The 113478-nt window shown below is 63.9% G+C and carries 103 protein-coding genes (1 of these 103 running past the window's edge); 57 read left to right on the forward strand and 46 right to left on the reverse strand.

Annotated features, from left to right (window positions below; translation table 11 throughout):
• The 6 genes from JQ553_RS14890 to JQ553_RS14915 all read left to right on the forward strand — a co-directional run.
• Positions 1–41, forward strand: the end of a protein-coding gene (locus tag JQ553_RS14890; RefSeq protein WP_212500704.1) for a thiamine pyrophosphate-binding protein. The gene continues 493 nt to the left of window position 1, outside the view; only the last 41 of its 534 coding nucleotides appear in the window; its start codon lies beyond the left edge, outside the window; it ends in the stop codon at positions 39–41.
• A complete protein-coding gene (locus JQ553_RS14895; protein ID WP_212500705.1) occupies positions 38–628 on the forward strand; it encodes a thiamine pyrophosphate-dependent enzyme in 591 nt (196 codons plus the stop codon). Before JQ553_RS14890 ends, JQ553_RS14895 begins: the two co-directional genes overlap by 4 nt.
• Before the next feature lie 65 nt (positions 629–693).
• The gene (locus JQ553_RS14900; RefSeq protein ID WP_212500706.1) at positions 694–1395 is read left to right on the forward strand and encodes a TetR/AcrR family transcriptional regulator; all 702 of its coding nucleotides are present in this window, start codon (positions 694–696) and stop codon (positions 1393–1395) included.
• Position 1396: 1 nt separating this feature from the next.
• The gene (locus JQ553_RS14905; protein ID WP_212500707.1) at positions 1397–2590 is read left to right on the forward strand and encodes an efflux RND transporter periplasmic adaptor subunit; all 1194 of its coding nucleotides are present in this window, start codon (positions 1397–1399) and stop codon (positions 2588–2590) included.
• Positions 2591–2674: 84 nt separating this feature from the next.
• Positions 2675–5773, forward strand: a complete 3099-nt coding sequence (locus JQ553_RS14910; RefSeq protein ID WP_212500708.1) for a MexW/MexI family multidrug efflux RND transporter permease subunit — start codon at positions 2675–2677, stop codon at positions 5771–5773.
• Positions 5774–5984: 211 nt separating this feature from the next.
• Entirely contained in the window at positions 5985–6728 is a 744-nt protein-coding gene (locus tag JQ553_RS14915) for a hypothetical protein (protein ID WP_212500709.1), read from the forward strand.
• 158 nt (positions 6729–6886) lie between these two features.
• Here JQ553_RS14915 and JQ553_RS14920 read toward each other — a convergent pair whose 3' ends face one another.
• The 12 genes from JQ553_RS14920 to JQ553_RS14975 all read right to left on the reverse strand — a co-directional run bounded on the left by JQ553_RS14920 (position 6887) and on the right by JQ553_RS14975 (position 20652).
• On the reverse strand, positions 6887–7774 hold the full coding sequence (locus JQ553_RS14920; protein WP_212500710.1) for an ABC transporter permease: 888 nt from the start codon (positions 7772–7774) through the stop codon (positions 6887–6889).
• A 3-nt stretch (positions 7775–7777) separates the two neighbouring features.
• Complete coding sequence (locus JQ553_RS14925) at positions 7778–8719, reverse strand: ABC transporter permease (RefSeq protein ID WP_212500711.1); 942 nt, start codon at positions 8717–8719, stop codon at positions 7778–7780.
• 28 nt (positions 8720–8747) lie between these two features.
• Positions 8748–10259 (reverse strand): ABC transporter substrate-binding protein, encoded by a 1512-nt coding sequence (locus JQ553_RS14930; RefSeq protein WP_212500712.1) that lies wholly within the window; start codon positions 10257–10259, stop codon positions 8748–8750.
• Positions 10260–10276: 17 nt separating this feature from the next.
• Positions 10277–11386: an ABC transporter ATP-binding protein gene (locus JQ553_RS14935; RefSeq protein WP_212500713.1), complete on the reverse strand. Its 1110-nt coding sequence runs from the start codon at positions 11384–11386 to the stop codon at positions 10277–10279.
• Positions 11386–12375 carry an ABC transporter ATP-binding protein gene (locus JQ553_RS14940; RefSeq protein WP_212500714.1) on the reverse strand — a complete coding sequence of 330 codons (990 nt, stop codon included), beginning with the start codon at positions 12373–12375 and terminating at the stop codon, positions 11386–11388. Before JQ553_RS14940 ends, JQ553_RS14935 begins: the two co-directional genes overlap by 1 nt.
• A complete protein-coding gene (locus JQ553_RS14945) occupies positions 12372–13094 on the reverse strand; it encodes a DUF1028 domain-containing protein (protein ID WP_212500715.1) in 723 nt (240 codons plus the stop codon). The genes JQ553_RS14940 and JQ553_RS14945 overlap by 4 nt, the downstream gene beginning before the upstream one ends.
• 15 nt (positions 13095–13109) lie before the next feature.
• Positions 13110–14915, reverse strand: a complete 1806-nt coding sequence (locus JQ553_RS14950; RefSeq protein ID WP_212500716.1) for a gamma-glutamyltransferase family protein — start codon at positions 14913–14915, stop codon at positions 13110–13112.
• Positions 14916–15012: 97 nt separating this feature from the next.
• Positions 15013–16008, reverse strand: coding sequence for an ABC transporter ATP-binding protein (locus JQ553_RS14955; RefSeq protein WP_212500717.1), 996 nt, complete (start codon positions 16006–16008; stop codon positions 15013–15015).
• A complete protein-coding gene (locus JQ553_RS14960; RefSeq protein WP_212500718.1) occupies positions 16005–16988 on the reverse strand; it encodes an ABC transporter ATP-binding protein in 984 nt (327 codons plus the stop codon). The genes JQ553_RS14955 and JQ553_RS14960 overlap by 4 nt, the downstream gene beginning before the upstream one ends.
• On the reverse strand, positions 16985–17956 hold the full coding sequence (locus tag JQ553_RS14965) for an ABC transporter permease (RefSeq protein WP_212500719.1): 972 nt from the start codon (positions 17954–17956) through the stop codon (positions 16985–16987). The genes JQ553_RS14960 and JQ553_RS14965 overlap by 4 nt, the downstream gene beginning before the upstream one ends.
• Before the next feature lie 12 nt (positions 17957–17968).
• Positions 17969–18949 (reverse strand): ABC transporter permease, encoded by a 981-nt coding sequence (locus JQ553_RS14970; protein WP_212500720.1) that lies wholly within the window; start codon positions 18947–18949, stop codon positions 17969–17971.
• A gap of 101 nt (positions 18950–19050) precedes the next feature.
• Positions 19051–20652: an ABC transporter substrate-binding protein gene (locus JQ553_RS14975; RefSeq protein WP_212500721.1), complete on the reverse strand. Its 1602-nt coding sequence runs from the start codon at positions 20650–20652 to the stop codon at positions 19051–19053.
• Positions 20653–20846: 194 nt separating this feature from the next.
• Between JQ553_RS14975 and JQ553_RS14980 the strand changes: the two genes are divergently transcribed.
• From JQ553_RS14980 to JQ553_RS15005, 6 genes are all read left to right on the forward strand, one after another.
• Complete coding sequence (locus tag JQ553_RS14980) at positions 20847–22100, forward strand: FAD-binding oxidoreductase (RefSeq protein WP_212500722.1); 1254 nt, start codon at positions 20847–20849, stop codon at positions 22098–22100.
• Positions 22101–22210: 110 nt separating this feature from the next.
• Positions 22211–22465 carry a DUF6489 family protein gene (locus tag JQ553_RS14985; protein ID WP_212500723.1) on the forward strand — a complete coding sequence of 85 codons (255 nt, stop codon included), beginning with the start codon at positions 22211–22213 and terminating at the stop codon, positions 22463–22465.
• A complete protein-coding gene (locus JQ553_RS14990) occupies positions 22465–23268 on the forward strand; it encodes an alpha/beta hydrolase (protein ID WP_212500724.1) in 804 nt (267 codons plus the stop codon). The genes JQ553_RS14985 and JQ553_RS14990 overlap by 1 nt, the downstream gene beginning before the upstream one ends.
• A 59-nt stretch (positions 23269–23327) precedes the next feature.
• Complete coding sequence (locus tag JQ553_RS14995; protein ID WP_212500725.1) at positions 23328–24875, forward strand: wax ester/triacylglycerol synthase family O-acyltransferase; 1548 nt, start codon at positions 23328–23330, stop codon at positions 24873–24875.
• A gap of 9 nt (positions 24876–24884) precedes the next feature.
• Entirely contained in the window at positions 24885–25880 is a 996-nt protein-coding gene (locus JQ553_RS15000) for an alpha/beta fold hydrolase (protein WP_212500726.1), read from the forward strand.
• A gap of 193 nt (positions 25881–26073) precedes the next feature.
• Positions 26074–29310, forward strand: coding sequence for a bifunctional cytochrome P450/NADPH--P450 reductase (locus JQ553_RS15005; protein WP_212500727.1), 3237 nt, complete (start codon positions 26074–26076; stop codon positions 29308–29310).
• A 93-nt stretch (positions 29311–29403) separates the two neighbouring features.
• On the opposite strand, the gene JQ553_RS15010 is transcribed toward JQ553_RS15005, so the two are convergent.
• On the reverse strand, positions 29404–30324 hold the full coding sequence (locus tag JQ553_RS15010) for an alpha/beta fold hydrolase (protein WP_212500728.1): 921 nt from the start codon (positions 30322–30324) through the stop codon (positions 29404–29406).
• A 179-nt stretch (positions 30325–30503) separates the two neighbouring features.
• Here JQ553_RS15010 and JQ553_RS15015 point away from each other — a divergent pair, with 179 nt between their 5' ends.
• From JQ553_RS15015 to JQ553_RS15090, 16 genes are all read left to right on the forward strand, one after another.
• Positions 30504–30887 (forward strand): hypothetical protein, encoded by a 384-nt coding sequence (locus tag JQ553_RS15015; protein ID WP_212500729.1) that lies wholly within the window; start codon positions 30504–30506, stop codon positions 30885–30887.
• Entirely contained in the window at positions 30884–31966 is a 1083-nt protein-coding gene (locus JQ553_RS15020) for an alpha/beta fold hydrolase (RefSeq protein ID WP_212500730.1), read from the forward strand. Before JQ553_RS15015 ends, JQ553_RS15020 begins: the two co-directional genes overlap by 4 nt.
• The gene (locus JQ553_RS15025) at positions 31963–32556 is read left to right on the forward strand and encodes a GNAT family N-acetyltransferase (protein ID WP_212500731.1); all 594 of its coding nucleotides are present in this window, start codon (positions 31963–31965) and stop codon (positions 32554–32556) included. Before JQ553_RS15020 ends, JQ553_RS15025 begins: the two co-directional genes overlap by 4 nt.
• A gap of 185 nt (positions 32557–32741) precedes the next feature.
• A complete protein-coding gene (locus JQ553_RS15030; RefSeq protein WP_212500732.1) occupies positions 32742–33218 on the forward strand; it encodes a phasin in 477 nt (158 codons plus the stop codon).
• Between the two features lie 205 nt (positions 33219–33423).
• The gene (locus JQ553_RS15035) at positions 33424–34707 is read left to right on the forward strand and encodes a DUF445 domain-containing protein (RefSeq protein WP_212500733.1); all 1284 of its coding nucleotides are present in this window, start codon (positions 33424–33426) and stop codon (positions 34705–34707) included.
• A gap of 187 nt (positions 34708–34894) precedes the next feature.
• Positions 34895–35662, forward strand: a complete 768-nt coding sequence (locus tag JQ553_RS15040; protein WP_212500734.1) for an alpha/beta fold hydrolase — start codon at positions 34895–34897, stop codon at positions 35660–35662.
• A gap of 198 nt (positions 35663–35860) precedes the next feature.
• On the forward strand, positions 35861–36730 hold the full coding sequence (gene paaX, locus JQ553_RS15045; RefSeq protein ID WP_212500735.1) for a phenylacetic acid degradation operon negative regulatory protein PaaX: 870 nt from the start codon (positions 35861–35863) through the stop codon (positions 36728–36730).
• Between the two features lie 75 nt (positions 36731–36805).
• On the forward strand, positions 36806–37798 hold the full coding sequence (gene paaA, locus JQ553_RS15050) for a 1,2-phenylacetyl-CoA epoxidase subunit PaaA (protein WP_212500736.1): 993 nt from the start codon (positions 36806–36808) through the stop codon (positions 37796–37798).
• A gap of 11 nt (positions 37799–37809) precedes the next feature.
• Positions 37810–38097, forward strand: a complete 288-nt coding sequence (paaB, locus tag JQ553_RS15055; RefSeq protein ID WP_212500737.1) for a 1,2-phenylacetyl-CoA epoxidase subunit PaaB — start codon at positions 37810–37812, stop codon at positions 38095–38097.
• Between the two features lie 132 nt (positions 38098–38229).
• The gene (gene paaC, locus JQ553_RS15060) at positions 38230–39006 is read left to right on the forward strand and encodes a 1,2-phenylacetyl-CoA epoxidase subunit PaaC (protein ID WP_212500738.1); all 777 of its coding nucleotides are present in this window, start codon (positions 38230–38232) and stop codon (positions 39004–39006) included.
• Complete coding sequence (gene paaD / locus JQ553_RS15065) at positions 39000–39503, forward strand: 1,2-phenylacetyl-CoA epoxidase subunit PaaD (RefSeq protein WP_212500739.1); 504 nt, start codon at positions 39000–39002, stop codon at positions 39501–39503. The genes paaC and paaD overlap by 7 nt, the downstream gene beginning before the upstream one ends.
• Before the next feature lie 128 nt (positions 39504–39631).
• Positions 39632–40711, forward strand: coding sequence for a 1,2-phenylacetyl-CoA epoxidase subunit PaaE (gene paaE / locus JQ553_RS15070; protein ID WP_212500740.1), 1080 nt, complete (start codon positions 39632–39634; stop codon positions 40709–40711).
• An 89-nt stretch (positions 40712–40800) separates the two neighbouring features.
• Positions 40801–41259, forward strand: a complete 459-nt coding sequence (paaI, locus tag JQ553_RS15075) for a hydroxyphenylacetyl-CoA thioesterase PaaI (RefSeq protein WP_212500741.1) — start codon at positions 40801–40803, stop codon at positions 41257–41259.
• 23 nt (positions 41260–41282) lie between these two features.
• Positions 41283–42614, forward strand: a complete 1332-nt coding sequence (gene paaK, locus JQ553_RS15080) for a phenylacetate--CoA ligase PaaK (RefSeq protein WP_212500742.1) — start codon at positions 41283–41285, stop codon at positions 42612–42614.
• A 36-nt stretch (positions 42615–42650) separates the two neighbouring features.
• Positions 42651–43670 (forward strand): zinc-binding alcohol dehydrogenase family protein, encoded by a 1020-nt coding sequence (locus tag JQ553_RS15085; RefSeq protein ID WP_212500743.1) that lies wholly within the window; start codon positions 42651–42653, stop codon positions 43668–43670.
• Between the two features lie 112 nt (positions 43671–43782).
• Complete coding sequence (locus JQ553_RS15090; RefSeq protein WP_212500744.1) at positions 43783–44838, forward strand: YeeE/YedE family protein; 1056 nt, start codon at positions 43783–43785, stop codon at positions 44836–44838.
• 135 nt (positions 44839–44973) lie between these two features.
• Here JQ553_RS15090 and JQ553_RS15095 read toward each other — a convergent pair whose 3' ends face one another.
• The 4 genes from JQ553_RS15095 to JQ553_RS15110 form a co-directional block, all read right to left on the reverse strand.
• Positions 44974–46203, reverse strand: a complete 1230-nt coding sequence (locus tag JQ553_RS15095; protein ID WP_212500745.1) for a bifunctional alpha/beta hydrolase/OsmC family protein — start codon at positions 46201–46203, stop codon at positions 44974–44976.
• Between the two features lie 176 nt (positions 46204–46379).
• Positions 46380–47711, reverse strand: coding sequence for an MFS transporter (locus JQ553_RS15100; RefSeq protein WP_212500746.1), 1332 nt, complete (start codon positions 47709–47711; stop codon positions 46380–46382).
• Positions 47712–47798: 87 nt separating this feature from the next.
• Positions 47799–48998 (reverse strand): cytochrome P450, encoded by a 1200-nt coding sequence (locus JQ553_RS15105; protein WP_409363068.1) that lies wholly within the window; start codon positions 48996–48998, stop codon positions 47799–47801.
• A 90-nt stretch (positions 48999–49088) separates the two neighbouring features.
• Complete coding sequence (locus tag JQ553_RS15110; RefSeq protein ID WP_066504325.1) at positions 49089–49295, reverse strand: ferredoxin; 207 nt, start codon at positions 49293–49295, stop codon at positions 49089–49091.
• Between the two features lie 189 nt (positions 49296–49484).
• Here JQ553_RS15110 and JQ553_RS15115 point away from each other — a divergent pair, with 189 nt between their 5' ends.
• Positions 49485–50117 (forward strand): TetR/AcrR family transcriptional regulator, encoded by a 633-nt coding sequence (locus JQ553_RS15115; protein ID WP_212500748.1) that lies wholly within the window; start codon positions 49485–49487, stop codon positions 50115–50117.
• 8 nt (positions 50118–50125) lie between these two features.
• On the opposite strand, the gene JQ553_RS15120 is transcribed toward JQ553_RS15115, so the two are convergent.
• A complete protein-coding gene (locus JQ553_RS15120) occupies positions 50126–51547 on the reverse strand; it encodes an amidase (RefSeq protein WP_212500749.1) in 1422 nt (473 codons plus the stop codon).
• An 85-nt stretch (positions 51548–51632) separates the two neighbouring features.
• Here JQ553_RS15120 and JQ553_RS15125 point away from each other — a divergent pair, with 85 nt between their 5' ends.
• The gene (locus tag JQ553_RS15125) at positions 51633–52484 is read left to right on the forward strand and encodes an alpha/beta hydrolase (protein ID WP_212500750.1); all 852 of its coding nucleotides are present in this window, start codon (positions 51633–51635) and stop codon (positions 52482–52484) included.
• Positions 52485–52584: 100 nt separating this feature from the next.
• On the opposite strand, the gene JQ553_RS15130 is transcribed toward JQ553_RS15125, so the two are convergent.
• A complete protein-coding gene (locus JQ553_RS15130; RefSeq protein WP_212500751.1) occupies positions 52585–53361 on the reverse strand; it encodes an SDR family oxidoreductase in 777 nt (258 codons plus the stop codon).
• Between the two features lie 171 nt (positions 53362–53532).
• Between JQ553_RS15130 and JQ553_RS15135 the strand changes: the two genes are divergently transcribed.
• The gene (locus JQ553_RS15135; protein WP_212500752.1) at positions 53533–54612 is read left to right on the forward strand and encodes a tartrate dehydrogenase; all 1080 of its coding nucleotides are present in this window, start codon (positions 53533–53535) and stop codon (positions 54610–54612) included.
• 117 nt (positions 54613–54729) lie between these two features.
• On the opposite strand, the gene JQ553_RS15140 is transcribed toward JQ553_RS15135, so the two are convergent.
• Positions 54730–55641, reverse strand: a complete 912-nt coding sequence (locus tag JQ553_RS15140; RefSeq protein WP_212500753.1) for an NAD(P)-dependent oxidoreductase — start codon at positions 55639–55641, stop codon at positions 54730–54732.
• Between the two features lie 87 nt (positions 55642–55728).
• Positions 55729–56979 carry a Zn-dependent hydrolase gene (locus JQ553_RS15145; protein ID WP_212500754.1) on the reverse strand — a complete coding sequence of 417 codons (1251 nt, stop codon included), beginning with the start codon at positions 56977–56979 and terminating at the stop codon, positions 55729–55731.
• Positions 56980–57221: 242 nt separating this feature from the next.
• Between JQ553_RS15145 and JQ553_RS15150 the strand changes: the two genes are divergently transcribed.
• The gene (locus JQ553_RS15150; protein ID WP_212500755.1) at positions 57222–58037 is read left to right on the forward strand and encodes a putative hydro-lyase; all 816 of its coding nucleotides are present in this window, start codon (positions 57222–57224) and stop codon (positions 58035–58037) included.
• An 18-nt stretch (positions 58038–58055) separates the two neighbouring features.
• Here the strand turns inward: JQ553_RS15150 and JQ553_RS15155 are convergent, their stop codons facing one another.
• Positions 58056–58718: an aldolase gene (locus tag JQ553_RS15155; RefSeq protein WP_212500756.1), complete on the reverse strand. Its 663-nt coding sequence runs from the start codon at positions 58716–58718 to the stop codon at positions 58056–58058.
• Between the two features lie 209 nt (positions 58719–58927).
• Between JQ553_RS15155 and ltnD the strand changes: the two genes are divergently transcribed.
• The 5 genes from ltnD to JQ553_RS15180 all read left to right on the forward strand — a co-directional run bounded on the left by ltnD (position 58928) and on the right by JQ553_RS15180 (position 66443).
• Positions 58928–59839 (forward strand): L-threonate dehydrogenase, encoded by a 912-nt coding sequence (gene ltnD / locus JQ553_RS15160; protein WP_212500757.1) that lies wholly within the window; start codon positions 58928–58930, stop codon positions 59837–59839.
• 12 nt (positions 59840–59851) lie between these two features.
• Positions 59852–60634, forward strand: a complete 783-nt coding sequence (gene otnI, locus JQ553_RS15165) for a 2-oxo-tetronate isomerase (RefSeq protein ID WP_212500758.1) — start codon at positions 59852–59854, stop codon at positions 60632–60634.
• Positions 60631–61908 carry a 3-oxo-tetronate kinase gene (gene otnK, locus JQ553_RS15170; protein ID WP_212500759.1) on the forward strand — a complete coding sequence of 426 codons (1278 nt, stop codon included), beginning with the start codon at positions 60631–60633 and terminating at the stop codon, positions 61906–61908. The genes otnI and otnK overlap by 4 nt, the downstream gene beginning before the upstream one ends.
• 166 nt (positions 61909–62074) lie before the next feature.
• Positions 62075–65254, forward strand: a complete 3180-nt coding sequence (locus tag JQ553_RS15175) for an efflux RND transporter permease subunit (RefSeq protein ID WP_212500760.1) — start codon at positions 62075–62077, stop codon at positions 65252–65254.
• Positions 65241–66443, forward strand: a complete 1203-nt coding sequence (locus tag JQ553_RS15180) for an efflux RND transporter periplasmic adaptor subunit (protein ID WP_212500761.1) — start codon at positions 65241–65243, stop codon at positions 66441–66443. The genes JQ553_RS15175 and JQ553_RS15180 overlap by 14 nt, the downstream gene beginning before the upstream one ends.
• Before the next feature lie 220 nt (positions 66444–66663).
• Here the strand turns inward: JQ553_RS15180 and JQ553_RS15185 are convergent, their stop codons facing one another.
• Together JQ553_RS15185 and JQ553_RS15190 are read right to left on the reverse strand one after the other, a co-directional pair.
• Positions 66664–68175, reverse strand: coding sequence for an acetyl-CoA acetyltransferase (locus tag JQ553_RS15185; protein WP_212500762.1), 1512 nt, complete (start codon positions 68173–68175; stop codon positions 66664–66666).
• 151 nt (positions 68176–68326) lie between these two features.
• Positions 68327–69460: a nitronate monooxygenase gene (locus tag JQ553_RS15190; protein ID WP_212500763.1), complete on the reverse strand. Its 1134-nt coding sequence runs from the start codon at positions 69458–69460 to the stop codon at positions 68327–68329.
• Here JQ553_RS15190 and JQ553_RS15195 point away from each other — a divergent pair.
• Positions 69438–69713: a hypothetical protein gene (locus tag JQ553_RS15195; protein ID WP_212500764.1), complete on the forward strand. Its 276-nt coding sequence runs from the start codon at positions 69438–69440 to the stop codon at positions 69711–69713. The two genes, JQ553_RS15190 and JQ553_RS15195, sit on opposite strands and share 23 nt — an antisense overlap.
• A 32-nt stretch (positions 69714–69745) precedes the next feature.
• A complete protein-coding gene (yghU, locus tag JQ553_RS15200; protein WP_212500765.1) occupies positions 69746–70624 on the forward strand; it encodes a glutathione-dependent disulfide-bond oxidoreductase in 879 nt (292 codons plus the stop codon).
• Between the two features lie 86 nt (positions 70625–70710).
• On the opposite strand, the gene JQ553_RS15205 is transcribed toward yghU, so the two are convergent.
• The 7 genes from JQ553_RS15205 to JQ553_RS15235 form a co-directional block, all read right to left on the reverse strand.
• The gene (locus JQ553_RS15205) at positions 70711–71541 is read right to left on the reverse strand and encodes a YkgJ family cysteine cluster protein (protein WP_212500766.1); all 831 of its coding nucleotides are present in this window, start codon (positions 71539–71541) and stop codon (positions 70711–70713) included.
• 255 nt (positions 71542–71796) lie between these two features.
• Positions 71797–72120, reverse strand: coding sequence for a GNAT family N-acetyltransferase (locus JQ553_RS15210; RefSeq protein WP_249144280.1), 324 nt, complete (start codon positions 72118–72120; stop codon positions 71797–71799).
• Positions 72121–72138: 18 nt separating this feature from the next.
• On the reverse strand, positions 72139–72627 hold the full coding sequence (locus JQ553_RS15215; RefSeq protein ID WP_212500767.1) for a GDSL-type esterase/lipase family protein: 489 nt from the start codon (positions 72625–72627) through the stop codon (positions 72139–72141).
• A 44-nt stretch (positions 72628–72671) separates the two neighbouring features.
• Complete coding sequence (locus tag JQ553_RS15220; RefSeq protein ID WP_212500768.1) at positions 72672–73289, reverse strand: flavin reductase family protein; 618 nt, start codon at positions 73287–73289, stop codon at positions 72672–72674.
• A gap of 70 nt (positions 73290–73359) precedes the next feature.
• Positions 73360–74634, reverse strand: coding sequence for an acyl-CoA dehydrogenase family protein (locus JQ553_RS15225; RefSeq protein ID WP_212500769.1), 1275 nt, complete (start codon positions 74632–74634; stop codon positions 73360–73362).
• A gap of 160 nt (positions 74635–74794) precedes the next feature.
• Positions 74795–75172, reverse strand: coding sequence for a VOC family protein (locus tag JQ553_RS15230; protein WP_212500770.1), 378 nt, complete (start codon positions 75170–75172; stop codon positions 74795–74797).
• A 90-nt stretch (positions 75173–75262) separates the two neighbouring features.
• On the reverse strand, positions 75263–76045 hold the full coding sequence (locus tag JQ553_RS15235) for an SDR family NAD(P)-dependent oxidoreductase (RefSeq protein ID WP_212500771.1): 783 nt from the start codon (positions 76043–76045) through the stop codon (positions 75263–75265).
• Between the two features lie 157 nt (positions 76046–76202).
• On the opposite strand from JQ553_RS15235, the gene JQ553_RS15240 reads away from it, so the two are divergent.
• From JQ553_RS15240 to JQ553_RS15250, 3 genes are read left to right on the forward strand one after another with little or no spacing between them, the layout of a single operon-like run.
• Positions 76203–76997 (forward strand): enoyl-CoA hydratase/isomerase, encoded by a 795-nt coding sequence (locus JQ553_RS15240; protein WP_212500772.1) that lies wholly within the window; start codon positions 76203–76205, stop codon positions 76995–76997.
• Positions 76994–77980, forward strand: coding sequence for a phosphotransferase family protein (locus tag JQ553_RS15245; RefSeq protein WP_212500773.1), 987 nt, complete (start codon positions 76994–76996; stop codon positions 77978–77980). Before JQ553_RS15240 ends, JQ553_RS15245 begins: the two co-directional genes overlap by 4 nt.
• A gap of 1 nt (position 77981) precedes the next feature.
• Positions 77982–78365 (forward strand): DUF6285 domain-containing protein, encoded by a 384-nt coding sequence (locus JQ553_RS15250; protein ID WP_212500774.1) that lies wholly within the window; start codon positions 77982–77984, stop codon positions 78363–78365.
• A gap of 133 nt (positions 78366–78498) precedes the next feature.
• Here the strand turns inward: JQ553_RS15250 and JQ553_RS15255 are convergent, their stop codons facing one another.
• Positions 78499–79278 (reverse strand): enoyl-CoA hydratase-related protein, encoded by a 780-nt coding sequence (locus JQ553_RS15255; RefSeq protein WP_212500775.1) that lies wholly within the window; start codon positions 79276–79278, stop codon positions 78499–78501.
• A gap of 220 nt (positions 79279–79498) precedes the next feature.
• Here JQ553_RS15255 and JQ553_RS15260 point away from each other — a divergent pair, with 220 nt between their 5' ends.
• Complete coding sequence (locus JQ553_RS15260) at positions 79499–80773, forward strand: acyl-CoA dehydrogenase family protein (protein WP_212500776.1); 1275 nt, start codon at positions 79499–79501, stop codon at positions 80771–80773.
• 117 nt (positions 80774–80890) lie between these two features.
• On the forward strand, positions 80891–81367 hold the full coding sequence (locus JQ553_RS15265; RefSeq protein ID WP_212500777.1) for a GFA family protein: 477 nt from the start codon (positions 80891–80893) through the stop codon (positions 81365–81367).
• A 101-nt stretch (positions 81368–81468) separates the two neighbouring features.
• On the opposite strand, the gene JQ553_RS15270 is transcribed toward JQ553_RS15265, so the two are convergent.
• Positions 81469–83046: a fatty acid--CoA ligase gene (locus JQ553_RS15270; protein WP_212500778.1), complete on the reverse strand. Its 1578-nt coding sequence runs from the start codon at positions 83044–83046 to the stop codon at positions 81469–81471.
• 151 nt (positions 83047–83197) lie between these two features.
• Positions 83198–84070, reverse strand: a complete 873-nt coding sequence (locus JQ553_RS15275) for an SDR family oxidoreductase (RefSeq protein WP_212500779.1) — start codon at positions 84068–84070, stop codon at positions 83198–83200.
• A 95-nt stretch (positions 84071–84165) separates the two neighbouring features.
• On the opposite strand from JQ553_RS15275, the gene JQ553_RS15280 reads away from it, so the two are divergent.
• The 3 genes from JQ553_RS15280 to ppc all read left to right on the forward strand — a co-directional run bounded on the left by JQ553_RS15280 (position 84166) and on the right by ppc (position 89595).
• Entirely contained in the window at positions 84166–84978 is an 813-nt protein-coding gene (locus JQ553_RS15280; RefSeq protein WP_212500780.1) for a crotonase/enoyl-CoA hydratase family protein, read from the forward strand.
• A 137-nt stretch (positions 84979–85115) separates the two neighbouring features.
• A complete protein-coding gene (locus JQ553_RS15285; RefSeq protein WP_212500781.1) occupies positions 85116–86663 on the forward strand; it encodes an acyl-CoA synthetase in 1548 nt (515 codons plus the stop codon).
• 124 nt (positions 86664–86787) lie between these two features.
• Positions 86788–89595, forward strand: a complete 2808-nt coding sequence (gene ppc, locus JQ553_RS15290) for a phosphoenolpyruvate carboxylase (protein ID WP_212500782.1) — start codon at positions 86788–86790, stop codon at positions 89593–89595.
• An 84-nt stretch (positions 89596–89679) separates the two neighbouring features.
• On the opposite strand, the gene JQ553_RS15295 is transcribed toward ppc, so the two are convergent.
• The 4 genes from JQ553_RS15295 to JQ553_RS15310 all read right to left on the reverse strand — a co-directional run bounded on the left by JQ553_RS15295 (position 89680) and on the right by JQ553_RS15310 (position 93605).
• Positions 89680–90792, reverse strand: coding sequence for an SMP-30/gluconolactonase/LRE family protein (locus JQ553_RS15295; RefSeq protein ID WP_212500783.1), 1113 nt, complete (start codon positions 90790–90792; stop codon positions 89680–89682).
• A 138-nt stretch (positions 90793–90930) separates the two neighbouring features.
• Complete coding sequence (locus JQ553_RS15300) at positions 90931–91845, reverse strand: SDR family oxidoreductase (RefSeq protein WP_212500784.1); 915 nt, start codon at positions 91843–91845, stop codon at positions 90931–90933.
• Positions 91846–92046: 201 nt separating this feature from the next.
• Positions 92047–93186: a thiolase C-terminal domain-containing protein gene (locus JQ553_RS15305; protein WP_212500785.1), complete on the reverse strand. Its 1140-nt coding sequence runs from the start codon at positions 93184–93186 to the stop codon at positions 92047–92049.
• A 5-nt stretch (positions 93187–93191) separates the two neighbouring features.
• Positions 93192–93605 carry a Zn-ribbon domain-containing OB-fold protein gene (locus tag JQ553_RS15310; protein ID WP_212500935.1) on the reverse strand — a complete coding sequence of 138 codons (414 nt, stop codon included), beginning with the start codon at positions 93603–93605 and terminating at the stop codon, positions 93192–93194.
• A gap of 198 nt (positions 93606–93803) precedes the next feature.
• Here JQ553_RS15310 and JQ553_RS15315 point away from each other — a divergent pair, with 198 nt between their 5' ends.
• The 3 genes from JQ553_RS15315 (at position 93804) to JQ553_RS15325 (ending at position 96278) form a co-directional block, all read left to right on the forward strand.
• Positions 93804–95153: an amidase gene (locus JQ553_RS15315; protein ID WP_212500786.1), complete on the forward strand. Its 1350-nt coding sequence runs from the start codon at positions 93804–93806 to the stop codon at positions 95151–95153.
• Positions 95146–95832: a DUF2848 domain-containing protein gene (locus JQ553_RS15320; RefSeq protein WP_212500787.1), complete on the forward strand. Its 687-nt coding sequence runs from the start codon at positions 95146–95148 to the stop codon at positions 95830–95832. Before JQ553_RS15315 ends, JQ553_RS15320 begins: the two co-directional genes overlap by 8 nt.
• Positions 95833–96134: 302 nt before the next feature.
• Positions 96135–96278, forward strand: coding sequence for a hypothetical protein (locus JQ553_RS15325; RefSeq protein WP_212500788.1), 144 nt, complete (start codon positions 96135–96137; stop codon positions 96276–96278).
• A gap of 274 nt (positions 96279–96552) precedes the next feature.
• Here JQ553_RS15325 and JQ553_RS15330 read toward each other — a convergent pair whose 3' ends face one another.
• Positions 96553–99003 carry a DUF4238 domain-containing protein gene (locus JQ553_RS15330; RefSeq protein ID WP_212500789.1) on the reverse strand — a complete coding sequence of 817 codons (2451 nt, stop codon included), beginning with the start codon at positions 99001–99003 and terminating at the stop codon, positions 96553–96555.
• Between the two features lie 117 nt (positions 99004–99120).
• Positions 99121–99798, reverse strand: coding sequence for a hypothetical protein (locus tag JQ553_RS15335; RefSeq protein ID WP_212500790.1), 678 nt, complete (start codon positions 99796–99798; stop codon positions 99121–99123).
• Between the two features lie 248 nt (positions 99799–100046).
• On the opposite strand from JQ553_RS15335, the gene JQ553_RS15340 reads away from it, so the two are divergent.
• The gene (locus JQ553_RS15340) at positions 100047–100793 is read left to right on the forward strand and encodes a 2OG-Fe(II) oxygenase (protein ID WP_212500791.1); all 747 of its coding nucleotides are present in this window, start codon (positions 100047–100049) and stop codon (positions 100791–100793) included.
• A 12-nt stretch (positions 100794–100805) separates the two neighbouring features.
• Positions 100806–101459 (forward strand): DNA oxidative demethylase AlkB, encoded by a 654-nt coding sequence (gene alkB / locus JQ553_RS15345; protein WP_212500792.1) that lies wholly within the window; start codon positions 100806–100808, stop codon positions 101457–101459.
• A gap of 51 nt (positions 101460–101510) precedes the next feature.
• Here the strand turns inward: alkB and JQ553_RS15350 are convergent, their stop codons facing one another.
• From JQ553_RS15350 to hpaH, 6 genes are all read right to left on the reverse strand, one after another.
• Complete coding sequence (locus tag JQ553_RS15350; RefSeq protein WP_212500793.1) at positions 101511–103139, reverse strand: thiamine pyrophosphate-dependent enzyme; 1629 nt, start codon at positions 103137–103139, stop codon at positions 101511–101513.
• Between the two features lie 19 nt (positions 103140–103158).
• Entirely contained in the window at positions 103159–104031 is an 873-nt protein-coding gene (locus JQ553_RS15355; protein ID WP_212500794.1) for a fumarylacetoacetate hydrolase family protein, read from the reverse strand.
• A 9-nt stretch (positions 104032–104040) separates the two neighbouring features.
• The gene (hpaD, locus tag JQ553_RS15360; RefSeq protein ID WP_212500795.1) at positions 104041–105024 is read right to left on the reverse strand and encodes a 3,4-dihydroxyphenylacetate 2,3-dioxygenase; all 984 of its coding nucleotides are present in this window, start codon (positions 105022–105024) and stop codon (positions 104041–104043) included.
• Between the two features lie 112 nt (positions 105025–105136).
• Positions 105137–106687: a 5-carboxymethyl-2-hydroxymuconate semialdehyde dehydrogenase gene (gene hpaE, locus JQ553_RS15365; protein ID WP_212500796.1), complete on the reverse strand. Its 1551-nt coding sequence runs from the start codon at positions 106685–106687 to the stop codon at positions 105137–105139.
• Positions 106680–107078: a 5-carboxymethyl-2-hydroxymuconate Delta-isomerase gene (locus tag JQ553_RS15370; RefSeq protein WP_212500797.1), complete on the reverse strand. Its 399-nt coding sequence runs from the start codon at positions 107076–107078 to the stop codon at positions 106680–106682. The genes hpaE and JQ553_RS15370 overlap by 8 nt, the downstream gene beginning before the upstream one ends.
• Positions 107079–107105: 27 nt before the next feature.
• Entirely contained in the window at positions 107106–107912 is an 807-nt protein-coding gene (gene hpaH, locus JQ553_RS15375; protein ID WP_212500798.1) for a 2-oxo-hept-4-ene-1,7-dioate hydratase, read from the reverse strand.
• A gap of 109 nt (positions 107913–108021) precedes the next feature.
• On the opposite strand from hpaH, the gene hpaR reads away from it, so the two are divergent.
• The 5 genes from hpaR to JQ553_RS15400 all read left to right on the forward strand — a co-directional run bounded on the left by hpaR (position 108022) and on the right by JQ553_RS15400 (position 113453).
• Positions 108022–108555 carry a homoprotocatechuate degradation operon regulator HpaR gene (hpaR, locus tag JQ553_RS15380; RefSeq protein ID WP_212500799.1) on the forward strand — a complete coding sequence of 178 codons (534 nt, stop codon included), beginning with the start codon at positions 108022–108024 and terminating at the stop codon, positions 108553–108555.
• Between the two features lie 287 nt (positions 108556–108842).
• The gene (locus tag JQ553_RS15385) at positions 108843–109988 is read left to right on the forward strand and encodes an ABC transporter substrate-binding protein (protein WP_212500800.1); all 1146 of its coding nucleotides are present in this window, start codon (positions 108843–108845) and stop codon (positions 109986–109988) included.
• Positions 109989–110074: 86 nt separating this feature from the next.
• Positions 110075–110950 carry a branched-chain amino acid ABC transporter permease gene (locus JQ553_RS15390; protein WP_212500801.1) on the forward strand — a complete coding sequence of 292 codons (876 nt, stop codon included), beginning with the start codon at positions 110075–110077 and terminating at the stop codon, positions 110948–110950.
• Positions 110947–112725, forward strand: coding sequence for an ABC transporter permease subunit (locus JQ553_RS15395; protein WP_212500802.1), 1779 nt, complete (start codon positions 110947–110949; stop codon positions 112723–112725). The genes JQ553_RS15390 and JQ553_RS15395 overlap by 4 nt, the downstream gene beginning before the upstream one ends.
• The gene (locus JQ553_RS15400; RefSeq protein ID WP_212500803.1) at positions 112725–113453 is read left to right on the forward strand and encodes an ABC transporter ATP-binding protein; all 729 of its coding nucleotides are present in this window, start codon (positions 112725–112727) and stop codon (positions 113451–113453) included. The genes JQ553_RS15395 and JQ553_RS15400 overlap by 1 nt, the downstream gene beginning before the upstream one ends.
• Positions 113454–113478 lie beyond the last annotated feature (25 nt).

Consider the following 113478-nt stretch of genomic DNA (forward strand, 5'->3'; position numbering starts at 1 on the left):
TGTCGCAGCGTCTGATCGGGGCAAAGGTCTTCACCAAATGAGCAAAGCCAATCTCCTCGACCGCCGCGCCGTCGTTTCGCGACTGCTCAAGGACAGAAAGGGCGCCATCGCCGTCGGCGGTCTCGGCGCCTCGACCTACGACATCGCGGCCGCCGGCGATCACGATCGCAACTTCTACCTGTGGGGCGGCATGGGCGGCGCCGTGATGATCGGCCTTGGGCTCGCGCTGGCGCAGCCGACCCTCCCGGTGGTCGTGATTACCGGCGACGGCGAGATGCTCATGGGCATGGGCAGCCTCGCCACCGTCGGCCTGCAGAAGCCGGCCAATCTCTCGATCATTGTCCTGGACAATGAGGCTTATGGCGAGACCGGGGGCCAGGTCAGCCATACTGCCGCTTCCGCCGACCTTGTCGGCGTCGCCAAGGCGTGTGGGGTCCTGGACTCCAGGGCGATCTCGACCATGTCGGAGGTTGAGGCTTTTGCCGCGTCTTTACATGACGTTAGAGGTGGGCCGCGGTTCGCGAACGTCAAGATCGACGGCGCCAATCTGGAACGGGTGCTGTCCAGCCGAGACGGCGCCTATATCGTCAACCGCATCCGCGGGTCGTTAGGACACACCCCGATCTAAAACCGCCTTCGCGGTGCGATAAAATCTTGACATTCGGCGAGGTGAGTGATTACTCACACTCCCAAATGTCGACCTTACGCATGACCAGTGACCTTCGGCGTCAGTTGATTCTGAGCGCCGCCAAGCGGTGTTTCGCCCGCAACGGCTTCGCCGGCACCACGACGAAGAGCGTGGCGGCCGCGGCCGCCATTTCGGAAGGGCTGCTGTTCAAGCATTTCCCGTCGAAGGCCGCGCTCTACGCCGAGATTCTTGCAGAAGAGTGCGAGGCCGATCCCGATCTCGCGCATCTGCTTGGTCAGGCGCCATCGACCGCGACGCTGGTCGAACTGGTTCGGGGCATGGTCGGCCACTTCATGCGGCTCCGTGACGCGCCGGACCACGAAGAGACGCAGCGGATGCGGCTGATGGTGACGAGCCATCTCGACGATGGCGAGTTCGCGCGGCTGCTCTATGACAAGGTCGGCAAGCTGATCGGACCAACCTTCGCGGCGTCGATCGAGAGCGCGATTGGCGCCGGCGATGCCTCGCGCATCGCCGGCGAGCCGCTCAACCTGTTCTGGTTTGCTCATCACACGGTGCTGATGGCGGCGCTGGCAAGCCTGCCCGCGACACCGTGCCTCGTCTACGGCGATGCCGCACACACTGACTTGCAGCTCTGTCAATTCATTCTCCGCGGCATTGGACTCAACGAAGCCGCTATTGCCGCACATTTGGGCCACAAGCCGTCACCGTGGCAGGGACCGTCGGTAACTGCAGAAAGTGCATAACATGAATATTCAGACCGAAAGCCATATCTCGGGGAAACCGATCAACGAGAAGACGCTCAGGCGGCCTGTCCGCATGGTGCGCTGGTTCATTATCGTCGGCACCCTGCTGGCCGTGGTGGTTGGCGGTCTCGTCTGGTTCAACTCGTTTCGCGGCAAGATGGTCGCGCAATTCTTCGCCAACAACAAACCGCCGCCGGCGAGCGTCAGCGTGGTCGAGACGAAGTCCGAGGCCATTCCGAATCTGTTGACGGCGGTTGGCGATCTCGTCGCGGTGCACCAGGTCAACGTCACCTCGGACGTATCCGGTCGCATCACCGAGATCCTGTTCAAGGCCGGAAGCCATGTCACGGCGGGCACGCCGCTCGTGCAATTGTTCGACGCACCCGAACAGGGTGATCTCGCCAACTTCAAGGCGCAGGCGACGATGGCACAGCTCTCGCTCGATCGTGCCAAGCAACTCGCAGCGCGCCAGTTCGGGCCGCAGGCGACCGTCGACCAGGCCCAGTCGGCATTCGACCAGGCCAATGCGGGCATTGCCAAGACCGAGGCGATCATCTCGCAGAAGTTGGTGCGGGCGCCCTTCGAGGGTGATCTCGGCGTTCGGCAAGTCGAGGTCGGCCAGTACTTGACGGCTGGTACGCAGATTGTGTCGCTGACCGATCTGTCGGTGCTCTATGCGAACCTGACCGTCACCGAGAAGCAAAGCTCGCAGATCCAGGTTGGCCAGACCGTGCGGGTCGCGGTCGATGCCTATCCGGGCCGCACTTTCGAGGGCAAGATCACAACCATCGAGCCGCAGATCTCGACCGATACCCGCAACATCCGCGTTCAGGCGACGATCCACAATCCCGATAGCATTCTCAAGCCCGGTATGTTCGCGACGACCACGATCGTGCTGCCGGAGAAGCCGCCGGTCCTTACGGTTCCCGAAACGGCCGTCGATTACACGCTGTACGGCGATTCGGTCTTCCTGATCACCGAGAAGAAAGAGGATGATGGCAAGACCAGCCTGACCGCGGTGCGCACCTTCGTGAAGACCGGCAACCGCGTCGGCGGCCGCGTCGAGATACTCAAGGGCCTCAATCCCAACGACCGCGTCGTCGCCGTCGGGCAGATCAAGCTGCAATCGGGAATTCCGGTGTCGATCTCGACCGATCCGCCCCCGCCGATACCGGCCCAGCCGCCGCGTTACTGACCGAATCACCTGAATTTCGGAGGGCCATTGGCCGGCCCTCCGCACCGCGTTGCCGCAATCGGCAGACAAAAGAATAGGTTGGCGATGAGTTTCACTGATATTTTCATCAAGCGCCCGGTGTTATCGGTCGTCGTCAGTCTGCTGATCCTGTTGATCGGTCTGCGCGCCGCAATGACGCTGCCAATACGGCAGTACCCGAACCTGTCCAACACCGTGGTGACGATCACCACGTCGTATCCCGGCGCATCGGCGGACCTGATCCAGGGCTTCATCACCACCCCGATCGAGCAGGCCGTCGCCTCCGCCGAGGGTGTCGACTACATCACCTCGTCGTCGGTGCTCGGCACCTCGACGATTCAGGTCTACGTCAAGCTCAACTTCAATCCGAACCAGGCGCTGACCGAGGTGCTCGCCAAGGTCAACTCGGTCAAATACCTGATCCCGAAGGAAGCCTTCGACCCGGTCGTGAGCAAGGCGACCGGCGACACCATCGCGGTGATGTATCTCGGCTTCTCCAGCGAGGAACTGACGGGGTCGGCGATCTCGGACTATCTGACGCGCGTCGTGCAGCCGGTGCTGTCGACGGTCGATGGCGTCGCATCCGCCGACATCCTGGGCGGCCAGACCTTTGCGATGCGGCTGTGGCTCGATCCGATCCGCATGGCCGGGCGCGGCGTGTCTCCGAACGACGTTGCGGCCGCGATCGCCGCCAACAACTTCCAGGCGGCCGCCGGCCAGACCAAGGGTTATTTCATCGTCTCCAACGTCTCGGCCAACACCGACCTCCAGAGCATCGACCAGTTCAAGCGGATGATCGTCAAGTCGAAGGACGGCGGCTTCGTCCGCGTCGAGGACATCGCGACGGTCGAACTCGCGGCCCAGAGCACGGATGCCAGCGTCGCCTTCAACGGCGAGCATGCGATCTTCATCGGCATCAAGGCGACCCCGCAGGGCAATCCACTGACGCTGGTCAAGGGCGTGCGCGCGCTGTTCCCCGAGCTTGAACGCAACCTGCCGCCCTCGATGAAGATGAAGGTGGCCTACGATTCCACCAAGTTCATTCAGTCGTCGATCGACGAGGTTCAGAAGACGCTGGGCGAGGCGGTGCTGATCGTCGTGATCGTGATCTTCCTGTTCCTGGCCTCGATACGGTCGGTGATCATTCCGGTCGTCACCATTCCACTGTCGCTGATCGGCGTCTGCATCCTGATGCTTGCTGCCGGCTTCAGCTTTAACCTGCTGACCCTGCTCGCCATGGTGCTGGCGATCGGCCTCGTGGTCGACGACGCCATCGTGGTGGTGGAAAACATTCACCGCCACCTCGAGGAGGGCATGCCACCGGTGCAGGCATCGCTGAAGGGAGCTCGCGAGATCGTGGGGCCCGTCGTCTCGATGACGATCACGCTCGCCGCGGTGTACGCCCCGATCGGCTTTCTCGGCGGCGTGACCGGCACGCTGTTCCGCGAATTCGCATTCACGCTCGCAGGCTCGGTGATCGTGTCAGGCGTAATCGCGCTGACGCTGTCGCCGATGATGTGCTCGGTGTTTCTCAAGAGCGCCGAGGAAGGACGTTTCTCCCGGCTCGTCAATCGCGTCTTCGGCGCGGTGACACGCGCCTACGGCCGCCAGCTCGACCGCTCGCTCGACTATCGGCCGATCACGGGACTGTTCGCGGTAACCATCCTCGGCCTCGTTGGCTTCCTCTACATGCACACCTCGAAGGAGCTGGCACCCCAGGAAGACCAGGGCATTGTGTTCGCAATTACCAAGGCGCCGAAATACGCCAACATCGACTACATCGACTTCTATGGCGACAAGATCGACAAGGAATTCCAGAAGATTCCCGAGACTGACCTGCGCTTCGTCCTGAACGGCATCACTGGTCCGCAGGGTGGCTTCGCAGGCATGCTGCTCAAGCCGTGGGATGAGCGCAAGCGCACGGCGCAGCAACTGCAGCCGCTGGTGCAGGCGGAGCTATCGAAGATCGAGGGTGTCAACGCATTCGCATTCAGCCTGCCGCCGTTGCCCGGCGGCCCCGGCGGTTTGCCGGTTCAGATGGTCATCAACTCGACTGCCGGGTTCCAGGCAGTCTACGAGGAGATGGCGAAGCTGAAGGACGCCGCGCGCAAGAGCGGCCTGTTCATCGTCACCGACAGCGATCTCGAGTTCAACCAGCCGGTGGTCCGCGTGACGGTCGACCGTTCCAAGGCGAGCGACCTCGGCATCACGATGCAGTCGATCGGCGGCGCGCTGGCGACGCTGCTCGGCGGCAACTATGTCAACCGCTTCAACCTGGAAGGACGCTCCTATCAGGTGATTCCGCAGGTGCCGCGGGACAAGCGGCTCGCGCCGGAGTCGCTTGACAACTACTATGTCCCGAGCACGACCGGGCGGCTGGTGCGACTGTCGACCGTGGTATCGGTCCAGACCGGCATCGATCCGAACGCGCTGACCCATTACAATCAGCTTAACTCGGCGACGTTCCAGGCCGTGCCGATGCCCGGCGTTTCGATGGGACAGGCGGTCGAGTTTCTGGAAAGCCAGGCCAAAAAGCTGCCCTCCGGCTTCAGCCACGACTTCCTGGCCGACTCCCGGCAATACGTCCAGGAGGGCAATCAGCTTGTGATCACCTTCGCGTTCGCGATCATCATCATCTTCCTGGTGCTGGCGGCGCAGTTCGAAAGCCTGCGCGATCCCTTCGTGATCATGATCAGTGTGCCGATGGCGATCGTCGGCGCCATGATCCCGCTGTTCTTCGGCGTTGCGACCATGAACATCTACACCCAGGTCGGGCTGTTGACGCTGGTCGGGCTGATCACCAAGCACGGCATCCTGATGGTGGAGTTTGCCAACGAACTGCAGGTCAACGAGGGGCTCGACCGCCGCTCGGCAATCGAGATGGCCGCGCGTATCCGGCTGCGTCCGATCCTGATGACGACGGCGGCCATGGTGACGGGCCTCTTGCCGCTGCTGACGGCCACCGGCGCCGGCGCTGCCAGCCGCTTTTCGATCGGCCTCGTCGTGGTGGCCGGTATGACGATCGGCACGCTGTTCACACTGTTCGTGCTGCCGGCGGTCTACACGTTGATCGCGACCGACCACCAGGCCAAGGCCGGCTCCAACCGGGCGAAGCAGATCGCCGATTTCGATCTGGGTGGGCGGCAGGCCCTGAAACCGACCTGAGCCCTCCAAGCTCATGCTCGACGGAAAGGCGGCACTGGCGAAAGCCATTGCCGCCTTTTCTCTGTGCCGTAATATCCTGCGCCGGCAGCGGCCGAGCAGGGGGGGCGGTAGCTGGCTTTTTTGTTCTGACGCGTTTTCTTCACGCCGACCGGAACTCCACTGCGCCTGAAAACGCTATTGGTTTCGCCTGACAAGATCTGGAGGAACAGACATGGTGAGCGATTTTGCGGCCGGCAATTACCGGTTCATTCCCGCGGTCTTTCAGTATTCGAGCGGCGTTGCGGCGAGTTCCGGTTACGAAATCGAGCGGGTCCGTTTCGACAAGCCCGTGCCGCTCGCCGAAGGGTTTGCGCGGATCGCGACCTATATCCAGGCCGCCGGGCGGCCGCTGACCTCGTTTTGCGCCTGCGAGCTGCGTTCCCCGGCCGCCTTCACCGAGGAAGGCTTTCGCGCCTTCAACCAGCACTATGTGAAGACGCTGGCGGAATGGCGGATCTACGACGGCACCACCAACCCGGTGGCGCGCAGCAATGTCTGCCCCGAGATTGATCCTCCGGCCGAGCCGTCGTTCTACGCATTCTCGTTCACGCGGCCGGCTTCGGGCCCCTCACCGACCTTCGTGATCGCCGGCAGCGGCGAGTCGCAGGAGGGCAATGCGAGCTATGCCGAGCGGACCGTGCGCTACCGCGACGTTAGCCCCGAAGGCATCGCGGAGAAGGTCCGTTATGTCGTTAGCGTAATGGAAAAGCGCATGGGCGAGTTCGACGTGGGCTGGAAGGACGCCACCGCCGTGCAGACCTACACCGTGCATGATTTCCATCCGGTGTTTGCCGCAACGCTGGTCCGCCGCGGCGCCGCGCGCTCCGGCCTCACCTGGTACTTCGCGCGTCCGCCGGTGATCGATCTCGAATACGAGATGGATTGCAGGCGGGTGTTGCGGGAGGTGGTGGTCTGAGCCGAAAAATGAGTTTGCCAGACCCGTCATCCTGAGCAGCGCGGGAACGAGCGTCTCGAACGATGCACGGCCCCGCTGGTGGCCGTCGTGCTTCGAGACGGCCGCTGGCGCGGCCTCCTCAGCATGATGGGAAAGGATACGTGCTCGCCGCGCGAGATCTACCGTGCCTTCGGATCCAGCGCGTCGCGCAGGCCGTCGCCGACCAGGTTGAAGCTGAGCACGACGAGGAAGATCGCAAGCCCCGGCCAGATCGCCATCCACGGCGCATTGGTGAGGAAGCGCTGGGCGGCGTTGAGCATGCTGCCCCACGACGGGGCTGGTGGCTGCTGGCCGAGGCCGAGGAAGGAGAGTGCGGCCTCCGCGATGATCGCGGCGGCGATCGAGAGCGTCGCCTGCACCAGGAGCGCCGGCAGGATGTTCGGCAGGATGTGAAACAGCGCGATGCGCCAGCGCGGATTGCCCATGGCGCGCGCTGCCTCGACATAATCCTCGACCTTGACGCTCATCACCTGCCCGCGGGTAAGGCGGATGAAAATCGGCGTCGCCGAGACGCCGATCGCGATCATGGCGTTGCCGAGGCTCGGCCCAAGGAAGGCGGCAAGCGCGATCGCCAGGATCAGGAACGGGCAAGCCAGCATCGCGTCGGTGATACGGCTGATCAGCGCGTCGATGAAGCCGCCACGATAGCCGGCGAGCAGACCTAGCGGAACGCCGATGGTCAACGCGATACCGACCGAGATTGTCCCTGCAAGCAGTGAGGCGCGCGCGCCGAACACGACACGGGCGAGCACGTCGCGGCCGAGCTCGTCGGTGCCGAACCAGTGCTGTGCCGACGGAGCCTTCCGCACCAGCGACCAGCTCGTCGCGATGGGATCGTAGGGCACGATCAGCGGTGCAAAGACCGCCATCAGAACGAAGATCATGATTACGGTAAGGCCGACGACGGCGCCCTTGCGCTTGATGAGCCGCCGCCAGGCGCGGCGCGCCGGACTCTCCAACTCGTCGGAAGCGGCGAGGGAAACGGTGCCGAGTACGGTTTCGGTCATCACCTAGCCCCTCAGCCGCGGGTTGACGAGGATGTAGGCGATGTCAGCAATGAGATTGAGGGTGATGTAGATTGTCGCGGTCGTCAGCACGACACCCTGCACGACGGCGTAGTCGCGGTTGAAGACGGCATCGACGATCAGTTTGCCGAAACCGGGGATCGAGAAGATCTGCTCGGTCAGGACCGCGCCCGACAGCAGCGTGCCGAGCTCGAGGGCCCCGAGCGTGATGATCGGCGTCAGCGCGTTGCGCATCGCATGCTTGAGGATCACCGAACGTTCGGAAAGACCCTTGGCGCGGGCGGTACGGACATAGTCGCTCTCCAGCACCTGTAGCATCGCGCTGCGAGTATGCCGCATCAGGATCGCGGCAATTGCGTTGCCGAGCACGAAGGCAGGCATGATTGTCGCGGCGATGCTGGCGCGCCAGTTCTCGCTCAGCGGCACGTAGCCGGAAGCCGGCAGCCATCCCAATTCGATGGAAAACAGGAAGATCAGCATGATCCCGAGCCAGAAGTTCGGCGTCGAGATGCCCCATAGCGCGAACAGATTGGCGCCGTAGTCCCAGGCCGTGCCCTTCTTCACCGCCGAGACGATGCCGGCGGGGATGCCGATCAGGAACGCGATCACGATTGCCATGCCCGCGAGCTGCAGCGTCACCGGCAGCTTCTGCGCGATCAGGGTCAGGACCGGCATCTTGTTGCGCAGCGATTCACCGAAATCGCCGGACAGCACGCCCTTGATCCAGTAGACATACTGCACCGGGATCGGCTGATCGAGCCGGTACTGCGCGCGAATCTGCGCGATCACGGCGGGATCGCGCTCCTCGCCGGCCATGACGAGGGCCGGATCGCCCGGCAGCAATTGCTGCAGCGAGAAGATCAGGATCGACACGAAGAACAGCGTCGGGACAAGCTGAACCAGCCGTCTGGCGAGGAAGTTCAGCATCGTCCGCCTCGCATCTCCGGCGTCGCCATCACTTCAGCTTCAGCCCGACCACGCGCACGAGGCCGTCAGGCATCTGCTTGTAGCCTTCGAGCTTCGTCGTGTGCGCGATGATAATGCGGCGGTGATAGATGTAGAGAATCGCTTCGTCATCGAGCTCCAGCTTGGTCAGCTTGGCGTAAATCGCCTTGCGCTGCGTCATGTCGGTGGTGAGGCGGGCATCGTCGAGCGCCTTGTCGGCCTCCGCGTTTGTCCAGGCGCTGTAGTTCTGCGGCGCGTCCTTGTGCAGGAAGACGTAGGAGTTGCCGTCAGGATCGATGCGGCCGCTCCAGGCCAGCATATAGGCCTGGTATTCGCCGGCCTCCGCCTGCTTCAACGACGTTGCGAATTCCGTGACCCTGATCTTCATGTCGAAGCCGGCCTCCGCTGCCATCGACTGCACGACCTGCGCGGTGCCCTCGGTTTCGGGGCCTTTCGGCACCATGAAATCCACGCTGACCGGCGGCGTGACACCGGCCTCCTTCAGGAGCGCCTTGGCCCTCGCGACATCGCGCGGGCGGATCGGAAACTCCTTCTGATAATAAGGATGATCCGGGCTGACCCACTGGTTTCCGGGCTTGAACTCGCCGTTGAACACGACCTGGTTGATGGCGTCGCGATCGATCGCGAGATCGAGCGCCTGACGCACCTTGGCGGATTGGCTCAAGGGTCCCTTGGCCTTGTCCTTGCCGATGTTGAGCGTGATGCCTTGATAGCCAAGCTCGATCGCGCTCGACACTTTGAGGCGCGGGTCCGCGCGCACGTCCTTGAGGTCGGTCGCGAGCACGCGCTCGATCAGGTCGAGCCCACCGGACTTCAGGTTGGCAAGCCGCACGGTGGCGTCGACGATCGGCAGGAACACGATGCGGTCGATGAAGACGTTGTCCTTGTTCCAGTAGTCGGCGAACTTCTCGAACACGATACGGTCCTGCTGCACGCGCTCCACGAATTTGTACGGGCCGGCGCAGACCGGATGCAGGCCGAACTTGTCGCCTGCGGCCTTGGCAGCCTTGGGCGACATCATCATGCCGGCACGGTCGGTAAGTTGAGCGATCAGCGGCGAGAACGGCACCTTCAGCACAAGCTTGATGGTGAGGGGATCGACGACGTCGATATGGTCGACGCTGGCGAGCTCGGGTTTGCGGAAGGAGCCCGGGAACGTCAGATGCCGCTCAAGCGAAAATTTCGCGGCTTCCGCATCGAACGGTTCGCCGTCGTGGAACTTGACGCCGGGGCGGAGCTTGATCGTGACCTCCTTGCCGTCGGCGGAGGTCTCGTGCGACAACGCGAGCTGCGGCACGATGTTGAGCTTTTCGTCGATGTCGAACAGCTTGTCGCAGACGGCGGAAAACACGATGCGGCCGACATAGGTCCGCGCCATGGTCGGGTCGAGGATGTCGGGATCCTCTGCGAGCCCGATCCGCAGCGTGGTCTGCGCCTGAGCACCGGCGCCGAGCGATAGCAACAGGGCCGCGGCAATGGCCACCGAACGAAACATCTTCATCACACTGCTCCCCAAATTCATGCGTCCGTCTCCGGTATTGCGCCGTTTGTACCAACACCGGAAGGTCCGCCTCCTTCCGCGATTCCGCTAAAGGCTGCGACCAATTTCTCCAGCACCGGAGAGAAGGGGCCGTCCGACGGAACGATGCTCTCCGGCGGCGGCAGGTCTCCGGTCCGGTGACAGGCGGTGGCGTGGCCGGTGGCATCGGCCTGCAGTGGCGGCACCTCGCTGCGGCAGCACGCGACCACGTAGGGGCAGCGGGTGTGGAAACGACAGCCGGACGGCGGATTGAGCGCGCTCGGCAGCTCGCCTTCCAGCACGATGCGGCTGCGTTTGGCGCGCGGCTTCGGCACCGGGATCGCCGACAGGAGCGCGCGGCTGTAGGGATGGCGCGGGGCCGCGAACAGCGCCTGCGCCTCGGCAGTCTCCACGATGGCGCCGAGATTCATCACCGCGACGCGGTCGGCGATGTGCTTGACCACGGCGAGATCGTGCGAGACGAAGATGTAAGCAAGCCCGAGCCGCTCCTGCAGGTCGCGCAGCAGATTGAGAATCTGCGAGCGGATCGAGACGTCGAGCGCCGAGACCGGCTCGTCGCAGATGATCAGCTTCGGCTCGACCGCGAGTGCCCGCGCAATCGCGATACGCTGGCGCTGGCCGCCGGAGAACTCGTGCGGATAGCGGCGCGCGACACGCGGTTCGAGCCCGACCAGGCGCAGCAATTCCTCGATCCTGGCACGGCGCGCGTTGGCGGGCACCAGCTCATGGAGCGCGAGCGGCTCGCCGAGAATCTGGCCCACCGTCATGCGCGGATTGAGCGAGGCGTAGGGGTCCTGGAAGATGATCTGCGCATGCCGGCGGAACGCGCGCAACTGTTGGGCATCGAGCGCAAGCAGGTCGCGGCCCTCGAAGCGGACGCGTCCGTGGTCCGGCTCGATCAGCCGCAGCACGAGGCGGCTGACGGTGGACTTGCCGCAACCGGACTCGCCGACCAGCGCCAGCGTTTCGCCGGCGTCGACATGAAAGCTGACGCCGTCAACGGCTTTGACGAACGCCGTCGGGCGGCCGAACAGGTTGCGCGATGCCGGGAAGTGTTTGACGAGCCCTTCAGCTTCAAGGAGGGCCATTACGACACCAGCCTTTCCAGCGGTGCGCGAAGGCAGCGCGAGGCGTGGCCGGGCGCGACCTCCGTCAAGGGCGGTGGCGCCTTGGTACAGGTCATCACGACGAACGGGCAGCGCGCGGCGAAGCGGCAGCCCGCGGGCGGGTTGGCCATGTTCGGCACCATGCCTTCGATGGTTGCGAGATGCGCGGTGCGGCGGTCGAGCCGCGGGATCGAGCCGAGCAGGCCGACGGTGTAGGGATGCTGCGGATTGGCGAACAACTCGTCGACAGGCGCGCGCTCGACGATCTCGCCGGCATACATCACCGCGACCTCGTCGCAGACCTCGGCGACGACGCCGAGGTCGTGGGTGATCAGGATGATCGCCGCGCCGCTTGCTGCCTTCAGCTCGCGCATCAGGTCGAGGATCTGCGCCTGCAGGGTGACGTCGAGCGCGGTGGTCGGCTCATCGGCGATCAAAAGCTGCGGGTCGCAGGCCAGCGCCATCGCGATCATGACGCGCTGGCGCATGCCGCCTGAAAGCTTGTGCGGAAATTCGTCGATGCGCTTTTCGGGCGAGGGAATGTGGACGCGGCGGAGCAGCTCCACGGCGCGATCGCGTGCCTTGCGCCGCGAGCCGCCGCGGTGCCGCAGGATGGTCTCGATGATCTGGTCGCCAATCGTGAAGCTCGGATTGAGCGAGGTCATCGGCTCCTGGAAGATCATCGCGAGCCGGTTGCCGCGCAGATCGCGCAAGGTCCCGTCGGGTACGTCGAGCAGGTCGAAGCCGTCGAAGCGGATCGCGCCGGAGACCTCGGCGGAATGCTTCGGCAGCAGCCCCATGATCGCAAGCGACGTCACGCTCTTGCCGCAACCGGATTCGCCGACCAGCCCGAGCGTAGCGCCGTTGGCGACGCGGAGGTCGACACTGTCGACGGCATGCGTGACGCGGCCGTCATCGCCGTGGAAAGTGACGCGCAGCCCTTCGATCTCGATCAGTGTGGCGGCCTTCATGCTTGGTTCGATCTTTGGCTCGCGATGGCGGCTTCGATGCCGGCATCGATGATGGCGCGATCGGTGACGCCGGCCGGATTGGCGCGGGTCGGCAGGAATTGGCGGAAGTGTACCCAGCGCTCGCGGCTGACGGCCTCGAGCCGCAGGAGTTCGCCCAGCGGATCGGCGTGATCGTCGACGCGCAGATCGAGCGCCGACCATTCCTCCGCGCCGTGAATCAACAGTGCCGCGGACTGCTTGCCGCGCTTGTCGCCGCCGGCGGCCTCGCCGGCGAGCATGGCCTTGATCAGCCGTTGCGCGAACGGCAGCCGGTCATTGGCGGCGTAGGTCTTTGCGGACTCGTCGAGCACAGCAGGACCGGCCAACATGTTGCCGGCGATCGAGAAGCCGTCGCCCGCAATATGGCCGTACCAGTCGACGCAATCCTTGCCGGAATGCGCCGCGATGCGGCCATGGACGTCCATCACATGCACCTGCCGGTGCTCGCGGCCGTGGTCGCCGGCGAGCAATGCCGCGACGACGTCGTCCGGGCTCTTGCCATCGCGCAACAGTCTGACACCGTCGATGCCGTAATAGGGATTGACCAGCGCCTGCGTCGCGATCGCGCCGATGCCGGCGGCGATATAGGGCACGCGCGCCCCGACGGCAAAGAACCGCGTGGCGACGGCGATGCCGAGCTGGCCCGCGGCGCCGTCGCGGGCGATGATCGACCAGGTCATCTCAAAGCCTTCGTCTCAACGGCCCGCCGCGTAGCCCTGCATGCCGCGCGGATTTGCAGCGGCGCGGCGGCGGCGGCCGACCTTCGAGGCCGCGGTAAGGCGGCCTTCCGACCAATCGGGGCCAATCTCCACCACATGGCCGCGGCGCTTCAATTCGTCGATCGTCGATTTCGGCACGCGGTTTTCCAGCACGAGCACGCCGGGGCGCGCGGTGCGCGGCCAGAACGAGATCGGAAAATGCTCGGAATGCCAGGCGGGCGCGTCGATGGCTTCCTGCAGATTGAGCTTGGCGTGGACGTGGCGCAGGAAGAACTGCGTGATCCATTGGTCCTGCTGGTCTCCGCCGGGCGAGCCCCATGAGAGATACGGCTCGCCGTCGCGCAACGCCATCGTCGGCGACAGTGTGGTGCGCGGACGCTTGCCCGGCGCGAGCGCGGCCGGATGGTCCTCCTCCAGCCAGAACATCTGGGCGCGGCTGCCGAGGCAGAAGCCGAGCTCCGGAATGACCGGCGAGGACTGCAGCCAGCCGCCGGACGGCGTCGCCGAGATCATGTTGCCGGCCTGGTCGATGATGTCGAAATGCACGGTGTCGCCGCGCACCTCGCCGAACCGGCCGACCGTCGGTTCGCCGGCGCCCATCGCGCCGACAGCCTCGCGATGGCCTTCGGCGCGGCGCAGTTTGACAACCGCGCCGAAGCCTTCCACCGAGCCGGGGCGGAAATCGAGCGACGCCTTGTCTCTCGAAATCAGCTTGCGCCGCTCGTCATTGTAGGCGTCGGACAGCAGCGTATCGATCGGGATTTTCGTGAACTTCGGATCGCCGTAGAATGTCTCGCGGTCGGCATAGGCGAGCTTGGCGCTTTCGATCTGCAGGTGAATGAAGTCGGGTCCGACGGGATCGAGGCCGTCGAGATCAAAGCCCTTTAGCAGCGCGAGCTGTTGCAGCATGACAGGACCCTGGCTCCAGACGCCGGCCTTTTGGACCGTGTAACGGCCGTAGTCATAGCTCAGCGGCGCCTCGATGGTCGGCTGCCAGCGCGCCATGTCGTCGGCTGACAGCACGCCGCGATGCGGCGAGCCAGAGACGTCCATCACCTCCTGGGTGCGGCAGAATTCGTCGATCGCCTCGGCGACAAACCCATTGGACCACGATTGGCGCGCGCGCTCGATCTGCGCGACGCGGTCGCTGCCCGCGCTCTCGGCCTCCTTCAGGATGCGCGTGTAGGTCTCGGCGAGCATCTTGTTGGTGAAAATGGTGCCGGGCTTCGGCACGTCGCCGTTCGGCAGATAGACATCGGCCGACGTCGGCCAGTGCTTGCGGAACAACTGCTCGACGGTCTTGATCGTGGCGGAGGCGCGCTCGACCAGCGGATAGCCGTCGCGGGCATAGACGATCGCTGGCTCCAGCACGTCGCGCAGCTTCAAGGTGCCGTAGTCGCGCAGCAGCAGCATCCAGGATTCGAACGTGCCGGGCACGCAGGCGGCGAGCAGGCCGGTGCCGGGCACCATGTCGAGGCCTTCGCTGCGATAGTGCGCAATCGTCGCCCTCGCAGGCGCCGGGCCCTGGCCGCAGATCACCTCGGTCTTGCCGCGCTTCACGTCATGCACGATAACAGGGACGTCGCCGCCCGGTCCGTTCAGATGCGGTTCGACCACCTGCAGCGTGAAGGCGGTGGCAACGCCGGCGTCGAAGGCATTGCCGCCCTTTTCCAGCGTCGCCATGCCGACGGCGGTCGCGATCCAGTGCGTCGAGGTGACGACGCCGAAGGTGCCTTCGATTTCCGGCCTTGTGGTGAACGGATCAGGGTTGATGTTACTCATGCGGCTTCGCCATTTCGTGCTTGTTGCGGCGCAACTTGATCATAAGCAAGCCTTGCTGCCAACCGTTTGGTTGACATGGCAGCTCCCATCCGCGCGGTCATGCCGGGACTGCGGCGGCCGGATTGTTGACGGCGTGGCAGGCGACGCCGTCAATCAGCGCCGGCGACTTTTGTCGGCACAGATCGAAGGCCAGCGGGCAGCGCGGATTGAAAGAGCAGCCCGTCGGCGGATCGATCGGGTTGGGGATTTCTCCCTTGACCGGAATGCGTTTGCGGCCTGACATCGCGAGATCGGGAACCGCGCCCAGCAGCATCTTGGTGTAGGGCATCCTGGGATCATCGAAGAGCTGACGGCCCTCGGCGATCTCGACGATGCGGCCGAGATACATCACGCCGATGCGCGTGGCCATGTGGCGGACTACCGCGAGGTTGTGGCTGATGAAAAGGTAGGTCAGGCCGAACTTGTCCTGCAACTCACGCATCAGATTGAGGATCTGCGCCTGCACAGAGACGTCGAGCGCCGAGGTCGGCTCGTCGCAGACGATGAATTGGGCGTCAGAAGCCAGCGCGCGGGCGATCGCGATACGCTGGCGCTGGCCGCCGGAAAATTCGTGAGGGAATTTCAAGGCGTCGTCCGGGTGCAGCCCGACCAGCGAAAGCAACTCGCCGACGCGGGCCTTGATGTCCCGCTCGCCCTCGATCAGTTCGAAGGCACGGATCGGCTCGGCGACGATGGCGCCGACCCGAAAGCGCGGATTGAGGCTCGCATACGGGTCCTGGAAGATCATCTGGATGCGGCGGCGCAGCCGGCGGCGCGCCTGCGCCTGCCTGGGGTCGGTCATCGAAATGCCGTCGATCAGGACTTCGCCCGAACTCGGCGGCAAAAGCCCGACGACCATGCGCGCGACCGTGGTCTTGCCGGAGCCGGATTCGCCGACGAGCGCAAAGGTCTCGCCGCGCTTGATGTCGAAGGTGACGCCGTCGACGGCTTTCAGGAATTCAAGATGGCCGCCTTCGAGCACGCGGTTGAGCCACGGCTTTGAGACGTTGAAGACGCGGCGCAGGTTCCTGACTTCGATCAACGTCGCACTCATGCCGCGGTCTCCTTCGCCGTGTCGAACAGGTGGCACGCAACGGATTGCGCGCCCTGCTGGATCGGTTCCGGCCGCTCGACGCGGCAACGGTCGAAGGCAAATGCGCAGCGCGGGTTGAACGGGCAACCCGGCGGAATCGCCGACAGCCGCGGCATGGAGCCCGGGATCTGCACCAGCCGCTTGTCATCGCCCGCAAGTGTCGGGATCGCACCCATCAGGCCCTTGGCGTAGGGATGCAGCGGATTGCGCACCACATCCTGCACCGGGCCGATCTCGGCGATCCGTCCCGAATACATCACCGCGACGCGGTCGCAGGTCTCAGCGATCACGCCCATGTCGTGGGTTACCAGCATCACGGCGGTGCCGTGATCGCGGCCGAGCCGCTTGATCAACGAAATGATCTGCGCCTGCACGGAGACATCGAGCGCGGTCGTCGGTTCGTCGGCGATGATCAGCTCCGGTTCGGCGCAGATCGCAAGGGCGATCACGACGCGCTGGCGCATGCCGCCGGAGAACTCATGCGGATAGCCGTCGATGCGCTTTTCCGGAGCGGGAATGCCGACCTCGGCGAGCAGGTCGATCGCGCGCTTGCGTGCGGCCGTCTCGGAGAGATTGGTGTGGGTGCGGATGGTCTCGACGATCTGGTCGCCGATCCGGTAGAGCGGATTGAGGCTCGTCAGCGGATCCTGGAAGATCATGCCGATCCGCTTTCCCCTGATACGGCGGATCTCCTCCGCCGGCAGATGGTCGATGCGGGTGCCGGAAAGCTCGATCTCGCCGGCAGAAATTCGGCCAGGCGGGTCGATCAGGCCGATCACGGCAAGCCCGGTCACCGATTTGCCGGCGCCGGATTCGCCGACGACGCCGAGCACTTCGCCCTTGGCGATGTCGAAAGACACGCCGTTGATCGCGCGCAGGACGGCGCGGCGGGTGACGAATTCCACCTCGAGGTTGCGCACGGAGAGGACGGGCGGGGTCATCTGAGCTTCGGATTGAGCGCGTCGCGCAGCCAGTCGCCGAGCAGGTTGATGGAGAGGATCAGGCCGGCCAGCGCCAAGCCCGGAAAGGCGACGATCCACCACTCGCCGGCAAACAAGTAATTGTTGCCGATCCGGATCAACGTGCCGAGCGATGGCATGGTGTCGGGCATGCCGGAGCCGAGGAACGACAGCGTCGCTTCGGTGATGATGGCAAGCGCGAGGTTGATGGTGGCGATCACGAGGATCGGGCCCATCGTGTTCGGCAGCACATGCCGCATCATGATCTTGGGCGCGGGCAGGCCGATCAATTGCGCGGCCGCGACGTAGTCCTTGTTCTTCTCGACCATCACCGAGCCACGAACGGTGCGGGCATATTGCACCCAGAAGCTCAGGCCGATCGCAACCACCAGCACGCCGAGCATGCTCATCTCATCGAGCCGGTTGCCGAACAGCGATTTGGCCACGCCGTTGACCAGGAGCGCGATCAGGATCGCCGGGAAGGTGAGTTGCACGTCGGCGATGCGCATGATCACGCCGTCGATCATGCCGCCGAAATAGCCGGCGGTCAGTCCGAGCGCGATGCCGAGCGCGCCGGAGAGGATGACGCCGAGGACGCCGACCGTCAGCGAGATGCGCAGACCGTAGAGAATCGCCGAGAACACGTCGCGGCCCTGCTCGTCGGTGCCGAGCAGAAACGGGCTCTGGCCGTCGGCGGTCCACAGCGGCGAGATCCGCGAGTTGATGAGCTGCAATTGCGCGGGATCGAAGGGGTTCTGCACCGCAAGCCAGGAGGCGAAAATCGCGAGCAGGAAAAACAGCAGCGTGACCGCCGCCGCCGCCATGGTCAGCTTGGAACGACGGAACGAATAGAAGATGTCGCTGTCGAGGGCGCGCTTGAACCAACCGATGTCGGGCCGGCCGGACGGTGCGTGGGCTTCGCTGCGATGGGGAACGACGGCGTCGGACATCGCTAGCTCACCTCACGCCGTGCGGCCGACGGTCGAGCGCAGACGCGGATCGACCACGGTATAGAGGATATCGACCACGAGATTGATGGTGACGAAGATCAGTGAGACCATCAGGAGATACGCGGCCATGATCGGGATATCGACGTTTTGCACGGCCTGCACGAACAGAAGTCCCATGCCAGGCCACTGGAATACGGTTTCGGTGATGATCGAGAATGCAATAACCGAGCCAAACTGCAGGCCGGCCACGGTGATCACCGGAACCAGCGTATTCTTCAGCGCATGGCCGAAATGGATCGCGCGCGTCGTCAGTCCGCGGGCACGGGCGAAGCGGATATAGTCGGTGCGGAGCACTTCGAGCATTTCGGCGCGCACCAGTCGCATGATCAGCGTCATCTGGAATAGACCAAGCGTGATCGACGGCATGATCAGGGCCTTCAGGCCGGAGAGGGTGAGCAGCCCCGTCGTCCACCAGCCAAGCTTCACCACCTCTCCGCGGCCGAACGAGGGCAGCCAGCCCAAAGTCACCGCGAACAGATAGATCAGGAGGATGCCGATCAGGAAAGTCGGAAGCGAGATGCCGATCAAGGACACCGCCTGGAACAGGCTGGCAAGCATGGTGTCGCGCCTGAGTGCCGAATAGACCCCCATCAGGATGCCGAACACCATGGCGAACAGGGTGGCGCAGATCGCAAGTTCCAGCGTCGCGGGCATGCGCTCCATCAGGAGGTTCGCGACCGGCAGGCGGAATTGATAGGAGACACCGAATTTGAACTGCAAGGCGTTGATGAAGTAGCGGCCGAACTGCACGAGCACGGGATCGTCGAGGCCGAGCGACTGCCGGATCGAGGCGCGTTCCGCGGCCGAGGTGTCGATCGAGACGATCTGGTTGACGGGATCGCCCGCGAAGCGGAACATCGCGAACGCAATGATGCCTACGGCGAGCATGACGCCGATCGCCTGAAGCATGCGACGAAGAGTGAAAGCGAGCATCTCTACCTTTCACTGCTTTCAGTTTCTGCACGCGGCGAAACGCGGCCGAAAACGAGAGGTCCGGAAGCAGGCGCTTCCGGAACCCAATTCGCAAAACCCACTTACTCTTCCTGCTTGGTTGCCCAGTAGAGCAGGACCTGATTGTCGGCGCGCTGGGTCAATTTGACCTTTTTCGACACGCCCCATGCCAGCGCCTGCTGATGCACCGGAATGTAGCCGTAATCCTTGATGACGATATCGTAGGCCTGCTTGATCAACTGGTCGCGCTTGTCAGTGTCTGCCTCGACCAGGATTTTGTCGGTGAGCGCATCGACTTCCCGGTTGCAATAGCCGCCGAGATTGGCCTCGCCGCGCGTGGAATCCTTCGGATCGTCGCGGCAGCCCAGGATGTCGTGCAGCACGTTATGGGAATCGGAGGTGGCGGGCGTCCAGCCGAGCATGAAGAACGAGGTCTGATAGCCACCGGGCTTCAGCACCTTGGCGAAATATTGCGCCTTCGGTTGCGCCAGCAAGTTCACCTTGACGCCGATGCGTGCAAGCATGCCGACGACCGCCTGGCAGATCGCGGCGTCATTGACGTAGCGGTCGTTCGGGCAATCCATGGTGACTTCGAAGCCGTTCGGGTAGCCGGCGTCGGCCAACAGCTTCTTCGCGCCATCCGGATCGAGCTTCGGCCGGGTGAAGTCCTTCGACAGCGGATAGAGCTGGGGTGCGATCATCAGCACCGAGGGCGTCGACAGTCCCCGCATGACGCGGGTCTTGATCAGCTCGACGTCGATCGTCTTGTAGAACGCCTCACGGACGCGGATGTCCTTGAACGGATTCTTGCCCTTTATGTTGGAGAACAGCAGCTCATCGCGCGTTACGTCCATGCCGATGAAGATGGTTCGGATTTCCGGTCCGGTCATGACGGTAGCGTTGCCGCTTGAATTGACACGCTGGATGTCCTGGATCGGAACCGGCTCAATCACATCCACCTCGCCCGAGAGCAGTGCGGCGACCCGGGTGGCATCCGAGGCAATCGGAGTGAAGATGATCTCCTTGAGATTATGCTCCGGCTTGCGCCAGTAGTTGGGATTCACCTTGAAGACGGTCTTCACCCCGGGCTGGTGGCTTTCGATCATGAAGGGACCGGTGCCGTTCTCGTGCAGCGAAGCGTAGCTCGGCGTTGTCGCAGCCGCCGGCGTGGGGGCCACCGAATTGTTCTCCTCGCACCACTTCTTGTCCATGATGTACCAGCCATCCCATTGCGAGATCAGGATGGGATTGGGCGAGTCCAGCGTCACGTCGACAGTGTAGTCGTCGACCTTGGTGAACTTGGCGTCGGCCGGAACGTTGCTGAGGAAGTTGGAGCCCTTGGCGCGGACGCGGTCGGCGGAGAACAGGACGTCATCAGCCGTGAAGGGGTCTCCGTTGTGGAATTTGACGCCTTTGCGCAAATGGAAGCGCCATTTGGTCGGGCTCGGCGTCTCCCAGCTTTCGGCCAAGGCCGGGATGATCTTGAGGTCCTTGTCGCGGGCAACCAGCCCTTCATAGACGTGACCGTGATGGGCGATCGTCGTGGTTTCCTTCAGCGTGTAGGGATCCAGCGATTTGAGCTCGCCCTGGTTGGCGTATCGCAAGGTCTGGCCCGCAGCCGGTAGCGACGCAAAAGCGACAACAGCAACGGTGGCCGCTGCAAACAAACTCTGACGTACCGACATCTGCTCTCGTTCCCCGTTATTGTCCACCGGCTGCGCCCCCGGCGGATATTTGCAGTCCATGTTGCCAGAGTTTGCCCGCCGCGCAAGCGCGATTTCCCAAAGGGTTAATCGGTTTGCGCGGACGCGGCGCAACGACTAGTTTTCAGCATAGGCAGCAGACATCAGCGCGTGACATTCAACTTTCGGAGTGCCGGATGACGGAATTGAAGGCCGACATAGTCGTCCTGGGAGCAGGGATGGTCGGAGTCGGCGCCGCCTTGCACCTGCAAAAACGGGGCCGGGATGTGGTCTTGATCGACCGCCACGACCTTGCCGGCGAGGAAACGAGCTTCGGTAACGCCGGCATCATCGAGTGTGCTTCCGTCTTTCCCTACATGTTTCCACGCGATTTCAGCGAGATCCTGAGTTACGCGCTCAACCGCAAGCCCCATGTGCGCTACCGTTTCGTCGACCTGCCGGATTTCTTGCCGTGGCTCGTGCGCCACTATCTCGCATCTTCACCCAAGCGAGCACTCAACAGTGCGCATGCGGAGTTGCCGCTGATCAGGCAGAGCCTGCTCGAACATGAGGCGTTGGTCGCGGAGGCGGGCATACCGGATTTGCTGCGCAAGACCGGATGGCTCAAGGTTTATCGATCCGAATCCTCGCTTGGCAAGGCCGCACGGGAGGCCGAGCGCGCCAGGGAGTATGGCGTCGAGAACGAGGTGATCGATGCCCGGGAGATCACCGCCCGCGAGCCGCATCTGACCGGCGAGTTCGCAGGCGCGGTGTATTTGCCGTCGCCGGCGTCGGTGCCCGATCCCGGCGGGCTCGCCAAGGCCTATGCCGCTTTGTTCGGCCGCCGCGGCGGCCGCTTTTATGTCGGCGATGCCCGTACCCTCGAGCAGATTGGCAGAAGCTGGCGCGTTGCGACGCTGGAGGGCTCGATTTCGGCGCGGGATGTCGTGGTCGCGATGGGACCATGGTCCGAGCAGGTCTTCGCGCCGCTCGGCTATGCGATCCCGTTGCAGGTCAAGCGCGGCTATCACGTGCACGTCGCGCCGTGCGGCAACGCCGTGATGAATGGGCCGGTGCTTGACGCCGATCTCGGCTACTGCCTCGCGCCGATGAATCGGGGCATCCGCGTCACCACCGGTGTCGAGTTCGCCCATCGCGATGCGCCGCCCTCGCCGGTGCAGGTCGATCTGGCGCTGCCGCGGGCCCGCAAGTTGTTTCCGCTGGGCAAAGTGATCGATGCCAGGCCCTGGAAGGGCGCGCGGCCTTGCCTGCCGGACATGCTGCCGGTGATCGGCCGTGCGCCGCGGCATCCGGGCCTGTGGTTCGACTTCGGCCATCAGCACCACGGCTTTACGCTCGGACCGGTGACCGGCCGCCTGCTCGCGGAGATGATGACCGGCGAGACCCCGTTTGCCGATACCAGGCCTTTTGCCGCGGAGCGTTTTGGTTGACCTAACGGAGGATTGAGGCTGACTCGGCGTTGGGGCAGGTTCGGGCCGCTTGCGCGGCCAGCCCTATCGCGGCGATACTGGCGCCAGTCAGCGCATTGGAGGAGACGGACATGAAGGTCAACGTCGAGATAGATTGCACTCCTATCGAGGCGCGGCAATTCTTCGGCCTGCCCGATGTCTCGCCGATGCAGACCGCGGTCATGGAGAAGCTGCAGCAGCAGATGACCTCGAACATCGATAAGATTTCGCCGGAATCGCTGGTCCAGAGCTGGTTCACCTTCGATCCCAAACTCGCCGAACGCTTCCAGGAGATGTTCGTGGCGATGTCCGGCCTCGGCAGCGTGGGCAAGAAGGACAGGAAATAATGGCGGTCGAGGACGGACGCGCTGAAGCGACCGGACGTCGGCTGAGCCGACCGGGTCTGCTGCTGATGCTGGCCGAAGGGCGCGGCGTTCTGGAGTTCAATTCGAGCCTGCTGCTGTCGCCGCTGCTGATGCAGGCGCCGAAGGGCGACGGCCATCCAGTACTGACGCTGCCGGGCTTTTTGGCGAGCGACCTCTCGATGGCGCCGATGCGACGTTATCTCAAGGAACTGGGCTACGACGCCCATGCCTGGAACATGGGCCGCAATTTCGGCGGCGTCGCGAGCAAGCGCGGCGCGTTGCGCGATTTGCTGAAGCGGGTCCATGAGGCCAGCGGGCGCAAGGTCTCGATCGTCGGCTGGAGTCTTGGCGGCGTCTACGCGCGCGACCTGGCGCAGCAGATGCCTGAACTGGTGCGCTCGATCATCACACTGGCCAGTCCGTTCGCCGACGACGTCCGCGCCACCAATGCGACGCGGCTCTACGAGATCCTGTCCGGCGAAAGGGTCGACGACATCCTTCCGGAGATTCGCGAGGCGATCGCCGGCGACATGCCGGTGCCGGCGACCTCGATCTATTCGCGCAGCGATGGTATTGTGAACTGGCGCACCAACATCTTGCGACCGTCGGCGACGGCGGAGAATATCGAGGTGCATTTCGCGAGCCATGTCGGGATCGGCGTCAATCCCGCGGCGCTATGGGCGATCGCCGACCGCCTGGCGCAGCCAGAGGGCGAATTCCGGCATTTTGACAGGTCCGGCCCCTTTGCCATTGCCTATGGGACGACAGAGAATGCACTATCCTGACTGAACGACGAGAAGCGCCGCCTAGGCGTCCGCATGAGTTGGGTTCTCGGGAGGTGATCATGAGCGACGCCAAGAAGCTTTCCTCGCTGGACGCATCGTTTCTCTATCTGGAAACGCCGGAAATGCCGATGCATGTCGGCAGCATGGCGATCTTCCGCCTGCCTGAGGGCTACAAGGGCGATTTCTTCGAGGAATTCAAGGCGATGATCGCCTCGCGGCTGCACATCGCGCCGATCCTCAAAGCCCGCCTGCAGAAGGCGCCGCTCGACATCGATCATCCGTCCTGGGTCGAGGACGACCAGTTCGACATCGACCGCCACATCTTCCGTGCCAGCCTGCCAGAGCCGCGCGACCGCGCCACGCTCGAGCGCATCGTCGGCTGGATGCACGCCAAGCTCCTCAACCGCGCACGCCCGCTCTGGGAGTTCTATGTGTTCGAGGGCATGAAGGACAACGAGATCGGGCTCTATTCCAAGATGCACCACGCCTGCATCGACGGCGGCGCCGGGGCGGCGCTGACCAGCATGATCTATGACGTGACGCCGGTGCCGCGGCAGGTCGATCCGCCGACCGCGAAGAAGGTGCCGCCGGAGCCGCGCGACATCGCGGCCAATCTGATCGATTCCTACCAGCAGCTCTGGACCCAGCCGTTCGACGCGGCCGCGGCGCCGAAGGGCCTCGAACTGCCGCGTTCGGGCAAGAGCGACCTCGGCTCGATCCTGTTCGACAACGCCATGTTCCAGATCGAGAACGCGGTGAAATTCGCCGGCAGCGTGCCGACTGTGCTGAAAAGCCTGTCCGACGTCGTTGCCAAGGTGGCCGATCCCAGGTCGCGCGAGAGCCTCGCCAGCATGGTGTCGCCGCCGACCATCCTCAACAAGGCGATCTCCTCGGAACGCAGCTTCGCCGGCACCTCGATCTCGCTGTCGCGCGCGAAGGCGCTCGCCAAGCGGGCCGGCGGCAAGCTCAACGACGTCGTGTTGGCGCTCGCCTCCGGCGTGGTGCGGCGCTATCTGATCAGCCAGGGCGGCCTGCCGAACAAGTCGTTGACCGCGGCCGTGCCGATCTCGCTGCGCGAGGAGGGCAACGCCGAGTCCAACAACCAGGTTTTCGGCATGATCTGTGCGATCGCGACCAATGTCGAAGACCCCAAGGCGCGGCTGGAAACCATCATCGCGCAATCCACCAAGTCCAAGGAGATGTCGCATCCGCTGCGTGCGCTGATGCCGCAGGTCTCCAACGTGTCGATGCTCGGCGCGCCGATCCTGGTGCAGATCCTCGCGCTGCTCTACAGCCGTTCCGATCTCTCCAATGTGCTGCCGCCGTCGGCCAACATCACTGTGTCGAACGTGCCCGGGCCGCGACAGACGCTCTATGCGGCGGGCGCAGAGCTGTTGCACATCTTCCCGGTCTCGATCTCGACCCACGGGATCGCGCTCAACATCACCGTGCAAAGCTACCGCGATCAGCTCGATTTTGGCTTCATCGCAGGCGCCAACATTATTCCTCATGTGCAGGTCCTGTGCGACATGCTGCCGCTCGAGTTCGATGCACTCGAGGCGGCGTTCGCGCCGCCGCCTGCCGACGTCAAGGGCGCGGCCGAGTAGGGGTTTGCAATGATCGAAATGCCACCGCTGCAATTCGCGGAGACGAACGGCATCCGCATGGGGTTCTATGAAGCAGGCCCCAAGACCGACTCGCCGCCGGTGGTGCTCTGCCACGGCTGGCCGGAGCTCGCCTTTTCGTGGCGCCACCAGATCAAGGCGCTGGGCGAGGCCGGCATCCGTGTGATCGCGCCGGACCAGCGCGGCTATGGCGCGACCGACCGGCCGGAGCCGGTCGAGGCCTACGACATGGAGCATCTGACCGGCGATCTCGTCGGCCTGCTCGATCATCTCAAGATCGACAAGGCGATCTTCGTGGGCCACGACTGGGGCGGCTTTGTCGTCTGGCAGATGCCGCTTCGCCATCCGTCCCGCGTCGCCGGGGTCGTCGGCGTCAATACGCCACACTGGGATCGTCCGCCCATGGACCCGATCGCGCTGTTCCGTCAGCGCTTCGGCGAGCACATGTACATCGTCCAGTTCCAAAGCCCGGCGCGCGAGCCGGACAGGATCTTCGGCAGCCGCGTCGAGCAGACCTTCGACGCCTTCATGCGCAAGCCGGTGGCGCGTCCCCCAGGTACGCCGGAGGAACAGCCGATCGCCGGTGTTGGCGCCTCGGCGCGGCTCAACCTGGCGTTTCCGCAGATGATCGCGAACTACGACGCCAAGCACGACCCGCGCACGCCGATCCTGTCGGCGGAAGAGAAGAAGGTATTCGTCGACACCTTCACGAAGACCGGCTTCACCGGCGGCATCAACTGGTATCGCAACTTCACCCGCAACTGGGAGCGCTCGGCGGGGCTCGATCACGGCGTGCGGGTGCCGTCGCTGATGATCATGGCCGAGAACGACGCAGTGCTGCCGCCGTCGGCCGCCGACGGCATGGAAAAGCTGGTGCCGGATCTCGAGAAATATTTGGTTCGCGACAGCGGCCATTGGACGCAGCAGGAGAAGCCGGACGAGGTCAGCGCCAAGCTGATCGAATGGCGTAGAAAGCGGTTCGGGTGAACACGTACGACCGCCGTAGGCCGTCATTGCGAGCCACAGGGTCGCGTGAATGCGCGCCCGACGACAGGCTCCGCGAAACAATCCTCGTATGAGGCGTGGATTGCTTCGTCGCTTCAGCGCAAAATTGCTTTGCAATTTTGTCACGAGCTTCTCGCAATGACGGTGGAAAGACAGGCAGGGGGAAACTTCCAACATGGCGTCCGGCAACAGACTGAGTCCGATCCCGCATCCGCCGACAAAACCGGTGGTCGGCAACATGCTGTCGCTGGATTCGACGGCGCCCGTGCAGGACCTGGTGCGGCTCTCCAAAGAGCTCGGGCCGATCTTTTGGCTCGACATGATGGGCGCGCCGCTCGTCGTCGTCTCCGGCCATGACCTCGTCGACGAGCTCTCCGACGAGAAGCGCTTCGACAAGGCGGTGCGCGGCTCGCTGCGCCGCGTCCGCGCGGTCGGCGGCGACGGTCTGTTCACCGCCGACACCAAGGAGCCGAACTGGAGCAAAGCGCACAACATCCTGATGCAGCCTTTCGGCAATCGTGCGATGCAGTCCTACCATCCGAGCATGGTCGATATCGCCGAACAGCTCGTCAAGAAGTGGGAGCGGCTGAACGCCGACGAGGAGATCGACGTCGTCCACGACATGACGGCGCTCACCCTCGACACGATCGGCCTCTGCGGCTTCGACTACCGCTTCAACTCGTTCTACCGCCGCGACTACCACCCCTTCGTGGAATCGCTGGTGCGCTCGCTCGAAACCATCATGATGACGCGCGGCCTGCCGCTCGAAGGCCTGTGGATGCAGAAGCGGCGCAAGACACTCGCCGAGGACGTCGCGTTCATGAACAAGATGGTCGACGAGATCATCGCCGAGCGGCGCGGCGGTGCGGATGCGACCGACGACAAGAAGGACATGCTGGCGGCGATGATGACCGGCGTCGACCGCGCCACCGGCGAGCAGCTCGACGACGTCAACATCCGCTACCAGATCAACACTTTCCTGATTGCCGGCCACGAGACCACCTCCGGCCTGTTGTCGTGCACGATCTATGCGCTGCTGAAGAACCCCGAGGTGCTGAAGAAGGCCTATGAGGAGGTCGATCGCGTCCTCGGCCCCGACATCACCGCAAAGCCAACCTATCAGCAGGTGACGCAGCTCACCTACATCACGCAATGCCTGAAAGAGGCACTGCGGCTGTGGCCGCCGGCGCCGGCCTACGGCATCGCGCCGATGAACGACGAGACCATCGGCGGCGGCAAATACAAGCTGAAGAAGAACACCTTCATCACCATTCTGGTGATGGCGCTGCACCGCGACCCGAGCGTCTGGGGCCCGAACCCCGACAAGTTCGATCCAGAGAATTTCAGCCGCGAGGCCGAAGCAAAACGCCCGATCAACGCCTGGAAGCCGTTTGGCAATGGCCAGCGCGCCTGCATCGGTCGCGGCTTTGCGATGCACGAGGCGGCGCTGGCGATTGGCATGATCTTGCAGCGTTTCAAGCTGATCGACGTGCACCGCTACCAGATGCACCTGAAGGAGACGCTGACGGTCAAGCCCGACGGCTTCAAGATCAAGGTGCGGCCGCGCACCGATCAGGACCGCGGTGCGTTCGCCGGCAGCACGAGCGCAATCGCCGCCGCGCCGAAGGCGGCAAAGGCGCCGGCCACGCGTCCCGGCCACAACACGCCGATGCTGGTGCTATACGGCTCCAACCTCGGCTCGGCCGAGGAACTGGCAACTCGCATGGCCGACCTCGCCGAGATCAACGGCTTTGTCACCCGGCTCGGCCCGCTGGATGATTACGTCGGCAAGCTGCCGGAGGAGGGCGGTGTCCTGATCATCTGCGCCTCCTACAACGGCGCGCCGCCCGATAATGCCGCGCAATTCGTCAAATGGCTCGGCGGCGACCTGCCGAAGGATGCCTTCGCCAAGGTGCGCTATGCCGTGTTCGGCTGCGGCAACAGCGATTGGGCCGCGACCTACCAGTCGGTGCCGCGCTTCATCGACGAGCAGCTCTCCGCGCACGGCGCGCGCGCCGTGTTTCCGCGCGGCGAAGGCGATGCGCGCAGCGATCTCGACGGCCAGTTCCAGAAATGGTTCCCGGAGGCCGCAAAGGTTGCGACCAAGGAATTCGGCATCGACTGGAATTTCACCCGGACCGCCGAGGACGAGCCGCTCTACGTCATCGAGCCTGTGCCGCAGGGCGCGGTCAACACCATCGTCACCCAGGGCGGCGCGGTGCCGATGAAGGTGCTCGTCAACAACGAGCTGCAGACGAAGTCCGGCGCCGATCCGTCGGAGCGTTCAACCCGTCATATCGAGGTCGAGCTGCCGGCAAATCTGAAATATCGCGTCGGCGATCACCTCAGCGTCGTTCCGCGCAACGATCCAACATTGGTCGATTCCGTCGCGCGCCGTTTCGGCTTCCTGCCGGCCGATCAAATCCGTCTGCAAGTCTCGGAAGGCCGCCGCGCGCAATTGCCTGTCGGCAACGCGGTCTCGGTCGGGCGGCTGCTCACCGAGTTCGTCGAATTGCAGCAGGTCGCGACACGAAAGCAGATCCAAATCATGGCCGAGCACACCCGCTGCCCGGTGACCAAGCCGAAGCTCATGGCTTATGTCGGCGACGACGCCGTCTCTGCCGAACTCTATCGTGCCGAGGTGCTGGGAAAACGCAAATCGGTGTTCGACCTTTTGGAGGAGTGTCCGGCCTGCGAGCTTCCGTTCCATATCTACCTTGAAATGCTCTCGCTGCTTGCGCCGCGCTACTACTCGATCTCATCGTCGCCGGCGGGTGAACCGCAACGCTGCAGCGTCACGGTCGGCGTGGTCGAGGCGCCGGCAAGTTCGGGCCGCGGAATCTACAAGGGCGTGTGTTCGAACTATCTGGCGCGCCGCCGCACCGGCGACACCGTCCATGCGACTGTGAAGGAGACCAAGGCGGGCTTTCGCCTGCCCGACGACGATACGGTACCGATCATCATGATCGGCCCGGGCACTGGGCTTGCTCCGTTCCGTGGCTTCCTGCAGGAGCGCGCCGCACGTAAAGCAAGGGGCGCGACGCTGGGTCCGGCGATGTTGTTCTTCGGTTGCCGGCATCCGGAGCAGGACTTCATCTACGCGGACGAGCTGAAGGCCTCTGCCGGGGACGGCATCTGCGACCTGTACACTGCCTTCTCCCGCGCTGGCGGGCCGAAGACCTATGTGCAGCACGTACTTGCGGCGGAAAAGGATCGCGTCTGGGGCCTGATCGAGAAGGGCGCGATCGTCTATGTTTGCGGCGACGGCAGCAGGATGGAGCCCGACGTCAAGGCGACCCTGATGTCGATCTATCGCGAACGCTCCGGTGCTGACGCGGAGGCGGCCGCGCGCTGGATCGACGAGATGGGCGCGAAGAACCGCTACGTGCTGGACGTGTGGGCGGGCGGGTAGCAACGGCAACGGCCCCAGAGCCCCGGGCTCTCCGACGAGGCGAGACGCCGTTCGAAGCAAGCGCAGAGCTATGCCGAAAATATTCGCCGGACGTCACGCTGCCTTCGCGGCAGCGCCATGCGCGTGCCGGTCGATCGCGTCGATGACCTGTGGCCACATGGGCATCGGCAGCGCGTGACCCATGCCTTCGATCATCAACAGCTTTGCCCCCGGGATCGAGGCCGCGGTGTCCTTGCCGCCCTCGGGCCGCACCAGCGGATCGACGGTTCCATGGATCACCAGCGCCGGCGCCCTGACGCCGCCCAGGCGCGCCTTGCGGCTGCCGGAGGCCAGGATGGCGCGGAACTGGCGGCCGACGCCGGCCGGATTGAGACCGCGCTCAAAGATGCGCCTCGCGCGCTCCGGGTCAAGCGCTTCATCCTCGGGGAACGAGCCGGCGCGCAAGATCTTCCAGGTCTGTGCGAAGCGCTCGAAAAATTCCTCCTTGGTGGCCGGCGGCGGCGCCATCAGCATTGCGGCAGCCTCGCGGGTTGGTCCCGGAACCTTGGGATTGCCCGTAGTCGACATGATCGAGGTCAGCGAACGCACGCGCTCCGGGAACGAGATCGCGATCTCCTGCGCGATCATGCCGCCCATCGATGCGCCGACGAGATGCGCCGATTTGATGCCGAGCGCATCCATGAGCCCGACCGTATCCTTCGCCATGTCGATCAGCTTGTAGGGAGCGGCGACCGGGATCTTCAGGAAGCGCAGCTTGAGCAGTTCGAAGGCTGTGAGGCGCTTGCCGCCAGTCATCCGCGAGGATTTGCCGATGTCTCTGTTGTCGAAGCGGATAACGCGGAAGCCCCGCGCGGCAAGCTGGCGGCAGAAATCGTCGTCCCAAAGGATCATCTGGGCGCCAAGGCCCATGATCAGCAGCAGCGGTTCCGAGCCGGCGTCACCGAAGATCTCGTAGCAGATGTCGATGCCATTGGCTCGGATGATCTGCGGCGGCTGATGGGTGAGTGTGGTCACGGGCGGTCCCCTGATGGTATCGCGGTCAGGACCCTCTATGCCACGGTTTGACGCGCCGCAGAAGGCTTTCGGCGTCGCAGACGTTGCCGCGCAGTTGACCGGCTCGCGCCAACGGTGTGGTATGGCGCCAAAGATCGGAAGCGTGGCAAGCGCTCGAACGTGGTGTGGAGGAGCGCCGAATGGCCGACAAGGGGAACGATCCCGCCATGATCTGGCGGACCATGATTGGCGAGATGGAGAAGGGATTCAACTCCTTCGCCAACCAGGCGATGTCATCGCCGGAATTTTCCAAGGCGATGAACCAGGCGGGCGGCGTCGCGGCCGGGGCCCAGAAGCAGCTTTCCGAACTGATGGAGAAATATCTGCTGGCAATGAACCTGCCGAGCCGCGCGCAATTCGTCGGCATGGCTGAGCGCCTGCAGTCGATCGAGGGCCAGCTCAACGAGATCAAGGCGATGCTCCAGCAGGTGCACCACAATTCGTTAGCGTCCGGCGCCGGCCATTCCGCCGCGCCGCGGCCACCGCGCACCAAGCGTCCGCCATCCGAGGGAGAGCCGAAATGAACGCTCCCACCGGGCTTGATTTCGCATCGATCTCGGAACGGGTGCAGACCGAGGTGCAGCGCGCGATCCAGCGCAGCATCAAGGGCGTGGAGTATTTCTCGACCTCCGGCCCCTCACTCGGCTCGACGCCGAAGGATGTGCTGCATTCGCGCGGCACCATGAATCTCTATCACTACCGGCCGCTCGCGAGCGAAGTCTATCGCGTCCCGGTGCTGATCGTGATGGCCACCACCAACCGCGGCTACATCCTCGACATGGTGCCAGGCCAAAGCTTCATCGAGTTCCTGCTCAAGAGCGGCTACGACGTCTACATGCTGGACTGGACTGCGCCAAAGCCGGAGGAAAAATCGCTTCGCATGGAGGACTATGTCCTCGACTTCATCCCGGACTCTGTCCGCCGCGTGCAGCAGGATTCCGGTGAAACCGAGGTCTCCGTCATCGGCTATTGCTTCGGCGGCGTGCTCTCGCTGCTCTACGGCTCGATCTTCAGCGACGGGCCAATGAAGAACCTGATCTGCTTCACTACGCCGATCGACTTCCGGGAGATGAAGCTGTTCTCGAATTTTGCCGACCGCCGCTATTTCGATGTCGATCGCCTGCTCGACAGCGTCGGCAACATGCCGCCCGAGCTCATTCTGCAGTCGTTCGAGATGCTGCGGCCGGCCTCGCGCGCGGCCAGCCAGGTGCAGCTCTGGGAGAACATCTGGAACGACGAGTTCGTCATGTCGTACCGGATGTTCGACCGCTGGGCGACCGATACGCTGCCGCTCGCCGGCGAATATTTCCGCACCATCACCAAGGATCTGATGTGGGACAACAAGCTCTATAACGACACCATGACCGTCGGCGGGCGCGAGGCGAAGCTCGCGAGCATCAAGGTACCGATCCTGCATGCGGTCGCCGAGCACGATCACATCGTGCCATATGACGCAGCCAAGCACCTGATCACCAAGATCGGCTCCGAAGACAAGGAGGAGGTGATGCTGAAAGGCGGTCACGTCAGCCTTGTCGCCGGCGCCAACGCGATCAAGCGGCTGTGGCCGAAACTGGATTCCTGGTTGGGCGAGAGATCGACATGAGCGAACAACGTTCCTACCCGCGTCACGTCAAGACCGAGGCTGGCGACATCGAATTCCGCCTGATGACGCGGGCCGACGAGGCCGCCGTGCTCGCCTTCGCGCAAAAGCTGCCCACGCATGATCTCTTGTTCCTGCCGCGCAATATCAGCCAGCCGAAGGTGTTGTCGGCCTGGATCAACGAGATCGAGCGGGGTGACATCACGAGCCTGCTCGCGGTGAAGGACGGCAAGGTGGTCGGCTGCGGCACGCTGGTGCGTGATCCGCATTCCTGGTCGCCCCATGTCGGCGAAATCAGGATGGTGGTGTCGCTCGATGTCCGAGGGCAGGGCGTTGGCCGGGCGCTGTCGCAGGAGACCTTCGCGATCGCGCTGGGCGCGGGGCTGGAGAAGTTCTCGGTGCAGATGACGGTCGATCAGCGGGCGGCAATCGCGTTGTTCGAAAGCCTCGGCTTCAAGGCGGAGGCCCTGCTGCGTGACCACGTCCGCGACGCTGACGGCAAGCCGCACGATATCGTTATGCTTGGCCATAACGTGGCACTGGTCCGGGCGCAAATGGAAGCCTACGGGCTCCCCGGAGCAGTCCAGCAATAGCTGGATACCGCGCGCTGCTGGTTCCGCAGGCAAATTGCTAGATTGTCAGGCAAATCACGGACTCGTGATATCGCGTCGCAACATGTTTGTTGCGCCGCACCATTAAGTATGGCACAACGCATTCGCCCCGGGCCAATCCGGACGGGGTGAGCCCATAGCTCAAACCTGAGGATGGAGAGACCCGAATGACCACAGAGACCAATTCTGTGCTGAACAGCGTCAAGGAAGCCTTCGCGCCCGTCACCGAGGCGTTCACCAAGCTCCAGAACATGGAAGTTCCGGAAGCCGCCCGTGATTTCGTGAAGAAGCAGGCCGAGACCGCCAAGGTGCGCGCCGCTGACTTGCATGCCGGTTCGGAGAAAGTGACTGCCGTGATCGAGTCCGCTGTCGCGGGTTCGGTGACCGAAGCTGCGAAGATCAGCCGCAACATTCAGCAGGCGCTCTACCAGGACGCCGAGGCGTTCTTCTCCGGTATCGACCAGCTCGCTTCGGCGAAGTCGCTGAGCGAAGCCGCCCGGATCCAGTCGGATCTGGTCCGCGCGCGCGGCGAGGTGTTCGTCTCGCGGGCGAAGGCCACCACCGAGTATCTCGGCAAGCTCGTCGCTGACGGTGCGAAGACCGCGCAGGACAACTTCGCCAAGGTCTACGGCAAGACGGCCTGATCGCGCCGGTACCAAATTGCGCTTTTCCAAGGCCCGCCGGTTTGCGGGCCTTCTTTTTTGAGCGGGCTCCGATACATCCCCTCATGGTGAGGAGGCGCCCTTGCGCCGTCTCGGACCATGAGGGCACGATACGGGCCTCATCCTTCGAGACGCGGCGCGGCGCCGTTCCTTCGGGATGAGGGTCGTCGTTCAATCGAAAGTCGCCATGACCCTTCCCGCCACCTTCGTCGTGACCGCTGCCGACGCAGAACGCGCAGCCGAGCTGCGTCGCGTGAAGTGGCTGGCGACGGGCGTGCTCGCTGCAACCTTCGTCATCTTCATCGTCGCCAGGTCGCTGTTGCCGGTGCATCCGGCCTTCGGCTTTATCGCCGCCTTTGCGGAAGCCGCAACCATCGGCGGGCTCGCCGACTGGTACGCCGTCGTCGCGCTGTTCAAGCGGCCGCTCGGCCTGCCGATCCCGCACACGGCGATCATCCAGAGCAACCAGCAGCGCATCGCCGAGAAGCTCGGCGAATTCATCGAAAACAATTTCCTGGAGGCCGGACCGGTCGAGGCCAAGCTGCGCCAGATCGACTTCGGCAGTTTCATCGCCGAGTGGCTGCGCGATCGCAAACGCGCCGAGGACCTCGCCCGCTTCGTGTTGCGCATGCTGCCGGAAGCGTTCGCGGCCACCGAGACGTCCGGCCTGCTGAAGTTCATCAACCGCCGCGTCACCGCACAGATACTGTCGATCGATCTTGCGCCGATCGCCGCCGGCGCGCTGCGCGGCTTCGTGCAGGAAGGCAAGCATGAGGGCCTGCTCGACGACATACTGCGCGTGATGCACCAGACGCTGACGCGGCAGGAGACCATGGCCGTGATCCGTGACAAGGTCCGCGCCGAAATGCCGACGCTGCTCAAGCTCTATCGCGCCGACAAGTTCGTGGTGAACCGCATCATCGCCTCGGCCACGAAATTCTTCGAGGAGGTGCGCAATGATCCGGAGCATCCGTTCCGTGGTGAATTCGACCGGATGCTGCTCTCCTTCGTCGAACGGCTCGGCGGCGACAAGGCGTTCGCTGATCGCATCAACGGCCTGAAGCGTGATCTGCTGGCGCGGCCCGAGCTCGCCAATCTCGGGCGCGCCATCTGGTCGAATGTGAAGGACTTCATCGAGCGCAGCGCGTCGGGCGAGTCGCAGGTTCTGCAGCAGCAACTCGCGCGGATGTTTGTCGAGGCTGGCGAAGCGCTCGCCGGCGATGCCGAGCTGCGCGGCGAAATCAACCAGGGCCTCGTCGCGATCCTGCGCACGGTCGTGGCAGAACAGAAGAGCGGGGTCTCGACCTTCATCGCCGACCAGATGAAGGCCTGGGACATGGAGCAGTTGTTGCAGCTCATCGAGGTCAATGTCGGCAAGGACCTGCAATACATCCGCTTCAATGGCTCCGTGATCGGAGGGCTCGCCGGGCTTGCGCTCTATACGCTGGAATATGCCTTGCGGCTGCTGTGACCAATTAGGCACGTCAACGCTTTAGTTGTCGCAAGTGTGAGCTGGGTCGCTTGCAAGGAAGTGTTCGGTTTCCTAGCTTTAACGACAGATTGTTGCGTTGCGGAACGATTCCATCAGCTTTGCGTCAATCATGCTGACCCATGGCCGGCTGCCGAGACATCAAGGGCCGACCCGCACAGGAGCTCAAATGTCCACTGCTCAGACGCTTCGCCCGCCGTCCAGGACGCTGATGTTTCTGGAAGGTCGCGCAATCAATGAACTCGGTGCCTTCCTCGGTGCATTGCCGCTGTTGAGCCTCGCCCCGCGCGGCGATGGGCATCCCGTTCTGGTGCTGCCGGGTCTCGTCGCGTCCGACATGTCGACGCGTCCGCTGCGCAGCTTCCTGAAGAGCAAGGGCTACGCCGTCAGCGGCTGGCGTCAGGGGCGCAACCTTGGTCTCCGTCCCGGCGTGCAGCAGGCGATGGTCGACCTGCTGCAGGAGGTCAGCGACACTGGCGGCCGCAAGGTGTCGCTGATTGGCTGGAGCCTCGGCGGTCTCTATGCGCGACAGCTCGCCAAGATGATGCCGGAGCGCGTGCGCCAGGTGATCACGCTCGGCAGCCCGTTTGCCTCGAGCCCGAAAGCGACCAATGCGTGGCGGGTCTACGAGATGGCGAGCGGCCGCCGCGCCGAGGACGAGGATCCGCGCTTCGGCGGCTCGCTTGCCGGCGCGCCTCCCGTGCCGACCACCGCCATCTTCAGCCGCACCGACGGGATCTGCGCCTGGCAGGGCTGCCGGGAAAAGGCGTCGGCGATGTCGGAGAGCATCGAGGTCGAGAGCAGCCATTGCGGCATGGGCCACCATCCGGCCGCCGTTTACGCCGTCGCCGATCGCCTCGCGCAGCCGGAGGGCGAATGGGCGCCGTTCGATCGCGGCGGCTGGCGCAGCATGGTCTATCCGGATCCCAATCGATAGAGGCTAGAGCAAGTCCTCGCCGCGCATTCCTCGGCCTCGTGGTTCGAGACGCGCGGCGATGCCGCGCTCCTCACCATGAGGGTCTAAGACCTCATCTTGAGGAGCGGCCGTTTGGGCGCGTCTCGAAGGATGCGGCCCCCGATGCTGACCACTAGCCGCCGTTGTCGCGAATCCTGAAAACGCGGTATGCGTTGAAGCATGCCGCAGCCGCTTGAGCGCATCATCGATCAATTGAAGCGCGAGCCGTCGCGCACGGGCTCGATCGTCATCACGATGTTCGGCGACGCCATCGTGCCGCGCGGCGGCTCGGTGTGGCTCGGCACGCTGCTGGAGTTTTTCAAGTCGCTCGACATCGACGGCAGCGTGGTGCGCACCGCGATGTCGCGGCTTGCCGCCGATGGCTGGCTCGAGCGCAACAAGGTCGGTCGCAACAGCTTTTACCGGCTGAACGCGAAGGGCCGACATACCTTTGATACCGCGATGAAGCACGTCTACGACCCGCCGCCATCGGATTGGACCGGGCGCTTCGAACTGCTGCTGATCGGCAATGCCGAGGACCGCGATGCCTCGCGCGATGCGCTCAGGAACGCAGGGTTCGGCAGTCCGATCCCCGGCGTGTGGGTCGCGCCGTCGGGTGTGCCGATCCCCGACGAGGCCGCGCGCGCGATCCGCCTCGAAGTTGCCGCGGAGGACGACAGCGGACGGCGACTGCTCAGCGAGAGCTGGCCCCTCGATCGCACCGCCGACGCCTATCTGAAATTCATGACGTCGTTCGAGCCGCTACGTGGCTGGATCGGCCGCGGCGAGGCGCTCGCCCATGCCGACGCCTTCACTGCGCGGATCCTTTTGATCCATCACTATCGCCGTGTCGTGCTGCGCGATCCGCTGTTGCCGTATCAGCTGTTGCCGAAGGACTGGCCGGGCAGGGCGGCGCGAAAACTCTGCGGCGAAATCTATCGCGGGCTGCTTTCGTCGTCCGAACAATGGCTTGACCGGCACGCAACCAATGAGGAAGGGCCGCTGCCCAAACCGAACGGGGCGGTTGCTCGCCGTTTTGAGGGTGCGTGAATATATTACATAAATATCTTGCATATCAAAAATTGTGTTATATATTGCCGCGAACAACATCACGGGAGGTCCGCCATGTATACGCAGGCGCTCAACACGTCCGACGGCGACGATCGCGGGATTGAGGACGCAGCCCGGGCTGCGCAATTCCAGGCGCGGATCGATGCCGACGAACGCATCGAGCCCAATGACTGGATGCCGGCGGCCTACCGCAAGACGCTGACGCGGCAGATCTCCCAGCACGCCCATTCCGAAATCGTCGGCATGCTGCCCGAGGGCAACTGGATCACACGCGCGCCGACGCTCCGCCGCAAGGCGGCGTTGCTCGCAAAGGTGCAGGACGAATGCGGCCACGGGCTCTATCTGTATGCCGCCGCCGAAACACTCGGCAGCGCGCGCGAAGAGCTGGTCGACCTGATGCTTGCGGGGAAGGCAAAGTATTCCTCGATCTTCAATTATCCGACGCTGACCTGGGCCGACATCGGCACGATTGGCTGGCTGGTCGACGGCGCCGCGATCATGAATCAGATCCCGCTGTGCCGCTGCTCCTATGGTCCCTACGCGCGCGCGATGATCCGCGTCTGCAAGGAAGAATCGTTCCATCAGCGCCAGGGCTTCGAGATCATGCTGACGTTGTGTCGCGGCACCAGGGAGCAAAGGGCGATGGCGCAGAATGCGCTGGATCGCTGGTGGTGGCCGGTGCTGATGATGTTCGGCCCGCCGGACAAAGTCAGCCAGCACAGCGACAACTCGACGAAATGGAAGATCAAGCGTTTCTCCAACGACGAGCTGCGCCAGAAATTTGTCGATGCGACCGTGCCGCAAGCGCAGTTCCTGGGCCTGACGATTCCCGATCCCGACATGAGACAGAACGAAAAAGGAAATTGGGAATACAGCCCGATCGACTGGAACGAGTTCAACCAGGTTCTCGCCGGCAACGGTCCCTGCAACCGCGATCGCCTCGCCGCACGCCGCAAGGCGCATGAGGATGGCGCCTGGGTGCGCGAGGCCGCCATGGCCCATGCCGGGAAGCGCAAGCACCGCCAGCTGGCGCAGGCCGCAGAATAGGGGACACGACAATGGCCACGCCGAACGTTCCGCTCTGGGAAGTCTTCATCCGCAGCCGCAATGGGCTCGCGCACAAGCATGTCGGCTCGCTGCACGCGGCCGACGCCACGCTCGCACTGCAGGCCGCGCGCGACATCTACACCCGCCGCGGCGAGGGGCTGTCGATCTGGGTGGTGCCGTCGAGCGCGATCACCGCGTCGGATCCGTCCGAGAAGGGCATGATGTTCGAGCCGGCGGAATCGAAGATCTATCGTCATCCGACGTTCTACGACGTGCCTGACGAAGTCGGGCATATGTGAATTTCTCTCTCCCCTCTTGGTGAGGAGCGCAAAGCGCGTCTCGAACCACGAGGCCCGTGGCCTATCCTTCGAAACGCGCCTACGGCGCTCGTCAGGATGAGGTCTGAGTGCATGGATACAGGATGCGAGAACATGGCAACCGCCAACATCACAGTCTCCGAGACGCCGCTGGTGCTCTACGCGCTGCGGCGCGCCGACGATGCGCTGATCCTCGGCCACCGGCTCTCCGAATGGTGCGGCCACGCTCCGATGCTGGAAGAGGACATGGCCCTCGCCAATATGGGCCTCGACCTGCTCGGCCAGGCTCGCGAGCTCTACACCTATGCCGCCAGGGTTGAAGGCAGAAACAACGACGAAGACAAGTTCGCTTATCTGCGCGACGTCAGGCAGTACCGCAATCTCTTGCTGCTGGAGCAGCCCAACGGCGACTTCGCCCGCACCATGGTGCGGCAGTTCTTCTACGCGGCGTTTGCCGATCTCTACTGGCGTGCAATGATGGCGTCTTCGGACCCGACGCTGGCCGCAATCGCGGCGAAATCGGAGAAGGAGAGCGCCTATCACTTGAGGCATTCATCCGAGTGGATCGTCCGCCTCGGCGACGGCACGGAAGAGAGCCACCGCCGCGCGCAAACCGCGATCGACGATCTCTGGGCCTATACCGGCGAGATGTTTGCGGTCGACGACAGCGAGCGCGGCCTGATTGATGCCGGCATCGCCATCGATCCGGCGTCGCTGCGGTCGCAATGGCTGAAAACAGTCACAGGCGTCGCCGGCGAAGCGACGCTGTCGCTGCCGAACAACGATTGGATGCAGCAGGGCGGCCGCAGCGGCCGGCACAGCGAGCATCTCGGTCATCTCCTCAGCGAGCTACAGTCACTGCAGCGGACCTTTCCGGGGGCCACATGGTGACGGGCGCGATCGGCGACGCAGATTTGCGCGAGCGCGCCTGGAGCGCGGCCGCAGAGGTGGTCGATCCCGAAATCCCGGTGTTGACGATCGCCGATCTCGGTGTGCTGCGCGACGTGGCAGTCCGCGACGGTCATGTCGAGGTCGCGATCACGCCGACCTATTCCGGCTGTCCCGCGATGAACATGATCGCGCTCGAAATCGAGTTGGCGCTGGAGCGCGCCGGCATCCGCGCGCCGACGATCCGCACGGTGCTGTCGCCGGCCTGGACCACCGACTGGATGAGCGAGGACGGCCGCCGCAAGCTTCGCGACTACGGCATCGCGCCGCCGCTGCCGGGCTCGTCCCGCCGCGCGCTGTTCGGCGCACAGCAGGTGCCTTGTCCGCAATGCGGTTCCGCCGATACCGAGCTCTTGTCCGAGTTCGGCTCGACCTCCTGCAAGGCGCTGTGGCGCTGCAAGAGCTGCCGTGAACCCTTCGATTACTTCAAGTGTCATTGAGCATGCACGAAGCCATTTCAACAAGCACATCGTCATTGCGAGCGACGCGAAGCAATCCATGTTTTCGCGCGATGAGAGGTGGATTGCCTCGTCGCTTCGCCCCTCGCAATGACGGGAGAAGATAGCAGATGTCCGTCGCGCCGCGCTTTCATCGTCTGGCCGTCAACGATCTGCGTCGAGAGGCGCCGGACGCGATCTCCATGACGTTTGCGATCCCGAAGAACCTCGAAGGTGACTACAGATTCACGCCTGGCCAGTACCTGACGCTGCGCACCACCATGGACGGCGAAGAGATCCGCCGCTCCTATTCGATCTGCTCCGGCCCCGATGACGGCGAGCTGCGCATCGCGGTGAAGAAGGTCGACGGCGGCGCGTTCTCGAACTGGGCGGCGGACGAGCTGAAGGCCGGCGACGAGCTCGACGTAATGACGCCGACGGGGCGTTTCGGCATCGTGCATGCGCCGGATCAGGCGCGGCTCTATGTCGGCTTTGCGGCCGGAAGCGGCATCACACCGATCCTGTCGATCGTCAAGGGCGTGCTGGCGCGTGAACCGGATAGCCGATTCTTCCTGTTCTACGGCAACCGCTCGGCCGAAGGCATGCTGTTCCGCGAGGCGCTGGAGGAGTTGAAGGACCGCTTCATGCAGCGGCTCTCGGTGTTCCACGTCATCTCCGGTGAGGAGCAGGACATTCCCATCCTGCACGGCCGGCTCGACGGCGAGAAGGTGAGGGTGCTGCTGCGCTCGCTGGTGCCTGCGGCAAGCATCGATCATGTCTTCATCTGCGGCCCGGCCGGGATGAGCGAGACGATCGAGGCGACGTGCCGCAACATCGGCATCGCCGACGAGCGCATTCACGTCGAGCGTTTCGTCTCCGAGTTCGGCGGCAAGCCGCGACCGAGAGCGGTGGTATCGGCTGGTGCGCCGCCGAAGGCGATGGCTTCGCTGATCATCGACGGCAAGCGCCGCGAGGTGCCGGTGGCCGACGGCGAGTCGATCCTTGACGCCGCGTTGCGCGCCGGCATGGACCTGCCCTTCGCCTGCAAGGGCGGCATGTGCTCGACCTGCCGCGCCAAGCTGGTCGAGGGCGATGCCGCGATGGACCTGAACTATTCCCTGGAGCCATGGGAGCTGAAGGCGGGATTCATCCTGACCTGCCAGGCCAAGCCGTGCTCCGGCAAGGTCGTGGTTGACTACGACCACGTCTAACTCGCGTTGACACCTGTGGTGTCGCATTCAACACTGGCACTGAAAATCACGAGGCTCGCCGCAACGGGTCCGGTCACAGGGAGTTCGATGTGAACGTCAAGGCCACGCTATCGCCTGAGGACATGGCCCGCGCCTGCGCGGACGCGATGTGGAAGGAGGACGACGCGAGCAAGGGGCTCGGCATGGAGATCGTCGATGTCAAGCCAGGGCTTGCGGTTATGGCGATGACGGTGCAGCCGCACATGGTCAACGGACAGCGCATCGCCCATGGCGGCTTCATCTTCACGCTCGCCGACTCCGCCTTTGCCTTTGCCTGCAACAGCCACAATGAGCGAGCGGTGGCCGCGCAGGGCGATATCACCTTCATCCGGCCCGGAAGGCTCGGCGATCGGTTGGTCGCGGTCGCGCGCGAAATCTCGCGCAGCGGTCGCTCCGGAATCTACGACGTCCGCGTCACCGCCGGCGACAGCGTGATCGCCGAATTCCGCGGCCATTCGCGCGTGATACCGGGCACATGGCTGCCAGAGACGGACACCAAGACAGAATAGATCGATTCGAGGGGAAACGCGCAATGGCCACGGCAAAACTCAAGGTCAAGGACAGCGGCTACCGCGCCGAACTCGATGACGCCGAGCGCAGCTCGCGCGACGAGATGATGGCGCTGCAGACCAGGCGGCTCGCCTGGTCGCTCAAGCATGCCTACGACAATGTCGCGCACTACAAGAAGGCGTTCGATGCGGTGGGCGTGCATCCATCCGATTTCAGGCATCTGTCCGATCTTTCGAAATTTCCGTTCACGGTGAAGACGGATCTGCGCGACAACTACCCCTTCGACATGTTCGCTGTGCCGCGCGAAAAGCTTGTCCGCGTCCACGCCTCCTCGGGCACCACCGGCAAGCCGATCGTGGTCGGCTACACCAGGGGCGACATCGACATCTGGTCGGAGGTGATGGCGCGCTCGATCCGCGCCGCCGGCGGGCGCACCGGCATGCTGATGCACAATGCGTATGGCTACGGCCTGTTCACCGGGGGGCTCGGCGCGCACTACGGCGCCGAGCGGCTCGGCTGCACCGTGGTGCCGATCTCGGGCGGCATGACCGAGCGGCAGGTGCAGCTCATCAACGACTTTCGGCCCGACATCATCACGGTGACGCCAAGCTACATGCTGGCGATCCTTGACGAGTTCAAGAAGCAGGGCCTCGACCCGCGCAAGTCGTCGCTGAAATTCGGTATCTTTGGCGCCGAGCCGTGGACCAACGCGATGCGCGTCGAGATCGAGCAGGCCTTCGACATGGATGCCACCGACATCTATGGCCTCTCCGAGGTGATCGGTCCGGGCGTCGCGCAGGAGTGCGTGGAGACGAAGGACGGCCTGCACATCTGGGAGGATCACTTCTATCCCGAGGTGATCGATCCCGGGACCGGCAAGGTGCTGCCTGACGGCGAGAAGGGCGAGCTCGTCTTCACATCGCTCACCAAGGAAGCCTTCCCGATCATCCGCTACCGCACCCGCGACCTGACGCGGCTCTTGCCCGGTACCGCGCGGCCGGGCATGCGGCGCATGGAGAAGGTGACCGGGCGCTCAGACGACATGATCATTCTGCGCGGGGTCAACGTATTTCCGACCCAGATCGAGGAAGCGCTGCTCGCGACCGACTGGTGCGGCGGCCATTTCGTCATCGAGCTGACCCGCGAAGGCCGCATGGACGAGATGACAGTGCTGGCCGAAGCGCGTCCCGAGAGTTGGGACGGCGGCGGCCTCGTCGCGCATGCCGAGAAGGTCTCGGTCTTCATCAAGAACACGATCGGCATCACCGCCCGCGTGAGAGCCGTTGCGCCCGAGACGCTGGAACGCTCGCTCGGCAAGGCGAAACGTGTTTACGACAAGCGGCCGAAAGGGTAACTCCTGCCTCTTGAGAGAGGAAGCAGGACTATCCCAATGCCGGTGGCCCCCAAGTCCGACGCACGTCCCATCTCCGTCGAGGCGCGCTGCGTGCGTCTCTTGGCGAAGGCTGAAAACGCAGCGGCGGTGGCGCCAGTGGTCGAGACGCATCCGCTCTCGCGCGGCGAGAGTGATCTGCTGATCAAAGTCAAGGCGGCCGCGGTCAACCCGTCGGATGTGAAGGCCGCGACCGGGCTGATGCCCTACGCCGTGTTCCCACGGACATCGGGACGCGACTATGCGGGGATCGTGATCGACGGTCCTGTGGGGCTTATCGGGCACGAGGTGTTCGGCTCATCGGGCGATCTCGGCATCCGCCGCGACGGCACCCATGCCACGCATCTCGTGGTCGAAGCCGATGCTGTCGTGGACAAGCCCGGCGGCATTTCGTGGGAGGAGGCAGCCGGGATCGGCGTGCCCTTCGTCACCGCAATGGAGGGCCTGCGCCGCGCAGGCTTGCCGACGCAAGGCGAGACTGTGCTGGTGATGGGCGTCAACGGCAAGGTCGGCCAGGCCGCGGTCCAGATCGCAAGCTGGCACGGCGCACGCGTGATCGGCGTGGTGCGCAAGAGCGAGCTCTATGAGGGCCACGCCAATTCGCCCGTCGAGGTGATCGATGCCTCCACGACCGATGTCGCAGCGCGCATGCGCGAATTGACCAGCGGCAAGGGCGCCGACATCGTCTACAACACGGTCGGCGATCCCTATTTCCAGGCGGCGCACAAGTCGCTGGCGCTGCGCGGCCGCCAGATCCTGATCGCGGCAGTCGACCGCATCGTGCAATTCAACATCCTCGAATTCTATCGCGGCCAGCACACTTATGTCGGGATCGATACGCTCGGCCTGTCGTCGGCCGCAACCGGTGCGGTGCTGCGCGAATTGGCGCCTGGCTTTGCCAGCGGGCACTTAAGGCCGTTTCCGATCAAGCCGAGCGCGATCTATCCGCTCGAGCAGGCCAAGGCGGCGTTCGTTGCCGTCGCCGGCTCGTCGCGCGACCGCGTGATTCTGCGGCCGTAACCTGCTGTCATTGCGAGGAGCGAAGCGACGACGCAATTCATTCTCTCCCTTCGTGGCGACATGGATTGCTTCGCTTCGCCAGCAATGACGAAAGGCTCTTCAAGGAAAGTCAATGGACGTCGCCACCATCGTCATCCTCTCCGCTCTGATCATCGGCCTGATCTATGGCTCGGTCGGTCTGCTCAGCGGCTTCTGCATGATGAGCAGCCTGCGCGGCTGGTGGGTGCAAGGCGACGCGCGGCTGGTCCGCACCTATGCGCTGGCGATGGGGGTTGCTATCGCTGCCTCGCAGTTGCTCGCGGCGGCCGGCCTCGTCGATCTCGGCAAGTCGATCTACCTGCAGTCGTCGTTCTCCGCGCCGGTCATGTTCCTCGGCGGCCTGCTGTTCGGCTACGGCATGGTGCTGTCGAACGGCTGCGGTTCGCGCGCGCTGGTGCTGCTCGGCCGTGGCAATCTGCGCTCCTTCGTGGTCGTGATCGTGCTCGGCATCTTCGCCGAGATGACGCTGAAAGGGCTGATCGCCCCGGCTCGGATGGCCATGCTGCAGGCATCGCAGGTGACGACCACGGCCAATTCGGTGCCCGCGCTGCTCGCGAGCCTCGGCTTCGGTGCCGTGCTGGCGCGGATGGCCGCGGCATCGGTGCTAAGTGCTGCGCTGATCATCTTTGCGTTTGCGCACGCGCCGTTCCGGCAATCGGCCGGCCAGGTCGCAGCCGGCCTGATCGTCGGTCTGCTGGTAGCCGCCGGCTGGTATGCGACCGGCTATCTCGGCGCCGATGACTTCAATCCAACGCCGGTGGCATCGCTCACTTTCGTGGCGCCGATCGCCGACGCGCTGCAGTATGTGATGCTGTCGACGGGATCGACGCTCAATTTCGGCATCGTTACCGTGCTCGGCGTGTTCGCCGGCAGCCTCGTCACGGCGCTCGCCACCGGACGCTTCCACCTCGAGGGCTTCCAGTCGCCGCGCCACATGCTGCGCTCGGCCGGCGGAGCCGCGCTGATGGGGGCGGGCGGCGTGATGGCGTTCGGCTGCTCGGTCGGGCAAGGCCTGACGGGGCTGTCGACGCTGTCGCTCGCATCCCTCGTTGCTGTCGCCGGCATATTGCTCGGCACGGCCGCCGGCCTGCGCGGTGCGCTCCGGGTGCAGCCGCTGGCGGCGGCGTAGCGTCCGGCGCGGCGCTTTACTCTATAGCGCCCTCGAGCGAAGTGGATACCGGCTTGCGTGAAGAAATTGCGTCACGACAAGAATCCAGAGCTTCGGTTCTGATTCAATCAGAACCGACAATGCTCTGGCCGCGCATCACTCTGCGCCCTTGGTCACGATCCGTATCTCCGACGTGAGCGTGCGGTGCACCGGGCATTTGTCGGCGATCTCCATCAGTCGTTTACGCTGATCGGCGTCGAGCGTGCCGTCGATCTTGATGACACGGTCGATCTGGTCGAGCATGCCGTCGCGCGTCTCGCATTCATCGCAATCCTTCGCGTGGATCTTGCTGTGATGGAGCGTCACGGTGACGCGGTCGAGCGGAAGGGATTTGCGATCGGCATACATGCGCATGGTCATCGAGGTGCAGGCGCCGAGCCCGGCCAGCAGGAAGTCGTAGGGACCGGGCCCGCTATCCTGGCCGCCGACCGCGACCGGCTCGTCGGCCAGCATCTGGTGCGGTCCCGTCGTGATGACCTGCTGAAGTTTGCTGTTGCGGGTCTCGCGCACCACGACATTGCGCGGCGCCTCGGCCGCATTGTTCGCCGCGTTCGACAGTGGCGCGCCGAGGTCGACATAGCGCGCCGCCCAGGCGCCGATCACGTCGGCGACATAGGCCGCATCCTGCTTGCCGCTCAGCAGATGATCGGAGCCCGCGAGCGATACGAAGCTCTTGGGGTGCTTGGCTGCCACGAAGATATGGGTCGCGTTGTCGATGCCAACTGTATCGTCGGTCGGTGAATGCATGACCAGCAGGGCCTTGCGCAATTGCGCGACTTGCTCCGTCAGCCTGTGTTCGGCGACGTCGTCGAGGAATTCGCGCTTGATGCGGAAGGGACGGCCGGCCAGCGACACCTCGACCTCGCCCTGCGCGCGGATATCCTCGACCTTGTCCTTGAACAGATGCGTGACATGGGCGGGATCAGAGGGCGCTGCGATGGTAACCACCGCTTTCGCTTCCGGAATCTGCCCGGCGGCGGCGAGAATCGCCGCCCCGCCGAGGCTGTGGCCGATCAGGATCGTGGGCGCCTGCCGTGTCTCGCGCAGATGACCGGCGGCGCGGACGAGATCGGCGACGTTCGATGAGAACGTCGAATTGGCGAAATCACCCTCGCTCGAGCCAAGGCCTGTGAAGTCGAACCGCAGCGTTGCGATGCCCCTGGCCGCGAGCGCGACCGCGATGCGCCTGGCCGCCAGCACGTCCTTGCCGCAGGTAAAGCAATGTGCAAACAGCGCGTAGGCTCGGATCGGCCCGTCGGGCGTATCGAGGGCCGCGGCGAGCTGGTGGCCTTCTGAGCCGGTGAATTGGAAGCGTTCGATCGGCATCTTTGACTCCGGGATGACTCCTGCCTCTCCAGGGGAAGAGGTCGAATTTCGAGCATAGCGAGAAAATTGGGTGAGGATTGCCGTCTATCAAGGGACCTTGGCCCCCACCCGGCGCTCCACGCCGACCCCTTTCCAAGGGAGAGGTTAGGACGCGAGGTCACCGCCCGCACGCACCGTCACTCGTGGCGATGCATCGCCGATTCGCGCTTGGTGTCACGCATCGTCGAATAGATGAGCAGCGACAGGAAGATCATGCCACTGAGATAGTAGTAGAACCAGTCCTCGTGGCCGATGCTCTTGAAATAGAGCGCGACCGCGGGCGCGGTGCCGCCGAAGAGCGACACCGTGATGGCATAGGGCAGGCCGACGCCCAGTGCGCGGACATTGGTCGGGAACAGCTCGGCCTTCACGATCGCGTTGATCGAGGTGTAGCCGGCGACGAAGATCCAGGCACCGCAGATCAGGAGGAAGGCGATGAAGGGCGACTTGGTGTCCTTGAGCGCGGTCAGGATCGGGATCGTCGCCAGCGTTCCCACGACACCGAAGAAGATCAACAGCGGCTTGCGGCCGATGCGATCGGAGATCGCGCCGTATACCGGCTGCAGGAAGGTCGCGAAGATCAGCGAGCCGAAGATCACTAGGGTAGTCTCGTCCTCGGTGAGGCCGACCGAGAGCTTGACGAAGGTCTGCATGTAGGTGGTGAAGGTGTAGAACGCCGCCGTCCCGCCCGCGGTGAGGCCCACCACCAGCAGCAATTCGCGCGGATAGTGCAGCAGGGCGAGGATCGAGCCGGTCGGCTTGGAGACCTTCTTCGCCTCGACGAAAGCCTCGGTCTCGTGCAGGCTGCGCCGCATCACCGCCGCGACGATTGCGAGCAGGGCGCCGATCACGAAGGGGATCCGCCAGCCCCAGGCCTTCAGCTCTTCAGGCGTCAGGAAGACCTTCTGCAATAGCAACAGCACGATGATCGCGGTGAGCTGGCCGCCGATCAGCGTGACGTACTGGAAGCTGGAGTAGAAGCCGCGGTGCCGGGGGTCGGCGACCTCGCTGAGATAGGTGGCGCTTGCGCCATATTCGCCGCCGAGGCTCAGGCCCTCGATGATGCGTGCTACCGCCAGTATCACCGGCGCGGCAAAGCCGATGGTCGCGAAGGTCGGTGTCACCGCGATGATCAGCGAGCCGAAGCACATGCAGACGACGGACAGCGTCAGCGACAACCGCCTGCCGTGACGGTCGGCGATGAAGCCGAACAGCCAGCCACCGAGCGGGCGCATCAGGAATGTCGCGGCAAACAGCACCGCGGCATTGAGCTGCTGCACCACCGGGTCGCTGTGCGGAAAGAACGCGGGCGCAAAATAGAGCGCAAATGCCGTATAGGCATAGAAATCGTACCACTCGACGAGATTGCCGACCGAACCGATGAAAATCGCCTTCACCCGCCGCTCGACGTCGCGGAGATCGAGGTGGTCGAGGTGGTCGCTCGCGGATTGAGCGGTTTGATCGGTCATAGCCTGGTCTCCCGGGACCCTTCTGTTGATTCCCGGGGCCAAGCTACCTTCTTCAGTGGCGCGATGTAACCTGCCTTGGCCTGTCCGTCAGGCGTTTTTGCCGAACAGCATCGGCAGCTGGCGTGGGCCGCGCACTGTGCCCTCCGACCAGGTGACCTTGCCGGCCGGGTCGAGGCGGAAGTTCGGGATGCGCTTCAGCCACTCCTCGATCGCCACCGTCATCTCCATCCGCGCCAGATTGGAACCGACGCAACGGTGGATGCCGAGGCCGAAGGCGGCATGGCGGTTCTCCTTGCGGTCGATGACCACCTTATCTGCATCCGAAAAAACTGCGGGATCGCGGTTGGCCGCCGGGAACGACAGCAGCACCATGTTGCCGGGCTTCACCGGGCAGCCGCTGATCGTGGCCTCCTTCATTACCTCGCGCGCCATCGTCACCGGCGAATAGGCACGCAGGAATTCCTCGATCGCGGTCGGGATCAGTTTGGGCTCGGCGACAAGGCGCTCGCGGTCGGCTGGCGTCTTGGCGAGGTGCCAGAGCGAGGAACCGATTGCGCTCCAGGTGGTATCGATGCCGGCGATCAGCAGCAGGCGCAGCGAGCCGAGCACATGCTCGTCGGGCAGCGGCTGGCCGTCCGGCCCCTTTGCCTGCATCAGCGTCGAGATCAGGTCATCGCTCGGCCGCTGCCTGCGCTGCGCCAGATGGCCGGCGAAGTAGCCGGTCATGTCCTGCACGGCGCGCATCAATATGCTGTCGTCCTTGATGCCGAGTTCGAGGATCTCATGGATCCACTTGATGAAGAGATCGCCGTCGTTCTCGGGAATGCCGAGCATGTGGGCGATGGCGCGCACCGGAATATGCTTGGTGTAGTGAGCCGCGGCGTCGCAACGGCCGTCGGCGATGAAGCCGTCGATCAGCTCGTTGCAGATGGCGCGAACCCGCGGCTCGAGTTTCTTCATCGCGTCCGGCGTGAACGGCGGCAGCAGCAACTGCTTGGCCGGCTTGTGTTCGGGCGGATCGGAGGTGATCGGCGGCGCCCTTGCGGTGATGTCGGGGCGGACGTCGCGCACGATGACGCGGCGCGATGAGAAATGCTCGGTGTCGTAGGCGATCTCCTTTACCGCCTGATAGGTCGTCGGCATGTAGCAGCCGAGGAAGCGCTCGGTATGCACGACGGGCGATGCCGCCCGCAACTGTTCCCAGATCGGGAACGGGTTCTCCGTCCAGGTCGGATCGGTATGGTCGAAATCGTGGACCCAGTCGGTGACCGGCGGATGTTCGGGCATGAAGCTCGCGGACTCGGAATCGGACATCAGGTGCTTTCCTCCTGCTCGTTCGCTCAAACGCGAGTTATCTCAACTGACGATGCTGCGCGGCTATTCCTCGGTGACTTCAATCGCGATCTCCGGGCAATTGGTCTGGGCGAGCCACGCCTTGTCCTCGAGCCCGGCCGGCACAGATCCATCGCCTACTTCATGGGCGTTACCGTATTCGTCGAGTTCGAAAAGTTCAGGGGCGAGTGATTTGCAGCGGGCGTGACCCTGACACTTGTCCTGGTCGACACGGATTTTCAGCTTGGACATGCAAGCGCTCTCCCTTTGCTCACGCGCGCTCTTGGTGCGCTGGGATTCCTCATGCCGTCATCTTGCAAGCTTATCTTGCTTGCTGATCTTGCTTGAACGAACGGCTTTTTAACCGGCTCGCCAAGTTATATCATATTACATTATCCTTGGGCTTGCGCGTCAAGCTCTAATTCAGGGATCATGACCGCGATGGGACAGATCGTTAGCAAGCCTTTCAAGGCCTACCACCATGGTGACCTGCGCGAGGCCCTGATCCAGGCCGCTTTGCGGGAGGTCGAACTCGGCGGCCCCGAGGCGATCAGCATCAAGGCGCTGGCCAAGAAGCTCGGCGTCTCTCAGCCGGCGCCGTATCGGCATTTTGCCGATCGTGAAGCGCTGTTGGAGGCGGTGACCGCAGAAGCCTTTCGCCGGTTCAACGCGATCATGCGCGAGGCCGTCGAGAAGCCGTCCAAACAATCGAAGCTGTCGCGTTTTGCGCAGGCGGCGCTTGCCTTCGGGCTGCAGCGCCACGGCATCTACCGGCTGATGTTCGCGTCGCGCACCATGGCTTGCGCGCCAAAGGGCAGCGAGCTGCACACCGCGGCCATGGAAACGCTTGCGTTGTTGATCGATGCGTTCGAGGCGCCGGCCGTCGGCCTGCTGCGCGAGCGGCAGGCGCTGAAGATCTGGGCCGGGCTGCATGGTATCGTGATGCTCGCGGAGCAGGGGCTGCTCACCGGGGAGTCGGCCCAGATCAGCCGCGAGCAACTGGCGGACGAAATCGTCGAGCAGACGAAACTTGCGCTCTCGCTCGCGTTGAAGGCGGCCGAAGAGAAGGCGTGATGCGCTGGCTATTTCGGCGCCCGCGGATCGATCGGCGTAGCGCCGCGCAGGCCCAGAATGTCTTCCAGCACGTTCGCGCCGGCCAGGAGCTGAGCTTCCGCGCGCGGCTTTGCCACCATCTGCAAACCGACCGGCAGGCCTGACGCGGTGAAGCCGCAGGGCAGCGAAAGCGCCGGACAGCAGGCCAGCGTGATTGCGTAGACGATGCCGAGCCATTCAACGTAATTGTCGAATTTCTTGCCGTCGCATTCGGCGACATAGCGGTTTTCGACCGGGAACGGCGGCACGATGGTCGCGGGCGTCAGCAACAGGTCGTAGGTGTCGAAGAACGCAAGCGTCCGCGCGGTCATCGCCACGCGCTGTGCTTCGGCGCGCTCGAGTTGCTCGACGCTGAGCTTCAGCCCTTCCTCGATGTTCCAGATGACTTCGGGCTTGAGCAGGTCGCGCCTGGAGCGCAGCAGCGCCGCCTTGCTGATCGCGAAATCGAAGGCGCGCAGCACGTGGAAGCATTCATGAGCTTCGCGGAGGTCGGGATGCGCCTCCTCGACGATCGCGCCGGCTTCCTCAAGACGCTCCGCGGCCTTGCGCGTCACGGCCCTGACTTCGGGATCGACAGGCGTGATGCCGAGATCGGGCGAATAGGCGACGCGCTTCGGCTTTTGGCCCGACCGCGCCGCCGACAGGAAGGACGCGGGCAGCGCCGGCAGCGACAGCGGATCGGCCGGATGCTCCCCGCTCATCGCATCGAGCAGCAGCGCGAGGTCCTCGACATTGCGCGCCATCGGTCCCTGCACGCCGAGCGTACGGTCGACCCCGAACTTCGGCGTGTGCGCAACGCGGCCGATGCTCGGGCGCAAGCCGACGATCCCGCAGAAGCTTGCCGGATTGCGCAACGAGCCGCCCATGTCGGAGCCATGCGCGAGCCAGGCGGTGCCGGTTGCGAGCGCGACCGCGGCTCCGCCGGAGGAACCGGCGGCCGAGCGTGAAGTGTCCCAGGGATTGCGGGTCGGGCCGAACACCTCGTTGAACGTGTTGGCGCCGGCGCCGAACTCCGGCGTGTTCGACTTTGCGTAAATTACGCCGCCATTGTGCTCGAGGGTCTCGACCAGGATGTCCGACTTCGCCGGGATGCTGTCCTTGAAGATCGGCGAGCCCTGCGTAGTGAGTACACCGGCGACATCGGTGAGGTCCTTGATCGGAACTGGAAGGCCCGCGAGCAGCCCGCGTTCGGCGGCCGGCTTCCGCATCAGCGCTTTCGCGTGCTCTCGGGCGCGGTCGAAGCAGGGGGTAGGCAGCGCGTTGACCTTGCTGTCAACCTCGGCGACGCGGCTTTCCAGTACGTCGAGCAGATCGAGGGGGGTGACTTCGCCGGCTTTCAGCTTCTCGACGACGGCGCATGCCGTTTCGCGTACCAAACCTTGATCAGCCATGCGCGTCTCTCCCATGCATTCCGCTTTCGAGTGCTGTAGAACATTTTTCGCCGGCATGGCAAATCGACGACAACTGGAGACAGGGATGACGACGCAGTTTTCCGCGCTCGACTGGCACGCGATGAGCCAGGAACAGCGCGACCTTGGCCTCAACAACGGCGTCGCGGTGAAAGGGAGTGCCGAGATCGTCGCGGGTTGGGAGCAGCGCTCCGCGGCGCTGCGGCAGAAGCACCCGCAGCATCTCGATCTCAGATACGGTCCGCGCGAACGCAACCGGATCGATTTTCTCACGGCCCGTGGCGGCGCGCCGACGCTGCTGTTCATCCATGGTGGCTACTGGCAGCACCGCGCCAAGGAGGTGTTTACGATATTTGCCGAGGGGCCGATGGCGCATGGCATTAATGTCGCGTTGATCGGCTATACGCTGGCGCCGGATGCGACACTCGACGAGATCGTGGCCGAAATCCATACCGGCATCGGATTTCTGGCGAAGCAGTTGCCCACCCTTGGTGCAACCGCCGACGGGATCGTGGTGTCGGGCTGGTCCGCGGGCGGGCATCTGACGTCGATGGCGCTGTCGCATCCTTTCGTGAAGGCCGGCATGGCGATCAGCGGCATCTACGATCTGGAGCCTATCCGACACTCCTATCTCAACGAGAAGCTTGGCCTTGATGAAGCGATGTCGCGGCGCAATTCGCCCATGATGCAGGGGGGCGGAGCGCTCAAGCCGCTCTCGTTGGTGGTCGGCGGCGCCGAGCTGCCGCTGCTGCGCAAGCAGACGGCGGATTTCGCGGGACATCGCGCCCGATACGGCCAGCCGGTGACCTATGAGGAGATCCCCGGCGCCGATCATTTCTCCGTCATGAACGAAATGCTGGCGCCGCAGGGCAGGATCACGACGCTGGTCCGGCAGTTGCTCGAGCGGACGACGGGCTAGGCCCTGATTGTGAGGAGCGAAGCGACGAAGCCATCCACACTCTTGCTACCGCAGATGGATTGTTTCGCTTCGCCCGTGATGACCTGGGAGAGGCCTGCGGCTAACCCCATCCCGCGGTGATACCGCCATCCACCGTGTAGATCACGCCCGACGTGTAGCCTGCGCGGTCGGAAGCCAGGAAGGCCATGAGGTCGCCGATCTCGCGTGCATGGGCGGGACGGCCGAGCGGCAAGCCTTTCTGAAATTCCCTGTAGCGGTTCTCGTCGCCAAACTGGTGTTTGGCGCGGGTCTTGAGCAGCGTGACGTGGCGGTCGGTGCCGACCGGCCCCGGATTGATGCCGACCACGCGGATGTTGTCGGCGAGACTTTTTCCGCCGAGCGCACGGGTGAACGCCATCAGCGCCGCATTGCCGGCGCTGCCGCAGATGTAATTGGCGTCGAACTTCTCGCCGGCCGCGCCGATATCGTTGACGATAACGCCGCCGCCGCGCGCCTTCATCTGCGCGTAGATCGCGCGCGTCAGGTTGATATAGCCGAACACCTTCAGTTCCCAGGCGTGGCGCCAGGTCGCTTCGTCGATCTTGTCGATCGAGCCGCCGGGGATATCGCCGGCATTGTTGACGAGGATGTCGATGTCGGAGGCCTCCCTTGCGAGCCGCGCCAGATCCTCCGACTTGCGCAGGTCGACCACGCTGGTCGCGGCGTCGATTTGGTGCGCGGAGCGCAAGCGCTCGGCGAGCGCCTTCAGCTGATCGCCGCTGCGCGCGGCCAGCAGGAGGTGGCAGCCTTCTTCGGCGAAGGCCTCGGCGGCGGCCGCGCCAATGCCCTTGGAGGCGCCGGTGATCAGGACGCGCTTGCCGCGCAGATGCAGATCCATGGGAGTGCTCGCTGGTTTGGTTGAGACAGAGGGACGTCGGCAAATTCGTAGGGGTAGGGCCCCGCTGCGGTCAACACTGCACTGCAGCGTTGCGCTTGCGCGAAGATTGGTCCATTGCAGGGGCAATCAGCATCGGCCGCCTTCAGGCTGGATAAATCAAGGATGTTCTCGATGAGCAGCGCAAAGAAGCAGTATCGAATTGCGGTCATTCCCGGCGACGGCATCGGCAAGGAAGTGATGCCGGAGGGATTGCGCGTCGTCGAGGCGGCGGCGAAGAAGCACGGAGTTTCCGTGCATTTCGACCATTTCGACTTCGCTTCCTACGACTACTACGAGAAGCACGGCGAGATGATGCCGGCCGATTGGAAGGACAGGATCGGCAAGCATGACGCAATCTATTTCGGCGCGGTCGGCTGGCCGGCCAAGATCCCCGATCACGTTTCGCTGTGGGGGTCGTTGATCAAATTTCGCCGCGAGTTCGACCAATACGTCAACCTGCGCCCGGTGCGGCTGATGCCCGGCGTGCCGTCGCCGCTTGCCAATCGCAAGCCCGGCGACATCGACTTCTGGGTGGTGCGCGAGAACACTGAAGGCGAATATTCCTCGGTCGGGGGCCGCATGTTTCCGGACACCGACCGCGAATTTGTGACCCAGCAGACTGTGATGACGCGCACCGGCGTCGACCGCATCCTGAAGTTCGCATTCGAACTCGCGAAGTCGCGGCCGAAGAAGCATTTGACCTCGGCGACCAAGTCGAACGGCATCTCCATCACCATGCCCTATTGGGACGAGCGCGTGGAGGCGATGGGGAGGAAGTATCCGACGGTGAAGTGGGACAAGTACCACATCGACATCCTGACCGCGAATTTCGTGCTGCATCCGGACTGGTTCGATGTCGTGGTCGGCTCCAACCTGTTCGGGGACATTCTCTCCGACCTCGGACCCGCCTGCACCGGCACGATCGGCATTGCGCCGGCGGGCAACATCAATCCTGAAGGCGATTTCCCCTCGGTGTTCGAGCCCGTGCACGGCTCGGCGCCCGACATCGCCGGCCAAGGCATTGCCAACCCGATCGGAATGATCTGGTCGGGCGCGATGATGCTGGAACATCTCGGCGAGAAGCAGGCCGCGGATGCGATCGTCGCCGCGATCGAGCGCACGCTCGGCGAACGGACGCTGCGCACACGCGATCTCGGCGGCAATGCCGACACCACGGCCTGCGGCAAGGCCGTCGCGGAGATGGTCGATTGAGGGAGCATGCGAAGCAAGCGTAAGGTGGGTTAGCCGAAGGCGTAACCCACCATTTCTGTGGCTACAAAGGCGGTGGGTTACGGCGTCGCCTGAACCCACCCTACGGAACCTTCGATCTCACTCCTTTACGATCCGCCGGCAATGCTCCCACGCCGCGTGGATCAGATTTTCGCTCGCTTCGGGCGTGCGGAACGCCGAATGCGCCGACAGCGTCACGTTGGGGACCCTGGTCAGTGGATGATCCTTCGGCAGCGGCTCGACGTTGAAGACGTCGAGACCGGCGTGGCGGATCTGGCCTGATGTCAACGCGTCGATCATGGCTGCTTCGTCCACGATCGCGGCGCGTGCGGTGTTGACCAGGATCACGCCCTTTTTCATCTTCGCGATCATCTCGCGGGTGATGAGGCCGCGGGTCTCGTCGTTCAGCAAGAGATGGATCGAGACCACGTCGCTCGCAGCCAGCACCTTGTCGAGGTCGGTGAATTCGACGCCGGGATGGCTCTTGGGCGAGCGATTCCACGCAATCACCTTCATGCCGCTGCCGAGCGCGATGCGCGCGACCTCGGCGGCGATGCCGCCGAAACCGATGAGCCCGAGCGTCTTGCCGGTGAGCTGCATGCCGTCCTCGCGCAGCCAGTTGCCGGCACGCATCTCACGGTCCATCTGCGCGATCACGCGCGCGGACGACCACATCAGCGCGATCGCGGCTTCCGCGACCGCGGTGTCGCCGTAACCCTTGATCAGGTGCACGGAGATGCCGAGCCCGGCGAGTTCCTCGGGGTTCATGTAGCTGCGTGCACCGGTGCCCAGGAACACCACGTGCTTTAGACCCGTGCACTTCTTAGCGACGTCGGTCGGCAGTGCCGTGTGGTCGACGACTGCGATCTCGGCGCCGTCGAGGATCGCGGGGTACTGCTCGGGCTTGATGTCGGGATCGCGGTTGATCCGCATCTTGGGGTCGCCGGGTTTCTCCAGCCGCTCCATGATCACCGCGAGCGTCTCATTGGCGTCGACAAAAACTCCGCGCACGAAAGCCTCCACCTTGGGTTGACTAGAGCATGATCCGGAAAAGTGCGTAGCGGTTTTTAAGGATCATGCTCAAACAAAGAGATGAGATCAGGTTGCGACGCCGGCGAGCGCCAGCACCGTGTGCAGCAACACGTTGGCGCCCGCGGCGCAATCGCCCTGCGTCGCGTCTTCCAGCTCGTTATGGCTGATACCGTCCTTGCAGGGCACGAACACCATCGCCGCCGGCATCACGGTGTTGAGATTGCAGGCGTCGTGGCCGGCGCCCGACGTGATGCGGCGATGCGAATAGCCGAGTTGCTTGGCGGCGTTCTCGACCGCGTCGACCAGCTTCGGGTCGAAATGCGTCGGCGCCTTGCGCCAGACCAGGTCGAGCTGAACCTGGACCTTGCGCCGCGCCGCGATCTCGGCGATGGCTGCACGCAGGTCCTTGTCCAGCGAATCCATGATCGTAGCGTCGGCGCTGCGGCAATCCACGGTGAAGGCGATTTCGCCCGGAATGACATTGCGCGAGGGTTTCGCGATCACGGCCTCGCCGATGGTGCCGACCGCCTTCGGGCCGTGCTTGCCGGCGATACTTTCCATTGCGAGCACGATCTCCGACAGCGTCGCCAGCGCGTCGCGCCGCAGCGGCATAGGCGTGGAGCCGGCATGACTCTCGAAGCCGATGATCTTGCCATCGTACCACAAGACGCCCTGGCCCGAATCGACCACGCCGATGGTCTTGTTCTCGGCCTCCAGGATCGGCCCCTGCTCGATATGCAGCTCGACGAAGCTGGAGAATTTCTGACGGCCCACCGGGCTGTCGCCGCGATAACCGATGCTGTCGAGCGCCTGCGCCACCGTGACCCCGTCGGCGTCCTTGCGCGACAGGATGTCGTCGGTGGTGAAGTCACCGACGTAAGCGGCGGACGCCATCATCGCCGGGGCGAAGCGCGAGCCTTCCTCGTTGGTCCAGTTGCAGATGCAGATCGGAAGCTCGGTCTCGATGCCGGCGCCGTCGAGCGTGCGTACCACCTCGAGCGCGGCAAGCGTGCCGAGCACGCCGTCGTACTTGCCGCCGGTCGGCTGGGTATCGAGATGCGAGCCGAGCCCGACGGGCGGCTTCGACATATCGCGGCCCTTGCGCAGACCGAACATCGAGCCGAGCGCATCGACATGGACCTCGAGGCCGGCCTCTTCGCATGCCTTGCGGAACCAGTCGCGTACCTGCTTGTCCTCCGCGCTCAAGGTAAGCCGCCGCACGCCGCCCTTCGGCGTCGCGCCGAACTGCGCGGTTTCATGGATCGTGCCCCAGAGGCGGGCGGAATCGACTTGCAGGTTTGATGCGGCTCGGCTCATGCGGCTGTTTCCCTCACGCGACCTTTTTTTCATGGCGTGCCGCCGCCGCGGCGTCAACCGTCGCGCCGGCTTGTGCGATCTCTACGGCGAGGTTTGCGCCGCGTTCGATCGCGACGGCAGCATTGCGGAGAGTTCTCCGATCGATAGACTGGCTTTGTCGATTTCAATTAGGAAGGACGATTGGACATTATGGTATCCTTGGTGTTGGGTTGCGTTGTCGAGATTTTCGGCAGGAGGTTCCTATGACCGTTCTTGCGGCAGTGCAGCGTACTTCCGACGCGTCGATGCTTCCGAGCCTGGAGGCCCGTCTCGCCTGCCGCCACGGCAGGGACTCCAGCACGGCCGGCGTGGCCAACGGATTCGTGCAGGGCAACCTTGCGATCCTGCCGGAGAAGCTTGCCGGTGCCTTCCACCGGTTCTGCCAACTCAATCCGAAGCCGTGCCCGATCATCGGCATGTCCGATGTCGGCGATCCCCGCATCCCCGCACTCGGTCTCGATCTCGATATCCGCACCGACGTGCCGCGCTATCGCGTCTGGCGCGACGGCGAGATCGCGGACGAGCCGATCGACATCATGAAGTATTGGCGCGACGATCTCGTTGCCTTCGTGCTGGGCTGCTCCTTCTCGTTCGAGGAGGCGCTGATGGAGGAGGGGCTGCCGATCCGCCATATCGAGCACAAAGTGCGGGTGCCGATGTACCGCACCAGCATCGTCTGCCAGGCGTCCGGACCGTTCGAGGGACCGATGGTGGTTTCGATGCGCCCGTTCAAGCCGGCGGATGCAATCCGCGCGGTGCAGATCACCTCGCGCTTTCCTTCGGTGCACGGCGCGCCGGTGCATCTCGGCCATCCGCATTCGATCGGTATCAGGGATGTTGCAAAGCCCGATTACGGTGATCCGGTGCCGGTCGCCGACGACGAGATCCCCGTGTTCTGGGCGTGCGGGGTGACGCCGCAGGCGGTGATCGCAAATGCGCGGCTGCCGTTCGCGATCACCCATTCGCCGGGCTTGATGCTCGTCACCGATCTCAGGAACAGGCACCTTGCGGTGCTTTGAACCGGAAAGGCGCACAGCTCAGTGCCCGTGCCCTGACTCCGGCAAGGTCAGCCCGAATGTTTCGGTCAAATCCTTGACCTGATCCGGTGACAGGTAGCGCGGGTTCAGCCCGCGCAGCAGCAGATAGAGCCTTGCGGTTTCTTCCAGCTCTTCGGTCGCGAACACGGCTGCCTCCAGCGTATCGCCCGAGACCACCGGGCCGTGATTGGCAAGCAATACGGACGAATATTTCCCGGCGAGCCCCTTGATGGCGTCGGCAACCGCGGGATCGCCAGGGCGGTAATAGGGCACGAGCGCAGTCCGGCCGCATTTCATCACGTAATAGGCCGTCATCGGCGGCAGCGCGGCGCGCGGGTCGATCTCGGGCAGCATCGACAGCGCCACCGAATGGGTCGAGTGCAGATGCACCACCGCGCGGGCGCTGCCGCGGGTCTGGTAGAGCGCAGTGTGCAGCGGCACTTCCTTGGTCGGCGCGTCGCCGGAAAGCAGCCGGCCTTCCGTGTCGAGCCGCGACATCTTGCCGGGATCGAGGAAGCCGAGGGAGGCGTTGGTCGGCGTCACCAGCCAGCCGCCGTCGTCGAGCCTGACGCTGATATTACCCGAGGAACCCGGCGTCAGCCCGCGTTCGAACAGCGAGCGGCCGAAGCGGCAGATGTCCTCACGAAGCTTTGTTTCGCTCATCGCGTGATCCGCAAGCATCCCATTTGCGCCTTGTCTCATGCTTTGGCAGCGCGGCCAAGCCGTGATAGGCAAGCGCTAAAGCCAGGAACATGATCCGGGCCCGGAAGGCCGCGCCGGCGCAAAGCGGGGCCGGCTTTCCCCCGCGACGAACGCGTAGCGTTTGCGTGGAGATCATGCTCAATCGAGAGGAACTTTCGAGGGATCGCCGCATGTCCAATTCCGCAAAACCGCGCATCGCCGTCATCGGGCTCGGCTCGATGGGTTTCGGGATGGCGACCTCGCTCAGGCGAGCAGCCTTCGAGGTGACGGGCTGTGACGTGTCGGCCGATGCGGTCGGGCGGTTTGTCACCGAAGGCGGTAAGGGCGCCATGTCGCCGGCTGAAGCCGCCAGGGAGGCGGATATCGTCGTCAGCGTCGTGGTCAACGCGGCGCAGACCGAAACCATCCTGTTCGGCGCCGATGGTGTTGCCGAGACGATGCCAAAGGGTGCGGTGTTCGTCTCCTCCGCGACCATGGACCCCGACATCGCGCGGCGTCTGGCAAAGCAGCTCGAAGCGACGGGACGGCACTATCTCGACGCCCCGATCTCCGGCGGCGCGCAGCGCGCAGCACAGGGCGAACTCACGATCCTCGCTTCGGGAAGCGCAGCGGCATTTGCAAAAGCACGGCCGGCACTGGATGCGATGGCGGCAAAGCTTTACGAGCTCGGCGATGCCGCAGGCCAGGGCGCCGCGTTCAAGATGATCAACCAATTGCTCGCCGGCGTGCACATCGCCGCAGCCTCGGAGGCAATCGCCTTCGCCGCCAGGCAGGGCCTCGACATCCGCAAGGTCTACGAGGTGATCACCGCATCTGCCGGCAATTCCTGGATGTTCGAGAACCGCATCCCGCATGTGCTCGACGGCGACTACACGCCGCGCAGCGCGGTCGAGATCTTTGTCAAGGATCTTGGCATCATCCAGGACATGGCGCGCAATGCGCGCTTCCCGGTACCGGTCTCGGCCGCTGCGCTGCAGATGTTTCTGATGACGTCGGCCGCCGGCATGGGCCGCGACGACGACGCTTCGGTGGCACGAACATATGCGCAGGTCACCGGCGTGAAGCTGCCCGGTCAGAAGTAAGAGGATATCAGCATGCCCCGCTTTGCCGCCAATCTCTCCATGATGTTCACCGAGGTCCCGTTTCTCGACCGCTTCGAGGCGGCGGCGAAGGCGGGCTTCACCGCGGTCGAGTACCTGTTTCCCTATGATCATCCGGCCGAGGAGGTCGGCAAACGCCTGCACGGCAACGGACTGACGCAGGCGCTGTTCAATCTGCCGCCGGGCGACTGGAATGCCGGCGAGAAGGGCCTTGCGGCACTGCCGGATCGCTTCGCTGACCTGCAGCAGAGCCTGAAGACAGCGTTGCCCTACGCACAGGCGACCGGTGTGAAGCGGCTGCATTTGATGGCGGGGATGGCCGATCGCCGCGACGCCAAGGCCGTGACGGCGTATCGCAAGTCCGTCGCCTGGGCCGCGGAATTCCTTGCGCCGCACGGCCTCGACCTCGTGATCGAGCCGATCAATTCTCGCAACATACCCGGCTATTTCCTCAACGACTTCGGCTTCGCGCGCGATCTGATCGGCGAGCTCGGGCTGGCGAACCTGAAGCTGCAGTTCGACATCTATCACTGCCAAATCATCCATGGCGACGTTACCATGCGACTGCGCGAGATGATGCCGATCGTCGGACACGTCCAGATCGCCTCGATCCCCTCGCGCAACGAGCCCGACGGGGAGGAACTGAACTATCCGTTCCTGTTCGCCGAACTCGACCGGCTCGGCTATGGCGGCTTCGTCGGCTGCGAATACAATCCGCGCGGCAAGACCACCGACGGTCTTGCCTGGTTCAAGCCCTACGCGGGAGCCAAAGCGTGACGCTCGCGCTGGGCTGCATCGCCGACGACTACACAGGCGCCTCCGATCTCGCCAACACGCTGACGCGCGCCGGTCTGCGCACCGTGCAGACGATCGGCGTGCCCTCCGACGATCTCGCGCTGCCCGAGGTCGATGCCGTGGTGGTGTCGCTGAAGAGCCGCTCGATCGAGGCCGGCCTCGCCGTGAGCCGCTCCCGCGCGGCCGAGAAATGGTTGCGCGGCCGCGGCGCCGCTCACATCCTGTTCAAGATCTGCTCGACCTTCGATTCCACCGACGCCGGCAATATCGGGCCGGTGATGGACGCGTTGCGCGCCGATTCCGGCGATCCGATCGTGCTGGTGACGCCGGCTTTCCCGGAGACCGGTCGCACCGTCTATCAGGGCAACCTGTTCGTAGGTAGCGTGCCGCTCAATGAAAGCCCGTTGAAGGATCATCCGCTCAACCCGATGCATGATTCCAACCTGGTGCGGGTGCTGGCGCGGCAGAGCAAGACCAAGGTCGGGCTGGTCGATCTGGCGACGCTGACGCGTGGTGCTGAGGCCGTCCGCGCGCAACTCGCCGGTCTCGCCGGCAAGGGCATCGGCGCCGCGATCGCGGACGCCGTGTTCGATCGTGACCTCGAAACCATTGGAAAAATAGCGCTGGATCACCGTGTTTCGGTCGGCGCCTCCGGCATCGGGCTTGGACTGGCGCGGGCGCTGGTGGCGTCGGGCACGGTCAGGCCGGACGCGCTGAATGCCGTGCCGGACGCCGCCGTCGGAGGACCCGCGGCCTGCCTCGCCGGCAGTTGCTCACAGGCGACATTGCAGCAGATCGCCAGCGCCGAGAAGGCGATGGCGGTGTTGCATCTCGACGTCGAGCGGGTGGTCGCGGGCAGGGACGAGGCGCAGCGCGCACTCGCCTGGGCGAAGCACCGAATCGGTGACGGGCCGATCCTTATTGCGAGCAGCGCCACGCCAAGCGAGGTCGCAGCTCTGCAATCTCGTCATGGCCGCGATGCAGTCGGACATGCCATCGAGCAGGCAATGGCCGATATCGCCGAAGGTCTGGTGCAATCGGGCGTGCGCAGATTGGTGGTCGCCGGCGGTGAAACTTCAGGCGCGGTGGTCGATCGCCTGCGCATTCCGGGATTCTTCGTTGGCGCCGAAATTGCCGCGGGCGTGCCGGTCCTGCGGTCCGTCGGCGTCAAAAATGGCGAGATGCTGCTTGCCCTGAAGTCAGGCAATTTCGGTGGGCCGGAATTCTTCTCCGACGCACTCGGATTGATGGATTGATCGCGCCTCGCGCGTCATGTCCGGCCATGCCAAGGAAGTGAGAGCTGCCCCGACTGCGTGGGGTTGGCGTTCTTGCCCTGCTTCGGGTAAATCGGCTTGAGCGGAACGCCCCTTTTGGGAACGCCGATTCCTTGCCTGGGCAGGCTTTTTCGGGATTGTTGCTTCTATGATCGCACTGGTCCGTATCGCGCTGAGCCGGCCATATACTTTCGTCGTGCTCGCGCTGCTGCTGCTGATCATCGGGCCTTTGGCGGCGCTGCGCACGCCGACCGACATCTTTCCGGATATCCGCATCCCCGTGATCGGCGTGGTCTGGCAATACACGGGCCTGCCGCCGGACCAGATGGCCGGGCGTATCACGACACCGTTTCAGCGGGCACTGACCACGACGGTCAACGACATCGAGCACATCGCCGCCAACTCCTATAACGGCTTCGGCATCATCAAGATCTTCTTCCAGCCGAATGTCGATATCCGCACTGCGAACGCCCAGGTCACCGCGATCTCACAGACGCTGCTCAAGCAAATGCCGCCCGGCGCGACGCCGCCGCTGATCCTCAATTACAGCGCCTCCACCGTGCCGATCATTCAGGTCGCGCTTTCGGGCGAGGGTCTGACCGAGCAGAATCTCGCCGATATCGGCATCAACCAGCTCCGCACGCCGCTGGTCACGGTGCCCGGCGCGGCGATTCCATATCCGTTCGGCGGCAAGCAGCGCCAGGTGCAGATCGATCTCGATCCGACGGCGCTGCAGGCCCGTGGACTCTCCGGCCAGGACGTCGCCAATGCGCTCGCCGCCCAGAACCTGATTACCCCGGTCGGCACGCAGAAGATCGGTACATTCGAGTACAACATCCAGCTCAACAACTCGCCGCTCAAGATGCAGGAGCTCGGCGATCTGCCGATCAAGACCGTTAACGGAGCGATGGTGTATGTGCGCGACGTTGCCAGCGTTCGCGATGGCAATCCGCCGCAAACCAACATCGTGCATGTCGACGGCAACCGCTCGGTGCTGATGATGGTGCTGAAGGCCGGCGCGATCTCGACGCTCGACATCATCGCCGGCATCAAGCAGAAGGTCATCGACGTCAAGGACCAGTTGCCGGATGCGCTGAAGATCGGTTTCATCGGCGACCAGTCGCTGTTCGTGCGTGGCGCGATCACGGGCGTCGCCTTCGAGGGCGTCATCGCCGCGCTGCTCACCAGCGTGATGATCCTGCTGTTTCTCGGGAGCTGGCGCTCGACCGTCATCATCGCCGTCTCGATCCCGCTGTCGGTGCTCGGCGCCATCATCATGCTGTCGGCGATCGGCGAGACGTTGAACATCATGACGCTCGGCGGCCTGGCGCTCGCGGTCGGCATCCTGGTCGACGACGCGACGGTGACGATCGAGAACATCAACTATCATCTGGAGCAGGGCAAGCCGGTCGAGCAGGCAATCCTCGACGGCGCCAATCAGATCGTGACGCCCGCCTTCGTCTCGCTGCTCTGCATCTGCATCGTGTTCGTGCCGATGTTCTTCCTGTCCGGGGTCGCGCGCTTCCTGTTCGTGCCGATGGCGGAAGCGGTAATGTTCGCGATGATCTGGTCGTTCATCCTGTCGCGCACGCTGGTGCCGACCATGGCGAACTATCTGCTGCAACCGCACGTGCATCACGAAGGCGGGCCGCCGAAGTCGCGCAATCCCCTGGTCTGGTTCCAACGCGGCTTCGAAGCGCGGTTCGAGCGGATCCGTGGCGGCTATCGCAACCTGCTGGCGCTGGCGCTCGGCCATCGCGCGGTGTTCGTGACCTGCTTCCTGGCGATCGTGGCCGCTTCATTCCTGCTGGTGCCGTATCTCGGGCGAAACTTCTTTCCCGCCGTCGACGCCGGCAACATCCTGATGCACGTCCGCACCCAGGTCGGCACCCGCGTCGAGGAGACAGCGAACCAACTCGCCGACGTGCAGAAGGCGATCCGCAAGCTGATCCCCGGCGAAATCGAGACGCTGACCGACAACATCGGCATGCCGATCTCCGGCATCAACATGACCTACAACAACACCGGCGTGATCGGCCCGCAGGACGGCGACATCCAGATCAAGCTGAGGGAGGGCCACAAGCCGACGGAGGAGCATGTGCGTACCCTGCGCGAGCAGTTGCCGCGGCTGTTCCCCGGCGTCAGCTTCGCGTTCCTTCCCGCCGACATCGTCAGTCAGATCCTGAATTTCGGCGCTCCGGCGCCGATCGACCTGCAGATCCGCGGCGCCAATCTCGAGGCCAACTTCGCCTATGCCAACAGGCTGGTCGGCAAGATCCGCCGAATTCCCGGCATCGCCGACGCGCGGATTCAACAGTCGCCGAACAACCCGACCTTCAACATCGATGTCGACCGCACCCGCGCGCAATATGTCGGCCTGACCGAGCGTGATGTCACCAACAGCCTCGTGGTCAATCTCGCCGGCTCTTCGCAGGTCGCGCCGACCTACTACCTCAATCCGGACAATGGCGTTTCCTATTCGATCGTGATGCAGACGCCGCAATACCAGATCGACTCGCTGAGCGCGCTGCAGGCGCTGCCGGTCACCGCGACGAGCAACACGCAGTCGCCGATCCTCGGCGGCATCGCAGACATCAAGCGCACGATCTCGAGCGCGGTGGTATCGCAATACGACATCCAGTCGCTCGTTCAGATCTATGCGACGACGCAGGACCGCGATCTCGGCTCGATAGCCGCCGACGTGCGGGCGCTGATAGCGGACACGGCCAAGGAAGTGCCGAAAGGGTCATCCGTCGTGCTGCTCGGCCAGGTCCAGACCATGAACAGCGCCTTCAGCGGACTGCTGTTCGGCCTACTGGGCGCCGTCGTGCTGATCTACCTCCTGATCGTGGTGAACTTCCAGTCCTGGTCGGATCCCTTCGTGATCATCACGGCGCTGCCCGCAGCGCTTGCCGGCATCGTCTGGATGCTGTTCACGACGCAGACGACGCTGTCGGTGCCGGCGCTCACCGGCGCGATCATGTGCATGGGTGTCGCGACCGCCAACAGCGTGCTCGTGATCAGCTTTGCGCGCGAGCGCTATGAGGAACTCGGCGATCCCGTTGCGGCCGCGCTCGAGGCCGGCTTCGTCCGGTTCCGCCCGGTGCTGATGACGGCGCTCGCCATGATCATCGGCATGGCGCCGATGGCGCTGGGCCTGGGCGAGGGCGGTGAACAGAATGCGCCGCTCGGCCGGGCAGTGATCGGCGGCCTGATCTTCGCAACTTTCGCGACGCTGATGTTTGTTCCCGTGGTGTTTAGTATGGTACACAAGAAGCAAGGCGCCAAAGCCGCCGCCTCATCGGAGATTCCGCATGCCGCCCACTGAACAGCGCCCGCCGGCGTCGCGCCGGAAACTGGGCATATTCGGCGTGGTGGCAGTGATTGCCGCGGGCCTCATCGTCGCCACCGGCATTCGTGCTCGCGAAGAGCAGGGCACCCGGTTGAAGGATTGGACCGACGACCAGGCCATCCCGAGCGTCGCGGTGGCCGTGCCGAATGCAAGGGCGCCCAGCGCGACCATCGACCTGCCGGGCCGCCTCGAAGCCTATTATCGCGCGCCGATCTTCGCGCGGGTCTCCGGCTATCTGAAGAGCTGGAGCGTGGACATCGGGACGCGGGTCAAGGCCGGCCAGGTGATCGCCGAGATCGAGGCGCCCGACCTCGACCAGCAATTGTTGCAGGCCCGCGCCGATCTCGCGAGCCAGCAGGCCAGCGCGCAACTGTCGGAGGCGACGCTAAACCGGCGCAAGACGCTGGTGGCGTCGAATTTCGTTTCGGCCCAGGAGATCGACGAGCGCACCGCCGACCTCTCCAACAAGAAGGCGGCGGTGAAATCCGGCCAGGCCAATGTCGAGCGGCTGGAGGCGCTTGCCGGCTACAAGAGGATTACCGTTCCCTTCGACGGCGTGGTGACGGCGCGCGACACCGATGTCGGCGCGCTGATCAATGCCGGCGGCGGCTCAGGCCCCGCGATGTTCGTGATCTCGGACATCACCAAGCTGCGCGTCTACGTCAACGTGCCGCAGAGCTACGTGCCGGCGATCAAGATCGGCGCCAATGCGATCCTCACGCTGCCGGAATATCCGAACCGGACCTTCCAGGCGACGGTGGAGGCCTCGTCGCAGGCGGTCGACGTCTCCTCCGGCACCACGCGGATGCAACTCGGGCTTGACAACTCCAATGGCGAACTGATGCCCGGCGCCTACGCCAGCGTGAAGCTGGACCTGCAGCGCGCTTCCGTGCCCTTGAGCATTCCCGCAAGCGCGCTGATCTTCAACGGCAGCGGCTTGCGGGTTGCGACCGTGAGCCCGGACGACAGGGTGGTGTTCAAGACCGTGACGATCGGGCGCGACCTTGGCAAGGAGATCGAGCTTGCGTCCGGTCTTCTGCCCGACGACCGCGTCATCACCGCGCCGCCGGATGGCCTCGCCGACGGCGACCACGTGCGTGTGGTCGGTGGCGGCGCGAAGGCAAAACCCGCAACCGCCTCTGAAAAGCAGGACGTAAAGGGGTAGGGGCCGTTCGGCGCTTTCTAAACCTCGCCCCGCTTGCGTGAGGAGGTTGGATTGCGAACGCAATCCGGGTGAGCGGTACAGGTCTAACTGCGCTCGCCGTTGGCTGAGAGAGCGCCTTACCCCAACGCTCGAAGAGCGATTTCCGCTCGTCTCGACCCCGCATCCGCCTTCCCCCCGAAGGCGGGCTTCGGCGGACAAGAGGGCGGGGCGAGGGAGAACTCTACCCCACCCGCCATTCCAGCATGCCGTCACCGGCCGTGACGATCTCGCCGAGCGTGCCGACCGGCGTGCGGTCCATGTTCTGCAGATGCGCCAGCGTTGCCGTGTTGCTCGCGGGGATACGGCCAAGCGTGCGCCGATCGTCTTCGGTCCGCAACATGGCGACGCCGTGCTCGACCTCGCCGTTGCCGCGGTAGATCACGGTGAAGGCCTCGACCTTGCCCTTGCCCTTGGCCTCGGTTGTGAAATCCGGCACCTTGCGGCGGTGGCGGTCGGCCTCTGCCTGCACGCTGGTGTCCTGCCTCAGCGCTTGCGTCGGCGCCTCGCGTGACAGCACGAGGCCATGATGCTTGGTGACGAAGCCGCCCTGGCCGTAGAGCAGGCCGAGCTTGCCGCCGCCGCGCAGCTTGCGCACCATCGCGCAGGCCGCATGCGTCATGTAGGTGTTGAGCGGCGCGCCGAAGAAAGTCAAACCGCCCGTCACCGTCGGCTGCACATCGGAGCCGAGACCCAGCGTGCGTCGCGCCATCTTCGGCACGCAGGGGAAGCAGCTATAGAGCTCGATCGCGTCGAACTTCCTGCCGTCGCCCTCGACGAGATCCATCACGGCTTTCAGCACCGCGGTTTGCGGATGGCTCTCGAAAAACTGGTCGCGGATCAGATAGTCGCGCGGCTCTTCCGCCGAGGCGCCGCCGAGCGGATAGATCAGACGATCCTCCGGAACGCCGGCTGCCCGCGCCCTGGCAAGGCTCGTCATGAGCAGCGCGCTACCCATGTTCACGGTCGGGTTCGCCACCATCAGTTTCGTGTAAGGCCAGGCGATCAACCGGTTGTCCGGTGTCGGCGTGGTGATCTCGTCGCCGGTAAAGCGCTTCTTCAGCCAGGAGTTTGGATTGTCGGCAGCGACCCGCGCATAGGTCGACCACAGCTCTCCCGACTCCTTCAGCGCCTCGCGCGGCGTCTGGCCCCAATGCGCCGATGTCGCGGATTCATACAACGGATAGACAGTGATCGGACGGAACACGCCGAGCGCAACCGCCATCGGCTTCTGAAACGCCGCGCCGCGCTTCGGCTCCTCGACGTCATGCGCGAACGGCGTCCAGGGCAATTCGACGCCGGCGCGCTGTGCTTTGGTGGCGGTCGATTGCGCCTCTGCGCCGCAGACCGCGGCGACGCTGCATTCGCCGCGCGCGATGCGCTGCGCCGCCTCGTGCAGATAGCGGATCGGGCTCTCGCCGCCGACCGGGCCATAATAGAGATGCGAGGGAGCAACGCCGAGACGCTGCGCGAGCAGCTTCTCGGGATCGCGATAGCGCCAGCTCAGGAAGTTGACGACATCGAGCGACTGGATGTCGCCGAGCAGCCTTGCGCCGCTGTCCGTCTCCGCCCGTCTCAGCGCCTCCTCCAGCAGCGCGAGCGGCTCGAGGCCATCGGCGACGTCCTTCGGGCGGTCGACGACCTCGCCGACGCCGACGATGACGGGGATCCGGTCTTCGGGGATGCTGTTCGACATTCTTGCTGTTTCACTCTTTGAATTGGAACGAAGTTGCCATTGCGAGCGAAGCAATCCATGCCTCAACGCGGGGCAGGTGGATTGCTTCGTCGCTTCAGCGCAAAATTGCTTTGCAATTTTGTCGCGAACTCCTCGCAACGACGGGGCACTTTCACTCCGCCATCAGCGCGTTCATGTGCTCGACGGCTTCGATGAAATCTTCCTTGAATTCCTGCACCACGGCTGTGGCCGACTTGACGCTGTCGATCAGGCCGACGCCCTGGCCGACGAAGTAGCTCACGAGGTCGCGCGCCTTCTCGTTGCCGGCGGCCGCGGCGCGGTCGATCGAGTTGAAGGCATCGCGGCTGACGATGCTTTGCAGCGGCATCGGCAGTGCGCCGGGGCTGTCGGGCGAGCGATCCCACGCATCGGTCCAGACCGAGCGGAGCTGCCGCGCCGGCTTGCCGGTGCGGCCCTTCGAGCGCACCGCGTCGCGCGAGGACGCCGCGATCATCTTCTCGCGGAAGATCTCCGACGTCTCCGACTCGACGGTCGCAAGCCACACCGAGCCGGTCCAGACACCGGCCGCGCCCATCGCCATGCAGGCAGCCATCTGCCGGCCCGTCATGATGCCGCCGGCTGCCAGCACCGGCACGTCGCGGATCGGTTTGATCGCCTTGATCACTTCGGGCACCAGCACCATGGTCGAGACTTCGCCGCAATGGCCCCCGGCCTCGGTACCCTGCACGACGAGGATATCGACGCCGGCCGCGACCTGGCGCAGCGCATGCTCCTTGGCGCCGACAAGGGCCGCGACCGGGACGCCATGTTTCCTGCCGCGGTCGATCATCGCCTTTGGCGGCACGCCCAGCGCATTCGCTATCAGCCTGATCGGGTGACGGAAGGAGACGTCGAGCAGTTCAAGCGCGGTCTCCGCATCGAACGGTTGCGGCTGGTTGTCGGCGACGCTTTTCGTCGAGAGCTCGATGCCATGCTTCTTCAGGAGATTGCGGGTGAAGTCGCGATGCTCCTGCGAGATGCGTGCTTCGAGCGCCTTCCACGTGACGTTCTTCTCGCCCGCGGTCGAGATGTTCTCGGGTATCAGCACGTCGACTCCATAGGGCTTTCCGTCGACATGGTCGTCGATCCAGCTCAGCTCCTGCTCGAGCGTCTCCGGCGAATGCGCGGTCGCGCCGAGTACGCCGAAGCCGCCGGCGCGGCTGACTGCGGCCACAACGTCCCGGCAATGGCTGAAGGCGAGCAGCGGAAACTCGATTCCCAGCATGTCGGAGATCGGTGACTTCATGGATCGATTCCCTCCCGGCGGCAGCCTTTTTCGAAGCCGCATTTCTTGCTTTGAGCGGCAATGGCCCTTGCGACGCTATCCCAACACGGACGGCCAAGCCAAGCCGCTTTCGCAGACCGCCATCTTGCGTGCAGGCGCCGGCGGCACGGCGGTGGAGCGATGCATTCCGCAAGGTAAAATATGCAACAGCGGCCGCCGCGATCACGGTCCGAAGGATACATGCCTTGCTATTCATGATTTGAACTTTAGCTAACACTGACGCGCCCTCGCGCCGGAGCCATTTGCATGACCGACATACCCGCCTACGAGCCGCCCAAAGTCTGGACCTGGAACAAGGAGAGCGGCGGGCGCTTTGCCAGCATCAACCGTCCGATTGCGGGCCCCACGCACGAGAAGGAACTGCCGGTTGGCCGACATCCGCTGCAGCTTTACTCGCTGGCGACGCCGAACGGCGTGAAGGTCACGGTGATGCTGGAGGAGCTACTGGCGCTCGGCCACAAGGGCGCCGAATACGATGCCTGGCTGATCAAGATCGATGGCAACCAGTTCGGCAGCGGGTTTGTCGCCGTGAATCCGAACTCGAAGATTCCGGCGCTGATGGACCGCAGCGGCCCCGAGCCGATCCGCGTGTTCGAGTCGGGTTCGATCCTGGTCTATCTCGCCGAGAAATTCGGCGCGTTGCTGCCGACCGACGTCAAGACGCGCGCGGAAACCTTCTCCTGGCTGTTTTGGCAAATGGGAGCGGCGCCCTATCTCGGCGGCGGCTTCGGCCATTTCTACGCATATGCGCCGGCCAAGATCGAATACGCCATCGACCGCTTTGCGATGGAAGTGAAGCGCCAGCTCGATGTGCTCAACCGCCGGCTCGCCGACAACGAATATCTCGCGGGGGACGTCTATACGATCGCGGACATCGCGGTGTGGCCGTGGTACGGCGGCCTGGCAAAAGGCCTGCTCTATGGCGCCGGCGAATTCCTCTCCGTTCACGAATACAAGAACGTGCAGCGCTGGACCGACGCGATCGCCGCGCGGCCGGCGGTGAAGCGCGGCCGCATGGTCAACCGCACTTGGGGCGAGCCGTCGAGCCAACTGCACGAACGCCACGACGCCGGCGATTTCGAGACCATGACGCAGGACAAGATCGGAGAGGCGGTCGCGTCGTAAAGGGCGCCAAGCTAAGGCGAGCCGGATTATTGACTGATGCCAGGCTCGTCTCCCTTGGGCGGCGGCTTCTCAGCAAGGCGGCTTGGTCATCCCGCAGACACAACAAGCCTGCCTTGCGATAATTGGAGAAGTGCAGGTCGATAAGGTGGGTAGGGGTCGTCGTCGTCCGGGAGAGCACAGTACCCAAATTCCTGCTGTATGCGCTGTATCTCCACAACGCGTTCATTCAACCGCTGCAAATGCTCCAGCGACCTCGCCTTCCAGTAGTGAAACTTTTCGTGCGCCAGAGGCACGAATGCGGTGCCAAAAAGTGTGGGATCAGGAACAATTGTTCGCCCGAGAAGAAGAAACTTGTCAGAACCGACGACGACGAGGGTGGCATAGCGACGGCTGCCGTTCACCCTCAGTCCATCGAGCGACAATTCGCACAGCTTGCTGAAATATGGCTCCTGCCGCCAACGGTCAGGACAACCGAGATCGACCTGCACGTTGAGCGCGTCCAGGCCGAAATGCAGCACCATGCCGATCTGGTCGGGATACCAGTCGTCGCCGAGATGACCTTGTACCCACACGCAGTTGAACGACCGGCACATTCGCGGACGGTCGTCGTAGATCGTGCATCCTTTGCCCAGGTCACAATACTGACACACCTGGTTGACCGGTTTCCGGACATCCGTCACTTCGAGCACCGTGCAGCACAGCGAGCATGATCCACATTGCCGGACGTTCGGTGCCGTCGTCCGTGCGCCAAGTGCCCAGAGGCCCTTGCTCTCGCGAAAAAGCAGCTTCTGCTTTTCGAGAGACTGTAGCGCACGTTCGACTTTGAGGCGGGATAACCCTGTCTTGTCGACAATACCCTTAAATGTCGTCGCGCCGCTTTCGACGGCGCGAACGACCAACAACGTCAGTTGATCCATTTTCTTGTTCTTGGCCGGCTTGTTTCTTGTGCCTGGTTCTTGAGCAGCGGCAGATTGCGAAGTGTGCCAGCATCCGAGGCAAATCACGGACGATGGCGAACCCTCGTAGTCATCATATCCGCGAGGACAAAATGTCGCGCCTGACAAACGTGCATGAGATAGTTGCGCAAATGAAGGATCATCTGCGGCGGACTGAATCAGCCCCGGTGCAACGTTCCTTCGCCGCCCCGTTTCAAGAGCCGCTGATAATGCTCTCTAGCTTGCCGGTGGCTTTCCGGACGCACTGCCGTCATCCGAAGCCAGCAGGTCGTCATACTCGGGATACTTCTTCATGAAGCTGCGGATGAAATCGCATTCGACTGTGAGCTCGCGTCGCTGCGTCCGCACCGCGTCGAGCGCCGCGCGCCCAAGCTTCGAGCCGATGCCTTGGCCGCCAAGCTCCGGCGGCACCTCGGTGTGGACCAGTGTGATCGCACCGGGTGATTTCCGGTAAACAACGAAGGCGACCTTGCCGCCGACGTCGAGTTCGAACCGGCTGAGTGCTTGGTTGTCACGAAAATTGTCGATCATATGGGACATCCGTTTTTCGGGAACATGTCAGCGAATCCGGGCGGCGATTTGCTCGGCGACCCTGCGATGGCCTTCCGCGGTCATGTGGATTCCGTCGGGCTGCCGCAGGCCGCTCCGAAGCGCTGACAGGACGTATCCATCGGCTTCGATTGTCCGGATGCCGCGCGCGTGCAGTCGTCTTCGTATCTCGGTCCTGTTGGCTTGCGCCTCCGTCGCACTCATTCCTTTCATGGCATCATTGCCGGCGATCTGAAGAATGACGATCCTGGTCCCGGGTGGCGCCGCGCTTGACAATCTGGCGAGCATGCCGGCCGTGGTGTCGCCGCTGACGCCTGCATTGCTGACCGACATCGGCCGGCCCCGCGCGCGCAACATTGCTTCCACCAGGGCCGGAAACGCCGCTGAAGCGCCGACACCGTATCCGGCTGTGCTGCTGGCGCCGAGCGCCACAATCTGTGCACGGGCGTGGGCGGTGGAAACGGTGAGGAGGAAGACGATCGCGAGAAGTCTGAACATGATGGCAAACCGTCATTGCGCCGCAGATCAGCCGTGGCCGCCGGCTACCTCGTCGTTACACCCTCCGCCGCCGGAAACACCACGCGGTCGTCGGTGCGGCAATATCGGTCCGCGAACATGCGGCCCATCGGATGATAGCGCTCCATGTGCACGCGCATCGCCTTGGCGTCCCACAATTCATCGCGGATGTAGAAATTGACGCCTTCACCCATGATGAGCTGCCGGTCACCGTTCACGTCGATCAGCTTCCAGGTCCTGCACTCCATCGCCCAGGGCGTGTCGGTGAGCCGCGGCACCGCAACCTTGCTGGAGGGCGCGAGCTTCAGCCCGAGATAATTTGGCTCGCCGATCTCGGGCGGAAAATCGCCGCTGCTCTCGTGCATTGCCCGCGCCAAGGGTTCGTCGGCGATGTTGACCACGAACTCGCCCGATCGCTGGATGTTGGTGAGCGTGTCCTTTTCGCGGCCGTCGGGGCGCCGGTTGACCGCGAACATGCAGAGCGGTGGATCCTCGCAGAACACGTTGAAGAAGCTGAACGGCGCGGCGTTCACCACACCGCCCGGGCTGACGCTCGTCACCCAGGCGATCGGCCGCGGTAGCACGAAGGAGGTCAGGACCTTGTAGCGTTCGCGCTGGGTCAGATCGCTGGGGGCGTATTCCATGGGAGGGTTCCGGAAGAGCGTAGGGCAGGCCAGCGAAGCGTAACTCGCCCCACGCTTCGATGAAGCGCGTTTACGGCATGCTGAGCTCGTGCCGGCCGACCACCATCCAGTGCACTTCGTCGGGGCCGTCGGCGAAGCGGAGATGGCGGACGTCCTGGTACATTTCGGCGAGCGGCGTCCATTGCGAGATGCCGGTCGCCCCATGCATCTGGATCGCCTGGTCGATCACCTTGCAGGCGCGCTCGGGGATCATGGCCTTGACCATGGAGACCCAGACGCGCGCTTCCTTGTTGCCAAGTACGTCCATCGCCTTCGCGGCCTTCAGCACCATCAGCCGCATCGCCTCGATCTCGCAGCGGGCCTGCGCGATGATCTGCGTGTTGCCTCCGAGATGAGCGATCTTCTTGCCGAAAGCCTCGCGAGTGAGGCCACGCTGTACCATCATGTCGAGCGCCTTCTCGGCCTTGCCGATGGTGCGCATGCAGTGATGGATGCGCCCGGGGCCGAGGCGGACCTGCGAGATCTCGAAGCCGCGGCCTTCGCCGAGCAGGATGTTCTCCTTCGGTACCCGCACGTTGTTGAAGCGCAGATGCATGTGGCCGCGCGGCGCATGATCGTGGCCGAACACGTGCATGGGCCCGAGGATTTCGACGCCGGGCGTATCCTTCGGCACCAGGATCTGCGATTGCTGCTTGCTCGGCGGCGCGTCGGGATTGGTCTTCACCATCACGATCATGATCTTGCAACGGGGGTCGCCGAGACCGGAGATGTAATATTTCTCGCCGTTGATCACCCATTCGTCGCCGACGAGCCTTGCAGTGGTCGAGATGTTCTTGGCATCCGACGAGGCGACGTTCGGCTCGGTCATTGCATAGGCCGAGCGGATTTCGCCTGACAGCAGCGGCTTCAGCCACTTCTCCTTCTGCTCCTTGGTTCCGACGCGCTCCAGCACCTCCATATTACCGGTGTCGGGCGCCGAGCAGTTCATGGTTTCCGAAGCGAGCGGGCTCTTGCCGAGCTCGGCGGCGATATAGGCGTAGTCGAGGTTCTTCAGGCCTTCGCCGGTCTCGGCATCGGGCAGGAAGAAGTTCCAGAGGCCGACTTCCTTGGCCTTGTCCTTGGCTTTCTGGAGCACCTCGAGCTGCGCCGGCGTAAAGCTCCAGCGATCGGTCTTCTTCTCGCCGTGCCTGTAGAACTCGACGGACATCGGCTCGACCACGTCGCGGATGAACTGCTTCACATGGTCGTAAAGCGGCCGGACCTGGTCCGACATGCGCAGGTCGTTGAGCTCGTCGCCTGGGTTGAGCGTGTAGTTCGTCGTGCGGGGCACATAGGCGTGTTTCATTCATTATCCTCCCATACGCGAGATGCGCGTTGCCGCAGACAATAAACGTGGGCGCCGAGAAGCGCGAGCGCGCATTTTCGGCTCGATCACTGCCGCATCACGGAATATCGCGACGGCGTTTAAAACGCTGTTTGATCGCCGTCGGTTCTACGGCTTGGGTTCAACCCAGCCGGTGCATCGCGCACAGCTTGTTGCCGTCGAGGTCGCGAAGATAGGCGAGGTAGAGCTTGCCGACCGAGCCTTCCCGCACGCCCGGCGGATTCTCGCAGGACTTGCCGCCATTGGCGATGCCTGCCGCGTGCCAGGCTTCGACCTGCTCCGGCGAGTTGCAGGTAAAGCCGATCGTGCCACCGTTGGCCGGCGTCGCCGCTTCGCCATTGATTGGCTTGGAAACCGAGAACACGCCGGTCTTGGTGATGTAGAAAATGCGCTGACCGTCGACCCTGGCCGGCCGGACATCGAGCGTGCCGAGCAGCGCGTCATAGAACGCCTTGGCCTTGTCGAGGTCGTTGGTGCCGACCATCACGTGTGAAAACATCTTGAGCGCCCTCCCGATTGCATTGGCTGTGGACTACACGCTAACAGCACATTTGTCGATACGGAAGCGCGACGGGCACCGGCGCGGGGATCAGAACGCGGTATATCCGCCGTCGATCACGAAGCAGTCCGCCGTATGATAGGACGAGGCCTTGCTCATGAGGTAGACGGCGATGCCGCCGAAGTCGCTGGGCTCGCCGAAGCGGCGCACCGGGATGCGCGGCATGACGTTTGCGACGAACTTCTCGTTCGCCATGATGCCCGCGGTCATGTCGCTCTTGATCCAGCCGGGCAGGATCGCATTTGCAGTGACGCCGTAGCGCGCGAGCTCGACGGCGAGGGCGCGGCACAGCGCGTTCAGCGCGGCCTTCGTGCCGGCATAATGTTCGTTGCGAGCGGTGCCGAACAGCGAAGCGAGACTCGAGGTCGCGACCAGCCGGCCGAACTTGTCGCCGGCGTCCGCACGCTCGGTCATGCGGCGTGCCGCGGCCTGGAAGACATGGAACACGCCGTCGAGATTGGTCGCGAACATTTTTCGCCATTCCTCCTCGGTTCGGTCGATGAAGGCGCGGCGTCCGCCGCCGCCGATCCCGGCATTGGCGAAGCAGCCGTCGACGCGCCCGAAGGTATCGAGCGTCGCCTGCATTGCAGCCTTGACCGACGCGGCATCGCTGACGTCGCAGATTTGGGTTGCGACCTTGCCGGGGCCGGACGCCATCGACGCCGCCGCGCTCTTGTTCTTCTCAGCATTGCGGCCCCAGATCGAGACGTTGCAGCCGGCGGCATTCAGGGCCTGCGCGATGCCGAGCCCGATGCCGCCATTGCCGCCGGTGATGACCGCGACGCGGCCGCTGAGGTCGAAGATGCTGCTCATTGGGGTTTCCATTTGGTTCGGCGCGCGTTAATCGTGCGCTCGAGGGACGGGCTTGAGGCCAACCATGGACAAGCCCGGCGCAAAAATCAAATATGGGCCGACGCATCAAGGTCGACCTACTGCGGTACCAACCGCGAAACAACCGGCAGAGGAAACCATGCAATTCAAGCACGTCACGCTCGATTTCGACGGGTCGGTCGCGATCCTCAAGCTCGACCACCAGGAGGTGATGAATGCGGTCTCGATCGACATGCTCGGCGGCCTTGCCGAGGCGCTGGATGCGATCGACGACAAGCGCGACGAGGTGCGCTGCCTCGTCATCACGGGTGCGGGCCGCGCCTTCTGCACCGGCGCCAATCTGCAGGGCCGCAATAGCCAACAGAAGCCCGGCAGGAGCAACGCCGGCGCGGCGCTCGAAACCGCCTTCCATCCGTTCCTGCGCCGCTTGCGTAAGCTGCACTGTCCGATCGTCACGGCGGTGAACGGCGCTGCCGCTGGCGCTGGCATGAGCTTCGCCCTGATGGGCGACATGATCCTGTGCGCCCGCTCGTCCTATTTCCTGCAGGCGTTCCGCCGCATCGGGCTGGTGCCGGATTGCGGCTCGACGTGGCTGTTGCCGCGGCTGATCGGCAAGGCGCGCTCGGTCGAGCTGTCGCTGCTCGGCGAGCGGCTGCCGGCGGAGAAGGCGCTGGAATGGGGCCTTGTCAACCGCGTCCATGACGATGGCGCGCTGATGGAGGAGGCGATGAAGCTCGCCCGTGAGCTCGCCGACGGCCCGACGACCGCGCTGGCGCTGATCAGAAAACTCTATTGGGACAGCCCGGAGAACTCCTACGAAGAACAGCTCAACCTCGAATTCGAGTCGCAGCGCATCGCCGGCAGCACCGAGGACTTCAGGGAAGGCGTCACCGCGTTCCTCGAGAAACGTCCCGCAAAGTTCAAGGGCAAATGATCGAGGCCGAGCTTGGACGCTGCGTCGCCGCCTTTTATCCGGGCGCGACCGGCGTCACCGCCACCGCGAAACTTTCCGGCGGCGCCAGCCAGGAGACCTGGACCTTCGACATCGTGCACGCAAACGGCAACGTCGGCGCGATCCTGCGCCGCGCGCCGCCGGGCTTTGGGGCGGCGCCCGGCCGCGCCGCCGGGCTCGATGCGGAAGCGACGCTGATGCAGCTCGCGCATGATGCCGGTCTGCCGTCGCCGAAAGTGATGCATGTGCTGCGGCCGGAGGACGGCCTCGGCCGCGGCTTCATCATGGCGCGTGTCGAGGGCGAGACCATCGCGCGCAAGATCTTGCGCGACGCGCAATTTGCAAAGGCGCGGCCGATCCTGGCGCGCCAGCTCGGGAAAGTGATTGCCGGTATCCATGGCCTGCCGCGGCAGAAGCTGCCAAAGCTGCGCAGCATGACGGCAACGAAGGAGATCGCCGATCTGGAACGCGAGTATCGCAGCTTCAACTGGCCGCGCCCGGTATTCGAGCTCGCGCTGCGCTGGTTGCGCGATCACGATCCGGGACCTTCGAGCGAGGTGACGCTGGTGCATGGCGATTTCCGCCACGGCAATCTCATCATCGGCCCGGACGGCGTGCGCGCGGTGCTCGATTGGGAACTTGCGCATGTCGGCGACCCCATGGAGGATCTCGGCTGGATCTGCGTGAACTCCTGGCGGTTCGGCGAGATCGACAAACCGGTCGGCGGTTTCGGCTCGCGTGAGGATCTGTTTGCGGGATATGAGCAGGTTGGCCGCAAGGTCGACTCTGCGCGAGTGATGTTCTGGGAAGTGATGGGCACGCTGCGCTGGGGCGTGATGTGTTGCGGCATGATGCAACGGTTCCGCAGCGGACCAGACCATTCGATGGAACGCGCGATGATCGGACGCCGCGCCTCGGAGACGGAGATCGATTTGCTGAGGCTCTTGGCCCCACGGGGGACGTGACATGCAGGACGAACCTACACCGACTGAGTTGATCAAGGCCGTCGCCGATTTCCTGCGCAGCGAGATTGCTCCCGCAATCACGGGACACAACGGCTTCAAGCTCCGTGTCGGCATCAACGCGCTCGACCTGGTAGCGCGGCAGCTCACCCTGGAGCGGGACAGCGACTCGGCGGAGACCGCGCGGCTGAAGCAACTGCTCGGCGCCGACGGCCCGCTGATGGCGCTCAATCGTGTGCTGTCGGAGAAGATCGCCAAGGGCGAAGCGGATTTGCGGACGCCTGGGCTGTCGGAGCATCTCTGGCAAACCACGATGGACAAGCTCGCCGTCGATCAGCCGAACTACGCGTCGTACAAGCGGGAGCTTGAGAACAGGACGAATTCGTAATGCGCCCTCATGCCCGGGAGAAAACGGAAGCGCGTCTTCGCGCAGATGACCCGGGCAATCACCTCTTGTATTCGTCTTACCATCGAAGGCGACGATGGCCTGGACAAGCCCGGCCATGACGCTGAGAGAGCCGTTACCGCCCCAGCCATTTCGGCGGCCGCTTCTCCGAAAACGCCTTCGGACCCTCGATATAGTCCTGCGATGCAACCATCGCCTTCACCGCCGGATAGTCGCGCTGCTCCGCCATGGCCTGCTCCAGCGAAGTTTCGAGGCCCCTCTGGATCGCCTGCTTGGAAGCGCGGATCGACATCGGCGAGTTCTTGGCGATGGTTTCCGCCCAGCGCTCGGCCGCGACGAGCGCTTCGCCCTGCGGCACCACCTCGTTGACGAAGCCGAGCTCGAGACCTTCCTTGGCGCTGACGTGGCGGGCGGTGAGGATCATGCCCATGGCGCGCTTCAGGCCGATCTGCCGCGGCAGTCGGTGCAGGCCGCCGGCAAGCGCCGCGAGGCCGACGCGCGGCTCCGGCAGGGCGAAGGTCGCGTTCTCGGCGGCGACGATCAGGTCGCAGGCGAGCGCAATTTCAAAGCCGCCGCCCATCGCGACGCCATTGACGGCGGCAATGATCGGCTTGTCGCAGTCGAAACGCGTGGTGAGGCCGGCGAAGCCGCCCTTGTCCCAGCCGCGCTTGCCGCCCGCCGCCTGCCATTTCAGGTCGTTGCCGGCGCAAAACGCCTTGTCGCCGGCGCCGGTGACGATCGCGACCCATTGTTCCGGATCGGCGGAGAAGTCGTCAAAGACCTTGTTGAGCTCGAAATGCGCATCGATATGCAGCGCGTTGTAAACCTCGGGGCGTGACAGCGTCACGATGGTGATGGGACCCTTGCGCGTCACGTTGGAGAATTTCAGATCCATGTTCGCTCCCGTCGTTTTTCTGCGGCAAAGAATATTTTCGGCATCCTAGCGCGTGCGCGCCGAGCGGCGCCATCCAAATACGCAAGGCGACCGCGCGTGCAAGCGGCATCGCGCTCCTTGACTTGGTCGCACGCTTCTCACCTTAATCGAATGAACTGCTTGGGCCCGATAGCGCCTGGACGCAAAACGACAAGCAACAGTATTTGCGGGAGTGACTGCCTTGGATTTCAATCTGCCGGCCGACCTGACAGCGTATCTCGGCGAACTCGATTCCTTCATCGAACGCGAGATCAAGCCGCTCGAACAAGCCGATGACAACATCCGCTTCTTCGATCATCGCCGCGAATGGGCGCGCACCGATTTCGACAATGGCGGCCTGCCGCGGCACGAATGGGAAGCGCTGCTGCGCAAGGCGAAGGACCGCGCCGACGCTGCCGGTCATCTACGCTTCGCGATCCCGAAGCGCTATGGCGGCAGGGATGGCTCGAACCTCTGGATGGCCGTGATCCGCGAGCACTTCGCCGCCAAGGGCCTCGGCCTGCACAACGATCTGCAGAACGAGCACTCGATCGTCGGCAATCTGCCTATTGTAACCATGCTTGACCGTTATGGAACCGACGAGCAGAAGGCGATGATCGATGGTTCCATCACCGGCAGATACCGCATCACGTTTGGTCTGACCGAACCCGAGCACGGCTCCGACGCCACCCACATGGAGACCAAGGCGGCTCCGGCGACCCGCGACAACGTCAAGGGCTGGATCATCAACGGCGAGAAAATGTGGACGACCGGCATGCATGTCGCCACCCATTGCGCGCTGTTCGCGCGAACCTCGGGCAATGACGGCGACGCACGCGGCATCACCTGCTTCCTGGTGCCGGCAAAGTCGCCGGGCGTGAAGGTCGAGCAATATATGTGGACTTTCAACATGCCGACCGATCACCCGCGGGTCAGCTTTACTGACGTGTTCGTGCCGGAGGACGCGCTGTTCGGCGAGGTCGGCCGCGGGCTTTCGCTCGCCCAATGTTTCGTGCACGAGAACCGCATCCGCCAGGCCGCAAGCTCGCTCGGCGCCGCGGTCTATTGCATCAATGAAAGCGTGAAGTATGCGCGTGAGCGCAAGCCGTTCGGGAAGGCCTTGGCCGAGAACCAGGCAATCCAGTGGCCGCTGGTCGAACTGGCAACGCAGGCCGAGATGCTCAGGCTGTTGATCCGCAAGACCGCCTGGGAGATGGATCAGCTCACCCAGGCGGAGGTGGAGCACACCCTGTCCGACAAGGTCTCGATGTGCAATTATTGGGCTAACCGGCTCTGCTGCGATGCCGCCGACCGCGCGATGCAGGTGCACGGCGGCATGGGCTATTCGCGCCACAAGCCGTTTGAGCATATCTATCGCCACCACCGCCGCTATCGCATCACCGAGGGCAGCGAGGAGATCCAGAAGCGAAAGGTGGCGGGCTTCCTGTTTGGCTATATGGGAGCAGGGAAGCACTAAAGCATGATCCGGAAAAGTGCGTAGCGGTTTTCCGAAAAGGTCATGCGCAAGCAACAAGCTAAAGCGCGATGATGATTCATCCTGATCTCATCGCGCGTTAGCTCCGAGGGAAGCCCCATGATGGAAGGCGGATGCACCTGCGGACATATTCGCTACCGTCTCACGGGCAAGCCGATGATCGTCCATGCCTGCCATTGCCGCTGGTGCCAGCGCGAGACCGGCGCGGTTCACGGCCTCAATGCGCTGTACGAGGCCGAGAGGGTCGTGCACATCGCTGCCGAGCCTGAGATCGTGGATACGCCTTCGGCGAGCGGGCGCGGGCAGAAGATCGCGCGCTGCCCGCGCTGCAAGGTCGCGGTCTGGAGCAATTATCCGGGGGCGGGGTCCGCGGTGCGCTTCGTGCGCGTCGGCACGATGGATGATCCGGACCAATGCCCGCCCGATGTCCATATCTTCACCTCATCCAAGCAGCCCTGGGTTACGCTTCCGTCTGGCGTCAAGGCCTTCGCCGAGTTCTACGATCTCGACGAGGTCTGGTCGGACGAAGCGAAGGAGCGGCGGCGGATCATGCGGGAGAAGACGGGGAAGAAGTGATGTGCGCTACCGCTCCAGCGCCGTTTGCAGCTCGGGCGGAGCCTGTCATCGGGTGGCGCCTCGCGCCGATCCGTTGATTTGGCCAGGAACGGCGGAGACGGCTAATTCACCTGCCTGTCCTTGCCCGCCCAATACGGATCGCGCAACGTCCGCCGCAAGATCTTGCCCGACGGGTTGCGCGGCAGCGCCGGGATGAAATCGACCGACTTCGGCGTCTTGAAGCCCGCGATGCGCTCGCGCGTAAAGTTGATGATGTCGGCCGCGGACGCGCTTTTGCCCGACTTCATCACCACGACGGCCTTCACCGCCTCGCCCCATTTGTCGTCGGGGATCCCGATCACGGCGGCTTCCGCGACGTCGGGGTGATCGCAGATCGCGCTCTCGACCTCGGCGGGATAGATGTTCTCGCCGCCAGAGATGATCATGTCCTTGATGCGGTCGTGGATATAGAGATAGCCGTCGCTGTCCATGTAGCCTGCGTCGCCGGTGCGCAGCCAGCCGTCGCCGTCGATCGTACGCGCGGTCGCTTCGGGCAAATTCCAGTAACCCACCATATTGGAGCCCGAGCGAGTGGCGATCTCGCCGACTTCGCCCGGCGGCAGAGGCCTGCCGTCGGGGTCGAGGATCGCGAGTTCGACGCCGGGCAGCGCCTTGCCCGCCGAGCGCATGCGATCGAGGCCCTCGATATGGTCCTCCGGCGGCAGCGCCACGATCGTGCCCGTCGTCTCGGTCATGCCGTACATCTGCACGAAGCCGCATTGGAAGACCTCGATGCATTCGTTCAGCAGCGCGGCGGGAATCGGCGAGGCGCCGTAGAGCATGTATTTGAGGCGGGAGAAGTCGACCTGCCGCGCGCGCGGCTGCCGCACCACGAACTGCATCGCAGCCGGCACCATGAAGAGCTTTGTGATGCCGGATTGTTCGAAGACGTCGAGCACCCTGGTCGGATCGAATTCACGCTCTATCACGGCGCGCGCGCCGTGATAGAGGCCGACCACGCCCCAGCCGGAACCGCCGATGTGGAAGATCGGCATCGCGACCAGCGAGACGTCGTCGGCTGTCCACCGGTTCCATTCCGGCTTGTCGGCCTCGTTGATCTGCAGCAGGTTGAGCAAATTGGCATGCGACAGCATCGCGCCCTTCGGCTTGCCGGTTGTGCCTGAGGTATAGAGCTGAATTGCGATGTCCTTTGGTTCGATCATCACTCGCGGATCGTCGCCGCTCTGTGCGTCGCGCCAGGCCACAAAGTCGGGCCATTCCGCCGCGCCGCCTTCGGTCGTGATGATCGTGCGCACGCTCGGCAGCTTGGTCCTGATGCTGCCGACCAGCGCGATGAATTCGGGTCCCGTGAACAGAACCGGCGCCTTGCAGTCCTCGACGATGAAGGCCACCTCGGGCCCCGCGAGCCGCCAGTTGACCGGCGCCATCACGACGCCGGCCTTCATCGCGCCCATCAAGAGCTCGAAATAGACATCGCTGTTCTTGCCGATATAGACGATGCGCTCGCCCTTTCTGACGCCCATCGCGATCAGCGCGTTGGCGACCCGGTTGGTCTTGACGTCGAACTCGGCAAAGGTGGTCTGGCGGCCCTCGAACTCGAGAGCGATCGCGTTGCCGCGGCTCTTCGCGCGGTCGCGCACCATGTCGGCAAGGTTGGCCGGTCGTGCCGCAATGGACATGTGTCCCCCTTGATGTCTTGTTCTGGTTGCGCGGAGTGTGGCGATATCTCGCGGTAAAAACAATACGAGGACGATGGCCGCGACCGTCCGGCATCATCGTCCCCGGCCTGCGCCAGGACAGCATCGCAAGATGTGGCGAGAGATGCGCCGTTCAACCCCGGGCCGCGCGATCCTTTTCGTTCTGCGCCTTGATCGACTCGCGGGCCTGGGCCCAGTCGTCGTCCTTCCAGTCGCGCAACTGGTAGAAGTTGCCGCCCATCGCAAGCGCCTGCGCGCCGTCCATGGCGATGGTCTCGCCATTGATCCAGTCGCAGCCACCGGAGATCAGGAACACAGCGAGGTTCTGCAGCTCCTCCATGGTGCCGACGCGGCCCATCGGGTTCACCGCCTTGGTCCGCGCACCGGCCTCGTCGCCCGGCTTGATGCGCTTGCTCATGCCTTCGGTAGGGATTTCGCCCGGCGCGATCGTGTTGAGGCGAATGCCGTATTTGCCCCATTCGACCGCGAGCGACATGGTCATGGCGTGGATCGCCGACTTGCTCATCGCCGACGGCACGACGTAGGGCGAGCCGTTGCGCACCCAGGTCACGGTGATCGACACCACGTTGCCGCGATGCTTGCCCGCAATCCAGCGCCGGCCCACCGCTTGCGTGACATAGAAGGTACCATGCATCACGATGTTGGCGACCGCATCAAAGCCGCGCGCGGACAATTCCTCCGAGCGCGAGATGAAGTTGCCGGCGGCATTGTTGATGAGATCGGTCAGCGGGCCATCGGTCCAGATCTGCTCGATCATCTCGTCGACGGCCTGCGCGTTACGGATGTCGACGCCGTGGCTCACGACGCGCCCGCCATACTCGGCCATCAGTTCGGTTGCGGTCTCGTCGCAGACGCTCTTGCGGCGGCCGCAGATATGGACTTCGGCTCCTAGTTGCAGGAACCGCGACGCCATCGATTTGCCGAGACCGGTGCCGCCTCCGGTCACGAGAATGCGTCGCCCGGCGAGAAGCTGATCGCTGAACATCGTTTCCACTCCCACGGGCTTTTCTGTCGATTGACTAAACCCGAACAACAGCCTTTCTGTAAAGCGTTCATACTGAAGCAGCGGAGGAGATTCCCATGGAAGATCGCGTCTCGATTTCGATGTCGGAGGGGATCGCCGATGTCCGCCTGGTGCGGGGCGACAAGATGAACGCACTCGATGCCGCGATGTTTGAGGCGCTGGTGGCCACAACGGAGCGGCTTTCACGGGAAAAAGGCCTGCGGGTGGTAGTATTGTCCGGCGAGGGCCGGGCGTTCTGCGCCGGGCTCGACATGGGTCGCTTCGCCGCCATGAAGGAAATGGGTGGTAACGGTGTGGCCGGCGGGGAGAGCCGTGACCTCACCATCCGCACCCACGGCAAGGCGAATTTTCCGCAGCAGGCGGTGTGGGGCTGGCGCCAGCTTCCGGTGCCGGTCATCGCCGCGATCCATGGCGTTGCGTTCGGCGGCGGTTTCCAGCTCGCGCTTGGCGCCGACATGCGGTTCCTTAGCATCGACGCGAAGATGTCGATCATGGAGATCAAATGGGGACTGGTGCCCGACATGGCGGGCACGCCGATCCTCGCGAGCCTCGTACGCGACGATATCCTGCGCGAGCTGACCTATACCGGCCGTATCTTCTCGGCGCAGGAAGCGCAGAGCTATGGTCTCGCAACCCGGGTCTGCGACCATCCGCGCGCAGCCGCGCTCGAACTCGCGCGTGAGATCGCCGGCAAGAGCCCGGACGCGATCCGCGCCGCCAAGCGCATGCTGAACAACCTCACGGTCGACCCCGCCGCGGCGCTGCTTGCGGAATCGGTCGAGCAGCAGAAGCTGCTGGGCAGTCCGAACCAGAGCGAGGCCGTGCGGGCCAATCTCGAAAAGCGCGCGCCGCGTTTTGCGGATGCGTGAGCAAACCCGTGGCCGACTCCCGACGAGCCATGCAAGCGGCGCCGCGGCGGATCTGCCACGAGTCTCATGGCTGGAGACGCGCGAAGACGCGCCTCCAACCATAAGGAGCAAGGCTGCCAACAAAAAAGAAGAACAAAATGAGCGAAACGTCCGAACTCTTCTGCGGCATCATCAGCGGCGAACGCAGGCGCGATCACGCCGAGGTGGCTGAGCGCGCCGACCGCGTCGCCGGCGGACTGGACCGGCTCGGCGTCAGGCCGGGCGACAGCGTCTGCATGCTGATGCGCAACGACATCGCATTCATCGAGGCCGCCTATGCTGCGATGCGGCTCGGCGCCTACGGCGTGCCGATCAACTGGCACTTCAAGCCGGAAGAGGTCAACTATGTCCTGACCGATTCCGGCACGCGTGTTCTGATCGCGCATGCCGACCTGCTGCATCCGTTGCGCGACGCCATTCCACCAGGCGTTACCGTGCTCAGCGTGCCGACGCCCCCGGAGATCCTGGCGAGCTACGAGATCAATCCCGATCACCTCGCCATGCCGGAGTTCGCGATTGATTTCGAAGCCTGGCTCAAACAGCATCCGCGCTACGATGGCCCCGCGGTGCCGCAGCCGCAGAACATGATCTACACCTCCGGGACCACAGGCCATCCCAAGGGGGTGCGCCGTTTCGCGCCGACGCCCGAGCAGGTCGCGAATGCGGAAGCCATGCGCGCGTTGATCTACGGCCTGAAGCCGGGAGCCCGCGCGATCCTGCCGGGACCGCTCTATCACTCGGCACCGAATTCGTTCGGGCTGCGCTCGGCGCGGCTCGGCGGCGTGCTGGTGCTCATGCCGCGTTTCGATGCGGAGGAATTCCTGCGTCTGATCGCGCGCGAGAGGATCGACACCATCTTCATGGTGCCGACCATGTTCATCCGCCTGATGAAACTGCCTAAGGCGGTGCGCAGCAAACACGACATGTCGTCGCTGCATCACGTCATCCATGCTGCCGCGCCGTGTCCGGCCGACGTCAAGCGCGCGATGATCGACTGGTGGGGGCCAGTGATCCACGAGTTCTACGGCTCGACCGAGTCGGGGGCAGTGACCTTCGCGACCTCGGAGGATGCGCTGAGAAAGCCCGGCACGGTCGGAAAAATCTCGCCCGGCGCGGAACTCCGCTTCATCGGCGATGACGGCAATGAGGTGCCGCAGGGCCAGATCGGCGAGATCTATTCGCGGATCGCGGGCAATCCCGATTTCACCTATCACAACAAGCAGCAGAAGCGTGCCGAGATCGACCGGCAGGGATTCATCACCTCGGGCGATGTCGGCTATATCGACGAGGAGGGCTACGTCTTCATCTGCGACCGCAAGCGCGACATGGTGATCTCGGGCGGCGTCAATATCTATCCGGCCGAAATCGAGGCGGTGTTGCATGCGATTCCAGGCGTGCACGATTGCGCGGTGTTCGGCATCCCCGATGCCGAGTTCGGCGAGGCGCTGATGGCGGTGGTCGAGCCGCAAGAGGGCGTGACGCTCGACGTCGCCGCGATCCGCACCCAGCTCAAGACCTCGCTCGCGGATTACAAGGTGCCCAAGCACGTCGAGATCCAGACCAACCTGCCGCGCGAGGATTCCGGCAAGATCTTCAAGCGCCGTCTGCGGGATCCGTATTGGGAGCGCGCCGGGCGAAGGATATAGCGCGGCAGAACAGATTGCCGCCGGGACGACGGTCAGCGTGCGCCGCCTCCAACTTCATCTTGCGCTGCGGCAAAAAAATTGCACACTCCAAGGCATTGCCGGGCAGCTTCTGGAGTAGCCAGCCATGTCTCCCCAGACCATGCCTTCCGAGACCGAAGTCCGCGCCGGGCGCGCAGAAGAGGCCAGCCTTCTTGAGAAAGCGGCGCTGGAGGAAGATGCGCGGCTCCGGAACGATATCCGCCTGTTGGGGCGTGTCCTCGGCGACACCGTGCGCGACCAGGAGGGCGCAGAGGTGTTCGACCTGGTCGAGCGTATCCGTCAGACGTCAGTTCGGTTCCATCGCGATGAGGACCTTCCGGCGCGGCGAGAGCTCGAGACCATCCTCGACAGCATGTCGATCGCTGAGACGGTGCAGATCGTCCGCGCTTTCAGCTATTTCTCCCATCTCGCCAATATCGCCGAGGACCAGAACAACATCCGTCAGATGCGCAGCCGCGGCCCGGGCGGTGCGCCGCGGGTCTCTACGCTGGAGCAGACGCTGGCCCATGCGCGGCAGGCCGGGATCAGCCCGGCCGATCTGCGCAGCTTTTTCAAGAGCGCGCTGGTCAGCCCGGTGCTGACAGCACATCCGACCGAGGTCCGCCGCAAAAGCACCATGGACCGCGAGATGGAGATCGCCGCGCTGCTCGGCCGGCGCGAGCGCGTGCAAATGACGGTGGAAGAGGCCGAGGCGAGCGACGAGCAGCTTCGCCGCGCGGTGGTGACGCTTTGGCAAACCAACCTGCTGCGCCGCACCAAGCTTACCGTGCTCGACGAGGTCGCCAACGGCCTGTCCTTCTACGATTACACCTTCCTGCAGGAAGTTCCGCGGTTGCATTGCGCGCTGGAGGACCGGCTGAACGGGGAAGGCGCCGAGGAGGGCGCTCTCGCCTCGTTCCTGCGAATTGGAAGCTGGATCGGCGGCGACCGCGACGGCAATCCGTTCGTGACCGCGGACGTGATGCGCGGCACGCTGCGGCTGCAGTCGAGCCGGGTGCTCAGTTTCTATCTCGAAGAGCTGCACGCGCTCGGCGCCGAACTGTCACTCGCGGCGCATCTTGCCGACACTTCCGACGAGCTGCGCACGCTCGCCGAACGATCGCCCGACACCTCGCCGCATCGCAGCGGCGAGCCCTATCGCCTCGCGGTTTCAGGCATCTACGCAAGGCTCGCGGCGACCGCTGCCAGGCTCGAGGTCGAGACCACCCGGCGGCCGGTTGGCAAGGCCGAGGCTTACGCAAGCGTCAGGGAATTCCAGTCTGATCTCGACGTGCTTGACCGCTCGCTGATATCAAACAATTCTCGCGTGATCGCGCGCGGCCGGCTGCGCTGGTTGCGGCGCGCGGTGGATTGCTTCGGCTTCCATCTCGCCCGCCTCGACATCCGGCAGAATTCCGCCGTGCACGAACGCACGATTGCCGAGCTGTTCGATGCCGCCAATCCCGGCATGTCCTACATGGCGATGGCTGAGGACGCCCGCGTCAGCCTGTTGCTCAACGAGCTCCGCAGCGCGCGGCCACTCACGTCGCCTTTCATCAAATATTCGGAGGAGACGCAGGACGAACTCGCCGTGTTCCGCGCCGTCGCCGAGGCGCACGCCAAATTCGGCCCCGACGCGATCCATCAATGCATCATTTCGATGTGTCAGGGCATGTCCGACATGCTCGAAGTCGCGGTGTTGCTGAAGGAAGTCGGACTGGTCAATCCATCCGGCCGCAGCGCCATCAACATCGTGCCGCTGTTCGAGACGATCGGGGATCTACAGGCCTGCAGCGGCATCATGGACCGCATGCTGGCGCTGCACGACTACCGCAAGCTGGTTGATAGCCGCGGCAGCGTGCAGGAAGTCATGCTCGGCTATTCCGACAGCAACAAGGATGGCGGCTTCGTCACGTCGGGCTGGGAACTCTACAAGGCCGAGATCGGCCTCGTCGAGGTGTTCGAGCGCCACGGCGTGCGGCTGCGCCTGTTCCATGGCCGTGGCGGCTCGGTCGGCCGCGGCGGTGGGCCAAGCTATGACGCCATCATCGCGCAACCCGGCGGCGCGGTGAACGGCCAGATCCGCATCACCGAGCAGGGCGAGATCATCTCGTCAAAATATTCCAACGCCGAGGTCGGGCGCAGCAATCTCGAAATCCTCGCCGCCGCGACGCTCGAGACCAGCCTGTTGCAGCCGCGGCGGAGCGCGCCGCGGGCCGAATATCTCAAGGCGATGGAGCAGCTCTCGGCGCTCGCCTTCAAGGTCTATCGCGGCCTCGTCTACGAGACCGAGGGCTTTGCCGATTATTTCTGGGGTTCGACCGTCATCAACGAGATTGCGACGCTGAACATCGGCAGCCGCCCCGCCTCGCGCAAGAAGACCCGCGAAATCGAGGACCTTCGTGCCATTCCCTGGGTGTTCTCGTGGGCGCAATGCCGGCTCATGCTGCCGGGCTGGTACGGCTTTGGCTCGGCCGTCGAAACCTGGATTGCGGAGCATCCGGAGCAGGGCATGCCGTTCCTGCAGGAGCTCTACAGGGAGTGGCCGTTCTTCCGCACGCTGCTGTCAAACATGGACATGGTGCTGGCGAAAAGCTCGATTGCGATCGCCTCGCGCTATGCTGAACTGGTGCCCGATGTCGAGCTGCGCGAGAAAATCTTCGGCCGTATTCGCCGGGAATGGCATCTCTCGATCGAGACATTGCTCGATATCATGGGCACCGAGCGGTTGCTGCAAGGCAACCCGCTGCTGGAACGCTCGATCCGCAACCGCTTCCCCTATCTCGACCCGCTCAACCACGTGCAGGTGGAGCTATTGAAGGAGCATCGCGCGCAGAACCCCGACGAGCAGGTGCTGCGCGGGATCCAGATCACGATCAACGGCATTTCGGCGGGGTTGAGAAATAGCGGGTAGGCGGCGAATAGCGAATGGCGAGTAGCGAATGAACTCTATTCGCCATTCGCCACTCACTACTCGCTTCTCTACGATTCGCTATTCTCAGCAGATATGCGCGCCCTTGGTCTCGACGTAGACCGCATACAGCGACTGGCTGGCCGTCATGAACAGGCGGTTGCGCTTCTTGCCGCCGAAGGTGAGGTTGGCGCAGGTCTCCGGCAGCAGGATCTGGCCGATGCGCTGGCCGTCCGGCGCGAATATCTGCACGCCGTCATAGCCTGGTCCGACCCAGCCGGCGCCGACCCAGACGTTGCCATCGACATCGCAACGCAGACCATCCGGAAAGCCCGATTTGCCGTTCAGCGTCATGTCGATCAGCGTGCGCGGGTTGGAGAGCTTGTCGCCGTTGAGGTCGTACTGCCAGACGATGTTCTTGGCGTTCGGATAGTGCGTGGTGCCGGTGTCGCAGACATAGACCTTCTTGTAGTCGTGGCTAAAGGCGATGCCGTTCGGCTTGAACGGCTCGTCGGCGACCTTGGTGATCGCCCCGCTCTGGGCGTCGAGCCTGTACACCGCTTCCTTTTGGTATGGCTGGGTCGAGCCAGTGTTGGCGAGCTGTCCCTCATAGATCGAGATCGCGCCGTAACCGGGATCGGTGAACCAGATCGACTTGTCGTTGGGATGCACGACCATGTCGTTCGGCCCGTTGAGCGGCTTGCCGCCGGCCTGCTCGGCCAGCGTCGTGACGCTTCCGTTGTGCTCGTAGCGGACCAGGCGCGTGCGTTCGGCCGTGATCTGCCGGCCCTCGAAATCGAAGGTCGAGCCGTTGGCTTCGTTCGACGGCTTGTGGAATTGTTCGGAGATGTGGCCGTCATCGTCGAGGTAGCGAAGCTGCCGGTTGGCCGGGATGTCGCTCCACACGAGATACTGGCCTTGCCCGTTCCAGGCCGGGCCTTCCGCCCACAGGCAACCGGTAAAGAGCCGCTTGATCGAGGTGTTGCCGACCTTGGCCTTGAACCGCTTCTCATCGATCACGACGATGTCGGGATCGGGATAGCGTTGCGGTTCCGCATTGCGGCCGAAGTCGCGTGCGACGGCATCCGATGCGGCCATCGCAGTTGCAGCAAGTGCGGTTGCGCCGCGCAAGACCGTGCGACGGTCGAACGCCTTCGCGCCGTCGTCCTGGTGATTTGGGGTATTTGTTGGATTTGTCATGAAGTCCTCCCAGGTTTTGTTGTTATGGGGAGGCGGTTCATGCGCCCGCAATCTGGCATAAAGCGGGCGAGTTCCGGTAAAGCAATCGAACAGTGTGCCGTCCCGGCGAGCTGCCGGGACGACTTTTCGTAAAAACTGTCAGATCGGATCCCAGGTGAAGACATCGGCCGAGCGGTCGAGCTTGTAGAATGAGCCCTTCAGCGCCGGCATGCCGTGCTCGGCGATGGTTTCGGGCGTCCAGCCTTCGCCGCGATGCACCGAGCGAATCGGGCGCGACTGGCTCATCAGGAAGATCTCATTCATGCGCACGCCGAAGATCTGTCCGGTCACCTCCTTTGCGGCATCGCTGAGCAGATATGCGCAGACCGGCGCGATCTTCTCCGGCCCCATCTGCTGGATCTTCGCCACGCGGGCCTTCTCGGCCTCGGTCTCGGTCGGGATGGTGCCGATCATGCGCGTCCACGCGAAGGGCGAGACACAGTTCGAGCGCACGTTGAAACGGCCCATGTCGAGCGCGATCGACTTCGACAGGCCGACGATGCCGAGTTTGGCGGCGGCGTAATTGGCCTGGCCGAAATTGCCGACCAGACCCGAGGTCGAGGTGAAGTGCACGAACGAGCCGCTTTCCTGCTCGCGGAACAGCCGGGCCGCGGCGTGGCTGACATAGAACGAGCCCATCAGGTGCACCTTGATGACGGCCTCGAACGCCTCCACGCTCATCTTGTGGAAGATCATGTCGCGCAGAATGCCGGCATTGTTGACGACGCCGTCGAGCCGGCCGAAATGGTCCGTCGCGGTCTTGACGATCTTGCTTGCGGGGATCGCTTCCGCCACCGACTCGAAATTGGCGACCGCGGTGCCGCCGCGTTTCTTGATCTCCTGGACCACTTCCTCGGCGGGCGCAGCATTCGATCCGGCGCCGTCGGCGGCGCCGCCGGGATCGTTGACCACGACCTTGGCGCCTTCGGCGGCGCAGAGCAGCGCGATCTCGCGGCCGATGCCGCGGCCCGCTCCGGTGACGATGATGACCTTGTCCTGCAGTGATTTTGCCATGTGGTTCTCCCGATTCTGCTGCTTCTTACCTCGCCCCGCTTGCGGGGAGAGGTCGGATCGCATCGAAGATGCGATCCGGGTGAGGGGGACTATCCGCGAGTTCGCATCTGCCGAAAGAGCTCTTCACCCCAACCCTCTAAGAGCGAGCTTCGCTCGACTCGACCCCGCAAAGAGCGGGGAGAGGGAGAGGCGGCCGCTCACTCATTTCTCGTTCGTAAAGATGATCGTGCCACTTGCGGCGAACATCCCGCCGACGCCGTGGCAGACCGAAATCTTCGCATTCGGCACCTGCGCCGGCGCGATGCCGCGCATCTGCCGCACGCTCTCCTGGAGCGCATACATGCCGTACATGCCGGAGTGCATGTAGCTCAAGCCCCCGCCGTTGGTGTTGAGCGGCAGCTTGCCGCCGGGCCGGGTATTGCCGTCGGCGATGAACTTGCCGGTCTCCTCATGGGGCATGAAGCCGAGATCGCCGAGGCCATAGAGCGGCAGATGCGCAAACGCATCGTAGATCATCAGGTGATCGACGTCCTTGTGGGTGATGCCGGCCTCCTTGAAGGCCAATGGCCCTGCGACCTTGAAGGCGCACGAGGAGTCGAACGTCTTCATCTGGCTGACCATCGGCGTTTCCACGCTCTCGCCGGTGCCGAGGATATAGACCGGCTTTCTCGGGAAGTCCCTGGCGCGTTCGGCGGAGGTCAGGATCAGCGCGCCTCCGCCATCGGTGACGAGGCAGCACTGCAGCAGGCGGAAAGGGTAGGCGATCATTCGCGAGTTGAGCACGTCGGCGACCGTGATCGGGTCCTTCATCGTCGCGCGAGGATTCCTCGCCGCCCATTCGCGCTGGACGACCGCGACCATGGCGAGTTGTTCATGGGTGATGCCGTGGGTCTTCATGAAGCGCAGCACCGGAATCGGGAACATGCTGGGCGGCCCGTACACGCCGAACGGCGCCTCGAACTGGCCCTGCAGGCTGTCGGCGGGAATCGAGCGCGGCTGCTTGCCGATCATCGACTTGCCGCTTTCGGCGTGCGTGATCAGCACGGTCTTGCAAAGCCCGGCCTCGATCGCAGCCGCCGCATGGCGGACATGCAGCATGAAGGAGCAGCCGCCGACCGAGGTGCCGTCGACCCAGGTCGGCGTGATGCCGAGATAATGCGCGATCTGCTGCGGGGTCTCGACCGCGGTAGCGAACCCGTCGATGTCGGAGAGCTTCAGCCCCGCATCCTCGATCGCGTTCAGCGCCGCGTCCGCGTGAAGCTGGATCTGCGACATGTTCGGTATGACACCGAGTTCGGTTGTTTCAGCCGCGCCGACGACGGCAACCTGGTTCCTGCGCATCGTGCTTACCCCTTCGCCGGGCGGAACAGGGGAAGGGTGATTTTGTCGTCGAGCGGCTCGAAGGCGACCTCGAGCCGCATGTCGAGCTCGAGCGCCTCCGGCGTCTGCGGGCAATCGATGACGTTGCTCATCATGCGCGGGCCTTCGTCGAGCTCGACCACCGCAATGGCGTAGGGCGGCGTGAAGCCGGGGGCGGCGGGACGGTGATTGATGACGTAGCTGTAGAGTCTGCCCCTGCCGCTCGCCTTGAACATGCTGACCTTGCGCGAGGCGCAGGATGGGCAGAACGGCCGCGGCGGGAAGTAGACATTGGCGCAGGCATCGCAGCGCTGCAGGCGTAGCTCGCCCGCCTTCGTGCCGTCCCAGAAGTGCTGGGTTTCCGGCGTCGGTTTCGGTTTGGCGCGCGCAGCCTCGGCCATGTCGGCATGTCCTCCCAGGAGATATTTGCGATCTTGATGCGACAATCTTCCATTCCCGGTCAACGGTCCAGCAGCGTTGCCGCATGGCGGTATGCCGACCGGTGAGGGCGCTTGTATGCCAAGGCGTCATCGACGATAGTCCGCGGCACGGCAAATTGCCTGGAGCACGACGCCGCAAGAAAACATCAACGGAACGCCATGCCGAAAAATCCGACACTCGCCTCTCTCGCCGCCGATCTCGCCAATGGCACGATCTCTTCCCGCAAGCTGGTCGATCAATGCCTGGCCAAAATCGCTGACCCCGCGGGTGAGGGCCAGCGTACCTTTATCCACGTCGACAAGGATGCGGCGCTCGAGGCCGCCGATGCGATGGACCGGTTGCGTAAGGCGCACGCGGCGCCGTCGCCCTACGCCGGCATCCCGGTCTCGATCAAGGATTTGTTCGACATCAAGGGGCAGGTTACGCGCGCGGGCTCGCGGGCGCTCGACGACTCCGCGCCTGCGGACGCCGATGCGCCTGTCGTGGCGCGCCTGCGCCGCGCCGGCTTCATCGTGATCGGTCGGACCAACATGACTGAGTTCGCGTATTCCGGCATCGGCATCAATCCGCATTACGGCACGCCGAAAAGTGCGTGGAATCGAAGCGTCGGACACGTGCCGGGCGGCTCGTCCTCCGGTGCGGCGGTGTCGGTCGCCGATGCGATGGCCTTTGGCGCGCTCGGCACCGACACTGGTGGCTCGTGCCGCATCCCCGCCGCCTTCAACGGCATTGTCGGATACAAGCCGACGCAACGGCGTATTCCCCTTGATGGCGGCGTGCCGCTCTCGTTCACGCTCGACAGCTACGGGCCGCTCGCGAATTCGGTTGCCTGCTGTGCGACGCTCGATGCCGTGCTCGCGGACGAGCCGGTGAGGTCGCTTGTGCCGCGGCCGGTGAAGGGCATGCGGCTTGCGGTACCTATGACCGTGGCGCTCGATGACCTCGATGATGCGGTCGCGGAAACGTTCGAGCGTGCGTTGGCGACTTTGTCGCGCGCGGGCGCGCTGGTCGAACGGATCGAACTACCGGAACTGCTCGATGTCGGCGTGATGCAGACCAAGGGTGGCTTTGCGGCGGCCGAAAGCTATGCCTGGCACCGCTTCCTGATCGCGAGCAAGGGCGATGTCTACGATCCCCGCGTCTCGGTGCGTATCTTGCGTGGCGAAGGCTTCCCGGCGGCCGACTACATCGATCTCCTCAACGCCCGCCGTTCCTTCATCGCGCGGACCGAGCGGCGCATCGCGCCGTATGACGCGATGGTGCTGCCGACCACCGCCAACACGCCACCGGCCATCACAGCCCTTGCCGACGACAAGGCGTTCACCACCGAGAATTTGCGCGCGCTGCGCAACTGCACGCTGATCAACGTGTTCGACGGCTGCGCCATCTCGCTGCCGGCGCATCGCGAGGGCGAGGTGCCGGTCGGCCTGATGCTCGCGGCGGCGGGCGGATCGGATCGCCGCATCTTCGAGCTCGCTGCAGGAATGGAGACCGTCATCCGTGTATGACCTCACCTTCACCGTCGACGACAAGGGCGCGGCGACCCCGCTGACGCTCGAAATCAACCGGGCCGTGATCGCGGGCTGGACCGGCCGCGATCCCGTTGCTCGCGACAGGCATATCGCCGAGCTCGAGGCGATCGGCATCGCGCGGCCCGCGACCACGCCGATCTATTACTGCTGCTCGGCGCGGCGGTTGAGCTTTGCCGACACCATCGAGGTTTGCGGCGAGGAGACGAGCGGCGAGGTCGAGTTCGTGCTGATCGGCTGGCAGGGCCGCATCTTCGTCGGTTGCGGCTCCGATCATACCGATCGAAAGGTCGAGAGCTACAGCGTGACGGTGTCAAAACAGATGTGCGACAAGCCGATCGCGTGCGAGCTGTGGGAGCTCGAGGACGTGATCGATCATTGGGATCAGATGATCCTGCGCTCCTGGGCCGTGATCGGCGGCCAGCGCGTGCTCTACCAGGAAGGTACGCTCGCCGGCATGCTGCCGGTGAAGGAGTTGATCGCGCGCGGCTTCGGCGAGGCGGGCCTGCCCGACGGCTGCGCGATGTTCGGTGGTACCTTTGCCGCCAAGGGCGGCATCCGCCCGGCGAGCCGCTTCGAGTTCGAGCTGGCGGACCCGGTGCGGAAGCGGATGATCCGGCACGGTTATGACGTGATCACCTTGCCGGTGCGCGGCTGAGCCTCTCTCTGAACCGGTCGTCCCCGCGCGGGACCCATAACCACAGGGCCATGTGGATTCGAGGCTGTGCCCCAGCACGTTACTAACGGCGGTGGTTATGGGTCCCTGTTTCAAGGGCTAAGTTCAGGTCAGTTTAACCGTAAGAAACCGCTGTAACGCAAGCATCTCCACGGTTTCTCGGCAACGGGAAGGAGCCTTGGCTTGATCGGCCGGGCTCCAATTAGGCTCCATATCGGTCCACTTGCAAAGCCGGTGATCGGCCATAGGCTCTGGCGGCGACGACCAAAGCCCGGGTGGCTCCGATGATCGCACTACTCCCTCTCGCGACTGATGAAACCGAGATCATCGAGATCATCGCCAGCGAGTGGGTCCCTTTGGTGCGCGAATACCTGACGAAGCCGTTCTCCAAGGCATGGCTGATCGAGAGGCTGGAGGGCCTCACTTGACGGCGGATGGGCCAAGGTCTGGCCGCGAGAACGAGACGAAGATAGCAAACCTTTGTGGGTGACCAGCTTAAGGTGGTGCGCTGGGAGCGAGGCGAGCAGGATGCATTTGCACAGGGGGCCCCGTGGCGGCGGTCCTTCACCGGCGGCGACTTTGAGATTAAGGGAGCCTTCATAGGGAAGGACAGGATCGAATACATCCCGGAAGGAAAGCGGGACCGCCCCTGTCAGATACACAGGTTCGGGTATACCTAGGCTTGTGAGACATTGAACTAGTTCACCGAGTTTGCAGGTTGCTCCCGCGCGAGCCCGCGCCATCAATAAAGAACGCCATGGGGACACTCGATAGATAATTTTCCGAACTCGACATCAGAAGAAGGCGGCTCACGTTATTATGCTGGATGCCTCCGTGCGGGAAAGCGCACGCAATTCGAGCCTTCCTGACAGGCATACGTGCCTTTTTAACCGCAGTCTGAGCTGGGATGTGTGCCCGGATGAAACGGGCGGCAAGTTGTCTCTCTACGTTCGGCCTCGGCCCGCGCTCAACGAGCTTCGAAAGATATTTAAAAACGTCGCGCATCAATGCGGGATAGGCAGCTAAGGTTTTGTCCGACATCAATGTGTCGATGTCCTCTGCGTTCTGAGGAAAGGCAAATACGGAACTTTCGATGCCGTGCGTGAGCGCGGAAAGATTGTTTGACCTCCCCAACCGCTGATAGATGGCTCTCTTAATTTCCTTCCAGCGAAAGAGAGTATCGGTCACGACGCAGGAGCCTGTCGCTTGTGCCAGATACATCGCGATCTCGAAATTCGGAGCAAACTTCATCACGTTGAACTGGCCACCTTCCTTGCCACCAGACAACGAATCTTCTTGCAGAACGGCCAGCGGGTCACGCTCCCTGAGCCGTTCGACGCCCGTTAGAGCCTCCTCGATGTTTACCTTGTCTAGGCCCGGTGGCGAGCCGTTCAGCAACTGGGACCGCAGTGCATCTCGCGGCAACGACATGATGCTTCGTTTAAAATCGTCCTTCGCGAGTTCTTGGAGGCGAGTGTCTGCATGCGGGTCAAATTTTGTTCCGGCAGACCTAGCCCTCGCCATGTGCAACATCTGATCACGGAGATGTGCATCGAAGTCACAGATGTTGGGGATCAGGTTAACCAGACCTCGCTCGACCAATGGCATGACAGTGAGAAAGAAAACGACAGTCTTGAGAAATTCCTGGCGGTAGGTCCTCGGGTTTTCGACCGGACTGAACTCCTTTTTGACCGTTCCCGCATGTATAAAAGGGTGCTCTACGAGCAACTCGCCGAAATAAAGAGACGCTCCAAGCGCGAAGTCGGTGATAGTCGTGGGGTGAATGGAGCCTGTATAGACTGCTCGGGCCATACCGTCGGGTTTTGGAAGCAGCTGGAATAGGTCAGTCTCTAGAGGCCATAACGCTTCATAGAGATGATATATTTCGCCGATCTTTTTATCAGTTAGCTCGCGTCGAACCGTTACCCAGTCTTTGTCCGGTCCCAGGTCCAGGACATTCATGATGCCATTGTACAGCATCAGATTTCGTTCGCGTATGCTGCGCTCGCTCCATGTAGGGCGTAGCGCGATGGGCTTTGATTCGCAGCATGCTTTGAAGGACCGTCCGTATCCGCAGCCGCACAAATCATTTGGGCGTAATGGCCCAATCGGCGGATCCTTCTTTAAGAATTCGCGTTGCTTCTCTGTCCTGCCGAACTCGTCCTGATAGTGGACATGACCGCTCTCGAATTGCGCGAACATCTCGCCGCCGAAGTACCACATCTCATCCTTTGGCGGCAGCAAGGTCTTCCGCAGCTCACACCAAGGATCGGACACGACCACCTCTGGATAGAGCCATTCCTTGCGACCAGCAGCGATATAACGGCGTGCCCGCGCCTTCAGGATATAGTTGATCCGTGCGACTTCTTGTCCCGAGAGTTTTCGCGTGCGGATGAAAGCATCCGTCCGAACCATCGAATTCCGGTAGTTGCGCGCGAAGGTCCGCTTATCGAGCGGGCTAGTTGAAGGGTCCTTTGCGTACTCTAAGTTCGTGAGAATTACGCAGAAGTCTCGGGATAGCGGAAAGATAGTCTGCGATGCCTTTAGTGCGATTGCCGGATCATGCGGGTAAGCACATATCCGCGAGTCAGGCGGAGCCGCGTGATTGTAGATTGTTACCGGGTGATCGCTGATGATGAACTTTACGTCGGCGTCCTCGGCAGAGACTATTTCGCGGACACCTTCTGTCCAGATCGTGCAATGCATCATGCGGATGCCTTGCATCTCGAACATCAGCTCGTTTTGTGTAAGTGTGGGATACTGAGCCTTCAGCCAGTCCAGTCCTTTTGGGGTACGAATTTTCTGGATGTCGATGTATTCGAAAAGCGTATGAAATTGGTCGTGCCACTCGCCGACGGCAGTGCCCGCAAAAGCCTTAAGGGCTTTTGATCCCCTGCGATCAATGTCGCCAAAAAGACGGCGCTCAATCTCGTCGTTGACGGATGTTCCGAAGAACGTGGAATACAAATCCGTCTCGTAAAAAGAGCGAGAGGTGGGTGCGTCGAATAGGGCACGCCCAGAAATTATGCGACCGTCATCGAGAACTTTTTCAGGGGGGGTAAGGTCGAGATAGGCCAGCGTATTGCGGCCTAATTCAAAGAAACCGTGCTGATACCATTGCGGTACGTAATGATTGTTCCTTGTCTTCGACATCGCTCCATAGTTGTGCAACACTGCCGCTTATTCGCGCAATAGCCTTCTGGCGTGTGTCCACGAGAATCTGTTTTTGGCGCGCGACCAGCCCTACCCTTTCGCGCCCCCTCAGATCAATCAGGCCGCCAGATTCAGCGGCATCACCTTCGCGCTGTCGGTCACCTTGCCCGCGATGATGTCCTGCAGCACCGTCTCCCATGCCGTCAGCACCTCCAGCTTTTCGCTCAAATGCTGGCTCTGCACACAGCTCTCGTCGGTTAGCTGCGAAGCGGCCTCATCCGAGCTGTGATCCAGACAGAGCGCGATCTTCGCCTTTGGCTGCTTGGCATTCACCTGCGTCAGATGGGCGGCGGTGTGCCGCAGATCGTGGGGCGTCACCTTCTGGATGCTCAGCCACTCGCAGATGCCGCGCTGCCAGACTTTGCCTTGTACCTCACGCCGCGCAGGGCCCGCGCCATGGTTGCCGCCGCCGCCGTCGACGGTGAACAGGTAGGCTGAGATATGGGGGCGATTGGCGGCCTTCGTTTTGGTCAGCGGCACCTGCAAGTGACGGCGGCCCTTCACATGCTTCAACGGCACATGATACACAGCGGCCTCCTCGTGCTGCATGACCTCGTCCTTCCGGGCGTGGCGCACCTCACACGACCGCAGCATGGTGGCGATCATGAACTTGATCGGCACGGCAATGATGGGATGGCAAGGCAGGTCGGTCTGATCCAGACCGAGCCACAGCTTTCGAAGGTCCTCGACGCCCAGCTTGCCCGTCCGCGGCCGCAGCCTGTGCAGCGGCGGCAAGCCGATGCCCGGGCCCCAACTTGGTGAAATCCGACTGATCTGCCCCTACCAAGAGAACAACAGCTTGGCAACAAACTCCCTGTTTTGATAGGGTTTTGTTGGCGTCAGGAGGCTTCACCAAGTAGCAAAACACAAATTGTGGGTCCCTGCTTCCGCCGGGACGACAGCAGAGGTTGTCGGACTGTGCGGGGCACGTTCCTGCGGAAATCGGGTGGCGCCAGCCACGATCATGCGCGAAAGTCCGCTTCATGAAAGCCACCGCCAAAATCGCCGCGCACGCGGTCCCAACCGGTATCCCCGCCCGCGTCGACGCGCTCGACTGGGAGCAGGTCGCCGCCGACCTTGACGCGCAGGGCTGCGCCGTTCTCGAGGGTTTGCTGACGCCGCAGGAATGCGACGCGCTGGCGGCGCTCTATCCGGATGACAGCCACTTCCGCAGCAAGATCGTGATGGGCCGGCACGGTTTCGGCCGCGGCGAGTACAAATATTTCTCCTATCCGTTGCCCGGCCTGATCGCGGAGTTGCGGCCGGCGCTCTACGCGCGGCTCACAGGCGTCGCCAATCGCTGGAACCAGGCGATGGGGATCGATATCAATTATCCCGCGTCGCATGCGGCGTTCCTGAAACGCTGTCACGATGCCGGGCAGACGCGGCCGACGCCGCTGCTGCTGCAATATGGCGAGGGCGACTACAATTGCCTGCACCAGGATCTCTACGGCGAGCACGTGTTCCCGATCCAGGTCGCAATCCTGCTGTCGCAGCCGGGGCGCGATTTCACCGGAGGCGAGTTCGTGCTGACTGAGCAGCGGCCGCGTATGCAGTCGCGGCCTGAAGTGGTGCCGCTGGCGCAAGGCGACGCCGTGGCGTTTGCCGTGCATCACCGCCCGGTGCAGGGGACGCGCGGCGTCTATCGGGTCAATCTGCGCCATGGCGTCAGCCGGATCCGCTCGGGTCATCGCCACACGGTTGGTGTGATCTTCCACGATGCGAAGTGAAAGCGGACAGGCGTGACTGCGGATCTGTTCGAGACCATTGGCGATGCACGGCCCGCCCGCGAAACGATGGCGGAGGGAGCGGTATTGCTGCGCGGTTTTGCCAGACCCGTCGAAGCCGAGCTGGTCCCGGCCTTGCGGGTCATCATCAAGCAGGCGCCGTTCCGCAATCTGGTCACGCCCGGCGGCCATACGATGTCGGTTGCGATGACCAATTGCGGCAGCGTCGGCTGGGTCTCGGACCGTCGCGGCTATCGTTATGACGCCATCGATCCGGATTCGGGACAGCGTTGGCCGGCGATGCCGCCGGTTCTCGGCAAGCTCGCCGCCGATGCCGCGAACGAGGCCGGCTTCGAGCGCTTTGCTCCCGACGCCTGCCTGATCAACCGCTATGTGCCCGGCGCAAAGCTGTCGCTGCATCAGGACAAGGACGAACTCGATTTCTCCGCGCCCATCGTCTCGGTGTCGCTCGGGCTGCCGGCGGTCTTCCTGTTCGGCGGCCTGAGGCGCAGCGACACGCCGCGCCGCTACCGCCTGGAACACGGCGACGTCGCGGTGTGGGGAGGGCCGTCGCGATTGTTCTTCCACGGCATCGCACCGCTCGCCGATGGCGAGCACGGGGTACTGGGCCGCCAGCGCATCAACCTGACCTTTCGCAAGGTGCGCTGAGACGTCGTCAGCCGGCAGACCGGTGGCGTGCCGGACCGCGCCAGCGTCGCGTCAGTCGTTCCTCGCCGGATGGATGAACGCCCATGGGCTGACTTCGGAATCGGTTGGCACTTCCACGGAAATCACGTAAGGCCCGCCGTCGGCCAACGCCTTCTCCAGCACGGGACGGAAGTGGTCGGGCGAGGTGACGCGCGAAGCTCCCGCGCCGAAGGATTCGGCGAGCTTGACGAAGTCAGGATTGACGAGGTCGGAGGCGACGACACGGCCATCGAAGCGCTCACGCTGGTCGCGGCGAACATTGCCATAGGCATTGTTGTTGAAGACGAGCGTGACGACGCCGATCTTGAACTGCACGGCGGTCGAAAGTTCCTGCACGCCGAACATGAAACCGCCGTCGCCGGTGATCGCGACCACCGGCCTGTTCGGGTTGGCGACCTTGGCGCCGAGCGCGGTCGGAAAGCCGGAGCCGAGCGTGCCCTGATAGCCCGAGGTCACAAAGGTGCGCGGCTCATAGATCGGAAAGCCGTACCAGGAGGCGAAACCGACCTGCGACAGCTCGTCGGTGACGACGGCGTTCGCCGGCAGCACCTCGCGCAGGATTTTCAGGTAGGCCATTTGCGGCTGAATGCGCTGGATCTCGTGCTCCGCCGCGGCCGTCGCCTCGCGGATCGCGGCGCGACGGCCCGAGGTCTTGCGGTAGCCGGCCTTGCGCACGGCGGCGACAAGATCTGCGGTCGCAGCCTTCGCATCGGCGACCACGGCGGCATCCGCCGGCCATCGCCGCATTTCGACGGGATCGATATCGATCCGTACGCATTTCAGCCCGTCGGGGCGGTAAGGCCAGCGCGACATCGTCGGCAGCTCCAGACGGGTGCCGATGCCGATCATCAGATCTGTCTTCGGCCACAGCCGGTAGGCAGCCGCCATCGTCAGCCCAAGCTCGTGCGCATTCGAGACGATGCCGCGGCCGCTGCGGAACGCCACCACGGGCGCGTCGATCATTTCGGCAAGCTGCAAAATCTCCTCGCCTGCCTCGATCGCGCCGCTGCCGACGAAGATCATCGGCGTCTTGCTGCCCGCAATCACGTCTGTGGCGGCCTTGATCCGGTCAGGATCGGGCTGCGGCGCGGGCAGCGGATCGAACGGCTTGACGGGCGCAACCTGCGCACGCTGGGTGAAGACATCCCACGGCATTTCCAGCGACGCCGGGCCGCGCCGGCCCGACAGCATTTCCTGGAACGCGCGCGAGACCATCGCCGGCGCAATATCGGGATATTCGGCGCGGTCGGCCCATTTCACGAAGGTGCGTAGCGTCGCGAGCTGGTCCGGCATTTCGTGCAGATGGCCGCGGCCCTTGCCCAGGAACTGCGTCGGGACCTGTCCGGTCAGGCAGAGCACCGGCTCGTTGCAGCCGAACGCGGTCAAGAGCGCAGCCGACGCATTGAGCACGCCTGGGCCGGGCACGACGCTGAACACGCCGGGCCGGCCGCTTGATCGGGCATAGCCGAACGCCATGTAGCCACAGGCCTGCTCGTGCCGCGCGCCGATCACCTTGAGCTGCGCCTGGTGGAATGCATCGAACAGACCGTAAATCTGTGCGCCCGGAAGGCCGAACACGGTGTCGACACCGTGGGCGACGAGGCCGTTGACGATCGCTTCGCCGCCGGATGTTGAGGTCATGGCACTGTCCACTCGTTTGTCAGCTGGTTTCGTCAACGACGCCATTGCGTAAAGTGCCGACGCCCTCGGCCTCGACCTCGACGATGTCGCCGGGTTTCAGATAGCGCGGTGGATCGAACCGCGCGCCGGCCCCGGTCGGCGTACCCGTGACGATGATGTCGCCAGGGACCAGCGTCGTGAAGGTCGAAATGTAGTTGATGAGATAGCGGAAGCCGAAAATCAACCGCGAGGTGCGGTCGTCCTGCCGCGTCTCGCCGTTGACCCGCGTGGTCAGGCGGATGTCGGCGATCTCTGCTTCATTGGTGTACGGTACGATCCAGGGCCCGAGGCTGCCGGTGGAGTCGAAGTTCTTGCCCTGGGTGACGTTGAATTTTGCGTGACGCACCCAATCGCGGATGGTGCCTTCGTTGCACAGGGTGATCGCTGCGACGTGATCGAGCGCGGCACTCTCCGCAATGTGCCGGCCGGCCTTGCCGATGATCAGCACCAGTTCGCCTTCGTAGTCGAGTTGCGGTGACGCGCGCGGGCGCACCACGGGGGTGTTGTGTCCGACAAAGGAGCGCGGCACGCGCAGGAACATGCTCGGATATTTCGGTGCATCCGAACCGTCCTTGTATTCGGCATTGCGGTCCGGATAGTTGACGCCGATGCAGATGATCTTCTCCGGCGCCGGGATCGGCGGCTGCCAGGCGATCGCGTCGAGCGCGTGGTCCGCCGCGCGGCCGGCGGCGTGCTCGGCGAGCCTCATCAGCGCGCCGGCCGCGATCGCCTCGCGCAGCGTCGGATAGTCGCCCGCGAAGCGTGCGGAGAGATCGACGATGCCGGCGTCGGTCACGGCGCCGTAACGCGTGGCGCCGTTGACGGCGTAGGTGGCGAGACGAGGTGCAGGCATCGCGATTCCTCAATCCGCAACGAGCACGTCGGCGACGAAGTGCGGTTCGCGTACCGCCTGTCCCGTGAACGGCGAGCCCTCCTCGAACCAGGAGCGTGGCGCCGGCGCGCCCCACAGCGTCTGGCGGCGCGGATCGCGCAGCGACCAGCGCAGCGGCGCGTGATCGTGATCTCCGGTGAAGTAGTCGCTGGTGTAGAGCTCGATGCGATGGCCGTCGGGATCGCGGATATAGAGGAAGAACGCGTTCGAGATGCCGTGCCGTCCGGGCCCCCGCTCGATATTCTTCAGGAAGCCGCTGGTCGCCATCACGTCGCAGAGATGGATGATGTTCATCGCGGTCGGCACCCAATAGGCGATGTGATGCAGGCGAGGGCCCTTGCCGTTGGTGATGGCGAAGTCGTGGACGTTGCCCTTGCGATGCATCCAGGCGGCGGCGATGCGGCCGTTGTCTCCGTCCTCCTCGGCATATTCGGTGACACGGAAGCCGAGCCGGGCGTAGAAGTCGACCGTGTCCTGCACCTCGGCGGCGAACACGTTGAAATGGTCGAGCCGCTGGGGATGACAGCCCTTGTAGAGGTCATAGCGCCTGAGCAGATGCGGTCGCTTCTCCATCGCCGCATAGAGCTCGATCTGGAAGCCGAACGGATCGGTGAATTGCAGGGTGCGGCCCTGGAACGGCTGCTCGGCGAAGGCGTGGGCAATGCCGTTCCCAGAGAAGAAGGAGGCGGCCTTGTCGAGGTCGCCGTCATTGCCGACCTTGAAGCCGAGCCGGTTGCACGCCGCCTTCTGCGCCTTGCGCAGCACCACGGAATGGTGCTGGTGCTCCTCGCTGGCGCGCAGGTAGACCGCCTTGTCGTCGCGATCCTCGACATGGAGCCCGATCGTGTTCTCATAGAAGGCGGCGCTCGCGTTTAAATCCGTGACGTCGAGCACGACATGGCTGGAGCGGATGATGTTGAACGGCGGATCGAAGACGTGCTGCGGAACGGGCATGGGACTTTTCCTCAAAGTGTTGTTTCCTCATGCCGAGGCGCATCAGCGCCATCTCGAACCATGAGGCAAGGTCGGTAGCCTCATCCTTCGAGACGCGGGCTGACGCCGCTCCTCAGGATGAGGGAATTCCCAATTTCTGAATCTTGTGCGTCCCGCGCGCGAGCGAGACGTGCTTGGTCTCCATGTAGAAATCGAACGAGTAGTCGCCGCCGTCCCGGCCGATGCCCGACGACTTCATGCCGCCGAACGGCGTCGGCAGATGGCGGACGTTTTCCGAATTGAGCCAGATCATGCCGGCTTCCAGCGCGTCGGCAACGCGCAGCGCGCGGCCCATCTCGCCGGTCCAGACATAGCCGGTCAGCCCGTAGTTCACGCCGTTCGCGATCTCGATCGCCTCCGCCTCGTCGCGGAACGGGATCACGGTCAAAAACGGCCCGAATACCTCTTCCTGCGCGACGCGCATCTTGGAATGCGCACCGGTGACGAGGGTCGGCTGCACATAATGGCCGCCGCCCGGGCCGTCATGCGGCCTGCCGCCGACCGCAATGGTCGCGCCGTCCTTCCTTGCAACCTCGAAATAGCTGCAGACCTTTGCGAGATGCCGCTCGTGGATCAGCGGTCCGATCTCGGTTGCGGGATCGAGCGGATGGCCGACCTTCAACGCCTTCACCCGGGCTGCGAGCTTCTCGATGAAGCTGTCGGCTATGCCCTGCTGGACCAGGAGGCGGCTCGACGACGTGCAGCGCTCTCCGTTGAGCGAGTAGATCATGAACACCACTGCGTCGAGCGCGCGGTCGAGATCGGCATCGTCGAACACGATCACCGGGTTCTTGCCGCCGAGCTCGAAATGCACCCGCTTCAGCGTCGGCGCGCCCTGCGCCATGATCGCCGAACCCGTCGCGCTCTCGCCGACGAAGCCGATTGCCTTGATCGCGGCATGTTCGGTCAGCGCCTTGCCGGCCTCTTCGCCAAATCCGTGCACGGTGTTGAGCACGCCGTCGGGAATGCCGGCCTGCTTCGCGAGCTTGACCAGGAGATCGGCGGTGACCGGCGACCATTCCGCCGGCTTGTGCACGACCGTGCAGCCGGCGGCCAGCGCGGGGGCGATCTTCCAGGTTGAGAGCATGAACGGCGTGTTCCACGGTGTGATCACGCCGACCGGGCCGATCGGCACGCGGGTCGAGATGTTCCAGTGCTCGTCCGAGGGCATGTTGAGGCCGTCTCTGGCCTCGGCGCATTTGTCGGCGAAGAAACGGAAGTTCTCCGCGGCGCGGATCGCGGCCTTGGCCATGAACCGATGGGCCTGCCCGGTATCGATGCATTCGAGCACCGCGATGTCGTCGGCGTGATCCTCGATCGCATCGGCAACGCGATGCAACAGCTTGCGGCGCATCGCGGCCGGCGTATCGCGCCAGGCCTTGAAGGCGAGCGACGCCGCGGTCGCCGCGCGGTCGATGTCCTCCGCGTTGCCGCGCGCTACCGTTGCCAGGACGGAGCCGTCGATCGGCGATCTGGTTTCAAACGACCGGCCGGAGATCGAGGGCACGACCTTGCCGTCGATCATGTGGCCAATGCCTTCGGCCTTCAATTTCGCGAGCAGAGGACCCGCGCGGTCGCGGTTGGCCTGGAAGATGTCGGTGGATTTCGCGGCGGCTCTATCCATGGACCGCCTCCGCCTTCAGTGCGTCGTGGATGTTGTTGCGCTTCCAGCTCGTCTCCTTGTCGTTGATCTGCATGTCGAACGACAGCGCGAACTTGCTGTTGGCGAAGACCGGGTCGAGATGCGCCGATAGCGCCCTGAAGATGTGCTCGCCGGCCTTCTTGCGGGTGGCGAGATCGCGGCCTTCGCCGAGCCGCAGCACCATGTCGAGGAAACCGTAGCTGTTGCAGCCGTCGGCGATTGCATAATGCTCGCACCTCACGGCGCGGACGCGGATGCCGCCGAGCGGGAAGATGCCGGTCTCGACAGCCGCCTCGCGGACGACCTCCACGGTCTGGTCCATGTCGAGGAGGCCGTCGAGATTGGCGGAATATTCAAGCGTGAAATGCGGCATGAACGATCTCCTGCAGTTGCCGAGGCGTCAGGCGAAGTAGCAGCTCACAGACCCGTAAGGTCCATAGTCGGCTTGAATCGTGTCGCCTTTGCGGGTCTCGATGGGACGGATGAAGGAGCCTGCGAGCACGACCTGGCCGGCCTCGAGCGCAAGGCCGTTGGGCGCGATCTTGTTGGCGAGCCAGGCCACCGCGGTCGCCGGATGGTTCAGCACGCCGGCGGCAAGGCCGGTCTCCTCGAGCTGGCCGTTGCGGAAGCAGAGCGCGCCGATCCAGCGCAAATCGGCATCCGGCGGACGAATCGGCCGGCCGCCGAGCACGATGCCGGCATTGGCGGCGTTGTCCGCGATGGTGTCGAAGATCTTGCGCGTCGCCCCCGTCACCGGGTCGATCCGCTCGACACGTGTGTCGAGGATTTCGAGCGCCGGCACCACGAAATCGGTGGCGTTGAGCACGTCGAACAGCGTGCAGTCCGGGCCGGCCAAACGATGCTTCATCACGAAGGCAAGTTCGGCCTCGACACGGGTGGCGATGAAGCGGTCGCTCGGCACCAGCCCGCCATCGGCAAAGAACATGTCGTCGAGCAGGATGCCGGAATCCGGCTCGTTGATATTGAGCGCGCTTTGCATTGCCTTCGAGGTCAGGCCGATCTTGTGGCCCTTGACGACGCGGCCCCGCGCCACCTTCATCTCGATCCAGGCTTCCTGAATCGCATACGCATCTTCGATGGTGATGCCAGGGTGCTCCAGCGAGAGCTGGCGAATCTGCTTGCGGGTCGTTTCCGCCTTGTCGAGCCGCTGGGCGGCTGCGCGGATCTCGTCCGGGGAGAGGGCCATGCGTCATACACAAAAATGGATGCGGGGATATTATTAACATGTTAAGTGAATTCCCGCAAACTGAATTGGCGCATGCTGCAACGCAAAAGTTTGCACGTTGGATGGAGCGATGGCGCGGAAGAAATCGTCGAACGACATAAGAGGAGGGCAGGCCGAGGCCGGATCGACGCGCCGCGCGCCGATGCGCGAGTTCTCGCGCTCGCTGCCGATGTCGCTGCTGCGCGCACGTGAAGCCGTGATGCGGCAGTTTCGCCCATCGCTGCGCAATCATGGGCTGACCGAGCAGCAATGGCGAATCCTGCGCGCGCTCACGTCGGTCGACGAGATCGAAGTGACCGAGCTTGCGCATCTGGCGTTCCTGCTCGGTCCGAGCCTGTCGCGTATCCTGCGCGATCTCGAGGCGCGCCAGTTGATCGAGCGCAAGACCGCGGCAACCGATCTGCGACGCGCCGTCGTATCGATCTCGGCGAAGGGCTTGAAGCTGATCGAGGCAGTAGCGCCGACCTCGGAAGCGATCTACGCCGCGATCACCAAGCGCTACGGCGCGCGCAGGCTTGCGGAACTGCAGGAGATGCTGGGCGCGCTTGAGATGAGCCTGTCCGGCATGGTGCATGATGACGCCGGAATCGAAGCCGACGAGTGATCACAAATTTGCATGATGATATGCGGCTGGACGCATAGCTTGCTTCTTGCTCATCGTTTGTGCAGCGAGACCGCCGAAGATTCCGCGGAAATAGAGCAGGAGCGTGCGTCATTCATCATCTCGAGCGGCGTCACGTCGGCGCACGTCGGCTGTTAGTCGAACGCATTGCATTACCAATTTACTCCGGGCGCGAGAGCCCTTAAGACCGCTCGCGGTTTCGCGTCCCGCATTTCGGGGCGCCAAGACCAAGAAGGGCCGACAAGGAAGCCCGGCCTCAAGGAGGAATTATGAAATTAACGAGACGCGATTTCGCGGCAGGTATCGTCGCTGGCATTGCAGCCCCCCACATCATCACCAGCGCGCGGGCGCAGGGCGCGACCATCAAGATCGGCATGTGCGCGCCTGTTACCGGTCCCGCAGCCGAATCCGGCGGTTACGCCGTCAAGGGCGCCAAGCTCGCGCTCGAAGCCGTCAACAAGGCGGGCGGCATTCTCGGCAAGCAGGGCGAATTGATCGTCGAGGACGACCAGACCACCAACCCCGGCATCGTGCTGGCCTTCTCCAAGCTCGCCGCCCAGTCCGACATCGTCGGCTTCCTCGGCTCGATCCGTTCGACCCAGGTTCACGCGATGGCGCCCGACGTGCTGAAGCTCGGCAAGCCGGTGATGATCGGCGGCACCGATCCCAACCTCACCCACATGGGCAACAAGTGGTTGTTCCGCTTCCGCCCCAATGACAGCTATTCCGGCCGCGTCATCGCGGAGTACGGCGTCAGCACGCTCGGCAAGAAGAAGTGGGCGGTGCTGCACTCGACCGATGCGTTCGGAACCGCCGGCGGCAAGGCGCTCACCGAAGCGCTGACCAAGCTCGGCGCGCCACCGGTGCTCGATCAGGGATACGCCAACCAGAGCCAGGACTTCACGCCCGTCGTGCTCGCGATCAAGCAGTCGGGCGCCGACATCCTCGGATCCTACTTCACCTTCGAGAACGATCTCGGCATCTTCGCCCGCCAATTGCGCCAGCTCGGCGTCAACATCCCCTGGGTCGGCTCGCCCTCGATCGTCAACATCACCGCGCTCAAGCTCGCCGGTCCCGCGCTGCACAACACCTATGGCGTCGCCGACTATGCGGAGCAATCGAGCGAGGCCTCGAAAGCGTTCGGCAAGGCCTATCGCGATGCAGTCAAGGTTGCGCCCGACAACCAGAGCTCCTGGACGTATGATGCGGTGACCGTGCTCTCGGCGGGGATCAACAAGGCCGGCTCGACCGAGCCCGAAAAGGTCCGCGAGGCGATTCTGTCGATCAAGAAGTTCCCGGGCGCCGAGGGCGAATACAATTTCGACCAGAACGGCGATGGGCTTCACGGCTACAACATCGTGAAGAACGACAAGGGCAACATCGTTTTCGACAAGCACATCGAATTCAACGACTGACGCTGATCTCGGCCTCTCCGATCGCAACCGGGGAGGCCGATTGTCATTGGCCGTTTGAACGAGTTCCCTTCAACCGAACGCTTGTCATGGATCTGATCCTTCAACTGCTGTTCACGGGCATCGGCATCGGCGCAGTCTACGCGCTGGTCGCGCTGGGCTTCGTGCTGATCTTCCGCGCCACCAACGTGGTGAATTTCGCGCAGGGCGAGTTCTCGATGGTTGCCGCCTATCTGATGGTGGTGTTCGCCGTCGATCTCGGCTGGCCCTACTGGCTGTCGTTTCTGATCGCGCTCGCCGGCATGGCGCTGCTCGGGGTCATCTTCAACCTCGGCGTCTACTATCCGCTGCGCCACCGCACCTATCTTCCCGTGATCATCGCCACCATCGGCGCCTCGATCCTGCTCGCCAATTCCGTGCTTGCGATCTACGGTCCGCAGCCGCAGGTGCTGCAGGGCTGGTTCGAGACTCCCGGCATTCAACTCGGCCCGGTCTATCTCGACAGCCAATATCTCTTGATCATCGGCGTCACGATCCTGCTGGTGTTCTTCAATTTCTGGTTCTTCGAGAAGACGCTGCTCGGCAAGAAGCTGCAGGCGACCTCGCAGGACAAGGAAATGGCCTCACTGCTCGGCATTTCCGTCTCCACCATGATCATGATCACCTTCATCTATTCGGCGGTGCTCGGCGGTCTCGCCGGCATCCTGGTTGCGCCCGTGCTGTTCGTCTCGATCCAGATGGGCTCGACCATCGCGCTGAAGGCGTTCGCCGCGACCATCATCGGCGGCTTCGGCGATGTCGCCGGCGCCATCATCGGCGGGCTTGCGCTCGGCGTGATCGAAACGTTCGGCGCGGCCTATATCTCGGTGCCCTACAAGGATGGCTTCGCCTTCCTGGTGCTGGTCGCCTTCCTGATCTTCCGGCCGCAGGGCATCTTCGGCGAACGCGTGGCGGAGAAAGCATGAGCGCACCCAGCGACAACATGCCGATCCCGGCGCCCGCGGTTCACTCGCGGCCGCTCGTCATCCGCCACCTGCCGTATTTCATCGGCGCCGCGGTGCTGGTTGGGCTCGCCGCCGGGCTGCGGTTCGACGGCTACATCCTCAACATCCTGCTGCAGGCCACGACGTTCTCGATCGCGGTATTCGGGCTGTCGGTCGTGCTCGGTCTGTGCGGCCAGATCAACCTGGCGCAGGCCGCGTTCTTCGGCTTCGGCGCCTACGCGGTCGGTCTCGGCACCACCGACCTGCATCTGAGCTTCTGGCTCTGCCTTGTCGCCGGCTGTGCAATTGCGCTGATCGCCGGCGCGTTCCTGGGCATGTCGACGCTACGGCTCGGCGGCCACTACCTTGCGATGGTGACGATCTCGTTCCAGCAGATCGTGACGCTGGTGATGATCAACGCGATCGGCCTGACCCACGGGCCGGACGGCGTCTCCAACATCCGCAGGCCGGAGCTGTTCCAGACCTCGCAGGGCTATCTCGCCTTCTGCGTCGCGGTGCTTGCGATCGTGGGCTACCTCGTCTGGCACCTGCCGGACACCAGGCTCGGCCGCGCCATGCGCGCGGTGCGCGACAACGAACTCGCGGCCGGCGTTAACGGCATCGACGTGTTCCGCACCAAGGTCTATGCCTTCGCGCTCTGCGCGCTGCTCGGCGGTCTCGCCGGCGGCCTGTTCGCGGGCGGCTTCGCCTATGTCAGTCCGGACCAGTTCTCGTTCGCGGAGTCGATCGTGTTCCTGACCATGTCGCTGCTCGGCGGCGTGGCATCGCCCATCGGCTCGGCGATCGGCACCGGGCTGCTGATTCTGATTCCGGAATGGCTGCGCTTCCTCAAGAGCGTGCCCGGGCTGTACCTCGCGATCTACGGCCTGTTCGTGATCCTGATCATCCGCTTCATGCCCGACGGCATCTGGGGCTTCGTCGCCGACGCGTTCACGCGCTGGCGTGCCCACACCAAGGCACCGCCGGTTGCCGCCGCACTGCAGCTCAAGCCGGCAACCGACGGCGGCGAGATCGTGCTGGAGGTCACCGGCCTGTCGAAGCATTTCGGCGGCCTCAAGGCCGTCGACGGCGTCAATATCGCGGTCCGGCGCGGCAGCGTGCATGCGCTGATCGGCCCCAACGGGTCCGGCAAGACCACGACGCTGAACGTGCTGTCCGGCCTCTACAAGGCGACATCGGGCAGGATCGTGCTCGACGGGACCGACATCACCAACATGGCCTCGCACCAGCGCACCGCGGCCGGCCTTGGACGCACGTTCCAGAACATCCGCCTGTTCCGTTCTATGACCGCGCTCGAAAACGTCGAGATCGGCGCCGAGCGACCCGGCAACAGCATGATCGGGAAGGGCGAGGACGCTCTGACCGAGCGCGCGATGGAGGCATTGACCTTCGTCGGCCTCGGCAACCGCGCCAATGAGCTGATCTCGAGCTTCTCCTACGGCCACCAGCGGCTGATCGAGATTGCACGGGCGCTTGCGTCCAATCCGACGCTGCTGCTGCTCGACGAACCGGCCGCTGGTCTCAATTCGACTGAAAAGCTCGAGCTGCACGAGCTTCTCAAGCGCATCGCGGCGCAAGGCCTCACCATCCTGATCATCGATCACGACATGACGCTGGTCTCGGAAGCCGCCCAGCACATCACGGTGCTGAACTTCGGACGCCGCATCGCGGACGGCGAATCGATGGCGGTGCTGCGCCATCCCGACGTTGTCTCCGCCTATCTCGGGAGCGAATGATGCCGCTGCTCGAAATCAACAATCTCGTGGTCCGCTATGGCGAGATCGAAGCGCTGCGCGGTGTGAGCATCGCTGTGGAGCCGGGCCAGGTGGTCACGCTGCTCGGCGCCAACGGCGCCGGCAAATCGACCACGCTGCGCGCGATTTCGGGGCTGGCGAAACCCACTTCCGGCGACATCCTGTTCGACGGCCGTTCGATCGCAGGCCTTGGGCCGGAAGCGATCGTCCGCCTCGGCATCTCGCATGTGCCGGAAGGTCGCCGCGTGTTCCCGGGCCTCACGGTGAAAGAGAACATCATGCTTGGCGCGTCGAACCGCAAGGCGTCGGCCTCGCAGATCTCGCGCGAGGCGGACGCGATGTTCGACTTGTTCCCGGATATCCGGGCTTTCTCGGACACGCTTGGCTGGACGCTCTCCGGCGGACAATTGCAGATGGTCGCCGTCGCGCGCGGCCTGATGGCCAAGCCGCGGCTTCTACTGCTGGACGAGCCGTCGCTCGGGCTGGCGCCCGTGATCGTGCAGGCGGTGTTCCGCATTATTTCACAGATCAGGAAGGACACCACGGTCTTGCTCGTCGAACAAAATGCGCGCATGGGACTTTCGGTCGCCGATCACGGCTTCGTCCTGGAAACCGGGCGGATCGTGCTGGGCGGCAAGCCTGACGAATTGTGGGGCAACGAAGCCATCGCCGCAGCCTATCTTGGCGGTCATGCCAAGGTCCACGCCTGACCAGACCCACGCATAACCGAGCGAG

The sequence above is a fragment of the Bradyrhizobium lablabi genome, assembly GCF_018131005.1.
GTDB lineage: Bacteria > Pseudomonadota > Alphaproteobacteria > Rhizobiales > Xanthobacteraceae > Bradyrhizobium > Bradyrhizobium lablabi_D.

What these genes read in the sequence shown, in the direction of transcription:
- JQ553_RS15270 (WP_212500778.1), bottom strand. Translation starts at nt 83,046, where the DNA reads ATGTCCATTGCGGCACGACCGGCCAACCTTGCCGACATGGTGCGCGAC.
- JQ553_RS14935 (WP_212500713.1), bottom strand. Translation starts at nt 11,386, where the DNA reads ATGGCCCTCCTTGAAGCTGAAGGGCTCGTCAAACACTTCCCGGCATCG.
- JQ553_RS14980 (WP_212500722.1), top strand. Translation starts at nt 20,847, where the DNA reads ATGACGGAATTGAAGGCCGACATAGTCGTCCTGGGAGCAGGGATGGTC.
- JQ553_RS15015 (WP_212500729.1), top strand. Translation starts at nt 30,504, where the DNA reads ATGGCCGACAAGGGGAACGATCCCGCCATGATCTGGCGGACCATGATT.
- ppc (WP_212500782.1), top strand. Translation starts at nt 86,788, where the DNA reads ATGTCTCCCCAGACCATGCCTTCCGAGACCGAAGTCCGCGCCGGGCGC.
- JQ553_RS15340 (WP_212500791.1), top strand. Translation starts at nt 100,047, where the DNA reads ATGAAAGCCACCGCCAAAATCGCCGCGCACGCGGTCCCAACCGGTATC.
- JQ553_RS15120 (WP_212500749.1), bottom strand. Translation starts at nt 51,547, where the DNA reads ATGGCTGATCAAGGTTTGGTACGCGAAACGGCATGCGCCGTCGTCGAG.
- JQ553_RS14985 (WP_212500723.1), top strand. Translation starts at nt 22,211, where the DNA reads ATGAAGGTCAACGTCGAGATAGATTGCACTCCTATCGAGGCGCGGCAA.
- JQ553_RS15325 (WP_212500788.1), top strand. Translation starts at nt 96,135, where the DNA reads ATGATCGCACTACTCCCTCTCGCGACTGATGAAACCGAGATCATCGAG.
- JQ553_RS14990 (WP_212500724.1), top strand. Translation starts at nt 22,465, where the DNA reads ATGGCGGTCGAGGACGGACGCGCTGAAGCGACCGGACGTCGGCTGAGC.
- hpaE (WP_212500796.1), bottom strand. Translation starts at nt 106,687, where the DNA reads ATGGATAGAGCCGCCGCGAAATCCACCGACATCTTCCAGGCCAACCGC.
- JQ553_RS15400 (WP_212500803.1), top strand. Translation starts at nt 112,725, where the DNA reads ATGCCGCTGCTCGAAATCAACAATCTCGTGGTCCGCTATGGCGAGATC.
- JQ553_RS15185 (WP_212500762.1), bottom strand. Translation starts at nt 68,175, where the DNA reads ATGTCGAACAGCATCCCCGAAGACCGGATCCCCGTCATCGTCGGCGTC.
- JQ553_RS15285 (WP_212500781.1), top strand. Translation starts at nt 85,116, where the DNA reads ATGAGCGAAACGTCCGAACTCTTCTGCGGCATCATCAGCGGCGAACGC.
- JQ553_RS14900 (WP_212500706.1), top strand. Translation starts at nt 694, where the DNA reads ATGTCGACCTTACGCATGACCAGTGACCTTCGGCGTCAGTTGATTCTG.
- hpaR (WP_212500799.1), top strand. Translation starts at nt 108,022, where the DNA reads ATGGCGCGGAAGAAATCGTCGAACGACATAAGAGGAGGGCAGGCCGAG.
- JQ553_RS15155 (WP_212500756.1), bottom strand. Translation starts at nt 58,718, where the DNA reads ATGAGCGAAACAAAGCTTCGTGAGGACATCTGCCGCTTCGGCCGCTCG.
- JQ553_RS15110 (WP_066504325.1), bottom strand. Translation starts at nt 49,295, where the DNA reads ATGTCCAAGCTGAAAATCCGTGTCGACCAGGACAAGTGTCAGGGTCAC.
- JQ553_RS15295 (WP_212500783.1), bottom strand. Translation starts at nt 90,792, where the DNA reads ATGACAAATCCAACAAATACCCCAAATCACCAGGACGACGGCGCGAAG.
- JQ553_RS15240 (WP_212500772.1), top strand. Translation starts at nt 76,203, where the DNA reads ATGCAATTCAAGCACGTCACGCTCGATTTCGACGGGTCGGTCGCGATC.
- JQ553_RS15095 (WP_212500745.1), bottom strand. Translation starts at nt 46,203, where the DNA reads ATGCCGATCGAACGCTTCCAATTCACCGGCTCAGAAGGCCACCAGCTC.
- JQ553_RS15210 (WP_249144280.1), bottom strand. Translation starts at nt 72,120, where the DNA reads ATGTCCCATATGATCGACAATTTTCGTGACAACCAAGCACTCAGCCGG.
- JQ553_RS15315 (WP_212500786.1), top strand. Translation starts at nt 93,804, where the DNA reads ATGCCGAAAAATCCGACACTCGCCTCTCTCGCCGCCGATCTCGCCAAT.
- JQ553_RS15310 (WP_212500935.1), bottom strand. Translation starts at nt 93,605, where the DNA reads ATGGCCGAGGCTGCGCGCGCCAAACCGAAACCGACGCCGGAAACCCAG.
- JQ553_RS15385 (WP_212500800.1), top strand. Translation starts at nt 108,843, where the DNA reads ATGAAATTAACGAGACGCGATTTCGCGGCAGGTATCGTCGCTGGCATT.
- JQ553_RS15195 (WP_212500764.1), top strand. Translation starts at nt 69,438, where the DNA reads ATGTCGGAGATCGGTGACTTCATGGATCGATTCCCTCCCGGCGGCAGC.
- JQ553_RS15005 (WP_212500727.1), top strand. Translation starts at nt 26,074, where the DNA reads ATGGCGTCCGGCAACAGACTGAGTCCGATCCCGCATCCGCCGACAAAA.
- JQ553_RS15230 (WP_212500770.1), bottom strand. Translation starts at nt 75,172, where the DNA reads ATGTTTTCACACGTGATGGTCGGCACCAACGACCTCGACAAGGCCAAG.
- JQ553_RS15235 (WP_212500771.1), bottom strand. Translation starts at nt 76,045, where the DNA reads ATGAGCAGCATCTTCGACCTCAGCGGCCGCGTCGCGGTCATCACCGGC.
- JQ553_RS15040 (WP_212500734.1), top strand. Translation starts at nt 34,895, where the DNA reads ATGTCCACTGCTCAGACGCTTCGCCCGCCGTCCAGGACGCTGATGTTT.
- JQ553_RS15135 (WP_212500752.1), top strand. Translation starts at nt 53,533, where the DNA reads ATGAGCAGCGCAAAGAAGCAGTATCGAATTGCGGTCATTCCCGGCGAC.
- paaB (WP_212500737.1), top strand. Translation starts at nt 37,810, where the DNA reads ATGGCCACGCCGAACGTTCCGCTCTGGGAAGTCTTCATCCGCAGCCGC.
- JQ553_RS14920 (WP_212500710.1), bottom strand. Translation starts at nt 7,774, where the DNA reads ATGACCGAAACCGTACTCGGCACCGTTTCCCTCGCCGCTTCCGACGAG.
- JQ553_RS14930 (WP_212500712.1), bottom strand. Translation starts at nt 10,259, where the DNA reads ATGAAGATGTTTCGTTCGGTGGCCATTGCCGCGGCCCTGTTGCTATCG.
- paaD (WP_212500739.1), top strand. Translation starts at nt 39,000, where the DNA reads ATGGTGACGGGCGCGATCGGCGACGCAGATTTGCGCGAGCGCGCCTGG.
- JQ553_RS15090 (WP_212500744.1), top strand. Translation starts at nt 43,783, where the DNA reads ATGGACGTCGCCACCATCGTCATCCTCTCCGCTCTGATCATCGGCCTG.
- JQ553_RS15150 (WP_212500755.1), top strand. Translation starts at nt 57,222, where the DNA reads ATGACCGTTCTTGCGGCAGTGCAGCGTACTTCCGACGCGTCGATGCTT.
- JQ553_RS15370 (WP_212500797.1), bottom strand. Translation starts at nt 107,078, where the DNA reads ATGCCGCATTTCACGCTTGAATATTCCGCCAATCTCGACGGCCTCCTC.
- JQ553_RS15085 (WP_212500743.1), top strand. Translation starts at nt 42,651, where the DNA reads ATGCCGGTGGCCCCCAAGTCCGACGCACGTCCCATCTCCGTCGAGGCG.
- JQ553_RS14945 (WP_212500715.1), bottom strand. Translation starts at nt 13,094, where the DNA reads ATGACCTGGTCGATCATCGCCCGCGACGGCGCCGCGGGCCAGCTCGGC.
- JQ553_RS15225 (WP_212500769.1), bottom strand. Translation starts at nt 74,634, where the DNA reads ATGAAACACGCCTATGTGCCCCGCACGACGAACTACACGCTCAACCCA.
- JQ553_RS15350 (WP_212500793.1), bottom strand. Translation starts at nt 103,139, where the DNA reads ATGACCTCAACATCCGGCGGCGAAGCGATCGTCAACGGCCTCGTCGCC.
- JQ553_RS15020 (WP_212500730.1), top strand. Translation starts at nt 30,884, where the DNA reads ATGAACGCTCCCACCGGGCTTGATTTCGCATCGATCTCGGAACGGGTG.
- JQ553_RS15215 (WP_212500767.1), bottom strand. Translation starts at nt 72,627, where the DNA reads ATGTTCAGACTTCTCGCGATCGTCTTCCTCCTCACCGTTTCCACCGCC.
- JQ553_RS15105 (WP_409363068.1), bottom strand. Translation starts at nt 48,998, where the DNA reads ATGCCCGAACATCCGCCGGTCACCGACTGGGTCCACGATTTCGACCAT.
- paaK (WP_212500742.1), top strand. Translation starts at nt 41,283, where the DNA reads ATGGCCACGGCAAAACTCAAGGTCAAGGACAGCGGCTACCGCGCCGAA.
- paaX (WP_212500735.1), top strand. Translation starts at nt 35,861, where the DNA reads ATGCCGCAGCCGCTTGAGCGCATCATCGATCAATTGAAGCGCGAGCCG.
- JQ553_RS15115 (WP_212500748.1), top strand. Translation starts at nt 49,485, where the DNA reads ATGGGACAGATCGTTAGCAAGCCTTTCAAGGCCTACCACCATGGTGAC.
- JQ553_RS15180 (WP_212500761.1), top strand. Translation starts at nt 65,241, where the DNA reads ATGCCGCCCACTGAACAGCGCCCGCCGGCGTCGCGCCGGAAACTGGGC.
- JQ553_RS14965 (WP_212500719.1), bottom strand. Translation starts at nt 17,956, where the DNA reads ATGTCCGACGCCGTCGTTCCCCATCGCAGCGAAGCCCACGCACCGTCC.
- yghU (WP_212500765.1), top strand. Translation starts at nt 69,746, where the DNA reads ATGACCGACATACCCGCCTACGAGCCGCCCAAAGTCTGGACCTGGAAC.
- JQ553_RS14895 (WP_212500705.1), top strand. Translation starts at nt 38, where the DNA reads ATGAGCAAAGCCAATCTCCTCGACCGCCGCGCCGTCGTTTCGCGACTG.
- JQ553_RS15355 (WP_212500794.1), bottom strand. Translation starts at nt 104,031, where the DNA reads ATGCCTGCACCTCGTCTCGCCACCTACGCCGTCAACGGCGCCACGCGT.
- ltnD (WP_212500757.1), top strand. Translation starts at nt 58,928, where the DNA reads ATGTCCAATTCCGCAAAACCGCGCATCGCCGTCATCGGGCTCGGCTCG.
- JQ553_RS15190 (WP_212500763.1), bottom strand. Translation starts at nt 69,460, where the DNA reads ATGAAGTCACCGATCTCCGACATGCTGGGAATCGAGTTTCCGCTGCTC.
- JQ553_RS15220 (WP_212500768.1), bottom strand. Translation starts at nt 73,289, where the DNA reads ATGGAATACGCCCCCAGCGATCTGACCCAGCGCGAACGCTACAAGGTC.
- JQ553_RS15300 (WP_212500784.1), bottom strand. Translation starts at nt 91,845, where the DNA reads ATGGCAAAATCACTGCAGGACAAGGTCATCATCGTCACCGGAGCGGGC.
- JQ553_RS15395 (WP_212500802.1), top strand. Translation starts at nt 110,947, where the DNA reads ATGAGCGCACCCAGCGACAACATGCCGATCCCGGCGCCCGCGGTTCAC.
- JQ553_RS15035 (WP_212500733.1), top strand. Translation starts at nt 33,424, where the DNA reads ATGACCCTTCCCGCCACCTTCGTCGTGACCGCTGCCGACGCAGAACGC.
- JQ553_RS14915 (WP_212500709.1), top strand. Translation starts at nt 5,985, where the DNA reads ATGGTGAGCGATTTTGCGGCCGGCAATTACCGGTTCATTCCCGCGGTC.
- JQ553_RS15000 (WP_212500726.1), top strand. Translation starts at nt 24,885, where the DNA reads ATGATCGAAATGCCACCGCTGCAATTCGCGGAGACGAACGGCATCCGC.
- paaA (WP_212500736.1), top strand. Translation starts at nt 36,806, where the DNA reads ATGTATACGCAGGCGCTCAACACGTCCGACGGCGACGATCGCGGGATT.
- JQ553_RS14955 (WP_212500717.1), bottom strand. Translation starts at nt 16,008, where the DNA reads ATGAGTGCGACGTTGATCGAAGTCAGGAACCTGCGCCGCGTCTTCAAC.
- JQ553_RS14910 (WP_212500708.1), top strand. Translation starts at nt 2,675, where the DNA reads ATGAGTTTCACTGATATTTTCATCAAGCGCCCGGTGTTATCGGTCGTC.
- JQ553_RS14905 (WP_212500707.1), top strand. Translation starts at nt 1,397, where the DNA reads ATGAATATTCAGACCGAAAGCCATATCTCGGGGAAACCGATCAACGAG.
- JQ553_RS15305 (WP_212500785.1), bottom strand. Translation starts at nt 93,186, where the DNA reads ATGCGCAGGAACCAGGTTGCCGTCGTCGGCGCGGCTGAAACAACCGAA.
- JQ553_RS15390 (WP_212500801.1), top strand. Translation starts at nt 110,075, where the DNA reads ATGGATCTGATCCTTCAACTGCTGTTCACGGGCATCGGCATCGGCGCA.
- JQ553_RS15265 (WP_212500777.1), top strand. Translation starts at nt 80,891, where the DNA reads ATGATGGAAGGCGGATGCACCTGCGGACATATTCGCTACCGTCTCACG.
- JQ553_RS15100 (WP_212500746.1), bottom strand. Translation starts at nt 47,711, where the DNA reads ATGACCGATCAAACCGCTCAATCCGCGAGCGACCACCTCGACCACCTC.
- JQ553_RS15275 (WP_212500779.1), bottom strand. Translation starts at nt 84,070, where the DNA reads ATGTTCAGCGATCAGCTTCTCGCCGGGCGACGCATTCTCGTGACCGGA.
- JQ553_RS14960 (WP_212500718.1), bottom strand. Translation starts at nt 16,988, where the DNA reads ATGACCCCGCCCGTCCTCTCCGTGCGCAACCTCGAGGTGGAATTCGTC.
- paaE (WP_212500740.1), top strand. Translation starts at nt 39,632, where the DNA reads ATGTCCGTCGCGCCGCGCTTTCATCGTCTGGCCGTCAACGATCTGCGT.
- JQ553_RS15280 (WP_212500780.1), top strand. Translation starts at nt 84,166, where the DNA reads ATGGAAGATCGCGTCTCGATTTCGATGTCGGAGGGGATCGCCGATGTC.
- hpaD (WP_212500795.1), bottom strand. Translation starts at nt 105,024, where the DNA reads ATGCCCGTTCCGCAGCACGTCTTCGATCCGCCGTTCAACATCATCCGC.
- JQ553_RS15130 (WP_212500751.1), bottom strand. Translation starts at nt 53,361, where the DNA reads ATGGATCTGCATCTGCGCGGCAAGCGCGTCCTGATCACCGGCGCCTCC.
- JQ553_RS14975 (WP_212500721.1), bottom strand. Translation starts at nt 20,652, where the DNA reads ATGTCGGTACGTCAGAGTTTGTTTGCAGCGGCCACCGTTGCTGTTGTC.
- JQ553_RS14995 (WP_212500725.1), top strand. Translation starts at nt 23,328, where the DNA reads ATGAGCGACGCCAAGAAGCTTTCCTCGCTGGACGCATCGTTTCTCTAT.
- JQ553_RS15175 (WP_212500760.1), top strand. Translation starts at nt 62,075, where the DNA reads ATGATCGCACTGGTCCGTATCGCGCTGAGCCGGCCATATACTTTCGTC.
- JQ553_RS15250 (WP_212500774.1), top strand. Translation starts at nt 77,982, where the DNA reads ATGCAGGACGAACCTACACCGACTGAGTTGATCAAGGCCGTCGCCGAT.
- JQ553_RS14925 (WP_212500711.1), bottom strand. Translation starts at nt 8,719, where the DNA reads ATGCTGAACTTCCTCGCCAGACGGCTGGTTCAGCTTGTCCCGACGCTG.
- JQ553_RS14940 (WP_212500714.1), bottom strand. Translation starts at nt 12,375, where the DNA reads ATGAAGGCCGCCACACTGATCGAGATCGAAGGGCTGCGCGTCACTTTC.
- JQ553_RS15205 (WP_212500766.1), bottom strand. Translation starts at nt 71,541, where the DNA reads ATGGATCAACTGACGTTGTTGGTCGTTCGCGCCGTCGAAAGCGGCGCG.
- JQ553_RS15255 (WP_212500775.1), bottom strand. Translation starts at nt 79,278, where the DNA reads ATGGATCTGAAATTCTCCAACGTGACGCGCAAGGGTCCCATCACCATC.
- JQ553_RS14950 (WP_212500716.1), bottom strand. Translation starts at nt 14,915, where the DNA reads ATGAGTAACATCAACCCTGATCCGTTCACCACAAGGCCGGAAATCGAA.
- otnI (WP_212500758.1), top strand. Translation starts at nt 59,852, where the DNA reads ATGCCCCGCTTTGCCGCCAATCTCTCCATGATGTTCACCGAGGTCCCG.
- JQ553_RS14970 (WP_212500720.1), bottom strand. Translation starts at nt 18,949, where the DNA reads ATGCTCGCTTTCACTCTTCGTCGCATGCTTCAGGCGATCGGCGTCATG.
- JQ553_RS15030 (WP_212500732.1), top strand. Translation starts at nt 32,742, where the DNA reads ATGACCACAGAGACCAATTCTGTGCTGAACAGCGTCAAGGAAGCCTTC.
- JQ553_RS15145 (WP_212500754.1), bottom strand. Translation starts at nt 56,979, where the DNA reads ATGAGCCGAGCCGCATCAAACCTGCAAGTCGATTCCGCCCGCCTCTGG.
- JQ553_RS15025 (WP_212500731.1), top strand. Translation starts at nt 31,963, where the DNA reads ATGAGCGAACAACGTTCCTACCCGCGTCACGTCAAGACCGAGGCTGGC.
- JQ553_RS15330 (WP_212500789.1), bottom strand. Translation starts at nt 99,003, where the DNA reads ATGTCGAAGACAAGGAACAATCATTACGTACCGCAATGGTATCAGCAC.
- JQ553_RS15125 (WP_212500750.1), top strand. Translation starts at nt 51,633, where the DNA reads ATGACGACGCAGTTTTCCGCGCTCGACTGGCACGCGATGAGCCAGGAA.
- hpaH (WP_212500798.1), bottom strand. Translation starts at nt 107,912, where the DNA reads ATGGCCCTCTCCCCGGACGAGATCCGCGCAGCCGCCCAGCGGCTCGAC.
- paaC (WP_212500738.1), top strand. Translation starts at nt 38,230, where the DNA reads ATGGCAACCGCCAACATCACAGTCTCCGAGACGCCGCTGGTGCTCTAC.
- JQ553_RS15245 (WP_212500773.1), top strand. Translation starts at nt 76,994, where the DNA reads ATGATCGAGGCCGAGCTTGGACGCTGCGTCGCCGCCTTTTATCCGGGC.